Origin of the sequence: Streptomyces sp. NPDC093600 (genome assembly GCF_044764755.1) — a bacterium.
GTDB lineage: Bacteria > Actinomycetota > Actinomycetes > Streptomycetales > Streptomycetaceae > Streptomyces.
The window spans coordinates 1-112550 of record NZ_JBIWIU010000005.1; the positions used below are offsets into that span (position 1 = coordinate 1).

Below are 112550 nucleotides of genomic sequence, written 5' to 3' on the forward strand. Positions count from 1 at the left end.
GTGATCCGGGTGTGGTCCAGGGTCTTCATCGCGGTGGCGAAACCGGTGCCCTCAGCGCCGATCATCCGGTCCGCCGGGATCCGCACGCTGTCCAGGTAGACCTCGCGGGTCGGCGAGCCCTTGATGCCGAGCTTCTTCTCCGGCGCCCCGAACGACACCCCCTCGTCCGACTTCTCCACCACGAACGCCGAGATGCCCTTGGAGCGCTTGTCGGGGTCGGTGACGGCCATCACCGTGTAGAACTCCGACTCCCCGGCGTTGGTGATCCACCGCTTCACCCCGTCCAGGACGTAGAAGTCACCGTCCCGCACCGCCCGGGTCTTCATCCCCGCCGCGTCCGAACCGGCGTCCGGCTCCGACAGGCAGTACGAGAACATCGCCTCGCCCGCGGCGAGCGGACCGAGGTACTTCCGCTTCAGCTCCTCCGACCCCGACAGGATCACCGGCAGCGAACCCAGCTTGTTCACCGCCGGGATCAGCGAGGAACTGCCGCACACCCGCGCGACCTCCTCGATCACGATCACCGTCGCCAGCGCGTCCGCCCCCGCACCCCCGTACACCTCCGGCACATGCACCGCGTGCAGCTCCGCCGCCACCAGCGCGTCCAGCGCCTCCCTCGGGAACCGGCCCTCCTCGTCCACCGCCGCCGCGAACGGCGCGATCTTCGCCTCCGCCAGCGCGCGAACCGTCTCCCGGAGCATGTCGTGCTCCTCCGACGGACGATAAAGGTCGAAGTCCTTGCCCATGATGGTGAGCTCCCCTAAGGCTTGTGGCACTGAGTACCCTCAGCAAAACACACTCAGTGCCATGATGCCAGTGGCCGCCTCACGGGGAACGGCGTGGAGCGGTTCCGGGGGAGCGGGAGCGACGACCTCGTCCCGTCCGAGGCCGCCCGGCTCAGCGGCGCAGGGCGGTCTCCCGGTGCACGCGGGACAGCTTCTCCGGGTTGCGTACGGCGTAGAGGCCGGTGATGAGACCGTCGTCGACGCGCGCCGCCACGACGGTGTCGACCACGCCGTCGAGCCGGATGATCAGCGCAGGCTGGCCGTTGACCTCGGTCGGCCGCAGCGACACCGCGGCGGCGACCTTGCCCAGCCCGCCGATCAGCAGGCGGGCCACCTTGTCCGCTCCCACCACGGGACGCGGGATCGCCTGCTTGACTCCGCCGCCGTCGCCCATGAGGACGACATCCGGGGCGAGGATGTCGAGCAGGCCCTGCAGATCGCCCGTTTCGGTGGCCCGCCGGAACGCGTCGAGCGCGTCGCGGGTCTCGGCCGGGGAGACGCCCCCGCGCGGCCGCCGCGCCGCGACGTGGGCCCGTGCCCGGTGCGCGATCTGGCGGACCGCGGCCGGGCTCTTGCCGACGGCTTCGGCGATCTCGTCGTACCCGACGTCGAACACCTCGCGCAGCACGAACACCGCCCGCTCGGTCGGCGCCAGCGTCTCCAGCACCAGCAGCATCGCCATCGAGACGCTCTCCGCCAGCTCGACGTCCTCGGCCACGTCGGGCGCGGTGAGCAGCGGCTCGGGCAGCCAGGGACCGACGTACGACTCCTTGCGGCGGCCGAGCGTACGCAGCCGGCTCAACGCCTGCCGCGTGGTGATCCGGACGAGGTACGCACGCGGTTCCCGTACCGTGCCGAGATCGACCCCCACCCACCGCAGCCAGGTCTCCTGAAGGACGTCCTCCGCGTCGGCGGCCGAGCCGAGCATCTCGTAGGCGACGGTGAACAGCAGCCTGCGGTGGGCGACGAAGGCCTCGGTGGCGGGGTCCGTACGTCCGCCGTCGACAGGCCGCCCGGCCGTGTCCTGCGCGTGCTCGGTGTGCTCCGTGTGCTCGCTCTCCACCGGCTGCTCCTGTCTGTCCGCTCTCGACGGTGCCACGCGCACGGGACGCCGCTCGGCACGGCTCTGTGACACCCCCGAGCGGTGGCGCAGGTCACACGGCCGCTCCGTCACAGGGAGCGGGCCGCCGGCATCTCGTGTTCGTCCCGTACGACACGTACGACACCACGAGTGAGGACGACGTCATGGAAGCCCGTTTCAGCCTGTTCGAGAACGACATCGCCGCCACGTTCGTCAAGCGGTTCGCCCATGCCGCCCAGGTGATCCACACGTCGCCGCTGCCGGCGTCCACCCAGGAGCTGGTGTCGCTGCGCGCCAGCCAGATCAACGGCTGCGGGCACTGCATCGACATGCACACCAAGGAGGCCGCGGCCGCCGGTGAGACCGCGGTCCGGCTCAACCTGGTCGCCGCATGGCGCGAGTCCACCGTGTTCACCGACGCCGAACAGGCCGCCCTGGCGCTCGCCGAAGAGGGCACCCGGCTCGCCGACGCCCACGAGGGCGTGTCCGACGCGACCTGGGCCCGGGTGCGCGAGCACTACGACGACGACCAGATCGGCGCGCTGGTCGCACTGGTCGCCCTGATCAACGCGGCCAACCGGCTCGCCGTGATCCTGCGCCAGAAGGGGGGTTCGTACGAGCCGGGCATGTTCGCCGCCGCGCTGAACTGACCGGCGGACGAAGTCGGCCGACCGCGCCGCACCGATGCGACCGGCCCTTGAATAGAATCGGCTTCCATGTCGAAGCCTGACGAGTTGCTCGTTGACATCGCCGCCATGGTGGAGTCCGGGCAGAGCAATCAGATGTCCCTGACGGTGGTCGCGGGTGGCGCCGTCATCACCGGTCGATTGGCCCCCGAAGCGGTGTGGCGCCAGCGCGTGTCGGAGGTCCTGACGGATTCGGAGCGCCTGAGCGAGTTCTCCGGGGTCTTCCGTACGTCCGACGAGAAGGGCGAGCCGCCCAGGCATCTGCACTTCCACGTCGCCCGGATCCTGCAGGGCCCCGTGGGGATCCCCGAGACCGGGGGGATGTACCGCGTCTCGATCGATGAGGTCAGCGCGTGGACGGTGGGCGACTTCAGCTACTCCGACCAGTGAGCCACGACTAGGGCCTGTCCGGCCCTAGGGAGTGTCCGGAAAGTATCGCCGTCCGCCCGGAGGGCGTCGCGGACCAGGCGAGACTTTCCGGACACGACCTAGGACCGCATCGGACGACACGTGGGGGCCGGCCGGCGTACGCCAGGCCGGCCCCCCACGCCGTCGAGCCATCGGCCCGCAGAGAGGGGGCGCCCGATGGGTGCCGAGTTCGCCGTGACCCGCATGACCGCCGAGCATGCCGAGCGGGTGCTGGAGATCTATCAGGCAGGCATCGACGAGGGGAACGCCACCTTCGAGACCACCGCCCCCACCTGGGCCGAGTTCGACGCGGCGAAGTCGCCCGAGCATCGCTTCACCGCCGTGGACGGTGACGGTCGGGTCCTCGGCTGGGTCGCGGCCTGCCCGGTCTCCGACCGGTGCGCGTACGCGGGCGTCGTCGAGCACTCCGTGTACGTGGACTCCGCCGCCCGGGGCCGTGGTGTCGCCTCCGCGCTGCTGAAGGCGCTGGTCGACTCCACCGAGGCCGCCGGGATCTGGACCATCCAGTCCGGAATCTTCCCGGAGAACACGGCCAGTCTCGCCGTGCATGAGCGCGCCGGGTTCCGCGTCATCGGCACCCGCGAACGGATCGGACGCCACCACGGCCGCTGGCGCGACACCGTCCTCGTCGAACGGCGCAGCCCGCTGATCGGCTAGGCGCGTCCACTCCCCAGGGGCGTCCTGCCGATCAGGCCGGGCCGCTCACGCGGGCCTCGCCGGGGCGATCTCCTCGATCAGGCCCTCGACGAGCGTCTTGATCCGGTCGCGGATCGGGCGGACCGCCTCGACGCCCTGGCCGGCCGGATCCTCCAGGGTCCAGTCGAGGTAGCGCTTGCCCGGGAAGACGGGGCAGGTGTCGCCGCAGCCCATCGTGATGCAGACGTCCGACGCCTCGACCGCGTCGACCGTGAGGACCTTCGGCGTCTCGGCCGACATGTCGATCCCGACCTCGCGCATCGCCTCGACCGCCGCCGGGTTCACCCGGTCGGCCGGGGCGGAGCCGGCCGAGCGCACCTCGACGCGGTCCCCGGCCAGGTGCGAGAGCCAGGCGGCGGCCATCTGCGAACGGCCGGCGTTGTGGACGCAGACGAACAGGACGGAGGGCTTCTCGGGCATCGGAGGTCTCTCTTGTCGCACGGCCTGGCGAGGAGGGTGAGGGAAGCCGGACGCCTGTCGTATCAGCATCCGTTGGTGCCATTCACCGCTGATGTGACAGTATCAGTCCATGCTGACGTCAGTCGACACTGAACTGATCCGGGTCCTCGGCGACCCTCTGCGGCTCCGGATCGTGACCCTGCTCGCCCGCGAGACGCTCTGCACCACCCATCTGGTGGAGGAGACGGGTGCCAGGCAGACCAACCTCTCGAACCATCTGCGCGTGCTGCGCGAGGCCGGTGTCGTCGAGACCGAGCCCTGTGGGCGCTTCACGTACTACAGGCTCCGCCCCGACGTCATCGCCCGCCTCGCCGGCCAGTTCGCCGACCTGGCCGAGTCCGCTCGTACCGCCGCCGAGAACAAGAGGGCCTGCCCGTGACCCCCACCCAAGCGCCCGCGCCCGCCGAGGAGTCCTCGGTCGTCGCGAGACTGTCGACGCTCGACCGCTTCCTCGCCGTCTGGATCCTGCTGGCCATGGGTCTGGGTCTCGGCCTGGGGCGGCTGATCCCCGGTCTGGACGACGCCCTCGCCAAGGTCGAGATCGGCGGGATCTCCCTCCCCATCGCGGCCGGCCTGCTGATCATGATGTACCCGGTCCTCGCGAAGGTCCGCTACGACAAGCTCGACGCCGTCACCGGCGACCGCAAGCTGATGATCGCCTCGCTGGTCATCAACTGGATCCTGGGGCCGGCGATCATGTTCGCCCTGGCCTGGATCTTCCTGCCCGACCTGCCGGAGTACCGCACCGGCCTGATCATCGTCGGGCTCGCCCGCTGCATCGCCATGGTCGTCATCTGGAACGACCTGGCCTGCGGCGACCGTGAGGCGGCCGCGGTGCTCGTCGCGCTGAACTCCGTCTTCCAGGTCATCGCCTTCGGCCTGCTGGGCTGGTTCTACCTCGACCTGCTGCCCGGCTGGCTCGGCCTCGGCGAGGGCGAGCGCCTCGACATCTCCATGTGGGAGATCGCGCTGAACGTCGTCATCTTCCTCGGCGTCCCGCTGGTGGCCGGCTTCCTGACCCGCCGGATCGGTGAGCGCAAGCTCGGCCGCGAGTCGTACGAGTCGACGTTCCTGCCGAAGATCGGCCCCTGGGCCCTCTACGGCCTGCTCTTCACGATCGTGATCCTCTTCGCGCTCCAGGGCGGGACGATCACCTCCCAGCCCCTCGACGTGGTCCGGATCGCGCTGCCGCTGCTGGTCTACTTCGCGGTGATGTGGTTCGGCACCTTCCTGCTGGGCAAGGCGATCGGTCTGGCCTACGACCGCACCGCCACGCTCGCCTTCACGGCCGCCGGCAACAACTTCGAGCTGGCCATCGCCGTCGCCATCGCCACCTTCGGCGTCACCAGCGGCCAGGCCCTCTCCGGCGTCGTCGGCCCGCTCATCGAGGTGCCCGTCCTGGTCGCGCTGGTGTACGTGTCGCTGGCCTGGCGGAAGAAGTTCACGGCGGCCGCCGGGCGCGCGGTCGCGTGACCCCGCCCCGCGATGCCGTCGTGCGCGGCGGCGGCGCCGGGCAGGGGTGTCAGCCCGTGGCCGCCTTGGTCAGGAGCCGGCCCATCGCGGCGAGGACGGACGGCTCGACGCGGTAGTAGACCCACGTACCGCGGCGCTCCGAGGAGAGCAGGCCGGCCTCCTTGAGCTTCTTCAAGTGGTGGGAGACGGTCGGCTGGGAGACGCCGACGTCGGAGATGTCGCACACGCACGCCTCTCCGCCCTCGTGGGAGGCCACGGCGGAGAAGAGCCGCAGACGGACGGGGTCACCGAGGGCCTTGAACATCTTCGCGGTCCGGTCGGCCTCGTCCGAGGACAGGGGGCGCTCGGTCAGGGGCGGGCAGCACGGCTCGGCGAGCTCCGGCTCCAGCAGCGGCAGCACCTTCGCATTCGACATGTGTCTATGTTGACATATGTCGAATCAGGGGCTCCCGCTCGGTTCTGATTCCCGCTCTGATTCGATGAATGTCTATGTTGACGGACGTCGAAGCAGGTGCCATGCTGGCCGCAGAAGACATCGACATACGTCGAATCAACTAGGGGAGTCATCGTGTCCGAGCCACTCGTCGAGGCCGCCGCCCTGCCCACCGTGGTCATCGGAGCCGGCCCTATCGGCCTCGCGGCCGCCGCCCGGCTCGTCGAGCGCGGCATCGAACCCCTGGTCCTGGAAGCCGGCCCGAGCGCCGGAACGGCCGTACGGGAGTGGGCGCACGTACGGCTCTTCTCGACCTGGGCCGAGCTGACCGATCCGTCCGCCGAGAAGCTCCTCGCCCCCACCGGCTGGGTGCAGCCCGACGGTGCCACCTACCCGTCCGGCGGCGACTGGGCCGCCCGCTACCTCCAGCCGCTCGCCGACGTCCTCGGTGCCAAGGTCCGCTACGGCGCCCGCGTGACAGGCGTGTCCCGCGCCGGCCGCGACCGCGTCGTCGACGCCGACCGGGAGCGGCAGCCCTTCACCGTCCATGTGCGGTACGCGGACGGCCGCGAGGAGCGCCTGTTCGCCCGCGCCGTCATCGACGCCTCCGGGACCTGGTCCACCCCGAACCCGCTCGGCGGCGACGGGCTGCCCGCCCTCGGCGAGCGCGCGGCGGCCGACCGCGTCTCCTACCGCGTGCCGGACCTCGGCGATCCGGCGGTCAGGGCCCGTTACGCCGGCCGGCGCACCGCCGTCGTGGGCACCGGCGCCTCCGCGTTCACCGCGCTCGCGCTCCTCGCCGACCTCGCCGAGGAGGACGGCGACACCCACGCCGTCTGGATCCTGCGGCGCGGAATCGGCGGCTCCACCTTCGGTGGCGGCGAGGCCGACCAGTTGCCCGCCCGAGGCGCCCTCGGCCTGCGCGCCAAGGCCGCCGTCAACACCGGCCGCGCGTCCGCCGTCACCGGCTTCCGTACAGCCGCCGTCGAGCGCGACGGCGACCGGCTCGTCCTGGTCGCCGAGGACGGCCGCCGACTCGACCCCGTCGACGAGGTCATCGTCCTGACCGGCCTGCGCCCCGACCTCTCCTTCGTCTCAGAGCTGCGCCTCGCCCTCGACGAGCGCCTCCAGGCGCCGGTCGGGCTCGCCCCGCTCATCGACCCCAACCAGCACTCCTGCGGCACCGTCTATCCGCACGGCGTCAAGGAGCTCTCCCACCCGGAACGGGACGTCTACCTGGTCGGCATGAAGTCCTACGGCCGCGCGCCGACGTTCCTCGCCATGACCGGCTACGAGCAGGTCCGCTCGATCGCCGCCGCGCTGGCGGGTGACCAGGAAGCCGCCGAACGCGTGGAGTTGACCCTCCCCGAGACCGGTGTGTGCGGGGGAGCGGGCCTCTTCGACGAGCCCGAGGCCGACTCGGGCGCCGGCGGCGGCTGCTGCGCCGCCCCGGGCACGCTCCAGATCGGCGTCGGTGCCCCGGCCGCCTCCGGCGGCTGCTGACCGCGTTCCGGGATCCGGCCGCCACTCCCATGAGCCGCGAGGGACAGGGATACTCCTGTGGAACGGGCCTGGAGAAGGCCCTGGAGGAAGGGGGCGCACCATGGATCGCGTGGCGAAGAAGAAGCTCACCGCCGGACTCTCGGTCGTCGTACTGGCCGTGATCGCCTTCGGGCTCGTGTGGTTCAAGCCCTGGGCGCTCTGGGTCGACGAGACGGTGCGCGAGGAGCTCCCCTCGGCGGCGGCCACCGAGGCGCCGGCTCCCGCCCCACCCGGAGGGACCCCGACCCCCTCCGCCGCCCCGTCCGGGCCGCGGACCCTCGCCGAGGGCCGACTGATCAGCCACGAGCACGCCACCAGCGGGTCGGTGAGACTCGTACGGCTGGAGGGCGGCACGCACACCCTGCGCATCGAGGGCCTGGACACGAGCAACGGCCCGGACCTGCGCGTCTGGCTCACCGACGCGCCGGTGAAGCCGGGGGAGGCCGGCTGGCACGTCTTCGACGACGGCGAGTACGTCAGCCTCGGCAAGCTCAAGGGGAACAAGGGCGACCAGAACTACGCGCTGCCCGCCGGGGTGGACTGGAGCGCGTACACCAGCGTCAGCATCTGGTGCGACCGCTTCAACGTCTCCTTCGGAGCGGCTGAGTTGGTCCGGACCTGACGCACCATTGCCTGCGGAGTTCCCCATTCCGCGGTCGCGATGATCACGTTGCCGCGGCGAGAAAGACCATGGACAGTGGAAGTGGATCATTGGAGGCTTGCGCGCGTCTGTTCCCCGCTCTTGATCACAAGGAGTCGACAGCGTGCATAGATCCACCGGCCGGTCCGATGGACCGGCCGCAGGGGGCGGCGGCTCGCCCTCCCTCTGGCCCTGATCCTCCTCGCCGAGACGGGCGCCGCCCTCTCGATGGCTCCCGTGGCGACCGCGACGGTCCCCGCCTCCCCGACCACCCTCGCGCGGTCGGCCGCCTCCGGCAGCGCCGCGGACCGCGAGGCGACGAACGCCCGCCTCACCGCCCAGGCGCAGGGTCGGCGCATCGAGGTCATCGGCGCCCGCACCGAGAACACGACGCTGTGGGCGAACCCCGACGGCACCATGTCGGTCGAGTCGTTCGCGGGCCCGGTCCGGTACCGCGAGAACGGCGAGTGGGTCGCGGTCGACGTGTCCCTCGTCAAGAACCGTGACGGTTCCATCCGCTCCAAGGCCCACCCCCGCGGCCTGACCCTCGCCGGGCCCAGGGCCGCCGCCGGCGGCGACCTCGTCACCCTGGGGCGCGGCGAGCACGCCGTCTCCCTCGGCTGGCCAGGAGCGCTGCCCGAGCCCGAACTGGACGGCCACCGGGCCACGTACGAGAACGTCATGCCCGCCACGGACCTGGTCGTCGAAGCGACCAGGACCGGCTTCGAGCAGTACCTCGTCGTCAAGGACCGGGCGGCCGCCGAACGCGCGGCGACCTTCACGCTGCCCGTCCGCGCGAAGGGCCTCAAGGCGAGCCAGAAGGCCGACGAGACCCTCACCCTCACCGACGCCAGGACCGGTAGGACGGTCGGCCATGCCCCGACGCCGTTCATGTGGGACGCCTCCGCCGACGAGGCGGGCAGGGAAGGCGCCCAGCGGGCCCGCGTCGATCTCGACCTGCGCCAGCGGACCGGGGGTTTCGACCTGAAGGTCAGCGCCGACAAGGACTTCCTGGCCGACAAGGACACGAAGTACCCCGTCACCATCGACCCCGCGGTCTACTTCGGCACCAACTTCGACACCTTCGTCCGCAACGGCGAGACTGTCGACTTCTCCGGCAACGCCGGCCTCAACGTCGGCCGGGAATGGCAGAAGAGCGAGGCGCGGTCCTTCATCAACTTCCCGCGCGACGCCTCGGTCACCGGCCAGGACATCCTCAACGCCGAGCTCAACCTCTACGCCACCTGGTCGGATTCCTGCGAGGCCCGCTCCTGGGAGATCTGGGACACCGGCACCGCCTCCGCCACCACCCGCTGGAGCAGCCAGCCCGCCTGGCGCTCCAAGGTCACGACGTCGACGCAGACCCACGGCCACACCGACTGCGGCACGCGCTGGATCTCCGAGGACATCACCCCGCTCGTCAAGCAGTGGTCCACGACCAGCCGTACGGTCGACACCATCGGCCTGCGCGCCACCGACGAGACCGACTACAAGGCGTTCAAGATCTTCGCCTCGGCGGACGCGCCGCAGGCCCCGTCGATCCTCGTGACGTACGAGACCCCGGCCGACCCGGTCAAGGACCACGTCGTCTACTGGAACGACGTCCTTCTGGCGACCTACCGCCAGGTCGGCGGCGCGCCCGGCCCGCTCGCGCGCGCCGGCGCGATGATGCACGGCGCGATCTACGACGCCGCCAACTCCGCCCGCTGCGCCGAAGGCACCACCAAATGCCTGGGCGCCGCCTACCTCGTCAAGGCCACGGCCACCAACGGGGCCGTGCCGGACGTCAACAGCGCCATCGACCACGCCGCCTTCGACGTCCTGAGGTCGGTCTACCCGGAGCACGACTTCGACGACGAGATAGCCACGGCGCGCTCGACGATCCCCGCCGCCGTCACCTCCGCCCAGCGCGCGGCGGGCACGGAGGTCGGTCAGAAGGCCGCCGCCGCGATGATCGCCGCCCGGCAGAACGACGGCTCCGCCACGGCCGCCCCGTACACGGGAAGCACCGCCCCCGGATACTGGCGCCCCACCGGCACCGGGAACGGGGCCACCCCCGAGTGGGGCAGGGTCAAGCCGTTCGGCATGGCCTCCAGCACCCAGTTCCGGCCCGCCGGGCCCGCCGACCACACGCTGATGAGCAGCCTGCTCCCCAGTCAGGCCTACGCGGACCAGGTCAACGACGTCAAGAGCCTCGGCGGCGCGGCCTCCACCACCCGGACCGCGGACCAGAGCGAGGCCGCACTGTTCTGGGCCAACGACCTCGACGGCACCTACAAGCCGCCGGGCCAGCTCTTCGACCACACCCAGATCCTCTCCCGTCAGCACGGTCTGACGGTCGCGGGCAACGCGAAGCTCTTCGCCCTCACCGCGTTCGCGATGGCGGACGCCTCGGTGGTCGCGTGGGACATGAAGTACCAGACCGACATCGACCTGTGGCGTCCGGAGAGCGCCATCCGGCTCGACGGCGATGGCAACGCGCGCACCACCGCGGACCCGAACTGGCAGCCGCTGTCCCAGGACCGCAACGGCAACCACTTCAGCCCCGCCTTCCCCGCCTACGTGTCAGGCCACGCGACCTTCGCCGGCGCCTGGGCGAAGGCCACGCAGGACTGGTTCGGCACCGACCGGATCACCTGGACGGCGACCACCGAGGACCCCAACGCCGTCGGCGTGACCCGCACCTACTCCACGATCTCGGCCGCCGCGACGGAGAACGCCGTGGGCCGCGTCTGGCTGGGCGTCCACTACCGCTGGGACGGCACCGACGGCGTCACGGCGGGCACCGAGGCCGCCGAGTACATCTCGGCGAACCGCCTCAAGCCCAACACCGCCGCGAGCTGGACCAAGTACGAGGACCTGCACAACCTCGCCGGCTGCCAGGAGGTCGGCAAGCGGCTCGTCGCCGAACACCGCTGGACCTCCTACCAGTGCACCCAGATCCAGTTCCCCGATCCCGACCACACGCTCTACGTCAAGTAGCCGGCCCATGAGGAAGAGAGACACAGTCATGCGTGTGCGTAACAGGACCCGCAAGGGCACCGGGCGCGCGGCGGTGGCACTGGTCGCGGCCCTCGCGGCCGGCGCCGTCGCCGCCCCCCTGGCCCTCGCCGCCGCGTCGGCGGAACCCGCGGCCGAGGCCGCCGACGCAGGCCCGAACGACCTGCTGCTGCCCACCCCGGAGGTGCCCCGCATCTCCGACAGCGCCTACGCGGGCTTCCAGATCTGCGGCAGCCCCCAGGGCGACCCCCTGGTCACCAGCGGTTCACCGACCCTCACCGCCACCCTGGAATCGGTCGCTCCCCCCGGTACGGTCGAGACCGGCGAGCCCGGCCCGCGACGCAAGGTCGTCTTCGAGGTCGACACCGCCGCCGGCGCGCGGGTCGTACGCAAGCAGCTCACCAGCGACACCAGCCACGACGCGGCCTACCAACTCCCGGAAGGGAAGCTGACGGACGGCGACTACCGCTGGCGGATGCGCGTGAAGGACGGCGGCACGGTCTCGGAGTGGACGGCGTGGTGCGCCTTCACGGTCAAGCGCGCCTGAGAGGCACCATGACGCCGCCCTAGGCGTCGACGAACGGCTCCCGAGAGCGCGTACGAGAGTGGCCCGCCCGGCAAAGGCGGGCCACTTCTCCGTACGGCCACCGGCCCCGGCCCTGCCAGGCTCGGGCCGCGAGCTCAGCCGGTGGCGGCGCCGAACCACCTGGACAGGTGGCCGAGCAGCTCCTCCTGGTCGTCGCCCACCCAGGCCACATGGCCGTCCGGCCGCAGCAGCACCGCCGGGACGTCGAACTCCGCACTCTCGTCGGCGACATGGTCGACCCGGTCCGCCCAGCCCGCCACCGACAGCAGGCCGGTCCGGTCGAGCAGCAGCCCGCGCCCACCGCGCATCAGCTCGTAGAGGCGGCGCCCGCGCTTCAGCTCCACGTCCCGCATCCGACGGCCCAGCAGTTCATGGCCCTCGCCGAAGTCGTAGCGGACGTCGAGCGCGGTAATCATCCCGGTCACGTACCGGTTCACCTCCTCGAAGTCCATCAGCCTCGCGAACAGCTCCCGCAGCGCCGTCGCCCCCGGATCGGTCCCCATCAGAGCGATCTGCGCGCGGGTGTTGTCCAGCACGGCGGCGGCCACCGGGTGCCGTTCGGCGTGGTAGCTGTCGAGCAGGCCCTCCGGCGCCCAGCCGTCGACCTCCGCGGCCAGCTTCCAGCCGAGGTTGAACGCGTCCTGGACGCCGAGGTTGAGACCTTGCCCGCCGGTCGGCGGGTGGATGTGCGCCGCGTCACCGGCCAGCAGCACCCGGCCGACGCGGTAGCGCTCGGCCTGCCGTGTGGCGTCGCCGAACCGGGACAGCCAGCGCGGCGAGTGCACCCCGAAGTCGGTGCCCGCGTGGGCCCGCAGCTGCCGCTTGAAGTCGTCGAGGGTCGGCTCGGTCGCACGGTCCTCCGCCACCCCGTCGGCGGGCACGACGACGCGGCACACCCCGTCCTCGCCGGGGGTGACGCCGAACCGCAGGTGCGTCCTGCGGACGTCCTCGACGACGGCGGCGATCGTCGCCGGATCCGCGGTCACCTCCATCTCGCCGAGGAGCGTCTCGACCGTGGCGGGCTCACCGGGGAAACCGACGCCGAGCAGTCCGCGCACCGTACTGCGGCCGCCGTCGCACCCGACGACGTACCGCGCACGCAGCCGTGTGCCGTCCGCCAGCTCGACCGTCACCCCGTCCTCGTCGGTGGACTGGCTCAGCCCGACCACCTCGCAGCCGCGCCGGATCTCGGTTCCGAGCTCCCGCGCACGCTCGTCGAGCAACCGCTCGGTGACCGGTTGCGGGGCGGCGACGCCGTACGGGTGCGCCGTGTCCAGCCGCTCCGGCCACGGCTTCATGATGCCGCCGAACAGACCGCCGACCTGGAACTTCTCGCTGACCGCGAGGAAACGGCCGAGCAGGCCGCGCTGGTCCATCACCTCGACGCTGCGCGCGTGCAGGCCCTGCCCCCGTGACTGCCTGGTCGGCTCGGCCGACTTCTCCAGCACGACCACCCGCACCTCGTGCAGCCGCAGTTCGGCGGCCAGCATCAAGCCGGTCGGTCCGCCGCCGACCACGATCACGTCCATCATCGACAACACGCCCATTCCATGCAGGTTCTCGCCTTGGGCCGATCATTCTGCGGCCGCACCAGGGCCTTGCCGCAAGGCCCCCCGTGCGCTATAAGTTGAGAGTGGCAAGGAGTCGGTGACCTCCTTGCCCTTCGTCTTTTCCGGGCCCGCGGACACCGGTATGAGAACCGTCCCCTCCCTCGCGCGCGTCCTGCTCTACGGTGCCAACAGTCACCTACGGCCAGGGAGGTACCGTGCAGCAACCGAAGGCGGCGCTCGCCGAGCGCATCGCCGAGCGGAGAGCGGGAGGCGACGACCCCCGCGCTCTGGTCGGCGAGATGCGACGCTCCATCCTTCTGGTGCCGGTGGCCGACGGCGGTCTCTGGTCGGTCCGCGCCGGCGGGGTGCGATGGATCTGCGGGTTCACCGACGAGGCCGCACTCGCCAGGTTCGCCCTGCACCACGGGCCCGGTGACCAGCCCATGGACTACGCGGCGCTGCTGGGCGCCCGGATCGTCGACGAGATCGTGCCCACCCTCGGCGAGCCCGCCGGGCTCGCCGTCGACATCGCCACCGAGCACGGGTCGATGTTCTTCCCGCCGGTCGCCGGCATCGTTCCGGACGCGGCCGCGGTCGACGCCGGTGAGACGGTTCAGGAGCGCGGTCATGGGCGGTGAAGGCATGGACCTGCAGCTCGACAAGGATTCCGTCGCCAAGTTCACCCGCGGCGTGGGTGCGACCATCGACCAGCTCGGCGACCTCGGCGGTGCCACCGGTTCGGTGATGGGAAAGGGCTTCTCCGAGCTGGCGATCACCGGCATGGAGGCCGGGCACCACGGCCTGTCGGTCGACTTCGAGGACTTCTGCGAGCGCTGGGAGTGGGGCGTACGCGCCCTGGTACGGGACGCCAGCACGCTCGCGAACCAGCTCGGCCTGGCGGCGGGCACCACATGGGAGCACGACCAGTACATCGCGGGCACCCTCAAGGTGGGCGCCAACGCGGTGTTCGGCGGCAACCCGCACGCCAGCGAGGAAGAGATCACCAAGCAGAACTGGGGCGACATCTTCACCCCGGACTCCCTGGATCCGGACTGGAGCCCCGAGTCGTTCGAGAAGGCCGGCCAGGACATGGCGCAGACCTGGAAGGACACCGGCCGCACCGTGCTCACCGAAGGCCAGGGCGGGCAGCGGTCGCAGATCCTCAACGAGGCGCTCGGCATCTCCGACGAACAGTGGAACCGGGCACTGGACGACAGCTTCGGCCCGTCGCCGGAGGAACGCGCGAAACAGCAGCAGGGCGACTCCGGGGGTAACTGACAGTGGGTATCGGCGACTTCATCAGCGACATCACGCCGGACGTGGTCGAGGACGCGGTCGAGGACGGCGTCGAGTGGGTGGGCAACCGGGTCGAGGACGTCGGCAACTGGACCGCCGACCGGCTGGACGACGTCGGCTGGCAGTCCGGCGCCGACTGGGTGCGCGAGCAGTCCCGCTCGGTCGCCAACCGCATGGGCGCCGAGGTCGACGAGATGGACCTCGGCCAGACCGAGGACAAGACCAAGCTGATCTACGGCAGCGCGAGCAAGATCAACGCCACCGCCACCAAACTCCGCGCCTTTCAGACGGCCTTCGACGACACCGGCGACGGACTCAAGGGCCTCGACTCCTCCCGGCTCAAGGGCGAGACGGCCGACGCGCTGCGCACCGCGGTGAGCACCCAGCCGCCCAAGTGGTACGCCGCCGCCGACGCCTGCGCCAAGGCGGTCGGCGCGCTGGAGGCGTTCGCCGACACCGTCACCTGGGCGCAGGGACAGGCGCAGGCGGCCATCGACAAGTGGAAGGAGGGCGTCAAAGCCTCCGAGAACGCCGCCGACGCCCACCGCAAGAAGGTCGACGACTACAACAGCGCCGTCGACCGCTACAACGCCCAGCCCGCCGACAAGCGCGACCCGGCCTCGCTCCCGCCCAGGCCCGCGGCGACGTTCGAGGACCCCGGCACGAAGCTGATGAAGGAGGCCCAGGACATCCTCGCCGAGGCGCGCAAGCAGCGGAACTCGGCGGCGGAGAACGCGCGCACCCTGGTGCGGGCCGCCCGCGACATGGCCCCGCAGAAGCCCTCGTACGCCGAACAGGCCGGCGACGGGCTCCAGGAGCTGCAGATCATGGGCGACCACGTCGGCGGCGGCCTGATCAAGGGCACGGCGGGGCTGCTCAACTTCGTCCGCAGCGTCAACCCCCTCGACCCGTACAACATCACGCACCCGGCCGAGTACGCCACGTCCCTCAACAGCCTGGCCGCCGGTCTGGTGGTCGCCGTCAACGACCCCGTCGGCACCGGCAGCCAGATGGTCAAGGACTTCATGAAGGACCCGGCCGAGGGCTTCGGCCGGCTCATCCCCGACCTCGCGCTGACCGCGGCCACCGCCGGCGGCGGCGCCGCCGTGAAGGGCGTGCGCATCGGCGCGGACGCCGCCGACGCCGCACGGGCGCGCAATCTGCTCGACAACGACCCGGACGGCTCCCGCAACACCTCCGACGGCGACCGCGACGCCGGTGGCGACCCGGTGGACCTCGCCACCGGCCACATGTACCTGCCCCAGACCGACGTCGAACTGCCCGGCATCCTGCCGCTCGTCTTCACCCGCCGCACCGAGTCCGGCTGCGCGCTCGGCCGCTTCCTCGGGACCGCCTGGACCTCCACCGTCGACGAGCGCCTGGAGATCGACGCCGTCGGCGTCCTCCACGTCACCGCCGAGGGGCTCCTGATCCCGTACCCCCACCCGGCCCCCGGCGCGCCCACCCCGCCGGAATCGGGCCGGGCCCGTACCCTGCTGGCCCGGGACGCCGACGGCGACTACACCGTCACCGCCCTCGACAGCGGCCTGGTCTTCCACTTCACCGCCCCGCCCGGCAGCGAACCGGGAGGCGACGGCGTCGCCTGGCTGTCCGGCGTCACCGAACGCAACGGCCACACCCTCACCGTCGACCGCGACGAGAACGGGCTGCCGCTGGCCCTCGTCCACTCGGCGGGCCACCGGCTGCGACTGTCCGCCACCGACGGCCTGATCACCGCCCTGACCCTGGCCGGCGCCGGCGAGGACGGCGCGGACCTGCCCCTGATGAGCTACGGCTACCAGGACGGCGACCTCACCACGGTCACCAAGCCGTCCGGCGCCACGACCACCTTCCTCTACGACGACCGCCGCCGCGTCATCGCCTGGATCGACTCCAACGGAAGCCGCTACGACTACGTCTACGACGACCGTGACCGCGTCGTGGCGGAGGGCGGCGAGGCCGGCCACGTCCACATCACCCTCACGTACACCGAACCCCACCCCACGACGGGCCACCACACCACCACGGTCACCACCGCCGAGGGGCACGCGACCCGCCACCTCTACGGCCCGGGCTGCCGCCTGCTCGCCATCACCGACCCGCTCGGCCACACCACCCGGTTCACCCACGACCCGCGGGGCAACCTCCTGACCCGTACCGACCCGCTGGGCCTCACCACCACCTTCTCCTACGACGAGGAGGGCCGGCTCGTCGCCGCCGTCCGCCCCGACGGAAGCGAACTGCGCACCGTACGCGGCCCGTTCGGGCTTCCGGTGGAGGTCGTGGACGCGGACGGCGCCCGCCTGGTCCACGAGTACGACGAACACGGCAACCGCACCGCCGTGACCGACCAGGCCGGCGCCACCACCCGCTACACCTACGACCACGCCGGCCGGCTCACCTCGGTCACCGACGCCCTCGGCGCCACGACACGCGTGGTGTGCGACGCGGCGGGACTGCCCGTGGAGGTGACCGACCCGGCCGGCGCCACCACCCGCACCGAGCGGGACGGCCTCGGCAGACCGGTCCGCGTCACCGATCCGCTGGGCGGCGTCACCCTCCTGGAGTGGGACGCCGACGGGCAGCTCGCCCGGCGCACCGGCCCGGACGGCGCCACGGAGTCGTGGACCTACGACGGCGAGGGCAACCTGCTCACCCGTACCGACGCCTCGGGCGGCGTCTCCCGCTTCGAGTACACCCACTTCGACCTGCCGGTCGCCCGCACCCGGCCCGACGGCGGCCGCTACGAGTTCGAGCACGACGCCGAGCTGCGCCTCACCCGCGTCACCAACCCGCAGGGCCTGACCTGGACGTACGCGTACGACTCCGCCGGAAACGTCGTCTCCGAGACCGACTTCGACGGACGCGTCCTCACCTACCGGGTGGACGCCGCGGGCCGGCTCGCCGCCCGCGTCGACGCCCTCGGCGGAACCATCTCGTTCGAACGTGACGAGCTCGGCCAGGTGGTCCGCAAGGACGTCGACGGCCGGATGACGTCCTACGCCTACGACCGGGCCGGACGCCTGCTGGAGGCGGCAGGACCCGACGGGGAGCTCCGCTACCAGTACGACCGCCGCGGACAGGTCAAGGCGGAGATGGTGGACGGCCGTCCGCTCACCTACGCCTACGACGACCTCGGCCGCCGCAGGCGCCGCACCACACCGACCGGCCACGTCACCTCGTACGCCTACGGCGCCGACGGACGGCCCCTCCGGCTGACCACCGGTGGTCAGCAGGTCGACTTCACCCACGACGCCGCGGGTCGCGAACTCGCCCGCGTCTTCGGCGACGCGCTCACCGTGACCTCCGCCTGGGACGCGGCCGGACGGCTCGCCGCGCAGCACATCACCGCCGGCGCCCGCACCGTCAACAGCCGCGCCTACGCCTACCGCGCCGACGGCCATCTGACCTCCGTCGCGGACCGCCTGTCGGGCAGCCGCACCTTCGACCTCGACCGGGCGGGACGGGTCACCGCCGTCCACGCGCACGGCTGGACGGAGCGGTACGCCTACGACGACGCGGGCAACCAGAGCTCGGCCTCCTGGCCGGACCACCACCCCGGCAGCGAGGCCACCGGAGCACGCGCCTACACCGGCACCACCATCACCCGGGCCGGAGGGGTCCGCTTCGAGCACGACGCCCTCGGCCGGGTCGTCCTGCGGCAGAAGACCCGCCTCTCCCGCAAGCCCGACACCTGGCGCTACACGTGGGACACGGAGAACCGCCTCACCTCCGTCACCACCCCCGACGGCACCCGCTGGAGGTACCGCTACGACCCCCTGGGCCGCCGCACCGCGAAACAGCGCCTGGCCGCCGACGGCGAGAGCGTGGTGGAGGAGGTCCGCTTCACCTGGGACGGTCTCACCCTCTGCGAACAGACCAGCCACCGGCCGGACGCGCCGAACACGGTCGCCCTCACCTGGGACCACCGCGACGCCGCCCCGCTGGCCCAGACCGAGCGCATCCTCACCGCCGACGACCGCCAGGAGGAGATCGACCGCCGGTTCTTCGCCATCGCCACCGACCTCGTCGGCACGCCCACCGAACTGATCGACGAGTCCGGCGACATCGCGTGGCACTCCCGGACCACGCTGTGGGGCACCACCGCCTGGGCCCGTGACAGCAGCGCCTACACCCCCCTCCGCTTCCCCGGCCAGTACTACGACCCCGAGACCGGTCTCCACTACAACTACCTCCGCCACTACGACCCCGAGACCGGCCGCTACACCTCCCCGGACCCCCTCGGCCTCGCTCCCGCGCCGAATCCCGTCGGCTACGTCGACAACCCGTACAGCGCGTGCGACCCGCTGGGTCTCATGCCCAAGTACACGAAGGAGGAGAAGGCGCAGATGGCCCGGGAGAAGGCCATCCAGACCACCGACGAGGTCATCGAGAGAGCGCAGGGCGGCCGGATGAGGAAGGACGGCGACTACCACGGCGACACCCGGCACGGCTTCAGCGACGAACGGGTCATGGAGATCCTCAAGAACCCGGACGCGGTCTACCACTCGACGGCGAACAGCGGAAACCTGATCTTCCGGCAGGGCGAGGACGTCGTGGTGACCAGGGGCGGCGGCGCCGGAGCAGGCAACGCCATCACGGCGTACGGCCCCTCCGGAATCAAGGGCGATTCGGGCGCGAAGGCGCTGGGCGGCCTGCCCACCGACCCCGGCGGGCCGATTACCCACACCGACGTGGTGGAGGGCAGGATTCCTGCCAAGAACGGCTACATGGCTCCGGCCGTACAGATCCGATGAGGCGGCATCCACCATGAGACTCACCCTCGACGGCGACTGGCACGCGACGGTGACGGACGACCCGCTGCGCGTCACTCCGCGCTTCGGCGACCAGAGCACGCGCGTGCTCGTCGCGCCGTACTCGGACGCGGAGGAACGCGAGCGGTTCCTGACGGACACGTTCGGCAGCTCGGACTGGCTGTGGGACACCCCCGACGAACTCCGCTTCGAGCAGACCGACCGGCGACTGGTCGGCGTCAGGCTGCAGTTGCCGGACGAGTCGGCTCCGGCCGAGGACCGCGCCCGCGTGCCCGCCTCACCCGCCGTCCGCCCGGGCGGGCTCCGCGCGGACGAGGCCCGGGACTTCCGCCTGGAGGTCACCACGGTGCTCTGCTGCGCGCCCGAGGCCGCCGAGCTGACGTGTCTGCGCGACCTCGACGTCCTCGACGAGCCGCTGGAGGCCCGCGTCGGCATCGCCCCGGACGTGGCGCTCCTCGTCCAGGCCGGCACGGTCGTCGGCTGGAGCCTGACCGACCCGGCCCGGTACCTGACCACGGGGTACGCCGCCCCCGACCCGACCCCGCCGTCCCGGTCCACCCGGCTGCTGCTCGCCGAATGCCTGGACCTGATCACCGTCCCGGTACGCCACGGGATCATGGATCGGGACCCGGCCGCCCTGGCCCGCCTGCGGGCGGCCGACCAAGCCCTGCGCGACCAGCGCGAGGACCGTCGGCGCGCCGACGCGCTGCTCGCGATCATCGCCAACCTGGTGGAGGATTACGGGAGCTGACGGGGGCGGCGGGGCGCAGGCCTCTCGCCGCTTCTCGTTCCGCTACCTCGTGCCGAGGTAGTAACTCACCTGCGGCGGCTGGTTGTAGCCGGTGTTCTGCCAGGCCACTCCGAGCCGGTAGACCGGGTCGTGCATCAGGGTCGGCAGCCGGAACGGGGTCGGGTGCGGAGTGGTGTAGAGGCGCAGCGCCGTGGAGTCGCTGTTGCGCCAGATCATCTCCTCGCGCCAGTCGCCGAGGAGGTCGGCGGAGAGCGCCGGGTTGCCCTTGGTCCAGTTGCTGGAGCGGGCGTCCTGGTCGTACCAGAGGCGGGTCAGCTCCGTGGAGCCGTTGTACTTGAGGATCTGGCCGTAGCCGGAGCCCGCCGTGCCCGACCAGCGGTGGTCGAGGAGTTCACGGTTGGCGTCCCCGTCCCACCAGATCGCCGAGTTGTACGACGCGCCGCCACCGAAGCCCGGGACGGCGTCGCTGATGTGCGTACCGTCGGCGGCGTACAGCCCGCCCCCGCTGGACCAGCACTCGGCGCCCGCGTGAGCGTCGGTGAGGTCGGCGCAGATGCCGCGCCCGACGTCCGTGCCGGTCCTCCGGCCCCACAGGACCTCGCCGGTCCGCGCGTCGTGCATCTCGAAGCCGTACGCCGAGCCGGTGCTCTCGTGCACGTTGAACGCCTCGAGGCCGGGGCGGGCCGGGTTCAGGTCGCCGACGTGCAGCGCGTCGCCATGGCCCAGCCGGGTGGTCCACAGCCCGGCGCCGTTGTCGTCCACGGCCATGGCGCCGTAGATGATCTCGTCCCTGCCGTCCGCGTCGACGTCCGCCACGGCGAGGTTGTGGTTGCCCTGCCGGTCGAAGCCCTTGCCCGCGTTGGTGGAGGAGTTGGTGTCGAACTTCCATCGGCGGACCAGGTCGGTGCCGTTCCAGTCGTACGCGGCGATCGCGATCCGCTCGTAGATGCCGCGACTGAAGATCATGCTGGGTGTCGAGCCGTTGACGTACGCGGTGGCGGACAGCAGCCGCCCCTCCCGGTTGCCCCAGGTGTCGCCCCAGTCGGCGACCGAGCCGCGGGCCGGCTCGAAGGGCACGGAGTCCATGACCCGGCCCGTCTGACCGTTGAACACCGACAGGTACTCGGGGCCGCTGATCACCGCGCAGTTGGCGGCGAGATGGGAGGCGCCCGCGTCGCCGATGACGGTCCCGACGGAGTCCCTCGACCCGTCGGAGGTGCGGACGGCCATCTCGGCCCTGCCGTCGCCGTCGTAGTCGTACACCTGAAAGGAGTCGTAGTGCGAGCCGCTGCGCACATTGGTGCCCAGGTCCACGCGCCACAGGCGGGTGCCGTTCAGCTCGTACGCGTCGAAGACCGTCGGCCCGGTGCAGGTACCGGAGTTGGCCACGTCGGTGGCGTTGGAGGGCACCCATTTGAGGACGAGTTCGTAGGCGCCGTCCCCGTCGAGATCGCCCACGCTCGCGTCGTTGGCGGAGTAGGTGTAGGCGACGCCGTCACGGGTGGTGCCGCCCGGCGGCTTCCGCAGCGGGATGTCGAGCCGGCCGGAGGCCCAGACGCCGGCCTTCTGTCCCGGCTGCTCCGTACCGCCCACGACGGCGCGGATCTCGTACGAGGAGGAGGTGCTGCCGCCGGTGTCGAGGAAGTTGGTCCTCGTGGTCTCGGAGACGAGGGTCCCGGCCCGGTAGAGCCTGAAGGAGACACCGGACGGGTCGTTGCCGAGCATGCGCCAGGTGACGAGGACGCCGCCGCTCGCGGGCACGGCGACGAGCCCCCGGTCGAGCCGTTCGGCGACACGGGCGGCGGCCAGTGCCCGGGCCCCGGGCTCCTCGGCCGCGGACGCCGACGGGTTGAGAGCCAGGAGGCCGCCGGTCCCGGCGAGCACGGCGGCGAGGAACGCTCCGGCGAGCCTGCCTGGGCGGTGGAAGGAGTGGCGTGATGGGGACATCGCTCGACCTCGTTGTGTGGGGGGAGAGGGGCAACCGCACCCGGTGGTCGCCGCCGATACCCCGTGAGGTTGCCGGTCCGTCAGCAGTGGGCGGCAGTGTTATCCGGCCATTCCGGCTGGGGGGCGGCGCCGGGGAACGAGCGGCGGCAGGAGCGTTGTGCGCCCCCGCGGCTCCGTCGCACAGCCATCGGCGTACGCCCGTGGCAAAGTCGGCTGTATATTGCCGGCTTCGCAGGTCGGAACGTTCAGCCATTCCCGGCCGACACACCACATGTCAAAAGTTTCGCATTCGACTATCCACACGGCCCGCAGGGGAGAATTCGGCCACATTCGCAATGTGCGTATATTCGTATTTCTTTGAGTTGCCTTGTGAAGCCTTCCCCGATGCGCATAGCTAGTGCGTACACCGCTTCCTCCGGAGGCGGTCGTGACACCCGCAAGCGAGGAGAAGACATGAAGAAGGCATACGAAGCGCCGACGCTCGCCAAGCTCGGGACGTTCCGGAAGAAGACCGGGCTCCTGCAGCGCTCCGGCAACGACCGGCTCATCCTGAGCAAGAACTGACGACCGACGGTTCTGACCCGACGTCATGACCGAACCGCACGAGAGTGCGGGGACGGGCCCCGGCGACGCGCACTTCGCGGTCTTCACCGACCGCGAGGACGCGGCCGCCGTGGCCCGTTCCCTCTCCCGCCCCGGAACGCGCGTCCTCACGTACGCCTCGGGCCGGCCCTGGCTGGTGGGTCAGTGGCACGCCCAGGACATCGTGACCGCGCGCGCCGGCCACGCCGCCCTCGCCGTCATCGGCTGCTGCCCCGTCGACGCCGCGGAGCTGCGGCGCCGTGCCGGGCGACTGGCCGACCTCACCGAACTCGACGCACTGGCGCGCACCCTGCCCGGGAGCTTCCATCTCGTCGGCGCGCTCGACGGACAGCTCAGGGTGCAGGGCACCGCGTCCGGACTCCGGCTGGTGTTCCACGCCTCCCTCGGTGGAGTGCGGGTGGCCGCCAGCCGCGCCGACGTACTCGCCGCCGCTCTCGGTGCCGAACCGGACCCGGAGCAAGTGGCCGTCCGGCTGCTCTGGCCCGTCCCTCACCCGCTCGCCGAGGCGCCCATGTGGCAGGGCGTCACCGCCGTACCCCCGCAGGACGCGCTGATCGTCGCCGCCGACGGCCGGAGCGTGCGCCACTCGCGCTGGTGGACCCCGCCCGAGCCCGTACGGACGCTGGCCGAGGGCGCGCCCGCCGTCCGGGAAGCGCTGGCCACGGCGGTGGACGCCCGCACGAGGCAGGGCGGCGTCGTCAGCTGCGACCTGTCCGGCGGCCTGGACTCCACCTCCCTCTGCTTCCTCGCGGACCGCTCACCGGCCCGGGTGGTGGCGAGCACCTGGCCGGGGCGCGATCCCGCCGACACCGATCTGTACTGGGCCGAACAGGCCGCGCGCTCCTTGCCGGACGTCGAGCACGTCGTCTGGGACGCCGACGCCTCCCCGCTGGTCTACAGCGATCTGCTGGCCATCGACGACCTGCTGGACGAACCCACCATCGGCGTCATGGACCGCTCCCGCGTCCTGCACCATCTGCCGGGCATGGCCGAGCGGGGCAGCCGGCTGCATCTGACGGGCATCGGCGGCGACCATGTGGCCTGGTGCTCCGAGGCGTACTACCACCGGCTGGCCCGCACCCGCCCCCTGTTCGCCCTGCGGCAGCTGCGCGGCTTCCGCGCCCTGTGGCAGTGGCCCCTGGGCGGCACCGTCCGCGCGCTGGCCGACTCCCGGCCGTACGGGACATGGCTCGCCGACTCCAGCGGCCACCTGCGCGCCCCGCTGCCCGCGACCGTCAGCACCAGCCTCGGCTGGGGCATGCCGCCGCGCCTCTTCGACTGGGTCACTCCGGACGCCGAGCGGACGGCCCGGCGGGCGCTGCGCGAGGCGGCCGGGACCGCCGTCCCGCTCCACCCGGACCGCGGCCTGCACGCCGATCTCGACCAGATCCGCTCCTGCACCCGGATCATCCGCCAGTGGGACCGGATGGCGGCCCGGGCCGGCGTGCCGATGGCCTCACCGTTCCTCGACGACCGCGTCATCGAGGCGTGCCTCGCGGTCCGCCCGAGCGAGCGCGTCACGCCCTGGCAGTACAAGCCCCTCCTGACCGCGGCCATGAGCGGGATCGTCCCCGAGACCTGCCTGCGGCGCACCAACAAGGCCGCCGCCTCCATGGACGCCTCCAACGGGCTGCGGGAACACCGCGCCGATCTGCTGGCGCTGTGGGAGGACTCGCGGCTGGAACAGCTGGGTCTGGTCGACGGCAAGGCTCTGCGCCGCCTCGCCCAGCGGCCCGCCACACCCGAACTGCGCGAGGCGATCCTCTACTCGACCATCGCCGCCGAAGTGTGGCTCCGCGGCCTCTCCGGCCGCGCGACAACAGCCCGCACCGGTACGCCGAACGGTCCCTGAACTCCACCACACGGAAGGTAGGCACACCATGGCATTGCGGTTCAGCGCCGACGTCTCCACGGCGGACACCGACTACGGCACGGTCCTCCTCGACGAACGCGCGGGGGAGTACTGGGAGTTGAACCCCAGCGGTTCGCTGGTGGTCAGGACGCTCATGGCGGGCGGTGACGAAGCGGACGCGGTCGCCGCGCTCGTCGGCGAGTTCGAGATCGACCTCGCCCAGGCGAGCCGGGACGTCGAGGCCCTCGTCCAGCGACTGCGGATCTCGGGGCTGGCCGAATGACGACCCCCAGCGCCCTGGAGCGGCCCACCGGAGTCCCCTTCACCCGCCGCCTCGCCGCCCGTCTCGTCCTGCTCCCCGCGCTCGCGCTCTCGCTCCTGCCGCCCCGCCGTATCCGTGCCGTGCTCGGCTTCCTGCGCCGCGGCGCCACCCCTGCCACCGCCGCGCAGGCCGCCGCCGCCCGCGGCGCCATGTGCGCGGTGAGCCTGCGCTGCGCCGGCCCCAAGGGCTGCCTTCCCCGCTCCCTGGGAGCCGCGCTGCTGTGCCGTCTGTCGGGGACCTGGCCGACCTGGTGCACGGGCGTGCGCGTGGTCCCGCCGTTCACCGCCCACGCCTGGATCGAGGCGGACGGCCGCCCCGTCGACGAGGGCGTACCCGACGACTACTTCACCCGCCTGATCACGATCGGTCCCCGGAGCGGACGGGGCCGCTGACCCGCAACACCTCTCCGCCGCGAGCGAAGTCGCCCGCTCAGGATGACGGGGCGTCGACCCGGTTACCGCTTGACGTCCGTGATCTTCAGGTTCTCGGCTGCCACCGCCCCGAACGGCTGGATGACCAGGGTGCTGGACGTGCCGACGATCTCCAGTGCGGCCTGGGAATCGATCCGCAGATCCAGGCGGACTCGCGGGGAGCCGCCCTGGGCGGGCATGGCGTGGATACGCGACTCCGGGTAGCCCAGCTTCATCAGCGTGCCGCGCAGAACCGCGGCGCTGGTGGTGCCCTTGCCACCGAATTCCTCGCGGACGCGGTCCGCGTGCTTCTCGGCGATGCACCGATCCTCCGCGTCCAGCGGGACCTCGTGGAAGTCCCTGGGCGTCAGCTCAGGGGTGTTGTCCTCCGGAGGGGCCTCGTAGGCGTTGGGGTCCGGGCCGATGCCGTCCTTCGTGGGCGGCGGGTTGTCCGGACCGTACCCTTCCAGTATCTGGGCTCCCCGCCCCTGCCCGGCACGGGAATCCGTGAAGGGCCGCAGCGTCAGCGGCAGGGCGCGCAAGGAGGGCCCGGGCTCCGCCGACGGCAGCGCCGCGTCACGCTGGAGCAGTACCCGCCAGAACAGACGTGGATGGGGCGGCTGCGGAGCGTCCCAGTACCGGGGCGCGAGGTGGCCGTCGGTCATCCGGGGATCGGAGTCATCGTTGTGCGCGGCAGTGGAAGACCAAGAGGTGGTCTCCGCCGAAAGGATCCAGGTCCGAGGGGATGTCGAGCTGAAAGAAGAGCACCATCTGCTCGCCGCAGAAACAGTCCGGCCACTCCTGGCCCTCGTCGAGGAAGGGCCAGCCGCCCACCGAGTTCCGCGTCGGGGGGGCCAGGGGGTCGGTTCCGACCTCGATCGCGTGCGCAGGCAGCGCCACCTGTACGTTCCGCCTGTCACGTTCCACCATCAGGTCGATCCAGGGGATGCCGCGACGGCTGTCGGCCGCAGGTGAGCTGGCCCTGGTGTGCTGGTGTGATCAAGGCGTCGGAGCCGTCCTGGGCAGGCGGCCCGCAGGTGCGCCGCGCACGGGGGCCGGGCCGGGGCTCGACGAGGTGGGTGTGACGCGCGTCAGACGACGATGACGGCCATCCTGGAGGCGAGGCATCGGCACGAGCACCAGGCGGCGAGGGCGATGACGATCGACGCGACGGTCCGGCGGGTGATTCCGCTGCCGCCGGAGCGGGTGGCCGCGTACGCCATGAACTGGCGCCACGACGCCGAGTGGACGCAGGGTTACCGCGGAACTGACACGGCCCGCGCGCGACGGCGGGTTCGGTACAGGCGCGGAGGTCACCCGCACCGCCTACTTCCTCGGTCGGCGCATCGACTACGTCCTGCGGGTGGCCGCGTACGATCCCCCGCGGCTGCTGGACATGGTCTCAGCGGTCGCGCCCATGCCGATGCGCGTCACGTACTCCTTCGAGCCGCACCCGCGCGGCACCCTCGCCGCCATCCGCGTCCGGGGAGGACCCGGCGGCCTCCTCGGCCTGGCCGCGCCGCTGCTTTCCCGGCGGGTCCGGTCCTCCCTCGCCAAGGACCTGCGCGACCTCCAGCGCAGGCTGGCCGAGCAGCGGAGAGGTGCCTGATGGCGTACGACGAATCCGCCGCCGTCGCCGAGGACGACCTACTCGGCGCGTGGATAGACGAGGGACACGCCTTCGCGGCGACCCTGCCACCCAAATAGCCGCCGCTTCACCGCGCAGCGCCAGCCGTGCCGGGCAGAGCTCGGGCGTGCCCGGCCGTCGACCCGCGGGGCGTGGGCTACCCCAAAGAGGGTAAAAGCAGAGCAAAGGGGGCGTGGTCGATCCGCCCCCGTGGAGCCGCTGTGGCCAGGAGTACGCCATGGATCATTGGCTGATGTGGTTGATCGCCGCAGGAGCGCTGGCTGTGGCCGAGATCTTCACTCTCACCGCCGCGCTCGGGATCCTCGGTGCGGCCGCGTTGGTCACGGCCGGGGCCGCCGCGCTGGGGCTTCCGTTGCCCCTGCAGTTCCTGGTGTTCACCCTCCTCGCCGCGATCAGCCTGTACTTCGTGCGCCCTGTCGCGGCGCGCCATCTGCTCAAGCCTCAGGCCGAGCGGTTCGGCGTGGACGCCCTGGTCGGCAGTTCCGCCTATGTCGTCTCGGAGGTGACCGGCCTGGGCGGCAGGGTCCGCATCGGCGGCGAGGAATGGACGGCCCGCGCCTATGACGACACCCTCGTGATTCCTCCGGGAGCGACCGTCGACGTCATGGAAATCAACGGTGCCACCGCCGTCGTCTACCCCCGGGAGTGAGCGATGGAAGTCTCAGGCCTGCTCATCGCCGGCGTGATCGTCGCGCTGATCGCCGTCTTCACCGTCGTGCGGGCGGTACGCATCGTTCCGCAGGCGCGCGCACGCAACGTCGAACGCCTCGGCCGCTACCGCCGCACCCTGAGGCCGGGACTCAACCTCGTCATCCCCTACATCGACCGGGTCTATCCGGTCATCGACCTGCGGGAACAGGTCGTCTCGTTCAAGCCGCAGCCGGTCATCACCGAGGACAACCTGGTCGTCGAGATCGACACGGTCCTGTACTTCCAGGTCACGGACCCACGAGCGGCCGCCTACGAGATCGCCGACTTCCTCCAGGGCGTCGAACAGCTCACCGTCACCACCCTGCGGAACGTCGTGGGCTCCATGGACCTGGAGAAGACCCTGACCTCACGGGACACGATCAACAACCAGCTCCGCGGCGTGCTGGACGAGGCCACCGGAAAGTGGGGGCTGAGGGTCAACCGGGTGGAGATCAAGGCCATCGACCCGCCGCAGTCCATCAAGGACGCGATGGAGAAGCAGATGCGCGCCGAGCGGGACAAGCGGGCCGCCATCCTCGGCGCCGAAGGGCAACGGCAGTCGCAGATCCTCACCGCCGAAGGCGACAAGCAGTCCGCCGTCCTGCGGGCGGAGGGCAACCGTACCGCCGAGATCCTCAAGGCCGAGGGTCAGTCCCGGGCCATCGACGAGGTGTTCCAGGCCGTGCACCGCAACGACCCCGACCCCAAGCTGCTCGCCTACCAGTACATACAGATGCTGCCCCAGCTCGCCCAAGGCGCGGGCAGCAGCTTCTGGATGATTCCCGGCGAGGTCACCGCCGCGCTCCAGGGCGTGTCCCGCGCCTTCAACGAGGTGCTGCCCCAGTCGCCGGCCACGCGCGAGACGTCCGCGGAGGACACGGCGGCCGCCCAGGCCGCCGACGACGCGGCGCGGGCCGCGGAAGCCGCCGCAGAGGCCCTCGCCGACGCGGCCGAGGCAGACACCGGCACGCACCCCCTGGCGGGCGGCCGTCAGGGAGCCAAGGGCGTGGAGTGAGCCGGTGCGAAGCCGATCAGCGGGTCGAGTTCGCAGCCGAGGCCAGTCGCAGCGGGTGCCCCGCGCCGCGACGCGTCCGCGCCGCGGTGCCCGGTGTCCGCCTGTCGAACGGGTCAGAGCCATCCTCTGCGGGCCGCCTGGACGCCGGCCTGGAAGCGTGTCTCCACGCCCAGTTCGGCCATCAGCTCGGTGAGCCTGCGACCCACTGTCCGCTCGGTCACGCCGAGGGATCGGGCGATGGTGCGGTCCTTCATGCCCGACGCCATCAGCGACAGCAGATCCCGGTCCTTGGCGGACGGGCCGCACTGCGCGTCGGGCGAGTCGAAGGGCGTGGCGCGTGCCCATAGGCTCTCGAAGCAGCAGACGAGGACATCGACGAGTGCCGACTCGTGCACGAGCAGCCGAACGCCCGGGTCCTGATCGGTGTAGGAGACGGGCAGCAGCGCGGTGGTCCGGTCGACGACGAGCATCTTCAGGGTGACGTCCGGCAGGAGCCTGGCCTGTTCGCCTGCCTCGGTGCAGCGGCGCATGGCCGCTATGTGCTCGGGCGACGCCAGTGCCTCGCGGGCGTAGACGAACCGGTAGGCGACGCCGTCCGCGAGCCGGCTCAGTTCGAGGTCGTTCGGGTTGCTCTGGCCCCCGATGTACGGCGGGGCGTCGACCGCGACGATCTCCTCGCGCGCCTCGAGCTGGAGCCGGGACACCGCGGCCAGTACCGCGTCCTCACCCTCCACCAGCTCGACGACCGGCGTCCCCCCGCGCGGGGGCCGCGCACGCAGCCGGTCGGCCAGCTCCTCGATGCGCATCTGCATCTGGGCGAGATCGCCGCGCCGGCGGCTGATCAGAGCGGGGAGGGCCTCCTCGGGTGCGATCAGGGCGTAGAGCGCGGGGGTGAAGCCGATCTGCTGGACCAGCCCGTGGTCGAGGAGACGGCGGACCGCCGGGCGCAGTTCTGCGGGGGAGCAGCCGACGTTTCCCGCGAGCTCTTCGGCTGTGGCCCGCTTCAGGTCGAGCAGGGCGAGGTAGGCGTCGTTCTCGAGTCGGCCGAGACCGACGGGCTCCAGCAGGAACACGTGTACCTCCCACGCCGACGGTGGGGACGTCGGCGTGGGGACTGTAGATGGCGCTCCGGGGAGCGTCAAGGTCGGTGACGGCGCAGTGGAATCAACCGGTACGCAGAACATGTGGCTTCCGTTCCGTTTCATCCCTCACATCCCTGCTGAACAGGACATTGTCCGGAACCGGAAGTGCACAGTGATTTACAGGCGGCTGCAGGCGCCTCAATCCTTGTCCCCATCCCGCCGCGGCTGTTCAGCCTTCAGCGTCGTGCGGCGGAGCTTCCCCTGCCGTCAAACCCCACGGTGGCCACCCCCGGCCACAAAGACGGCATGCCTGGACAAGGAGCATCGATGCACCAGAGATCCGCACTGCCTGCACGGAAGATATTCGGGACGGCGCTCGCCGCCGGTCTGGCCGCCACGATGCTGGCGGTCGTGCCGGGGACGGCGGACGCCGTCGAGGGAAGCGCCCCGGGAGCCGGCGCGCCCCTTCCCGCAGCGGGCGCACCGCAGACGGACGCCGCGGCGCCGGCGACCGAGGGGCCCGTCGAGCGCCTCATCGTCGGCTACAAGTCCAAGGCCACGGAAGCCAAGTCCAACGACGCCGCCGCCAAGGACGCCGAGGCCAAGGGCAAGAAGGCCGGCGAGACCCTGGCCTTCGAGCGCCGCCTCGGCACCGGAGCCGCGCTGGTCGACCTCGGCGCGGAGCTCGACAAGAAGGACGCGGCCGACGTCATGGCCGCCTTCCGCGCCGACTCGGACGTCGAGTACGTCGTCCCGGATCGCCGCGTGTACGCCACGGCGGTCGAGCCCAACGACACGTACTACAACCGCCAGTGGGACCTCTTCGAGGCCGTCGCCGGTATGAACGTACCCGGTGCCTGGGACAAGGCGACCGGCGAAGGTGTCAAGGTCGCCGTCATCGACACCGGCTACGTCGCCCACTCCGATCTCGCGGCCAACGTGATCGCCGGGTACGACTTCATCTCCGACACGCGGATGTCCCGCGACGGCGACGGCCCCGACAGCAACCCCGCCGACACCGGCGACTGGATGAACATGGGCGACTGCGGCGTCGACGAGTTCGGTCGGCCGGTCCCCGACAGTGACAGGAACAACTCCTGGCACGGCACCCACGTCGCCGGCACCATCGGCGCCACCACCGGCAACGGCAAGGGCATCGCCGGCATCGCACACAAGGCGTCCATCCAGCCCGTCCGCGTACTCGGGTGGTGCGGCGGAACGGACGCCGACATCATCAACGCCATCACCTGGGCGTCCGGCGGTTCGGTCCAGGGCGTGCCCGCCAACCCGAACCCGGCCGACGTCATCAACATGAGCCTCGGCGGTGGCGGCGCCTGCAACCCCGGCACCCAGAGCGCCATCAACGGCGCGGTGAGCCGCGGCACGACCGTCGTCGTGGCGGCCGGCAACAGCAACCGGAACGCTTCCGGCTTCCAGCCGGCCAACTGCAACAACGTCATCACCGTCGCCGCCTCCGACCGCCAGGGCAACCGCGCCGCCTACTCCAACTACGGCAGCATCATCGACGTCACCGCTCCCGGCGGCGAGACCGCCCTCGACCCCGCGAACGGCATCTGGTCCACGCTGAACACCGGCATCCGCAGTCTCGGTGGCGAGACGTACGCGGCTTACAACGGCACCAGCATGGCCACCCCGCACATCGCGGGTCTCGCCGCGCTCATGAACCAGGCGAGCCCGTCGATGACGCCCGCACAGATCGAGTCCGCCATCAAGACCAACGCCCGTACGCTGCCCGGTACCTGCTCAGGCGGCTGCGGCGCGGGCCTCGCCGACGCAGCCCGTACGCTCGGCGCGTCCGGCGGCACCGACCCCCAGCCGCCCACCGGCAGCGTATTCACCAACACCGCCAACGTGACCATCCCGGACACCAACACCCCGGTCACGTCCTCCCTCGCGGTGACGGGCATCAGCGGCAACGCCCCGACGGCCCTCAAGGTCGCCGTCGACATCAAGCACCCCTACCGCGGTGACCTGCGGATCGAACTCGTTGCCCCGAACGGCGTCGCCACTCAGCTGAAGGCCACCAGCCCCAGCGACAGCGCGGCCGACGTCATCACCACGTACACCGTCAACGCCTCCAGCACGGCGGCCGGCGGCACCTGGAAGCTGCGGGTCACGGACGTCTACAGCGGCGACACCGGCTACATCGACTCCTGGAGCCTGACCTTCTGACAGGTCCACGCCTCCGGTTTCGCATCATCAGGGGCCTGTCGATGGCGAGGAGGACATCGGCAGGCCCTTGCCCTTTCGCGCGCGTCAGGTTCCAGCACGACAAGGTAGGCGTCGCTCTCGGGCCGGCCGAGACCGGGGGGCCCAGCAGGAACACGTATTCGTCCGCCCGGCCCTGCTGAACAGGACATTGTCCGGAACCGGAAACGCACGGTGATTTACAGGCGGTTGAAGGAACCCCAATGCTTGTCCCCATCCCGCCGCGGCTGTTCAGCCTTCAGCGTCGTGAGGCGGAGCTTCCCCTGCCGTCACCCCCGCGGTGGCCGTCCCCGGCCACGGGGAGGCATGCCTGGACAAGGAGCATCGATGCACCAGAGAACCGCACTGCCTGTCCGGAAGATACTCGGGACGGTGCTCGCCACCGGTCTGGCCGCAACGGTGTTGGCGGTCGTGCCGGGGACGGCGGACGCCGTCGAGGGAAGCATCCTGGGAGCCGGTGCGCCCCACACCATCAAGGACAGCTACATCGTCGTCCTCAAGGACGACACGACGGCGCGGGCAGTCGAGCAGCGCAAGGCCGCCCTCACCAAGCGCTACGGAGGCAAGGCCGGGCACACCTACAGCTCCGCGCTCAAGGGCTTCTCGGTCAGGATGACCGAGAAGCAGGCCAAGCGGCTCGCCGCCGACCCGGCGGTCGCCTACGTCGAGCAGGACGCCATGGCATCCCTGCAGGCGGTCTCCTCATGGGGGCTGGACCGTGTCGACCAGCGGAGCCTGCCACTGGACAGCTTCTACACCGCGCCCCACACCGGCGCAGGCGTCACCGCGTACGTCATCGACTCCGGCATCCGCACGTCGCACAACGACTTCGGCGGACGCGCGTCCTGGGGCGCGAACACCATCGACAGTTACAACACCGACTGTCATGGGCATGGCACTCACGTGGCGGGGACCCTCGGCGGCACGTCCTACGGAGTGGCCAAGGACGTCAAGCTGGTGGCGGTCAAGGTCGCCAACTGCGTCGGCGACCTGACTTCGACGAGCGTCGCCGCCGGCATCGACTGGGTCGCGCGCAATGCCGTGAAGCCCGCCGTGGCCAACATGAGCCTGGAGTACCCCAGTCTGTCCGTCGCGACGGCCGTCAGGAACTCCGTCGCATCCGGCATCGTCAACATCGCCGCGGCCGGCAACGACTACGGCTCCGACGCCTGCTACGTCACCCCCGCCAAGGTGCCCGAGGCCATCACCGTCGGTGCGAGCACCCGCACCGACAGCAGGTGGCTCCGCTCCAACATCGGTCCCTGCGTCGACCTCTTCGCGCCCGGCGACGCCATCGTCTCGGCCGGCATCACGAACAACACCGCCTCCGCGACGATGTCCGGCACATCGATGGCCGCCCCGCACGTGGCGGGCGCCGCCGCGCTCTACCTCTCGGCCAACCGGACGGCCACACCCGCCCAGGTGCAGTCCGCCCTCAAGAACAACGCCACCAAGGGAAAGCTGACCGGCATCGGAGCCGGATCGCCCAACAACCTTCTCTTCACCGGCTTCATCGGCCAGTGATGCCCTGACCCCCGCGACGGTCTGTCCGGCCGGGATCCCCGTTTCCCACCCCGGCCGGACAGGCCATGGACCCGATCACCACCTTCCCCCACGCCGAACGAGGTTCCCGTGCAAGCGAAATTCACCCACTGGCTCGCGGCGGCCGCCACCGCAGCGGCAGTCGCGGCCGGCACCGGCTACGGCATGGCCGCACCGGCCGCTCCCAGCGCGGCCGACGACGACCGTGCCTACGTGTACCGCATCCCCGACGGCGCCCACCTGCCGCAGAACAGGCTCGCCGCGTTCGACCTGATCGAGGACCGCGACGGCGACGACCTGTTCGTCCTCGGCGACGCAGCCACCGCCACGCGACTCAAGGCCGCCGGCCTGCGTCCCAAGGTGGAGCAGAGGCTTGCCCCGGCCGCCTGGGAGCCGCCCAAGCGCAGCGGCCAGGCCCCCGCGCTCACCGAAGCGGTCGCCGAGGAGACGTACTACGGCGGCTACCGCACCGTCAACGCCCAGTACGCCCACCTCCACCAGGTCGCGGCCGACCACGCGCCGCTCGCCACCGTCGTCGACTTCGGCGACTCCTGGCGCAAATCCACCGGCCGATCCGGCGGCTACGACCTCAAGGCCATCTGCCTCACCAAGAAGCAGAGCGGCAGCTGCCGATTGACGCCCGACTCCACCAAGCCGCGCTTCCTCGTCCAGGCGCAGGTGCACGCCCGCGAACTGAGCACCGGCGAGATGGCGTACCGCTGGATCGACTACCTCACCGACGGATACGGCACCGACGCCACGGCGACGAAGATCTTGGATACCCGCGAGATATGGGTGGTTCCGATCGGCAACCCCGACGGCGTCGACATGGTCCAGCAGGGCTTCACCGGAGGCCCCACGGGCCAGCAGTGGCACCGCAAGAACGCCAACCACACCCACTCCGCGGCCACGTGCACAGAGGGCCCCACCTCCGGCAGCGGCATCGACCTGAACCGCAACAACAGCAGCCACTGGGGCGGCGCAAGCACCAGCTCCCACCCCTGCGACCAGCTCTACAAGGGCCCGTCGGCTGACTCCGAGACCGAGAACAAGTCACTCCAATCCCTGTACCGCCAGCTGTTCCCCGACACCCGCGCCACAGGCGACACAGCGGCTGCCGCGGCCGACACCAAGGGCATGTTCGTCACCCTGCACAGCTACTCCGACATGGTCCTGTTCCCCTGGGGCTTCGACAGCGACGTGGCGAACGGCAACGACGCCGCACTGCGCACCATGGGCAAGGAGATGGCCCGGCTGGCCGGCGGATGGCAGTACGGCCAACCCGGCGAGATCCTCTACGACGCCAGCGGCAGCCATGACGACTGGGCCTACGACCAGCTCGGAGTCCCCAGCTTCACATGGGAGGTCGGGCCCAGCAGCGGCACCTGCGGCGGCTTCCACCCTCCCTACTCCTGCCAGAACACCTTCTGGAACCAGGTCAGGCCCATGCTCACCTACGCGGCCGACAAAGCGGCCAACCCCTACGGGAGCAGCACCACACCCACCCCGACCAGCTGCCACGGCACCAACGCGACCGACATCGCGATCCCCGACGCGGGGAACGCCGTCACCAGCAGCATCGGCATCACCGGCTGTACCGGAGCCGCCTCCGCCACCAGCACGGCCGAGGTCCACATCGACCACACCTACCGCGGCGACCTGACACTGGACCTGGTGGCTCCTGACGGCACGACCTACCGGCTGAAGAACGCGTCCGCCGGCGACGACGCCGACGACCTCGACCAGACGTACACCGCGAACCTCTCCGCCGAGACCCGCAACGGCACCTGGCATCTCAGGGTCCAGGACACCGCCTCTCAGGACACCGGCACCCTGGACACCTGGACCCTCACCCTCTAGACGAAGCCCGCATCGGGGACCCGACCGTGCTGTGGCGGGTGACGGTCCTCCGTGCCGCCCCGGCCTTGTCCCTTCAGCCGGGGCCGGGGCGGTCGCGCGAGAGAGGAGATGGACGTCATGACCGAGCGCTATTTCGAGGTAGACGTCCCGATACGGAGTACCCGGACGCCGGGCCTGCGCGGCGTGCACGTGTTCACCGGCCGGGCCGACAGCGACAGCGCCGCCATGAAGGCCGCACACGAGGCCTACGACGCGGCACGCGCCGCAGCGGAGGCCGGACTGGAGATGCCCCACGGGCGCCCGGACGGCTGGGGAGCCCGCGGCTACCGGCCCGGCTGGGAACCCGACTGGCCCGCCGCGAAGGCCGGCCCCTGGGCAAACCCGTACAGCTGGCTCGACTCCAGCGCCATCGAGCTGTAACTCTGCGGACGAGGATGGAGTTTCCGGGGCTGTCGCCGGTGAGTACGAAGATCTGGACGAATACTTCAGGCCGGCGACGGTGGTGGTGACGAGGGCGACGTAGACCTCGCGGCGCAGGATGGGCACGGTGATGCGGGTGAATCACTGCCACCAGGTGGCGCCGTCCCGCAGGCCGATGAAGGCCGGGTCGCCGATGCCCTGCCAGGTGGTGAGGCTGTAGGGGAAACTCATCACCAGCGGGACGCGCAGAAGCGCAGGCTGAGCAGGAAGCCCGGCGCGAGGAAGAGGGCGTATCCCGTCGACCTCGGGTGACGTGTGGTTTCCACAGTTGCTCCTGGGCGGGCAGGACGGCGTCCGCTCGGACTACTACCCTGCTTGGCACCGTGGGCCGCCGCGTTCGTCTGTCCGGGTTCTCAGCGGCGCCGCTTGCGTGCTGCTCGATCACACCAGGCATCGGAAGGGCGGGCAGTGCCTTCAGCGCGACGGTTCCTGTGGAGGATGTGGTTGACGTGCCAAACTCCAGCCAGGCGCGTCGGATGTCAGGGGTGGGGACTGTGGCTTGGAGTAGCGCATGCGAGCGGAGAGAGTCGTAGGTGGGCGTGAGGAGACTTCGGCACGCTCGTAACCGTGCTGTTGGTGGTGGCGGTAGCAACGGGCAGGCAGCACCCGCATTCGGTGCCTCGGCGATTCCGAATCCGGAGGCATTGAGCGTCCAGGCCGGCGGCCCACGATCAGTGGCCACAGGTGGGAACGTAAACGGGGCGGTCGTCGCGGGCAACAACAACGTCACGCACGTGCACTCGCCGCCCCCCGCCATGACAGTGGTCGCGGTCCTTGTGACTCTCGCCTTTATCGGTGGCCTCAGTGTCTGGTACGTGGGCGGCGACGATCCCGACGTTCCTCCTCTTGCTGCGACTGTGGAGTTTACGCCGGCTAAGGATAATTGCGAGGGCTGGACATTCCCTGGCAAGAGGCCGGAAGACATTCCCGTGCCGTCGGGGGAGCCGACGGCCGAGTGGGCTCACCGACTGGGTGGTATTGATAACAGCATCACACGGCTCAGATTGGTAATCCAGGGAATGAACAGTCATGACGTCGTGCTCCGCAATATGCGGATAGTCGAACTTCGTAGAGGTCCGCTACCGACTGGCACTGATGTCAGCCTCCGTACCGACTGCGGTGGCGATCTCCTTGAGCGCAATTATCGGGTCATGCTGGCCAGCGACGCCCCGGACTTCGAGTTCGTAACTCGCGCAGACGGCGACAGAGTGAAGGTGATCAAGAAACCTTTTGGGTACAAGGTTTCCGCTACCGATCCGGAAATATTCGCCATCGAAGCGAATGCTGCCGGTGAAGGCTACGAGCAATGCGATTGCCTCATCACCTGGAAGCTTGCCCTCGATTGGACGCACAAGGGTGAGCAGGGAACGCTCATTGTCGATGACAAGGGAGCCTCGTTTCGTACTAAGTCCACCCATCTCAATTCTCCGTACCCCACCGTCGTAAAGCAGGGCGACGCTTGGAAATAATGGGTTTGTAGTGGTTGTGGGCGTATGGCCGGCTTCGGCTCGACGGGGCAGCGGTCCTCCCGCTGGCGCGGCGCGGAATGGCTAAGTCCAGTTCTTCTGTCCGTGACTGGTGACCGTGTCGTAGCCGATGATGGTCGATATGACACAGCAGCAGAGGGTGCTTGCCTGGGCTGGCGCGGTCGTCGGGGCCTTGTCGGCCGGAGGGCTGCTCGCTTTCGTCGTGGCGCGTGATCTTGATACCGCCGACCAAGTGGCCAGCGTGCTAGGGGCGCTTGCAGGTCTGGCTGGTCTGGGGGTGTCGGTGTACGCACTCAAGCGGGCCGCCCCGCAGTCGGCGGCAGCGTCGGTCACGGTCAGCGGAGTCCGGGCGGTCGGCATCGGCGGGAGCGTCACCGGCAACATCTCCACCGGCGACCACAACTCAACAGCGCCCGAACCCAGCCGTCGGCCGGCTAGGAGGGCGCCCCAACCGCCCCCGGCTGATGCGGGTGGTGCTGTACGGGTCACAGGTGAGCGATCCGTCGCCGCGGGCGGGTACGTCGTCGGTGACGTCTCCACGGGTGACGGCCGTACTGGTCCTGAAGTTCATTAGATCGCGAGGGTGGGGCGGTGGTAGGCGCACCCACCCCACCCTCCCTACCAAACGGGGCGTCTGTGCTCGGTGGTCCTCTCCATGGGTGAGGTGCCGTCGGATGAACGGTGCCGTTCCCAGGACAAGTACGGCGAAAACGGTTGGCCGCTGAAGGCCCGGCTGAGCGGCGAGGTTGCTGTGCTGGATGCCGTAGATCGCGTACCAGTTGGCGACGCAGTGGGTCGCCATGATGGCGCAGGCGAGGTCGGTTCCTCGGCGTTTGCCCCGGATCAGGAACGCGGCGGCGAGCGCGTCGAGGAGCGCCAGCGACGACCGGTAGAGGTTGAGCCAGCAGAACGGCTGCGATCGTAAGCCGGTCCACTCGGTGAAGCGCCGGTGTGCGGTCGGCCCCGAGAGGGCCGAAGGCTTGTGGCAGCTGCCGCCAAGTGCAGCCCGTGGCCACGAAGACGATCGCGGCCAGCACCTCACGATCCCCGTATCGGCGCCGACCGCCGCTCTGCGGCCGGGGCTGAAAGAGCCTCTCAGGGGCATTCGCGGTTGAGAATTTTATGTCGCTTCCGTGGTCAGCGCTACAGCCAGTCGCGCCGCTTGAAGATGAAGTACAGGCTGGTGCACACCACAGCCATCAGGAGGATCGCGAACGGATAGCCGAAGGTCCAGTTCAGCTCCGGCATGGTGTCGAAGTTCATGCCGTAGATGGTTCCCACCAGAGTGGGGGCGAAGAGGATGGCCGCCCACGAGGAGATCTTCTTGATCTCCTCGTTCTGTTCGAAGCCGGCCTCCGCCAACGCGCGCATCTCGGCGTTCTGTTGCTGGGTGACCAGTGTCGAGTTCACCGTCAGGATCTCCGTCAGGGCCTGGCGGAAGCCGTCCACGCGCTCGCTGGTGTGGGTGACGTGGTCGGCCACGTCGCGGAGGTAGCGCTGGAGTTCCTCGTCCGTGCCGTACTTCGCGAAGCCGGCCATCAGGCCGTGCAGCATGCCGACCAGGGGGCGGGTGGCGCGCTGGAACTCGACCATTTCGCGGGAGAGTTCGTAGATGCGGCGGGAGACGGCGGGGTCGCCGCCGAAGACCTCGGTCTCGATCTCGTCGATGTCGTTCTGGACTCCGGCCACGACCGGGGCGTAGCCGTCCACGACCGCGTCGAGGATCGCGTACAGGACCGCCTCGGGGCCCAGGGCGAGGAGTGCCGGGTTCTCCTCCATGCGGTGGCGGACCGCCGAGAGGTCCGGGGCGGGACCGTGGTGGACCGTGATCACGAAGTCCTGGCCGACGAAGACGTGGAGTTCGCCGAAGTCGACCTCCTCCTGCGCGTCGAGGTAGCGGGCCGCGCGCAGGACGACGAAGAGCGTGTCGCCGTACCGCTCCAGCTTGGGGCGCTGATGGGCCTCCAGCGCGTCCTCGATCGCCAGCTCGTGCAGATCGAACTCGGCCGCCAGGGAGTGGAGTTCGGCCTCGGTGGGGCGGTGGAGACCGATCCAGGCCATGCCGTCCGGGTACTCGCGCAGCTGGCGGAACGTCTCGGCGAGCGAGTCGGGGGAGGAGACCCGGTGCCCGTCGCGGTACACGGTGCCCCGCACGACGCCCGGGCCGTCGGCCGGCGGCGTGGCGCCGTTCGCGGCGGGCTCCACCGGCGTGGCGTCGGCCGGCGGGTCCGGCTGACGCCGCCATGCTGCCCGGGGGCGGCGCTCCGACATCGTGGTCCACCTTCGCGGTCAAGTCCCCGGGTCGGGGTCTTCGGTCAGGGTCTTCGGTTCGTCAGGGTCTTCGGTCTGGGGGGTTTATCAGGGGCCTTGACCAGGTCGTTCATCAGGGTCCTCGGGCAGGATATACGGGGCGAATCGCGACAGCGCGATGGCGGCCCCAGCCGCCGCACCGTCCCCTCCCGCGGACGGTAACTGTCCTCAAGCCCGAGTAGCGTTCCTTCCATGGCCTCCACGTCGACCGCCCCGGTTCTCACCGCCCGTGCGCTGGGCCGCGCCACGCTCGCGCGACAGCTGCTGCTGACCCGCGCCGAGCTGTCCGCCAAGGACGCCGTCTCGCATCTCGTCGGCCTCCAGGCGCAGAACACCAAGCCGCCGTACTACGCGCTCGCCGCCCGGCTCGAAGGGTTCGGGCCCGAGGAGCTCTCCGCGCTCATGGAGGCGCGCGAGGTCGCCCGGATCGTCACCATGCGCTCCACCCTCCACACCCACACCGCCGACGACGTGCTCACCCTGCGGCCCCTGGTGCAGGCGGCGCGCGACCGCGAGCTCACGATCTTCCGCAAGGGGCTCGACGGCGTCGACCTCGACCGGCTCGCCGCCCTCGCCCGAGAGCTCGTCGAGGAGCGCCCCCGCACCCCGAAGGAGATCCGCGAGGCGCTCCTGGTGGACTGGCCCCACGCCGATCCCCTGGCCCTCACCGTCGCCGCGCGCTGTCTGCTGCCCCTGGTCCAGGTCACCCCGCGCGGCCTGTGGCGCAGGAGCGGGCAGGTGTGCCTGACCACCGCCGAGGCATGGTTCGGCCGCGCCGCCGAGCCGGCCCCCGCCCCCGACGCCACCGTGCTGCGCTATCTCGCCGCCTTCGGCCCCGCCTCAGTGAAGGACATGCAGACCTGGTCCGGCCTCACCCGGCTCCGGGACGCCTTCGAGCGCCTCCGCCCCCAGCTCCTCACCTTCCGCGACGAGCACGGCGTCGAGCTGTTCGACCTCCCCGACGCCCCGCGCCCCGACGAGGACACCCCGGCTCCGCCGCGCTTCCTGCCCGAGTTCGACAATCTGCTGCTCTCCCACGCCGACCGCACCCGCCTCATGCCCGCCGGCGCGAGCGAGCGCAGATGGAAAGGGAACCAGGCGCACCGCGTCTTCCTGTACGACGGCCTCCTCGCCGGGCTCTGGACCCTGGAGGAGACCAAGGACCGCACGACGATGACCGTCCAGCCCTTCGGACGGACGAGCAGGAGCGAGCGCGCCGAGCTGACCGGCGAGGCGGAGCGGCTGCTCGCGGTCATGGCCCAGGAGGGGCTTCCGTACGAGATCCGGTTCGGTGCCGTCGAGGTGTAGTGCGCTCATCAGGCCCCACTCGCGTTGCCGTGGCGCTCCCGGTCCGCCCGCTACGGGAGCAATCCCGCCCTGCGAGCCGCCACCACCGCCTCCAGCCGGGTGTGGGCCCCCAGCTTCCGCATCGTCGAGCGCAGATAGCCCTTCACCGTCTCCGGGCGCAGCCCCAGCCGTGACGCCGCCACCGCGTTGGTCGCCCCCGACGCCACCGCCGCCAGCACATCCGTCTCGCGCGGCGTCAGCGTCACACCCGTCGGCCGCTCGGGCCCCGCGGACGCGGTCTCCAGGCGCCCGCACACCGCGAGCAGCCGCGCCCGCAGCTCCGGGTCGTCGATCCGGGGAGCCAGCTCCCGCAGCTCCCCGTGCGCCTGCCGAACCTCCTCCCACGAGGGCCCGGACCGCCCCGAAGCTCCCGAGTACCCCGAGGACCCAGAGGCGGACCCGGGCAGGAGCCGGTACATCTCGTCGCGTATCGCGAGCGCCTGTTCCACGTCCCGGGCCGCCGCCACGGCCGCGTCGAGGACGCGCTCACCGATCGGGAGGGCCTCGCGCAACGCCCCGTACAGCACCCCGCGCACCGTGCGCCGTACGACGACGGGCACCGCGATCACCGAACGCAGGCCCTCCGCCGCCACCGCCCCGTCGTACTCGTGGGTGATGTGCCGCGCGGACGGGTAGTCCGTGACCGCGCACGGACGCGCCAGGGCCAGACACCTCCCGCCGAGCCCGCTCCCCGTGGTGACCGCGAGTCCGTGCAGGGCCGGCGTCAGCGCCCCTGTCAGCTCCGCGATCCTCAGCCGCCGGCCGTCGTGCAGCAGCCCGCCGAAGACCACCTGCAGCCCGGTCGCGCGGCGCAGCCGCAGCAGCGCCGCCCGCATCTCCACGCCTTGCGTCTGCTCGGGCACGGAACACTCCTTCACCCCCGAACGGGGGTAGTGAGACCTGGGTCACTGATTACACGATGTCCGTGACCGGTCCCGCAACGAGGAGGACACATGACGGCTACCAGCGCGACGGAGAGGTTCCGGGCCGCCCGCGACTTCCTGCTGGAGCACCGCGCGGACTACGAGACGGCGTACGAAGGCTTCGCCTGGCCGCGGCCCGACCGCTTCAACTGGGCGCTCGAGTGGTTCGACGTCATCGCGGCAGGCAACGACAGAACTGCCCTGCACATCGTCGAGGAGGACGGCTCCGAGACGAAGCTGAGCTTCGCGGAGATGTCCGCCCGCTCCGACCGGGCGGCCAACTGGCTGCGGGCGCGCGGGGTACGCGCCGGTGACCGGATCATCGTCATGCTCGGCAACCAGACCGAACTGTGGGAGACCGCTCTCGCCGCCATGAAACTGCGCGCGGTCGTCATCCCGGCCACGCCGCTCCTCGGCCCCGCCGACCTGCGCGACCGCGTCGAGCGCGGCCGGGCCCGGCATGTGATCGTGCGCGCCGAGGACACCGGCAAGTTCGACGACGTACCGGGGGAGTACATCCGTATCGCCGTCGGTACGGACAGCACCGCCGCTCCGAGCGGCTGGCTGCGCTACGAGGAGGCATACGGCGGACCCGGGGCCTGCGAGGCGCCCGGGACCCTCGGGACGCCCGCCGCGGCCGAGGTCTTCGAGCCGGACGGCGTCACCCGCGCCGACGACCCGCTGATGCTCTACTTCACCTCCGGCACCACCGCCCGGCCCAAGCTGGTCGAGCACACCCACACCTCGTACCCCGTCGGCCATCTCGCGACGATGTACTGGATCGGGCTGATGCCCGGCGACGTGCATCTGAACATCTCCTCGCCCGGCTGGGCCAAGCACGCCTGGTCCAACCTCTTCGCGCCGTGGAACGCGGAGGCGACCGTCTTCATCCACAACTACACCCGCTTCGACCCGGCCCGGCTGATGGCCGAGATGGACCGGCACGGCGTGACCAGCTTCTGCGCCCCGCCGACCGTCTGGCGGATGCTGATCCAGGCCGACCTCACCCAGTTGAGGAAGCCTCCGCGCGAGGTCGTCGCCGCCGGTGAACCGCTCAACCCCGAGGTCATCGAGTCCGTACGGCGGGCCTGGGGCGTCACCATCCGGGACGGCTTCGGCCAGACGGAGACCGCCGTCCAGGTCTCCAACAGCCCCGGGCAGCGGCTCAAGGAGGGCTCCATGGGCCGGCCGAGCCCCGGCTTCCGGGTCACGCTGATCGATCCGGTGAGCGGGCGGCCGGACGTCGACGAGGGCGAGATCTGCCTCGACCTCTCGAACGATCCGGTGGGGCTGATGACCGGCTACCACGGGGACCCCGAGCGTACGGCCGAGGCGATGGCTGGCGGCTACTACCGCACGGGAGACATCGGTTCGCGGGATGCCGAGGGCTACATCACGTACATCGGGCGCAGTGACGACGTCTTCAAGGCCTCCGACTACAAGATCTCGCCGTTCGAGCTGGAGAGCGCGCTCCTGGAACACGAGGCGGTGGCCGAGGCGGCGGTCGTCCCGGCCCCCGACCCGCTGCGGCTCGCGGTCCCGAAGGCGTACGTCGTCCTCGCGGAGGGCTGGGAGCCGGACGCCGACACGGCCAAGGTGCTCTTCGCCCATTCGCGCGCGGTGCTCGCCCCGTACAAGCGGGTGCGGCGCATCGAGTTCGCCGAGCTGCCGAAGACGGTCTCCGGCAAGATCCGCCGGATCGAGCTGCGCGAGCGTACGGCGAACGGCGACGGCGCGGGCACGGAGTACAGCGAGGGGGACCTCGGATGAGCGCCGGGACCGGCGGGACCGGCGAGCGGACTCCGTACGACACGAAGCAGGGCGCGACGGCTGCGGCCGGTGAACCGCGGCTGTCGTACGAGCGGGGGACCGGCACCACCGAGCTGCTCGGCGACACCATCGGGGCCGACCTCGACCGCGCCGTCGCCACCTGGCCCGACCGCGAGGCACTGGTCGACGTGCCGACCGGGCGCCGCTGGACGTACGCCCGATTCGGCGGCGACGTCGAGCGGTTGGCGTCCGCGTTGCTCGGCAGCGGGGTCTCCAAGGGTGACCGGGTGGGGATCTGGGCGGTCAACTGCGCCGAGTGGGTGCTCGTCCAGTACGCGACCGCCCGCATCGGCGCCATCATGGTGAACATCAATCCCGCTTACCGCGCCCACGAGTTGGAGTACGTGCTCCGGCAGGCCGGGATCTCACTGCTCTTCGCGTCGCTTGCGCACAAGACCAGCGACTACCACGCGATGGTCGACCAAGTCGCCGCCCAATGCCCCGATCTGCGGGAGACCGTCTACTTCGGCGACGCGAGCTGGGACGCGCTGCTCGACCGTACGGCCGGCGGGCTCCGGCCGGCCCCGCTCTCCTGCGACGATCCGGTCAACATCCAGTACACATCGGGGACGACCGGCTTCCCCAAGGGAGCGACCCTCTCCCACCGCAACATCCTCAACAACGGTTACTCCGTCGGGGAGATGCTCGCCTACACCGAGCAGGACCGGATCTGCGTCCCCGTCCCCTTCTACCACTGCTTCGGCATGGTGATGGGCAATCTCGCCGCCACTTCGCACGGCGCCTGCGTGGTCATCCCGGCCCCGTCCTTCGACCCCGCGGCCACGCTCCGCGCGGTCGAGGAGGAGCGGTGCACCTCGCTGTACGGCGTGCCGACCATGTTCATCGCGGAGTTGAACCTCCCCGACTTCGGCAGCTACGACCTCTCGACGCTCCGCACCGGGATCATGGCGGGCTCGCCCTGCCCGGTGGAGGTGATGAAGCGGGTCGTCGCGGAGATGAACATGGCCGAGGTGTCGATCTGTTACGGCATGACCGAGACCTCGCCCGTCTCCACCCAGACCCGGCGCGAGGACGACCTCGAACGCCGTACGGGCACGGTGGGCCGGGTCCTGCCGCATGTCGAGGTGAAGATCGTCGACCCGGCCACGGGCGCCACGGTTCCGCGCGGGACGGCCGGTGAGCTGTGCACCCGTGGCTACAGCGTGATGCTCGGCTACTGGAACGAGCCCGAGAAGACCGCCGAGGCGATCGACGCGGGCCGCTGGATGCACACCGGCGATCTGGCGGTGATGCGCGACGACGGATACGTGCAGATCGTCGGCCGGATCAAGGACATGATCATCCGGGGTGGCGAGAACGTGTACCCGAGGGAGATCGAGGAGTTCCTCCACGGTCACGAGAAGATCGCCGACGTCCAGGTCGTCGGCGTCCCCGACCCCCGCTACGGCGAGGAGATCCTCGCCTGCGTGATCCCCCGCGACCCGGCGGACCCGCCGACCCTGGAGGACGTCACGGCCTTCTGCCGCGACCGGCTGGCGCACTACAAGATCCCGCGCCGGGTGGAGATCCTCGCCGAGTTCCCCATGACGGTGAGCGGGAAGGTGCGGAAGGTGGAGCTGCGGGAGCGTTACGGGGCGGGGGACGGGAGCGGGGCCGGCTGAGGGGAGCGGGGCCCGGGGACCAGCTCGCGGCGCATGCAGACCCTCGGCCAGGTGGCCAGGCCGTGCGCGGCCTCTGCCCGCTGGATGGCGCGGAGCCCCGCCGTGAGACCGGGGTCCGCTTCGTCGAGGGCGCGGAAGCCCAGGCGGGTGTAGTACGGGGCGTTCCACGGGACCTCGATGAAGGTCGTCAGCGTGAGCGCGGCCAGCCCCTGCCGTACCGCACCCGCGGCCAGGTGCTCGATGAGCGAGCGTCCGATGCCGCGACGGGCGGCGGCCGGGTGCACCGAGACCTGCTCGATGTGGGCCGCCCCGTCGACGGTGTCGGTCAGCAGATAGCCGACCGGGCGGTCGTCCGTGTTCACCGCCACCCAGGCGCGGCCGTCCCGCCGGTAGGCGTCCAGGATGTCCAGGGGCAGGGGCTCGTCGTCGGCGATGACCGCCATACCGAGGGAGCGGAAGGGCTCGCCGGCGGCCCGTTCGATGTCCTGGAGCAACAAGAGTTCGGCCGGTGCGGCCACCCGGATGCGCATGGGACGAGTATGGCGCGGCCTCAGGCCGTGTCCGGGGACTCCCTAGAGCCGGCCGGGGTCGGCTTCGCCGCCCCGGGCGAGCAGGCCGCCGTCCCGGGAGAAGCGGGGGAGGAAGAGGGCGAGCGCGGGGTCTCCGTGAAGAGCGACGTAGAGCTGGACCAGCTTGCCGTCCGTGACCTCGGCGCGGTGCGCGGGCAGCGGGTGCCGCTCGCGCAGTCCGGCGAGGAGCCGGCGCGTGGCGCGGGGCGTCGGCGGCAGCAGGAACAGCGCCGTCGCCGCGAGGACCGGTACGGCGCCCAGGCCGAGCGAGAGGGCGAGTGCCGCCCCGGACGGCGCGGCGGTCAGCAGCCCTCCGGCCACGGTGAGCGGTACGCAGCCGAGCGTGACCCGCGCGGCCCGCAGCCTGCCCGGCGGGCGCAGCAGCCCGTCCCGCCCGAGCTCGGTCCGCAGGGCTTCGAGGGCCCGGCGCGCCGGGGGCCGGGCGACCAAGGCCCGGACGTCCAGGGCTCGTTGGAGCGAGCGATGCACGCCCAACTGGACCGGGTCCGGGGCCCGTCCCGGCCCGCCGTTGGCGCGAATCGTTCCCTTGCGGCCGGCGGCCACCGCCCCTCGCTGGTGCAGGGCGACGAGCGCGACGGTGACGGCGGCCCGCGGGCCGCCCCGCAGCAGAGCGAGAGCCTGGGGGGAGAGCTCCACCCGCCGCGGACTGCGGATTCGCAACAAAGCGGCCGCGAGAGCCAGTTGGCCGCAGGCCACAACGAGGAACCACCACATCTGCGTCGGCATCACGCCCACCCCCCAAGGGAGTTCTGCCCACGGGAAGCATGATCGTCACGCGCGGATGGCCGGAATCAGAGGCTCTGGACACCCCGGAACGCGCCGGCCGGATCGGCTCGGCGCGCCGGGGCGTCAGGGTGGCCGGGCCGTCGGTGCGGTGGCGGCAGTCGCGGCGGTGTGGTCGCGCAGGTCGCCGGGCGGCGACGAGGCCGGCACCCCTCCGCGCGGCGCGACGAGGCCCGGCGGTGGGGTCCCGCCGGGTGCGGTCGTCGGGGGCGCCGTGGGTTCCGGGCCTCCGGCGACGAGGCCCGGCGGTGTGGCGGCGCTGGTTGCGGTTGCCGGGATGCGCCGGCGGTTCCGGGCCTCCGGCGACGAGGCCCGGCGCCCCCGCGCGGCGTCTGCCGCCCGTAGGGGTCTACGGGCGCGGCGCGCCCGGCAGTCGTGCCGCCCGCCGGGCACACGCCCGTGCCGCCCCGCCGCGCCCGCCCCGCCGGGCACGCGCCGCCCCGCCGCGCACGCGCCCGCCGCTACCCGCTCGGCGCGGAGATCAGCTTCTCGGCGTGGGAGTTGACCGGCTGAGGCGTGCCGGTGAGGTCGAGGACGAAGAGCGGGATCCCCAGGTCGTCGGCGCGGGACCGGGCGTCGGGGGTGTAACCCGCGAGCGAGAAGAAGACGCCGGCGGCCGAGCTGCTGAGGCCGTTGAGCCAGAGGCACTCGACGGCGCGCAGTGTCGACGGGCGGGTGCTCGGATCGACCTGGGCGACCAGGCCCGGCGCCCGTAGGTCGACGCCCGAGGTGGACCGCTCCTCGGGCTGGACGACATCCCGGAACCCCAGCCAGCGCAGATATCCGGCGGACGCGGCGACGGCGTCCCGCGCGGTCCGGATGACCACCGGCCGGTACGCCGCCCGAGGGGCCGCGCCGGCGGGCACGGAAGGCCGGTCCGGGTCACCGTGCGGCCGTATCGCGCCCCGGCCTCGGCCGGCACCGTCCGGCGTCTCCATGAGGCCGGTGGCCCCGGCGCCGGGCTGTCCGCCGGCCTCGGCGGCGGGAAGGCCGGGTTGCGCCGTGCCATCGAGCAGGGCCGCGTCACCCCAGCCGTCGCTCTCCGGTCCGCCGTGCGCACCGTCAGGCCGACCGCTCTCCGGTCCGCCGTGCGCACCGTCAGGCCGACCGCTCTCCGGTCCGCCGCGCCCGCCGTCAGGCCGGCCGCTCTCCGGTCCGCCGCGCCCGCCGTCAGGCCGGCCGCTCTCCGGTTCACCGCGCCCGCCATCAGGCCGACCGGCCCCGTGATCCCGGTCTCCGGTTCGTGCCACGCCCTCCGTCCAGGCGCCCGCGTCGTCCCGGTGCTCCGGCCACGTCAGGTCGCCCGCGCCGCCCGCCCGTGGCTCACCACCGCGCAAGCCCCGCCCGCCGTCCTCCGCACTGTCCTGCGCGTCGCCCTGGCCCCAGGCGTCCGCGCCGCCCCACGGGCTCGCCACCCCATCCCAGGAGCCCGCCCGCGTCCCCGTACGCGCGCCCTCAGGGCCGCCGGTGCGCGGGCCGCCGTACGGCGCGGGCGCGGGTGCGGGCCGGCGGTCGCCCTCGCCGGGTACGCTCGGCGCCCCGTCCCGCCACTCCCCGCCTTCGGGCGCCGTACCGGCCGCTCCGCCTCCCGTCCCGGGCGGAAGGACCGGAACGCGGAGGACCGTGCCGCAGGCGCAGCCCAGCTCGGGGTGGGGCCATTCGTCCTCGCGGCCGCAGGCGACGCACCGGACCGTGACCCACTCGTCCGTCCAGTTGCGGTGCGTGATCGGCTCGCCCGTCGCCCCGGGGATCACCGGTGGCACGACCGGTGTGCCGCAGGCGCACGGGAAGACCGGTACCGCATAGCTCTGCTCCCGCAGACATTCCGGGCAGCGCACCCGTACCGACTCAGCCACACCCACGCCGAACCCCCTGTTCTGTCCGACCCCATCGTCCACCAATCCGAGCCGGCGGGGGAGGGAGTTCGGCCATCGCCGTCCATGGATCCCTTGACGGCTCTCACCACCCCGACCTACATTGCTTCCACATAGCAGAACAATACTTCCGCAATACGGAATCAGCCCCGGAGTGATGGGGCGCCGATTCCGCCTGGCCGAAGCAGGAGCCCTCCCATGCCTCGTATGACCGCCGCCGCAGCGGCCGTTGAGATCCTCAAGCGCGAAGGTGTCAGCCACGCGTTCGGCGTGCCCGGCGCGGCGATCAACCCCTTCTACCGCGAGCTCAAGAACGTCGGCGGCATCAGCCACACCCTCGCCCGTCACGTCGAGGGTGCCTCTCACATGGCCGAGGGCTACACCCGTGCCAAGGCCGGCAACATCGGTGTCTGCATCGGTACCTCCGGCCCCGCCGGCACCGACATGATCACCGGTCTGTACTCCGCGATCGCGGACTCGATCCCGATCCTGTGCATCACCGGCCAGGCCCCGGTCGCGAAGCTCCACAAGGAGGACTTCCAGGCCGTCGACATCGCCACGATCGCCAAGCCGGTCACCAAGGCGGCGACGACCGTCCTGGAGGCCGCGCAGGTCCCGGGCGTCTTCCAGCAGGCCTTCCACCTGATGCGCTCCGGCCGTCCCGGCCCTGTCCTCATCGACCTGCCGATCGACGTCCAGCTGACCGAGATCGAGTTCGACCCGGAGACGTACGAGCCGCTGCCGGTCTACAAGCCGCGCGCGACCCGCGCCCAGGCCGAGAAGGCGCTGAACTTCCTCCTGGAGTCCGAGCGTCCGCTGATCGTCGCCGGTGGCGGCATCATCAACGCCGACGCGTCCGACCTGCTGGTCGAGTTCGCCGAGCTGACCAGCATCCCGGTCATCTCCACCCTCATGGGCTGGGGCACCATCCCGGACGACCACGAGCTGGCCGCCGGCATGGTCGGCGTCCAGACCGCGCACCGCTACGGCAACGCGACCTTCCTGGAGTCGGACTTCGTCCTCGGCATCGGCAACCGCTGGGCCAACCGCCACACCGGCTACAACATGGACGCCTACACCAAGGGCCGGAAGTTCGTCCACGTCGACGTCGAGCCCACCCAGCTCGGCAAGATCTTCGCCCCGGACTACGGCATCGCCTCCGACGCCAAGGCCGCCCTCGAGCTCTTCGTCGAGATCGCCAAGGAGTGGAAGGCCGCCGGCACGCTGCCCGACTTCTCCGCCTGGGCCGCCTCCGCCCAGGAGCGCAAGGCCACGCTGCAGCGCCGTACGCACTTCGACAACATCCCCATGAAGCCGCAGCGCGTCTACGAGGAGATGAACAAGGCGTTCGGCACGGACACGCGCTACGTCACCACCATCGGCCTCTCGCAGATCGCCGCCGCGCAGTTCCTGCACGTCTACAAGCCGCGCCACTGGATCAACTGCGGCCAGGCCGGTCCGCTCGGCTGGACCATCCCGGCCGCGATCGGCGCCGCCACCGCCGACCCGGAGACCCCGGTCGTCGCGCTCTCGGGCGACTACGACTTCCAGTTCATGATCGAGGAGCTGGCGGTCGCCGCCCAGCACAAGGTCCCCTACGTCCACGTCCTCATGAACAACGCCTACCTCGGTCTGATCCGCCAGGCGCAGGGCGGCCTGGGCATCAACTTCGAGGTCAACCTCGAGTTCGAGAACATCAACACCCCGGAGCTCGGCGTCTACGGCGTCGACCACGTCAAGGTCGCCGAGGGCCTGGGCGTCAAGGCGATCCGCGTCGAGGACCCGGCCAAGCTTGGCGAGGCCCTGGAGCAGGCCAAGAAGATGGCCGTCGAATTCCAGGTCCCGGTCGTCGTCGAGGCCATCCTGGAGCGCATCACCAACATCGCCATGAGCAAGACGGTCGACATGAGCGACGTCACCGAGTTCGAGGAGCTCGCGACCGAGCCGGGCCACGCCCCGACCGCGATCAAGACCCTCAAGGTCTGATCGACCGCCGGACGAACGGCCCCCGCCCCGAGAGCACCGGGACGGGGGCCTTCCCGCGTTTCAGGCTTCACGTCAGGTCACGCCTGCGCCCGTACGAGCGCCTCCCCGGCCCCTGTCCAGGAGTAGAGGACCGACCTTCCCGCCCGCCTGCGCCGTACGAGCCGGGCGTCGAGCAGCACCTTCAGATGGCGCCCCACCGAGCCGAGCCCCTGACCGGTCAGCGCCACCAGCTGACTGGTCGACTTGGGGGTCTCCAGGCGTACGAGCACCCCGGCCCGCGCCGTGCCGAGCAGCGCGGCAAGGGCCGAGGGCACGGCCGGACCCTCCAGATCGGCCAGGGCGCCCGCGCACGGGTAGACGACGGCGTACCGCTCCGTCCCCTCCCACGACACCCAGCCCGCGCTCCCGGTCACCGGTACGAACAGCAGCCGCCCGCCGTCGACCGAACGCGGCGGATACTCCCGCGAGTTGACCTGCAGCCGCCCGTCGCCCAGCCAGCGCAGCCTGCCCGGAGCCAGCTCGTCCAGCGCCGCCGCCCACCCGCCCCGGCTCAGCCGCGCCGTGCGGGCGACGACGTCCGCCTCGATGATCCGGCGACGGCGCGGCCAGCTCGGCAGCACCGTCTCCCGCCACACCCACGTGAGTATGTCGGCCATCCGCTCCGGCAGATCGGCGGCCGATCGCAGCGGATCGGGTACGGGCCCGCCCAGCGACACCGCGAGCTGACCGACGGCGGAGACCGGGTGCGTCTCCCGTACGGCGGCCAGCTCCTCCTCGAAGCTCCGCTCGCCCTCGCCGAGCGGGGTGGGGGTGACGAAGTCCGCGTTCCAGGTCGGGCCGAGCGCGGCCCGCACGAGCAGGGCGTCGACCGGATCGGCCGTCAAACGGCTGCGGTACGAGGGAAGATGAGCCGCCAGCCAGGACCGCTCACCCGGATGTGCCGCCACCGCCCGGTCGAGCGTCTTGAGCGCGGCGACGGTCTCGGTCAGCGGCGACACGACGAAGCGGCTGCCCGCGAGCGCGTCCGCGTCGATCTGCCACCAGCCCATGTTTCGCCTCCCCACGAAACAGTAACGCCCGGCGCGGCGCTCCCGAAGACTCCGGATCATGCGCAGTTACCGCGACCTGTTCCGCACGCCCGAATACACCCCGCTCTTCCTCACCGCCGCCGTCCAGGTCGCCGCCCAGACGGTGGCCGGCCTCGGCCTGGCCACGCTCGTCTTCCGGTCCACCGGCTCGCCGTTCCTCTCGGCGCTCGCCCTTTTCGGCCCGTCCCTCGCCCAACTCCTGGGGGCGATCGCGCTGTTGTCGGCGTCCGACCGGCTGCCGCCGCGCGGCACCCTCGCCGGCGTCGCGCTGCTCCACGCCCTCGGCACCGCGGTCCAGGCCGTCCCCGGGCTGCCGGTGGGGGCGATCTTCGCGATCCTGCTCCTGGAGGGTCTGGCCGGCTCGGTGGGGGGAGGCGTCCGCTATGGACTGCTGACGGAGATCCTGGCCCGGGAGGGCTATCTGCTCGGTCGCTCGGTGATGAACATGGCCGCCGGGCTCTGCCAGATCGCCGGGTTCGCCACCGGCGGTCTGCTGGTCGTGCTCCTTTCGCCGCGCGGCGCGCTGCTGACCGGCGCCGCCCTCTATCTCCTGGCGGCGCTGATCGCCCGGACGGGTCTGTCCCGCCGGGCGCCGCGCGTCACCGGCCGGCCCTCGGCCGCGGAGACCTGGCGGACCAACGCCCGGCTCTGGTCCTCCCCGCCCCGCCGGCGCCTCTACCTCACCCTCTGGATTCCCAACGGCCTGATCGTCGGCTGCGAGTCCCTCTTCGTCCCGTACGCCCCCGAGCACGCCGGTCTCCTCTTCGCCTGCGGCGCGCTCGGGATGCTGGCCGGGGACACGGCCGTGGGCCGCTTCCTGCCGCCGGCCGCGCGTGCCCGCCTGGGCGCGCCGTTGCTGGCGCTCCTCGCGGCCCCCTACCTGCTCTTCGTACGGGATCCGGGACTGCCGCTCGCGGTCGCGGCCGTGACGGTGTCCGCGGTCGGCTACGGCGCGAGCCTCATCCACCAGGAGCGGCTGATGGCGCTGGTTCCCGAGGAGCTGAGCGGCCACGCGCTCGGGCTGCACACCTCCGGCATGCTCGCGCTGCAGGGGCTCAGCGCCGCTCTGGCGGGCGCGGTCGCCCAGTTCACCTCGCCGGGCACGGCCATGGCGCTGCTCGCCGGGGCCTCGCTCGTGGTCACCCTCACGCTCGTCCTCGCCGAGGGGCGTTCCACCGCACCGCGGCAGGCTCCCGAAAAGGACCGGCGGACGGCGGCGTGAGCGCCTCTCCGGACCCCGAGCGGGCACGCGAAAGAGCGCGGAACCAGGGACCGTAAACCTGGTTCCGCGCTCTCGTCTGAAACCGCCCGACGGTGCGAGGCTGGCGCGACAGGACGTTCGCGCCGCCGGGCGGAGCATAGGGGGAGGTGGGCGTTGGGACCGCGGCGGCGACGACGGGCGTCCAGGACGGTCCCCTTCCTTCAGGTCAAGAAGGGGAGCCGGACGTCCTTACCACCGCACTGGCTCGTCGCCGCCGCGGTCCTCACGCTGTCCGTACCGTCGGCCACCCCTCATCCGGGCCGCCGGTCCGGACGGCGTACGGCATCTGACCTCCCGTCGGATGCCGTACGCGGTCTGGTGACCGGGTGGGTCAGTCCTCGCGCAGGGCGCGGACGGCCTCTTCCACGCGCTTGCCGTACTCCGGGTCGGCGGCGGCGAAGTGCGCGATGTTCTTCTCGATGACGTCCTCGCGGGAGACCTGGGACAGACCGCCGGCGATGTTGGCGATCAGACGGCCCTTCTCGTCCTCGGACATCAGGCGGTAGAGCTCACCGGCCTGGAAGAAGTCGTCGTCCTTGTTGTGTCGCGGCGCCTCGTGCGTGCCGGTCCAGCCGGCGATGGCCAGCGGGGCGGAGAGAGCGGCGTCGGTCTGCGAGGGACCGGCGTACGAGTTGGGCTCGTAGTTCTTGTCCGTGCGCGAGCCGTTGCGGGTGGCCATGAAGCCGTCGCGGCCGTAGTTGTCCGCCACGGTCGCCTTGGGGGCGTTCACCGGGAGCTGGGTGTGGTTGACACCGAGGCGGTAGCGGTGGGCGTCGGCGTAGGCGAAGAGGCGGCCCTGGAGCATCTTGTCCGGCGACGGGCCGATGCCCGGGACGAAGTTGTTCGGGGAGAACGCGGCCTGCTCGACCTCGGCGAAGACGTTGTCCGGGTTGCGGTCGAGGACCAGACGGCCCACGCGCTGCAGCGGGTAGTCGGCGTGCGGCCACACCTTGGTGAGGTCGAACGGGTTGAAGCGGTAGTCCGCGGCCTCGGAGGCCGGCATGACCTGGACGTACAGGGTCCAGGAGGGGTTCACACCGCGCTCGATGGACTGCAGCAGGTCGGTCTGGTGCGAGTTGGCGTCCGAGCCGACGACCTCGGCGGCCTGCTCGGCGGAGAGGCAGCGGATGCCCTGGTTCGTCTTGAAGTGGTACTTGACGAAGAAGGCCTCGCCCGCCTCGTTGGTCCACTGGTAGGTGTGGGAGCCGTAGCCGTTCATGTGACGGTACGAGGCCGGGATGCCGCGGTCGCCCATCAGCCAGGTGATCTGGTGCGTCGCCTCGGGGGAGTGCGCCCAGAAGTCCCAGACGTTGTCCGGCTCCTGCTTGCCCGTGAAGGGGTCGCGCTTCTGGGAGTGGATGAAGTCGGGGAACTTGATCGGGTCCTTGATGAAGAACACCGGGGTGTTGTTGCCGACGAGGTCGTAGTTGCCCTCTTCGGTGTAGAACTTCAGGGCGAAGCCGCGCGGGTCGCGGACGGCGTCCGCGCCACCGAGCGAGTCGGCCACGGTCGAGAAGCGGATGAAGGTCTCGGTCCGCTTGCCGACCTCGGAGAGGAAGGCCGCCTTCGTGAAGCCCGTGACGTCGTCCGTCACCTCGAAGTAGCCGTACGCGCCGGAGCCGCGGGCGTGCACCACGCGCTCCGGGATCCGCTCACGGTTGAAGCGCGCGAGCTTCTCCAGCAGGTGCTGGTCCTGCAGGAGGATGGGGCCACCGACGCCGGCGGTGGCGGAGTTCTGGTTGTCGGCGACAGGGGCGCCGGACTCGGTCGTAAGCACGCGCTTCGACATCGTGACCTTCCGTACGGGAGCTGCACTGGAGACGGTGTCAGGAGCGTAAAGAGCCGCTGAAGCGAACGTCAACAGTTTGTTGAAAACGAAGGGGAGTGTTCCGGGTGGCGGCGGCGCCTGGGCGCGACAGGACAGGTTGTCAGCGCCGCCGCCACCCGGAAATCTGGGGTCAGACCTGCTGGCCGGAGAGGCGCTCGACGGCGCGGAGCAGGGCCGAGTGGTCCAGGCCGCCGTCACCCTGCGCACGCAGGGAGGCGACGAGCTGGGCGACGACGGCACCGACCGGAAGGGCCGCGCCGACGTTGCGGGCGGCGTCGGTGACGATGCCCATGTCCTTGTGGTGCAGGTCGATCCGGAAGCCGGGCTTGAAGTCCCGGTTCAGGAAGTTGTCCTTCTTGCGGGTCAGGACCGTGGAGCCGGCCAGACCGCCGTTGAGGACGTCCAGGGCGGCCTGGAGGTTCACGCCGGACTTCTCCAGGAAGACCACGGCCTCGGCGCACGCCTGGATGTTGACCGCGACGATGAGCTGGTTGGCGGCCTTCACCGTCTGGCCGGAGCCGTGCGGACCACAGAGGACGATGGTCTTGCCGAGGGCCTCCAGGATCGGCAGGGCCTCGTCGAAGTCGGCCTGCTCGCCACCCACCATGATCGACAGGACGGCCTCGATGGCGCCGGCCTCGCCGCCGGAGACGGGCGCGTCCAGGACGCGGATGCCCTTCTCCTTGGCGTTCTTGGCCAGGTCGACGGAGGTCTGCGGGGTGATCGACGACATGTCGATGATCAGCGCGCCGGACTTCGCGTTCTCCAGGATGCCGTTCTCGCCGTAGGCGATGGCCTCGACCTGGGGGGAGGCGGGCACCATGGTGATGACGACGTCGGCGTCCTTGACGGCCTCGGCGATCGACGCGGCGGCGGTGCCGCCGGCCTTGGCCAGCCGGTCCAGCTTGTCCTGCTCCAGGGTGAAGCCGGTGACGGAGTAGCCGGCCTTGATCAGGTTCTCGGACATGGGGGAGCCCATGATGCCGAGGCCGATCCATGCGATCTTGGGGAGATTGCTCATGGTGAGGGTGCCTCTCGAAAAACTGGTGGTACGGGGAGGAAGTCAGCGGGCCGCGCGGGCCTCGGCCGGGAGCCAGTCGAAGGACGCGGCGGCGTCGGCGGCCTTGTACTCCAGGCCGACCCAGCCGTCGTAACCGGCCTTCTTGAGCTCGTCGAGGAGCTGCGCCAGCGGCAGGTCGCCGGTGCCCGGCGCGCCACGGCCCGGGTTGTCGGCGATCTGGACGTGGCCGGTCTTGTCGGCGTACCGCGCGATGACCTCGCTGACGTCCTCGCCGTTCATCGACAGGTGGTAGATGTCGAGGAGGAACTTGGCGTTGCCGAGCCCGGTGGCGGCGTTGACCTTGTCGACGACCTCGATCGCGGAGGGGGCGCTCACCAGCGGGTAGAGCGGCGACTCCGGCTTGTTCAGGGTCTCGATCAGCAGGATCGCGCCGATCCGGTCGGCCGCGCGGGCGGCCAGGACCAGGTTCTCCAGGGCGAGGGCGTCCTGGATCTGCGGGTCCACGCCGTCGACGCGGTTTCCGTAGAGCGCGTTGAGCGCCTTGCAGCCGACGGAGGCCGCGAAGTCGGCCGCCACGTCGATGTTGGCGCGGAAGCGGTCCGACTCCTCACCGGGGACGGAGAGGGCGCCGCGGTCGGGGCCGGGCAGCTGTCCGGCGTAGAAGTTCAGGCCCACCAGCTGGGTGCCGGCGTCGTCCAGAGCCTTCTTGAGCGCGTCGAGCTCGCTCTGGTCGGGGGTGGCGGTGTCGATCCAGGGCCACCACAGCTCGACCGCGGTGAAGCCCGCCGCGGCGGCGGCCGCGGGGCGCTCCAGGAGCGGGAGTTCCGTGAAGAGGATCGACAGGTTCACATCGAAGCGCTGGTCCGTGACTGCGCCTTCTGAGAAGCGGGCCATGAGGGGCGGCGCTCCTTCCGTATTGCGGAAGTAACTTTCTGTCTGACGGAATGTTGCAAGCGGTGCGCCCCACTTGTCAAGAGCCTTCGGCAGGTCAGGGCTGCCGTCGGTCCACTCCTGGCCAGTAGCGTGGGGCCATGGTGCGTTTGAGAGTGGAGTTCACGACCGAGCCGTTCGACCTGGACGAGGCGCCCGCGCACGCGGTCGTGGCGCGGGAGGTCATCCAGGCGGCGGAGCTGGACGCGGTGGACGTCGGTCCGTTCGGCAACACCGCGGAGGGGCCCGCCGACGAGGTCCTGACCGCGGTCGACGCGCTGCTGCGCAGATCCCTGGCGGCCGGCGCGACCCGCGTCTCCCTCCAGGTCAACGTGATCGGCGAGAACGTGATCCGCGAGAACGTGATCGGGAAGGGCGAGAAGTGACCGAACACCCTCTGGTCGCCGCGGTGAAACCGCTGGTCGACGCCATGGGCGCCGAGATACTGGGGCCCGAGCAGGCCGAGCAGGACGACGTGGTGCTGGCGTGGGAGGGGGAGGACGTGCTCGCCGTTCGGCTGCCGCAGCTGTCCGACTCCCTCGACCACATCCTCGCCGCGATGGAACGGCGGCACGGGATGCCGCTGTCCGCCCTCGACCGCAAGGCCAAGCAGGAAGTCGTCCGGATGCTGGAGGCACGCGGTGCCTTCTCCGTGCGCCATGGGGTGGAGACGGTGGCCGGCGCCCTCGGGGTCAGCCGGTTCACCGTGTACAACTACCTGAACAGGGAGACCGCCCTGAACAGGGAAAAGACAGCCGAGAACGGCTAGTTGATCATGTCCGATCACGAGCCGCCGTCCAGATGTCGGGACGGCGGCTTTTGTGTGGCCGAGTTTTCAACAAAGTGTTGACGTGGTGTTTCTGAGGGCGTTAGCTATCCGCAGCCCGTCCGACGCACAGTGAAAAACAGCCACGGAGGCTTCCCGTGACTTCAGGTACGACTCCGGGCCTCGCCCGGTTCAACACCTCGGCGGACAGCGACGCTGTCGCCGCGCTCCACGAGGTGTGCTCCAGCTCGGCGTGGGGGAGCAAGCTCGTCGCCCAGCGCCCGTACGCCACCGTCGAAGCCCTCTTCCTCGCCAGCGACGCCGCGATGGCCGAACTGACCGCCGAGGATCTGGCCGAGGCGATGGCGGGCCACCCGCCGATCGGTCGACCGAAGGCCGGGGATCCGACCTCCTCCCGTGAACAGAGCGGGATGGCCGGGGCCTCCGAGGAGCTCAAGGCCGAGATGCTCGAACTCAACCTGGCCTATCAGGAGAAGTTCGGCCATGTCTTCCTCATCTGCGCCACCGGCAGGACCGGCGAGCAGATGCGCGACGCGGTCCGCGAGCGGATCGAGAACTCGCCCGAGGTGGAGCGGGAGATCGTCCGCACCGAACTGGGCAAGATCAACCGCATCCGCCTGACCCGTCTCGTAGAGGAAGAGAGCGCCGCATGAGTACCGACACCACCGCCTCGGTGTCCACCCACATCCTGGACACCAGCATCGGCCGCCCCGCCGAGGGCGTGGCCATCACGCTCGCGGCCCGGAGCGGCTCCGACGCGCAGTGGGTCACGCTCGGCGGCTCCGCCACCGACGCGGACGGGCGCTGCAAGGACCTGCCGGCCCTGCCGGAGGGCACCACCCACGTACGACTCGACTTCGAGGTCGAGGAGTACTTCTCCAACAAGCAAGCCGAGGCGCAGCAGGACGCCCCCCGCGTAAGGGACAGCGGTGCGTTCTTCCCGGAGGTGGCGATCACGTTCGCCGTCGAGCCGGGCGAGCACTACCACGTACCGCTGCTGCTCAACCCGTTCGGCTACTCCGTTTACCGAGGGAGCTAGCAGACATGCCCACGATTCTCGGCCAGAACCAGTACGGCAAAGCAGAGAACCGCGTCGTCAAGATCACGCGGGACGGCGACACCCACCACATCAAGGACCTGAACGTCTCCGTCGCCCTCTCCGGCGACCTCGACGACGTCCACCTGTCGGGTTCCAACGCCCACTGCCTGCCCACCGACACGACCAAGAACACCGTATTCGCCTTCGCCAAGGAGTACGGGATCGAGTCGGCGGAGCAGTTCGGCATCCACCTGGCGCGCCACTTCGTGACCAGCCAGGAGCCGATCCACCGGGCCCGGATCCGGATCGAGGAGTACGCCTGGGATCGCATCGCGACCTCGGACGCCAACTCCAAGTTCATCGGCTCCGACGAGGTGAACCACTCCTTCGTCCGCCAGGGCCAGGAGACCCGGGTCACCCAGATCACCTACGACGGCGAGAAGTGGGAGGTCATCTCCGGCCTCAAGGACCTCGTCGTGATGAACTCCACCAACTCGGAGTTCTGGGGCTACATCAAGGACAAGTACACGACGCTCCAGGAGGCGTACGACCGCATCCTGGCCACGCAGGTGTCCGGCCGCTGGCGCTTCAACTGGACCGACGACGACCAGCGCATGCCCAACTGGGAGCGGTCGTACGCCGAGACGAAGAAGCACATGCTCCAGGCCTTCGCCGAGACGTACTCCCTCTCGCTGCAGCAGACGCTGTACCAGATGGCCTCGCGGATCATCAACCACCGTTCGGAGATCGACGAGGTCCGCTTCTCGCTCCCGAACAAGCACCACTTCCTGGTGGACCTGGAGCCCTTCGGGCTCAAGAACGACAACGAGGTCTACTACGCCGCCGACCGCATGTACGGCCTCATCGAGGCCACGGTGCTGCGCGACGGAGCCACGGCGCACATCCCGGTCGACATGACCAACCTCTAAGCGGCACTGAGTAGCGGTCCCCGCCCGCCCGCAGTCGGGCGGGGCCGCCACCAGACCGGAGGGACCCACCCATGGCACAGCCCGCAGTCGGGCCGGCACCCCTAGAAGGCCCCTGTCCCACCCCACCGGAGTCGAGGACGTCACCCGTCCACCCGGTGGACGAGAAGCTTCCGCCCGCGCGGCTGGTTCCCGCCGCGCTCCAGCACATCGCCGCCATGTACGCGGGCGTCGTCACCCCTCCGCTGATCATCGGCCAGGCGGTCGGCCTGGACGCCGCCGGAATGACCCGGCTGATCGCCGCGAGCCTGCTCATCGCGGGTTGCGCCACCATCCTGCAGACCATCGGGGCCGGACGCTTCGCCGGCAACCGGCTCCCGTTCGTCAACGCGGCCTCCTCCGCCGGCATCGCGCCGATGCTGGCGATCGCCGAGACCAGCGCCCCCGGCCACCAACTCCCCGCCATCTACGGCGCGGTGATGGTCGCCGGAGTCTTCTGCCTCGCCGTCGGACCGTTCTTCGGCCGGCTGCTCCGCTTCTTCCCCCCGCTCGTCACCGGCGTCGTGATCACCCTCATCGGAGTGACCCTGATGCCCGTGCCGGTGAGCTGGGCCCAGGGAGGGAACAAGGAGGCCGCCGACTTCGGCGCCACCCGGTACCTGGCTCTGGCCGCCTTCACGCTCGTCGTGATCCTGCTCTTCCAGCGGTTCGGCAAGGGCTTCGTCAAGCAGATCGCCCTGCTGCTGGGCCTGTTCATCGGTACGCTCGCCGCGATCCCCTTCGGGATGGCCGACTTCGGCGCCCTGAGCGAAGCACCCGTCGCGGCGCTGCCCGGCCCCTTCGCCTTCGGCGCCCCGGAGTTCCAGCCCGCCGCGATCCTCTCGCTGTGCATCGTGATGCTCGTCCTGATGACCGAGTCCAGCGCCGGCATGCTCGCCCTCGGCGAGATCTGCGAGCGCAGGAGCGACGGGAGGACCATCACCCGGGGCCTGCGGACGGACGGCATCGCCACCCTCCTCGGACCCGTCTTCGGCGGCTTCCCCACCTCGGCCTTCGCCCAGAACGTCGGCGTCGTCTCGCTGACCCGGGTCCGCTCTCGCTATGTGGTGGCGGTCGCCGGCGGAGCCCTGCTCGTCCTCGGTGCCTTCCCCGTCCTCGGCGCGGTCGTCTCCATGGTCCCGATGCCCGTCCTCGGCGGCGCCGGCATCGTCCTCTTCGGCTCGATCGCCGTCTCCGGCATCCGTACGCTGTCCGAAGCGGGCCTCGACGACAGCTCCAACATCATCCTGGTGGCCGTCGCGCTCGGAGCGGGCATCATCCCGCTCGCCGCTCCCACCTTCTACGCCGGATTCCCGGCCTGGGCGCAGACCGTGCTCGGCTCCGGAATCAGCGCCGGCGCGCTCGTCGCCGTCACGCTCAATCTCTTCTTCCACCATCTCGGCACCCGGAGCCGTCACACGGCTCCGGCACTCAAATCCTCCTAGGGTCCTGCCGTGCCCACACCACCCCCGAGGAATGAAGGAAGCACCGCCATGGCAGCACCTTCGGCAGCCCAGCGCATCGTCATCGAGAACTGTGCGATCGCGACCGTAGACGCCAACGACACCGAGTACGCCTCCGGCCACCTCGTCATCGCCGGCAACAAGATCGAGTCCATCGGCGCCGGCAAGGCGCCGGAGGGCCTGGAGAACGTGGTACGCCGGATCGACGCTACCGGACACCTGGTGACGCCCGGTCTGATCAACACCCACCACCACTTCTACCAGTGGATCACCCGGGGCCTGGCCACCGACCACAACCTCTTCAACTGGCTGGTCGCGCTCTACCCGACCTGGTCGCGGATCGACGAGTCGATGGTGCGCGTGGCCGCCCAGGGCTCCCTGGCGATGATGGCCCGTGGCGGTGTCACCACCGCCATGGACCACCACTACGTCTACCCGAAGAACTCCGGCGACCTGTCGGGCGCCATCATCGGTGCCGCCTCCGACATGGGCGTGCGCTTCACCCTCGCCCGCGGCTCCATGGACATGAGCGAGAAGGACGGCTTCCTGCCGCCGGACTTCGCCGTCGAGACCACCGAGGGCGCGCTGGCCGCGACCGAGGAGACGGTGAAGAAGCACCACGACGCCTCCTTCGACTCCATGACCCAGGTCGCCGTCGCGCCCTGCTCGCCTTTCTCCGTCTCCACCGCGCTGCTCAAGCAGGGCGCCGAGCTGGCGCGCCGCCTCGGGGTGCGGATGCACACGCACGGCTCGGAGACGGTCGAGGAGGAGAAGTTCTGCCACGAGCTCTTCGGCATGGGCCCGACCGACTACTTCGAGTCGACCGGCTTCCTCGGCGAGGACGTGTGGATGGCGCACTGCGTCCACATGAACGACTCCGACATCGCCGCCTTCGCCCGTACGAAGACCGGTGTCGCGCACTGCCCCTCCTCCAACGCGCGTCTGGCCGCCGGCATCGCCCGCGTCCCCGACATGCTCAAGGCGGGCGTGCCGGTCGGCCTCGGCGTGGACGGCACCGCCTCCAACGAGTCGGGCGAACTCCACACCGAGCTGCGCAACGCGCTCCTCATCAACCGCCTCGGCGCCCACCGCGAGGCCGCGCTCAACGCCCGCCAGGCCCTGCGCCTGGGGACGTTCGGCGGTGCGCAGGTCCTCGGCCGCGCCGACTCGATCGGTTCGCTGGAGGCCGGCAAGCTCGCCGACCTCGTCCTGTGGAAGATCGACGGCATCGGGCACTCCTCGATCGCCGACCCGGTCACCGCCCTCGTCTTCGGCGCTGCCGCACCGGTGACGGCCTCGTTCGTCAACGGCAAGCAGATCGTCGAGAACAACCGCCTGCTGTTCGCGGACGAAGAAGCCATCGCCCGCGACGCGCGCGCGGAGGCACAGCGCCTGGCCCGCATCACGGCCCAGGGCTGACCTCCCCATGGAGTCCGACCGAGGGGGACGGCCCTCGGTCGGTCGCCACGGACCCGAGCGGGGCCCGTGGCCGGCTGGACGGGGGGTGTCCGTACGTAAAGAGGTACGGCACCCCCCGGACGGTCGACATCGTGTCCACCCCTCCCGGGACACCTGAGCGTGGCGCCCCCAGGCCGACGCGAACGCACTTCCTCACGACCCGCACAGCGTGAGGCGCAGCAACCGCACCACTTCGCACCACCTCCCTGACACCCGCGTCACCGCCGACGTGTAACCGACCGGAGGAACCGCCGTGGCCGCCAAGCCCAGGTTTCGCAAAGATGCAGAAGACGCAGGCGCCGACACCGAAGACCGGATCAAGCATCCGGTCGACGAGACGTTGCCGCCCCTGAGGATGTTCACCAGCGGCCTCCAGCATGTGGCCGCCATGTACGCGGGCGTGGTGGCCCCGCCGCTGATCGTCGGAGCCGCCGTCGGACTCTCCGGTACCGAGCTGACGTTCCTCACCGGAGCCAGCCTCTTCACCGCCGGACTCGCCACCTTCCTCCAGACGCTCGGCGTCTGGAACATCGGCGCCCGACTGCCGTTCGTCAACGGCGTCACCTTCGCCGGTGTCGCCCCGATGCTCGCGATCGTCGACACCACCGACGACAAGGCCGACGCCCTGCCGATCATCTTCGGCGCGATCATCGTCGCCGGTGTGCTCGGCTTCATCGCCGCCCCGTACTTCTCCAAGCTGGTCCGCTTCTTCCCGCCGGTGGTCACCGGCACCGTGATCACCCTCATCGGTGTGTCGCTGCTGCCGGTCGCCTTCGGCTGGGCCCAGGGGCCCAACCCGGCGGCAGAGGACTACGGCTCGACCACCTTCCTCACCCTCGCCGCCCTCACCCTCGTGGTGGTCCTGGTGCTGCGCCGCTTCACCCGCGGCTTCCTGAAGCAGATCGCCGTCCTGGTCGGTCTGGTCATCGGCACCCTGATAGCGATTCCCTTCGGTGTCACGGACTTCAGCCCGGTGACGGAGGCGGACATCGTCGGCTTCCCGACGCCGTTCCACTTCGGTGCCCCGCAGTTCGCCCTCGCCGCGATCATCTCGATGTGCGTGGTCATGCTGGTGTCGATGACCGAGTCGACCGCCGACATGCTGGCGCTCGGAGAGATCGTCGACCGGCCGGCGGACGAGAGGACCATCGCCGCCGGACTGCGGGCCGACACCCTGGGCTCCGCGATCAGCCCCCTGTTCAACGGCTTCATGTGCAGCGCCTTCGCCCAGAACATCGGTCTGGTCGCGATGACGAAGATCCGCAGCCGGTTCGTCGTCGCCTGCGGCGGCGGCTTCCTGGTCCTGATGGGCCTCTCGCCGGTCATGGCCTCCCTGATCTCGGTCGTCCCGCGTCCGGTGCTCGGCGGGGCGGGGGTCGTCCTCTTCGGCTCGGTCGCGGCGAGCGGTATCCAGACGCTGGTCAAGGCCGGCCTGGAGAAGGACAACAACGTGCTGATCGTGGCGGTCTCGCTGGCCGTCGGCATCATCCCGATCACGGAGCCGGAGTTCTACCACGCCTTCCCGGAGACCGCGAAGATCATTTTGGACTCGGGCATCTCGACCGGCTGTGTCGCGGCGGTCCTGCTGAACCTGGTCTTCAACCACCTGGGCAAGCACCGGGACGACGACACCGTCACGGCGCCCATGGAGCCGGGCGAGGAGATCTCCGAGACCCGCACGGCCAAGGCGGCGCACGTCCACTGAGCGCGCCCCGTCCCTCCGCCGAGCCGGCTCCCGCGTCCGACGCGGGGGCCGGCCGCGCGCGTACGGTCGTCCTCGTCAACCCCAACACCTCCCGGTCCACGACGGCGATGATGACCGCGATCGCCCGGCGCACACTGGGCCCGTCGGTCCGGCTGCGCGGGGTGACCGTGGCGCGAGGCCCGCGCATGCTCACCGACCCGGCGGCGCTCCGGGCCGCCACGCCCGAGGTCGTCGCCGCCGGCCGCCGCGCCCTGGCCGCCGGCGACTGCGCGGCCCTTCTGGTGGCCGCCTTCGGCGACCCGGGCCTGGACGAACTCCGGGCCGTGACCGATGTCCCGGTCGTCGGTATCGGCGAGGCGTCCCTCCTGGAGGCGTCCGCCGCCGGAACCCCCTTCGGCATCGCGACCACGACCCTCCTCCTGGCGGACGCCATCGCCCACCGGGTCGCCCGCCTCGGCCTCAGCCCTCTCTTCACCGGCCTCCGCCTGACCGAGGGAGGCCCCGAACGCCTGGCCTCCCACCCCGACTCGCTCCGCGAGAGCCTGGCCCACGCCGTGGAGCAGTGCGTCGTACGGGACGGCGCACGCTCCGTCGTCATCGGCGGCGGCCCGCTCGCCGCCGCGGCCGAATCCCTCCGCCCTCGCTTCACGATCCCCCTGATCGCCCCGGTCCCGGCGGCCTGCCGGGCAGCCGCACGGCTACTGAAGGGCACGCCCTGAGGGCAACGCCGGGCGGCCCGCACATCGTTCGCGCGAAGGCCGTTCGCCCGAAGGTCGTTCGCTCGGCCCGCCGGCCCGGGCCGCGGCGGCTGAGGACAGCACCGGGCTGCGCCGCGGTTCTTCTCCATGCTCAGCCCGGCTCGCGGCCGCTGAGGCTCGGGCCGGGCGGCGCCGCCGTCGTCTCCTCGGCTCAGGCCGGGCGCCAGCCCGGGTCGCGGCCGCTGAGGCCGATCACGCGGTCGAGGTGAGGCGCGTCCTCGGGGACCGGGACGACCGGGCCGAAGAAGCCCTCCTCTCCGGAGGAACCGTCCGAGGGCGTCAACAACTCCTCGCAGGACGCCAGCTCCGCCTCCCCGACCTCGTACTCCCGCCCCGTCGCCCGGGCCAGGTCCCAGCCGTGGATCACCAGCTCGTCGAGGGCGATCCGGCCCATCACGGAAGCCGGCAGTTCGATCCCGCCCGCCTGTGTGTCCCCCTCCCAGGCGCCGGGCTCCCGCCAGGCCGCCGCCAGTTCGTCCAGTGCCTTCGGCAGCGCCGTGCGCCAGTCGTCCTCCAGCACCGGCAGGGCGGAGTCGGGCGCGGTGTTCGTCGTCGGGCCGAAGTCCTTCCGGGCCGCGTCGCGGAAGGCCACGCTCAGCCCCAGCAGGTGGGCGAGCAACTCCCGTACGGCGTAGTCGGGGCACGGTGTCGGGTCCCCGAGCCGTTCGTCCTCCACGGCCGCCGCCAGCCGCGCGACGCGCTCCGCGGCGGCTCCCAGATCGATGTGTGTCGTCTTCTCCATGGAGGGCAGACCGTCCGGCCCGCCGAAACTCATCGCCGGGCCCCGACGGATCGCCGTGCCCCGGCGGACGCCCCACCGCACTCACCGCTCCACCCCGATCCGCCGTCGGCACTCCCGCGCCAGCGCGGGATACGCCTCCGCGATCGCCTCGTACAGCCGCGTCCGCAGCAGACGTTCGGCCTCCGCCCTCCCCGTCGAGCCGTACAGCCCGTCCAGCAGCGTGTCGTACCGCGACAGCGCGTGCCGCAGATAGCTCACCTGCCATCGCACCAGCGCCCCCGCCACCACCCCGCCCGGGCCGCGGGCCCCGAGCAGATGCCGATGGCGCACCGCCCTGCGCTCCAGTTCCGCCGCCGGAAGGCGCGGCACCACGATCGGCTCCGCCCGGATGGCCGCGAGCACAGCCCGGCGCCGACGCTCCGCCCCCGCCTCGGCCACCGCCGACCCGGTGCCCGAGGCGGCCGCGCAGCGCCCGAACTCCGGCGTCCGCTCCACCGCCTCCACCCGCGCCAGCAGATACAGCCGTACGGGCGCGATCGACCACCGCCGCGGGTCCCGCCCCTGCACATCCGGCTCACCCAGCAGGTCCCGCACCATCGCGTCGGTCCAGCCGCGCTCCCGCAGCCCGACGAGCGTCACATAGGTCGCACGGTCCGTCATGATTCCCCCCTCGATCTCGTCACGGAGAGTGACGAATCAAGTCAAGCGCACCCCACTGACAACGACCCCGCTCCGCCCTCTTGTCGCGCACAGCCCCCGGATGCCATAAAGGTCTGGACCATGTCGACGGACGGAGCCCTTCCCATGCAACGCCCGCTCGCCACAGCCCTGTTGAGCGCCGCCCTGCTCTGCCTCGCGGCTTGCGGAGGCGGCCCGCCGAAGGACACCACCGCCCCCACCACCCCCACCGGAGTCACCGCCTCCGCGGGCAGCGCGCACACCGTCCACGTCATGTGGAGCCCCGCCGCCGACGACCGCGCCGTCACCGCCTACGAGGTCTACCAGCAGGGCCGCAAGGTCAGGGACCTCCCCGCCACGACCCTCATGACGGACGTCCTCGACCTCGCGCCCGCCACCCCGTACGCCTTCACCGTCCGCGCCCGCGACGCGGCCGGGAACCGCTCCCCGCACAGCGCCGCCGTCCCCGCCACCACCCTCGCGGCGACGGCCGGCGACCGCACCGCCCCCTCACGCCCCACAGCCCTGCGCGCCACCGCCGACGGCAGCCACGCGGCCACCCTGACCTGGGCACCGGCCCGCGACGACACCCGCGTCACCGCCTACGACATCTACCAAGCGGACTCCCGCGTCCACACCGTCCCCGGCACGGCCACCACCGCCCGGGTCACCGGCCTGCGCCCCGGCACCATCTACTCCTTCACCGTCCGCGCCCGCGACGCCGCCGAGAACTCCTCGCCGGACAGCGCCCCCGCCGACCTCACCACCGCCAAGGCCCCCGGCGCCGCCCCCGACACCGCCCCCGCGGACCTGAAGGCGACGGCCACCAGGCGCGAGATCACCCTCACCTGGATCCCGCCGAAGACCGGCGCCCCGGTCAGAGAGCACCAGCTCCACCTGAACGAGAAGTTCGCCACCACCATCATCTGGGGCGCCGCACCGCCCCCCGGCCGCGCCACCTACACCCTCACCGTCACCGACCCCCCGGGCACCCGCTACAGCGTCAAACTCCGCGCCAAGCTCCCCGACGGCACCTGGGGTGACTTCTCCGCCCAGCGGACCGTTGTCGTCCCATGACGGCGCCCCCCGCGCCTTCGGCGTCCGGCCCCCGCCGGAACTACCCTTGAAGGCGTGGCTGGCACCGTGCTCACCAACACCGGACTCGACGCGTTCCTCGACGGGACCCCGGAGCTCCGTGACCCCCCGTCCGTCCGCGCCGCCGACGCCGTACTGAGCCTGCTGGCGCTGCGCGGGGCGGATCGCCGCAGCGGGCTGCCGGAGCCGACCGTCGGATTCGTGCGGCATCTGCTCGTGGAGGACGCGCCGGCGTTCGTCTACGCGACGCCCGAGGAGCTGAAGGCGTACCCGGCCGTGCTCGTCGCCCTCACCGAGCGGGTGCGGGAGGCCGGGCGGCTCAACGCGAAACGGCAGGCACGGATCGTGGCCGCGATCGAGGAGACCGTGCCCGATTTCGAGCGGGCGATGAACGATCCCGGCAACCTCACCTGGCAGCGCTGGTACGCCTCGCTCCTGCGGGCCGACGGCGCCGACCCCGCCGATCCCGACGCCGTACGGGCCTGGCTCGTCGCCCACCAGGGCGTGACGCCCCCGGACGGGCTGCACCGGGCCGACCTGATGAACCGGAGCCTCGTCGCCGACACGGTGCTCGCCGAGCTGCTGAGCACGGCGTACGTACGGGATGCCGAGACGCCGTCGGCCGCCGGGCCGCTGCTGTCGGACGCGGACGTGTCGCACGGGGTGGGCCGGCTGGCCGGCCGGCTGGTCGACCGCTGGACCGCGGAAGGGCTCGCGGAAGCCCTCACCGGCCCGTACGCGCACCTCGCGCCGGGACCCGACGCCTTCCCCCACCTCACCCTCGCCGACACCCTCCTCGACGAGCACCTCGACTACTACGGCGACGCCTGGGCCCCGCTGCCGCCCCCGCCCGTGGAGGCCCACGACCCCCAGCGCTCCGTCGAGGACGGGGCGGACCGGCTGGCCACGGCCGTCGAGGAGATGAAGGGCGAGACCGGCGGACTGTACGACGGTGAGGCGGCCCACCTGCTCTACGCCCTCTACCAGCGCGGATCCTGCGCCGAGTCCGTCGCGCGCAGGGCCGCCGAGTTCGAGGACTGGCCCGTCGACCCGCGCCAGGAGGACGCCCCGGTCATGGTCCCCGCGGAGGCGCCCGACGGGTACGAGGTCCCGTCGGCGGAGGAGCTGTCGCGCCTCTGCGGAACGGCGGTCTCCGTCACCGAGGCCGACCGTGCCCGGCTCGAAGCCCCCGCCCGGGCCATGGCCGACGCCGTCGACCGGCTCGCGGCCACCGGCATGGTCTTCCGTACCGGCGACGCCTTCGGCCTCACCCTCCAGGGCATCGAGGTGGTCCGCTACCTCCTGAGCGTCGGCCATGTCGCCGCCCCCGACGCCGCCGAGGTCGCGGCCTGGGACGCCCCCACCGTGGTCGCCGCCGCCGAAGGGTGGTCCGCCTCCGCCGCCGGGCGCGTACTGGCCGACTGGCTCCACGCGCGCGGGGACACCGTCGAAGCGTGGTCTCAGCTCATCACGGCCTTCGGCACCGTGAACGCCGGCACCTGGGAGGCCGCCGACACCCGGGCCCTCTTCGGCTTCCTCGACACCGGCACCGCGCCCTCCGAGGCCCTGCGGAAGGCCCTCGGCGACCCGGTGATGGGCGCCTACGCCTTCGAGGTCCTGCACGCCCGCGGCGAGCCCGCGGACGAGGCCCTCGTCCCGCTCTCCGCCCAGGCCGTCCTCCTCCTGGACCGGCTGCGCCGCGCGGACGGGCGGACCCTGTTGGACGCGGCGGCCGCGGACTGGCCGGGCGGCGCCCCCGCGCTGGTCAAGGAGATGACGGCGGCCGACCCGCACCGGGCCGAGCGGGTCCTGCCCCCGCTGGGCATCGACGTGCCGGCGCCGAAGAAGGGACGGGCACGGCGCGCGGGACGCCGCCGCACCCGCTGAGCCCACCGGGAGGCCGCCCCGCCCGCTGAACCCCCCGGCAACAGAGGGGGGTCAGGACACGGTCGTCAGATACATCCCCGACGCTCCGGTCCCCGCCGTGTTGCGGCAGCTGTGGTCCCCGCTGGGCCGGGCGTGGATCAGCGAGAGACAGCGGCCGAGCGCCAACTGCCCGTAGTAGTTGGGGTGCATGTTCTCCTGGAGGGGCCCCTGGGTCTCGTTCTGGTCGATCCAACGCGCCCACTCACTGGTCGTGGCCGAGGCCGGCACGGCCGAACTGACCTGCTTGCTGGCCTTCGCGCACACCTCGCGGCCCTGCAGCATGTCGCGCAGATCCATGAACTGGACGCCCTTCGCCGCGGCGACGCCCTTGAGGCGGTTCGCGATCTGCGGCACGAGCGAGTCCCGCGCCCAGTCGGAGTCCCGGTTCCAGAACGGGCAGCCGCCCGTGTCGGTGCGGCTCCAGCCGCTCTCCGCGTACCGGTTCTCCGCGGCGCGCGGGATGGGCGAGGGGTACGACTGGAGCACGATCCGGTAGTCGGAGGCGGCGTAGCCGGCCGCCGTCATCACCGCCCGGATCTCGTCGACGGACTTGCCGACCTGCGCCATCACACCGTCGATCTTCGCGTCGACGACCTGCTGCTGGTCGTCGTGGCAGTACGAGTACCAGATGATGTAGTCCGTCGCGCACTTCGTGACGATGTCGGCGAAGCCCAGGTCGTTGCCCCCGATCGACAGCACGATCAGCTCGACGTCGTGCGAGGCGGCGATCGGGGCGAGCTGGTCGGCCTGCGGAGCCTCGCCCTTGTACGACAGCCCGCCGTTCGCGGCGCGGAAGACGTTCTGGGTCGTGGCGCCCGAGCAGGCCAGGTTGATCAGCGCCGAGGCGATCCCGGTCGCGCTGCGCACCTCCGCCGAGTCCGACCGGTGGCATCCGTTGGCGGCGGTGGTTCCGTAGACCCGGCCAGGATCGTACGTACTCCCGGTCCACGCCCGGTCGGTTCCGTTGCGGCTGCCGCTGGTGGTGAGGCTGTTGCCCTGCCAGCGCCCGGCCTCGCCGGAGATGTAGCTGTCGCCCATCGACACGACGGCGGTGGGCCCGGAACCGGGGCTCGCCACGGCGGGGGAGGCGGTCCCGGTGGCCGTCAGCGCGGCGGCGGCGAGGGACAGGGCGAGAAGCCCGCGAACGGCGCGGCGAGGGGAAGAGCGCATGGCTGTGTGCTCCTGCGTCGGTGCAGAGGAGTGGGGGACAGCCGCCGGCCGGTGGCATGCGGAATCTGGCACGCCGTGGCTTGTTACCGCTAGGTAGCGGTCGATCTCGGTTGCGTCACAGGCCCTGTGAAACGCCCCGGAGCGAAAGTCGGCTCCGCCCCCGGTGCTGTGCGTACACCGTGGGCGGAGCCTGTTCGGGAGGACTGTTCGGCCGCTGTGCGGTCAGCCGTCAGTCGTTCCGCTTACGGGGTGATCAGCCGGTCAGCTGGCCCACCCGGTTCAGCCGGTCAGCTGGTCGTACGCCGGGAGCGTCAGGAAGTCGGCGTAGTCGGCGTCGAGCGAGACGCGCAGGAGCAGGTCGTGGGCCTGCTGCCACTTGCCGGCCGTGAAGGCCTCCTCGCCGATCTCCTCGCGGATCGCGGCCAGTTCCTCCGCCGCGACCTTGCGGGCCAGCTCAGGGGTGGCGCGCTCGCCGTTCTCGAAGACGACGCCGGCGTTGATCCACTGCCAGATCTGCGAGCGCGAGATCTCGGCGGTGGCCGCGTCCTCCATCAGGTTGAAGATGGCGACGGCGCCGAGGCCGCGCAGCCACGCCTCGATGTAGCGGATGCCGACCTGGACGGCGTTGTGCAGACCCTCGTAGGTGGGGCTGGCGTCGAGCGAGTCGATGGCGATCAGGTCACCGGGCGCCACGGAGACGTCCTCACGGAGGCGGTCCTTCTGGTTCGGCTTGTCGCCGAGGACCGCGTCGAAGGAGGCCATCGCGATCGGGACCAGGTCCGGGTGCGCGACCCACGAGCCGTCGAAACCGTCGCCGGCCTCGCGGTCCTTGTCCGCCTTGACCTTCTCGAACGCGACCTTGTTCACCTCGGCGTCGCGCCGCGACGGGATGAAGGCGGCCATGCCGCCGATCGCGTGCGCGCCGCGCTTGTGGCAGGTGCGGACGAGGAGTTCGGTGTACGCGCGCATGAACGGGGCCGTCATCGTGACCGCGTTGCGGTCCGGCAGGACGAACTTGGCGCCGCCGTCACGGAAGTTCTTCACGATGGAGAACAGGTAGTCCCAACGCCCGGCGTTGAGGCCCGCCGCGTGGTCGCGGAGCTCGTAGAGGATCTCCTCCATCTCGTACGCGGCCGTGATCGTCTCGATCAGGACGGTGGCGCGCACGGTGCCCTGCGGGATGCCGACGTAGTCCTGCGCGAAGACGAAGATGTCGTTCCAGAGGCGGGCCTCCAGGTGCGACTCCGTCTTCGGCAGGTAGAAGTACGGGCCCTTGCCGAGCTCGATGAGGCGCTTGGCGTTGTGGAAGAAGTACAGGCCGAAGTCGACCAGCGCGCCGGGGACCGGGCGGCCCTCGAACGTCAGGTGGCGCTCCTCCAGGTGCCAGCCGCGCGGCCGCATGACCACCGTGGCCAGCTCGTCGGCGGGCTTCAGGGCGTACGACTTGCCCGACTTCGGGTCCGTGAAGTCGATGTTCCGGGTGTACGCGTCGATCAGGTTGACCTGCCCGAGGACCACGTTCTCCCAGGTCGGGGCCGAGGCGTCCTCGAAGTCGGCGAGCCACACCTTGGCGCCGGAGTTCAGCGCGTTGATCGTCATCTTGCGGTCGGTCGGACCGGTGATCTCGACACGGCGGTCGTTCAGGGCCGCCGGCGCCGGCGCGACCCTCCAGGACTCGTCGGCACGGATCGCCGCGGTCTCCGGGAGGAAGTCGAGCGTGGAGGTGCGGGCGATCTCGGCGCGGCGCTCGGCCCGGCGGGCGAGGAGCTCGTCCCGGCGCGGGGTGAACCGCCGGTGCAGCTCCGCCACGAAGGCGAGGGCCGCGTCGGTGAGCACCTCCTCCTGCCTCGGCAGGGGCGCGGCTTCGACGACGGCCAGGGGGGACGGCGCTGGTGCGGACATGAACTGTCACTTCCTTCAGCGGGCTTCACGGGCGGTGCCTTTGCGGCCGCCGGGCGTCGCGTATCGGCACGGAGTGCCGCAGGCGCCGAGATACGGCCGCGAGCGCCGTCAGAGGTATCAGGCGCTTCTGAACAGTGGATATTAGTTTCCTCATAGTGGAAGTTCAAGATGTGTCGATGTCGAGATTCTCCGGATCGACACAACATGGCTCTCAGTGCCACCTCCTTCACTCCAGGTGTGCCAGGTCGGCCTCCGTGTCGATGTCGTACGGTTCGGCCACATCCGAGCAGTCGACCAGGGTGATCGCATCCCGATGCGTCGCCAGATAGTCACGGGCTCCCCGGTCGCCGACCGCCCCCGCCGCGATGCCCGCCCACCGGTCCGCGCCGAAGAGCACGGGATGCCCCCGCTTCCCCTCGTACGCCGCCGCCACCAGGGAGCCACGGGACCGGTACGCCGACCGGACCCGCGCCACCGCCTCGCCCCCGATCCCCGGCTGGTCCACCAGGGAGACCAGTGCCGCGTCCACCGGCAGCGCCGCGGCGGCCAGCGAGCCGAGACCCACCCGCAGCGACGACCCCATGCCCTCCGCCCACTCGGGGTTGTCCACCAGGACGCACCCCGGCAGCTCGGCCCGCTCCCGTACGGCGTCGGCCGAGGCGCCGAGGACCACATGGATCACCTCGCAGCCTCCCTCACGCAGCACGCGCACCGCGTGCTCGACCAGCGGGCGGCCGCGGTGGGACAACAGGGCCTTGGGGCGGCCCCCCAGGCGCCGCCCACCGCCCGCGGCGAGCAGCAGCCCGGCCACCACCGGCACGGAGGGAGAGGAGGGAAGCGTCGTATGCGTCATGAGGACTGCATACCTCATGACGACGACGGGCACGGATGCCTGAATTACGTCCCCCGAGTGGCGCGCCCGGCGCGCGATGGCGTTAACTTGCCCGCGACCCCCGGCGGCTGACCACCGTTCGACGGGTCGGTTCGGAGTGTGGGGTTCGGCGCACGGTGCCGTGCGAGGGGGAGAACTTTGTTGCGGAGCATGGGGCAGAGGCGTGTGACGACCACCGGCAGCGGCGACGACCCGAGGGTGGCCGAGCTGCGTGCCGCCGTCTCCCGGCTCCGCCGCGAACTCGCGGGACACCCGGCCGAGTTCGCGGACCGGGGCATCGCCGAGGACGAACTCGCCTCGCTGGACGCGATGGCCGCCGGCGGCACCCCGGAGGTACGTCGGCTGCGCCGCTCCCTGCTGCTGATCGCCGGCTCGATCGGCTCCGTCAGCGCTCTCGCCAACGGCCTCGCCGACGTCCGCAAGGCCGTGGAACTCTTCGGCGAGCCCCCGCGTGAGGCCTGAGCGGAGGCACCACCGGAAGACTCGCGCGCGAACCGCGCAGGGGTGCGGGCGCCCGTCCCGCACGGTCATCGCCGGATCAGGCGCCGTTCCCTCGCCGCCGCCACCGCCGCCGTGCGCGAGTCGACCCCCAGCTTGGCGAAGATGTGCACCAGATGCGACTTCACCGTCGCCTGGCTGAGAAACAGCCGCTTGCTGATCTGCTGGTTCGACAACCCCTCGCCCACCAGCTGCAACACCTCCAGCTCGCGCTTGGTCAGCGCCTCCGCCGGCGTCCGCATCCGGTCCATCAGCCGGTGCGCCACCGCCGGCGCGAGCGCCGAGTGGCCCGCCGCCGCCGTACGGACCGCCGCCGCCAGCTCCTCCGGCGGGGCGTCCTTCAGCAGATAGCCCGAGGCGCCCGCCTCGACCGCCGCCAGGATGTCGGCGTCCGTGTCGTACGTCGTCAGCACCAGGACCCGCGGACCGCCCCCCACCGCCGTGATCGCCGCCGTCGCCTCCGAGCCGTGCATCCCCGGCCCGAACTGCAGATCCATCAGCACCACGTCCACACCGCCGGCGGCCGCCAGCTCCACCGCCCTCTCGGCCGTGGCCGCCTCGCCCACCACGGCGAAGCCCGGCTCCGTGTCCAGGACCGCGCGCAGCCCTGCCCGTACCACCGGATGGTCGTCCGCGAGAAGGAGACGGATCGTCATCGGGACACTCCGGAGGGAAGAGGAGACGGGAGGGGGAGGGAGACGGCGACGGCCGTGCCCTGCCCGGGCGCGGACTCCACCGTGAACGTGCCGCCCAGCGAACGGGCCCGCGCGCGCATCGCCGGCACCCCGAACCCTCCCTCCGGTGACGACGACAGCAGCGCCGGATCGAAGCCCCTGCCGTCGTCGACCACGTCGAGCGTCACCGAGGCGTCCATGAAGGACAGGGTGATCTCCACCCGCCCGGCCTCCGCGTGCCGGACCGTGTTCGACAGCGCGGACTGGGCGATCCGCAGCAGCGCCACCTCGTACGGGGTCGGCAGCTCGACCGGTGTCCCGCTCAGCGTGAAACGCCGCGAGGCCGAGCCGGGGCCGGCCTCGCACAGCCGCTCCAGCGCCGCCGCCAGCGAGCCGTGCTCCAGGTCCGGCGGCGACAGGGCCCGGACGAACCGCCGCGCCTCCGCGAGATTGTCCTGGGCCGCCCGCCGGGCCCGGTCGATGTGCCCGGCGGCCGGCGAGCCCTCGGGCAGCGCCCGCTCGGCGGCCCGCAACAGCAACTGGATCGAGGAGAGCCCCTGCGCCAGCGTGTCGTGGATCTCCCGCGCGAGCCGCTCACGCTCCGCCAGCGTCCCGGCGTGCCGCTCGGCCGCCGCCAGTTCCGCCCGCGTCGCGATCAGCTCCACGACCATCCGGCGCCGCCGCTCGCTCTCCCGGTACAGCGTCTGATAGCCGAGCACCGTCGCCACCGCGACCGCCGCGCCCAGCAGCGGCCCGATGAAGACGCCCGGATTCAGCGGGCCGGCGTGCCGGACGTACGAGAGGATCGCCAAGCAGGCCGTCAGCGCCACCGACGGCAGCGACCAGCGCACGGGCAGCAGATGCAGCTGAAGGAAGTAGAGCGGGAACGCCACCCACAGGCCGTCCGGCGTCAGCCACAGCAGCGCCAGCCAGGACGCGCACAGCACACCGAGCCATATCGCGGCGGCCCGCCGCGAGTCGCGTACGGACGGCAGCAGGGAACCGGCGGCGTAGACCGCGCCGATCAGCGCCGCCACGACCGAGCCCGCGGCGGTGTCCGCCCGGACCGCGGCCAGCGCCAGCAGGCCCGCCATCAGCAGATGCAGGCAGAGGCGCAGCGCGCGCAGAGCCGGGGTGAGGGAACGTGCGTCCATGATCTGCCAGCGTAGGGCGCAGCCGACAATCCGGACTCAACCGAAAGTTTGATTGCGAGGCAATCCGTGGCGCGATGCCTCACCCCAGCACCGCGTCGCACCCTGGATGCATGTTCGTGGCATGGAGAGACCTGCGCTTCGCCAAAGGGCGATTCACCCTGATGGGCACCGTGATCGTGCTGATCACGCTGCTCGTCGGCCTGCTGTCCGGGCTGACCGCCGGGCTCGCCCGCGAGAACATCTCGGCGATCACCGGGCTGCCCGCGGACCGGCTCGCCTTCGCCGCCCCGCCCGCCGGTCGTGAGGTCTCCTTCACGAACTCGACGGTGACCGAGCGGCAGTGGCGGGAGTGGGCCGAGCGGCCCGGAGTGGAGAGTGCCCGGCCGCTCGGCATCCGTACCCTCAACGCCGCCGCCGGGGACCGCACGGCCGCCGTCTCCGCGTTCGGTACGGAGCCGGGGGCCGGCCTCGCCCCCGAAAGCGGACGGCTCGGACCCGGCCGGGTCGTCCTGTCGGAGTCCGCCGCCGACGTACTGGGCGTGGCCGCCGGCGACGCGGTACGGCTCGGTCCGCTGCGGGCGACCGTCGCGGCGGTCGCGGGCGACGCCTCGTACAGCCACACGCCGGTCGTCTGGACCTCGCTCGACGACTGGCAGAAGCTGGGGCACGACGGCACGACCCGCGAGGAACAGGCCACCATCGTCGCTCTCACGACGACCGAGGGGGCGGACCCGGCGGCCGGCGACAAGGCGATCGGCACCCAGGCCCGGACGATCGACGGAGCCCTCACCGCCATTGGGTCCTACCAGGCCGAGAACGGTTCGCTGCAGCTGATGCGGGGGTTCCTCTTCGTCATCTCCGCGCTCGTCATAGGGGCGTTCTTCACGGTCTGGACGATCCAGCGCAGCGGTGACGTCGCCGTCCTGAAGGCCTTGGGAGCCTCGACCCCCTATCTGCTGAAGGACGCGCTCGGACAGGCGGTGCTGATGCTCACCGCGGGGACTCTCCTCGGCACCGGCCTCGCGGTCGCCGTCGGCGCGTTCGTGAGCGGCGGCGACGTGCCCTTCGTCCTCGAACCGCTGACCGTGCTCGGCCCGGCCGCCGTGACGATCGGCCTCGGCGTGCTCGGCGCGGCCCTGTCCATCCGGCGGATCACCGCCGTCGACCCCCTGACCGCTCTCGGGAGCGTGCGATGACCCTGCTGCTCGACGACGTGACGCTGACCTACCCCGACGGGGAGGGGCGGCTGACCGCCCTCGACTCCGTCTCCCTGGAGGTGCCCGCCGGCCGCCTCACCGCGGTCGTCGGACCCTCCGGCTCCGGCAAGTCGAGCCTGCTCGCGGTCGCGGCGACGCTGGTGACACCCGACCGGGGGCGGGTGATCGTGGCCGGTACGGACACGGGTGCGCTGAGCCCGGCGGGCAGGGCGGCACTGCGACGGGAGCGGATCGGGATCGTCTTCCAGCAGCCCAACCTGCTCCCGTCACTGTCCGCGGTGGAGCAGCTCCAGGTGATGGCGCACCTCTCCGGCGCCAGACCCAAGGCGGTACGCGACAGGGCCCTGGCCCTCCTCGACGCGGTCGGCCTCCTGGACCTGGCCGCCCGCCGCCCGCACCAGCTCTCCGGCGGGCAGCGCCAGCGCGTCAACATCGCGCGGGCCCTGATGAACGAGCCGTCCGTACTCCTCGTCGACGAGCCGACCAGCGCCCTGGACCACGAGCGGGGCGCCGCGATCGTCGGCCTGCTGGCCTCGCTGACCAGGGAACGGGGCACGGCGACGGTCCTGGTCACCCATGACCGCACCCATCTGGCGCGCACGGACGCCACGGTGGCGCTCCGGGACGGCCGCCTCTCCCAGGAGGCCGCCGTATGAACGCGCCGCTCCGCGAGCCCGCCGGCTGCTCAGGAGCCGAGGGGCAGCGAACGCAGGTCCTTGCGGAGGATCTTGCCCGCCGCGGACTTCGGCACCGCGTCGGTGAACTCGACGATCCGCACCTTCTTGTGCGGGGCGACCCGCTCGGCGACGAACGCGATCACCTCGTCGGCCGTCAGCCCGGCGCCCGGCCGGCGGACCACGAACGCGCGGGGGATCTCGCCGGACTCGTCGTCCGGGTAGCCGACGACCACGGCGTCGACGATCGCCGGATGGGTGAGGAGCAGCGCCTCCAGCTCGGCCGGCGGCACCTGGTAGCCCTTGTACTTGATGAGCTCCTTCAGCCGGTCGACGACATAGACCTCGCCCCGGGGGCCGAGCCGCGCGATGTCACCGGTGCGAAGGAACCCGTCGGCGAGGATCGTCTCCTCGGTCGCCTTGGCGTTGCCGAGGTAGCCGGCCATCACGTTCGGGCCGCGCACCTGGAGTTCGCCGGTGGCGCTGTAACCGTTCTCGACGGCCTCCACCTCCGTCCCCGTCTCCGGGTCCACCAGCCGGAACTCCACGTTCGGGACGGCGAACCCGATCGATCCGACCGACAGCGAACCGTCGGCGGGAGTGACATGGGAGACCGGGCTCAGCTCGGTCATCCCGAAGCCCTGCATCATCCGGCAGCCGAGCTTGGCCGCCAGCGCCTCACCGAGCGCCTCGTCCAGCGGGGCCGCGCCGCTCACCACGGTCCGCACGGTGGACAGGTCGTACTGGTCGGCCATCGGGTGCTTGGTGAGGGCGACCGCGATCGGCGGTGCGACGTACAGGAAGGTGCAGCGCCGGTCCTGGACGCTGCGGAGGAAGTCCGCGAGGTCGAAGCGTGGCAGGGAGGCGATCGTGGCACGGACCCTGAGGGACAGGTTGAGGATCACGTTCATGCCGTAGATGTGGAAGAACGGCAGCACGGCCAGCACGGAGTCCTCGGCCGACAGCGGCAGGACCGGCTCGTTCTGGCAGATGTTCGCGACCAGGTTGGCGTGGGTCAGCATGACGCCCTTGGCCCGGCCGGTGGTCCCAGAGGAGTACGGCAGCACCGCGAGGTGCGTCGCGGGGTCGATCGACACCTCGGGCGCCGGCCGGCCCTCGGCCAGCATCGCGGGCAGCGTGTCGTGCCCGGTGCCGGGGTCGAGGAGGTAGAGGTCCTCGGCGGGGATGCCGACCTCGGCGGTCGCGGCCAGCGCGGTGGTCAGGAGCGGGGTGACCGTGACGTACCGAGTGGCCTTGGAGTCGCGCAGCTGCGTGGCGATCTCGGCGGGGGTGTAGAGGGCGTTGACGGTGGTGACGGTCGCGCCGGCGCGCAGGATTCCGTGGAACGCGACCACGAACTCCGGGCAGTTGGGCGCGTGCAGGGCCACCACGTCGCCCGGACGCACCCCCCGCTCGGCGAGCGCCCCCGCGAACAGCAGGATCCGGTCGGCGAGTTCACCATAGGTCAGCGCACGCCCGGAGGGCCCGTCGACGATCGCGACCCGGTCCCGGTCGGCGGCGTCGAGCGTGCCGAACAGAAGCTCGTGCACGGTCACGTTGGGAACGACGACGTCGGGAAGCGGACTGCGGAAGATCACGGTGGTCTCCTCGAAGGGACGGGCCGCGCGGGACGAAAGGCGACGGTGCCGCGCATCCTGCCGCAGGCGGAAGCGCGGCGCGACAGGACGAAGAACACGTTGGTCCTCACCCACCGAGCTGGGATGATCCCCCTGCCCTCACCGCCGCCCACGCACCCGCCGCCGAGCCGTTCCCGCGAGCCCCCACCCGCCCCGCCTCGCCAGCAGGGTCTCGTCGACCTGCCGCGCCCACGGCGCCCGGCCGGCAGACCGGGTCGGCCGCGACGGCCTCTCGCGCTGCTCGGAAGGTCCTAGCCCTGGCCGTTGCCCGCCGTGTTCGCCAGGGCCGTGGAGAGTTCCCGTGCGACCTCCTGGAGGACGGGGACGATCTTCTCCGTCGCTGCCTCCGTGACGCGGCCCGCCGGGCCCGAGATCGAGATGGCCGCCGCGGTGGGGGAGTCGGGGACGGAGACCGCGAGGCAGCGGACTCCTATCTCCTGCTCGTTGTCGTCCACCGCGTACCCCGCCTCGCGCACCAACGCGAGCGCGTCCAGGAAGCCCTCGGGCGTGGTGATCGTCTTCTCGGTCGCGGCCGGCATGCCCGTACGGGCGAGCAGCGCGCGGACCTCGTCCGCCGGGGTGTGGGCGAGCAGGGCCTTGCCCACGCCCGTGGAGTGCGGCAGGACGCGCCGGCCGACCTCGGTGAACATCCGCATCGAGTGCTTGGACGGCACCTGCGCGACGTACACGATCTCGTCGCCGTCGAGCAGCGCCATGTTCGCGGTCTCGCCCGTCTCCTCGACGAGCCGCGCGAGGTACGGGCGGGCCCAGGTGCCGAGCAGCCGGGCGGCGGACTCGCCGAGCCGGATGAGGCGGGGGCCGAGCGCGTACCGGCGGTTGGGCTGCTGACGGACGTAGCCGCAGGCCACGAGGGTGCGCATCAGGCGGTGGATGGTGGGCAGCGGCAGCCCGCTGCTGGCGGAGAGTTCGCTGAGCCCGACCTCGCCGCCCGCGTCGGCCATGCGCTCGAGAAGGTCGAACGCACGCTCAAGGGACTGCACGCCACCGCTCGCGGCGGCGGGCTTGGCGGCGTCGGTGGTGCTGGCGCTGGACGTCGGCACGTCGAGGTCCTTTCGAGGCAGGCGGGCAAGGCAGCAGCCTACCGGGCCGTCCCGCCGGACACACGGTCCCGGTCCCGGCGTACGGGCCGGTCAGGGGGGTGTTTGTCCGATGTCGGCGGCCGTCCGGTGACGTCCTCGTCCGTCCCGCATGTGGAGAGCTACGTTCTACTCTACGAAATTATCCTTCCACTTCATGGAAACGTCCAAGTGGCCGCTGTCCGGGCCGGTCCGGCGGGCGCATGCTGAAAGCGTGCCCTTGACGACATGTCGTCCTGAGTGAAGACTCCTTCAACAGTTCGTTGAATTTTTCTGCTGGGTGGAGAAGAAGGGGTACGGGTGGACGTCAATCTGGTACTGCGCTCGACAAGGGTCATCACCCCCGAGGGGACGCGGCCCGCGTCGATCGCCGTCTCCGGCGGGATCATCGCCGCGGTGCTGCCGTACGACGCCGAGGTACCGGCCGGTGCCCGGCTGGAGGACATGGGCGACGACGTCGTCCTCCCCGGCCTGGTCGACACCCATGTGCATGTGAACGACCCCGGCCGCACCGAGTGGGAGGGCTTCTGGACGGCGACCCGCGCGGCCGCCGCCGGCGGCATCACCACGCTGCTCGACATGCCGCTGAACTCGCTGCCGCCGACCACCACCGTCGAGCACCTGCGGATCAAGCAGGACGTCGCCCGCCCCAAGGCGCACATCGACGTCGGCTTCTGGGGCGGCGCGCTGCCCGACAACGTCAAGGACCTGCGGCCCCTCCACGACGCCGGCGTCTTCGGCTTCAAGTGCTTCCTGTCACCGTCCGGCGTGGACGAGTTCCCCTCGCTCGACCAGGAGCAGCTGGCCACCTCGCTCGCCGAGATCGCCGGATTCGACGGCCTGATGATCGTGCACGCCGAGGACCCGCACCACCTCGCCGCCGCCCCGCAGGGGAAGGGCGAAGAGGCCACCAAGTACGCGACCTTCCTCGCCTCCCGGCCGCGTGACGCCGAGAACACCGCGATCGAGAACCTGATCAACCAGGCCCGCCGCCTGAACGCCCGCGTGCACGTCCTGCACCTGTCCTCCTCCGACGCGCTGCCGATGATCGCCGCCGCCAGGGCCGAAGGCGTCAAGATCACGGTCGAGTCCTGCCCGCACTTCCTCACCCTCACCGCCGAAGAGGTCCCGGACGGCGCCACCGAGTTCAAGTGCTGCCCCCCGATCCGCGAGGCGTCCAACCAGGACGCCCTCTGGGAAGGGCTCGCCGACGGCACCATCGACTGCATCGTCTCCGACCACTCACCCTCCACCCCCGACCTCAAGACCCCCGACTTCCTCTCCGCCTGGGGCGGCATTTCCTCCCTCCAGCTCGGCCTGCCCGCCATCTGGACCGAGGCGCGCCGCCGCGGCCACACCCTGGAGGACGTCGCCCGCTGGATGTCCGAAGGCCCCGCCCGGCTCGCGGGCCTGGACCGGAAGGGCGCGATCGAAGCAGGCCGCGACGCCGACTTCGCCGTCCTCGACCCCGACGCGACCTTCACCGTCGACCCGGCCGAACTCCAGCACCGCAACCGGATCACCGCGTACGCGGGCAAGACCCTGCACGGCGTCGTCACGTCCACCTGGCTGCGGGGCCGGCGCATCGCCGACCGCGGCACCCTGGCCGAGCCCTCCGGCCGCCTCCTCGAAAGGAACAACTGACCCGTGACCGGCATACCCTCCTTCACCGGTGACGCCAGCCCCTACGGCGGCGGCGACCCGTACGCGGACTACCGCACCGCGGACTTCCCCTTCACCCAGTACGCCGACCTCGCCGACCGCCGCCTCGGCGCGGGCGTGATCGCCGCCAACGACGAGTTCTTCGCCGAGCGCGAGAACATGCTCAAGCCCGAGCCCGCCGAGTTCGACCCCGAGCACTTCGGCCACAAGGGCAAGATCATGGACGGCTGGGAGACCCGCCGCCGCCGTGGCATCTCCGCCGAGCAGCCGCACCCCACCGACGACGACCACGACTGGGCGCTCGTCCGCCTCGGCGCCCCCGGCGTCGTACGCGGCATCGTCGTCGACACCGCGCACTTCCGCGGCAACTACCCCCAGGCCGTCTCGGTCGAGGCCACCTCCGTGCCCGGCTCGCCCTCGCCCGAGGACCTCCTCGCCGACGACGTGAAGTGGACCACCCTCGTCCCGCGCACCGCCATCGGCGGCCACGCCGCCAACGGCTTCGCCGTCGACGTCGAGCAGCGCTTCACCCACCTCCGCGTCAACCAGCACCCCGACGGCGGCATCGCCCGCCTGCGCGTGTACGGCGAGGTCGCACCCGACCCCAAGTGGCTCGGCGTCCTCGGCACCTTCGACCTCGCCGCGCTGGAGAATGGCGGCCAGGTCGAAGACGCCTCCGACCGCTTCTACTCCCCGGCGACCAACACCATCCAGCCCGGCCGCTCCCGCAAGATGGACGACGGCTGGGAGACCCGCCGCCGCCGCGACAAGGGGAACGACTGGATCCGCTACCAGCTCGTGGCCGAATCCGAGATCCGCGCCGTCGAGATCGACACGGCCTACCTCAAGGGCAACAGCGCGGGCTGGGCGGCGCTCTCCGTCGCGGCCGAAGGCTCGGAGGACTGGACCGAGATCCTGCCCCGCACCCGCCTGCAGCCGGACACCAACCACCGCTTCGTACTCGAGACCCCCGCGGTCGGTTCCCGCGTCCGGATCGACATTTACCCCGACGGCGGCATCTCCCGCCTCCGCCTCTTCGGCTCCCTCACCGAAGCCGGCTCGGCGCGCCTGACCGCCCGCCACCAGGAACTGGGCGGGTAACGACACCCCGCCCGGCCCGCGAGGGCGCACCGGCCCGACAGCACCGGCGCGCCCTCGCCCCTTCTTCTTTGGGGGCTCGGTTCGCCTCCGGGCGCTCTGTGCCGGGCTCACAGCCCCGCCCGTGCTCGCCCCGCTCGTTCCTCGCGGACCTGCGCGCGGTCGGGGCTGTTCCCCCGGCGCGCCCTTCGGCTCACTCGCCGGGTTCCGGGCTGGTGGCGTCCGGGCGCTCTGTGCCGGGCTCACAGCCCCGCCCGTGCTCGCCCCGCTCGTTCCTCGCGGACCTGCGCGCGGTCGGGGCTGTTCCCTCGGCGCGCCCTTCGGCTCACTCGCCGGCGCCCCCTTCTGGCTCGGTTACGCCGCGTGGCCGCCGTCCACCGAGAATTCCGCGCCCGTCACGTACTCCGCGCCCGGGCCCGCCAGGAACGCCACCATCGAGGCCACCTCCTCCGGAGCGCCGAAACGGCCCAGTGCCGTCATGTCCGCCTGGCCCGGCGCGTACGGGCCGTCCGCCGGGTTCATGTCCGTGTCGATCGGGCCAGGGTGGACGATGTTGGCCGTGATGCCCCGCCCGCCCAGCTCCCGCGCCAGCGCCTTGGTCAGCCCGATGAGCGCCGACTTGCTGGTCGCGTAGAGCGTGCCGCCGGGGCCCGGGACGAGCGCAGTCATACAACTGCCGATCGTGATGATCCGCCCGCCGCTCTCCATCCGCCCCGCCGCGGCCTGTGAGGCGAGGAAGGCCGCGCGCACGTTCACCGCGAGCACCCGGTCCACATCCGCGAGGCTCAGGCTCTCCAGCGGAGCCAGCACCCCCACCCCCACGTTGTTGACGAGGACGTCCAGCCGGCCGAGCGCGTCCGCCGCCCATTCCACCGCGCCCGCCGCGTCCCCGGCGTCCGCCGCGTCGGCGCGCAGGGCCAGCGCCTTGCGCCCGGCCGCCTCGATCCCCGCCGCGACCTCGCGCGCCCGCTCCTCCTCCCGTACGTACGTGAAGGCCACGTCCGCGCCCTCCCGCGCCAGCCGCAGGGCCGTGGCGGCACCCATCCCGCGGCTCCCGCCCGTCACCAGGACCGCCTTGCCGTTCATCGTGGACATCCCGAAACCTCCGTACACACGCCATGAGTGGTTGCGGGTTCAATGAAAGTTTGCCGGGCGGGAGGACGCTGGCGGCAATCGGACACCGATGAGTTCCGCCGGGCGGTGGAGTCGAACCTGGTGAGACACGATGGGCCGGGGGACACCGGTCCAAGGAATGCCGAACCGAACGCCGAACAGAACGGCGAACCGAAAGCCGACCGAAAGGCACCCGCCATGGGCAAGCTCAGCCTCACCCAGTTCCTGACCCTCGACGGCGTCTACCAGGCCCCCGGCGGCCCCGACGAGGACCGCAGCGGCGGCTTCGAACACGGCGGATGGTCCGTGCCGTACGGGGACGACGACTTCGGCCGCTTCGTGGACGAGGTCTTCCAGCGGCCCGCCGCCTTCCTCCTCGGCCGCCGCACCTACGAGATCTTCGCGGGCTTCTGGCCGAAGCAGACCGACCCCGCCGACCCCGTCGCCTCCAAGCTCAACGCCCTCCCCAAGTACGTCGCTTCGACGAGCCTCACCCACGCCGACTGGGCCGGCACCACCATCCTCGGCGACGACGTGGTCAAGGAGGTCGCCGCACTGAAGGAACGCACCGACGGCGAGGTGCAGATGCACGGCAGCGGCGGCCTCGCCAAGACCCTGCTGGCGCACGACCTCATCGACACCCTCCATCTGCTCGTCTTCCCCGTCGTCCTCGGCACCGGCCGCCGCCTCTTCACCGACGGGGCCCGGCCCACCGCGTTCCGCTCCACCGAGGCCCGGACCACGAGCACGGGCGTCGCCATCCACACGTACGAACTGGCGGGCCGCCCCACGTACGGCTCGTACGCCTGACGGAAAGGTGTAGCCACCACACGCCCCTGCGGGTACGGTGATCGTCCCGCGTGCGAGCCGCTGAAGTCTCCACTCCTTGCGACGAGTCGGAGCAGCCCGCATGTCCTCGATCACCGCTTCCGTACCCCTGCGCGCCCCGCGCCGCGCCTGGCTCACCGACCTTCCGGTCCTCCTCGTCGCCGTCGTCTGGGGCGCCAGCTATCTCGCGGCCAAGGGCATCACCACCACCCACACCGTCGTGGCGGTCCTCGTCCTCCGCTTCGCCGTGGTCCTGCCCGCCCTCGTCGTCGCCGGATGGCGGGGGCTGCGGGCGCTCGGCCCCGCCCAGTGGCGCGGCGCCGGGCTCCTCGGTCTGGTGCTCAGCGGGATCTTCCTCCTGGAGACCTACGGCGTCGTCCACACCTCCGCCACCAACGCGGGCCTGATCATCAGCCTCACCATGATCCTCACCCCGCTCGCCGAGGCCGCCGTCACCCGCACCCGCCCGCCGCGCGCCTTCCTCGCGGCCGCCGCGCTCTCCGTCGCCGGAGTGGTGCTGCTGACCCAGGGCGGAGGGTTCACCACCCCCTCCCTCGGTGATCTGCTGATGCTGCTCGCCGCCCTCGCCCGTACCGTCCACGTCCTGGCCATGTCCCGGATCAAGGCCGTACGGAGCGCCGACTCGCTCTCCCTGACCACCGTCCAACTCGTCACCGCCGTCGGCGTCTTCGCCCTCCTGGCCACCCTCCCCGGCACCGGCGCCTCGCCCCTCGCCACGGCCCTCGACTTCGGCCCCCGCGAATGGGCCGGACTGGTCTTCCTCTCCGTCTTCTGCACGCTCTTCGCCTTCTACGTGCAGATGTGGGCCGTCCGCCGCACCTCCCCGTCCCGGGTCAGCCTGCTCCTCGGCACCGAACCGCTCTGGGCCGCGGCCGCCGGCATCGCGCTCGCCGGGGACCGCCCCGGCGCCCTCGGCCTGGCGGGTGCCGTCCTGGTCCTCGCGGGCACGACCTGGGGCCGCCGAGCCGCCGACGAGGGCGCCCGGTAGGCGGCGAGAAAACGCCGCTCGCCCAGGGCCCCGGCGTCGTCACGCCGTCGTCGCCGCGCGCCGCGGGCCCGCCTCGTCACACCTTCCGCACCCGGTCCGCGACGATCAGCAGCACAAGACCCAGCACGGCCATCACGATGTTCGCGAACAGCTCGCGGCCCTGGAGGAACCACAGATGCTCCGTCAGGAACCGGGTGAAGCCCATCAGTCTGAACCAGCCGTCCGTCAGCTCGCGGATCACTCCGCAGACACCCGCGACCAGCACGACCATGCCGGCGATCTCCAGAATCCTCTTCATGGAGAGAGCATCATCCGCCCCCCGCGCCGCTCGCGTCGGCCCACCGGCCATGGCGGCGCTACCGAAGTCTCCTCTCACGCGACTTTGGTCGCTTCCCTCCGCCCGTGCCCCGCCGCGCGCCGCTCACCTGCGTAATTTGGGGGGATGACACGTACGGACCGCCACGCCTGGCTGCTTCCCTCGGCCATGGCCGACACCCCGGCCGACAGCCCCCCGGGCCGCCGGCCGCGGCGCACCGTACGCGACTGGGTCGTCGACACCCTCCTCTTCCTCCTCGCGGCCTTCGTCGGCCTCCTCGCCGCCGAGTCCACCGACCAGCTCAACAGCGACGTCGTCGCCTTCGCCGACCAGATCGTCGGCGCCGCCGCCTGCTGTGCCCTCTGGCTCCGCCGCCGTTGGCCCGTCGGCCTCGCCGTCGTCCTCACCGTGATCAGCACCATCGCGCCCGTCGCCGGCGGGGCGGCCCTCGCCGCCCTCTTCGGCGTCGCCGTCCGCCGGCCCTTCCGGGAGACCGCGATCCTCGGCGGGCTCGCCGTGGCCTCCTCCACCGCCCAGGTCTTCCTGCGCCCCGACCCGTCCCTCCACCCGGCGGCGGCGGTCGTGATCGGCATCGTCCTGACCCTGCTGGTGACCGCGTGGGGCATGCTCGTACGCTCCCGGCGCCAGCTCGTCGAAGCGCTGCGCGAGCGCGCCCGGCGCGCCGAGGCCGAAGCGGAGCTGCGCGCCGAACAGGCCCAGCGGCTCGCCCGCGAGGACATCGCCCGCGAGATGCACGACGTGCTCGCCCACCGGCTCACCCTGCTCAGCGTGCACGCGGGAGCCCTGGAGTTCCGGCCGGACGCACCGCCCGCGCAGATCGCCCGCGCCGCCGGCGTCATCCGGGACAGCGCCCACGAGGCGCTCCAGGACCTGCGCGAGATCATCGGCGTGCTGCGCACCCCGGGCGAGGAGGGCGGCGGCGACCGGCCACAGCCCACCCTCGACACCCTGGACGCGCTGGTCACCGAGTGTCGCCAGGCCGGGATGAAGGTCGTTCTCGACGTCTGCCTCGACACCCTCGGGGACTCCGCCGCCGTCCCCGCCGCCACCGGCCGCACCGTCTACCGCATCGCGCAGGAGGGCCTCACCAACGCCCGCAAACACGCCCCCGGCGCCGAGGTCACCGTCACCGTCCGCGGCCGCCCCGGCGACGGACTGACCGTTCAGGTCCACAACCCGGCGCCCGCCGGGCCCGTCCCGCACGTCCCCGGGTCGGGGCAGGGCCTCATCGGGCTCACCGAACGCGCCACCCTCACCGGCGGGCGGCTGGACCACGGCCCGGCCCCCGACGGCGGATTCGCCCTCCACGCCTGGCTACCGTGGCCCTCATGACCATCCGGCTGCTGATCGTCGACGACGACCCCCTGGTCCGCGCGGGCCTCACCTTCATGCTCGGCGGCGCCGACGACATCGAGATCGTCGGCGAGGGCGCCGACGGCCGGGAGGTCCCCGACCTCGTCGACCGGCTCGCCCCCGACGTCGTGCTCATGGACATCCGGATGCCCCACGTCGACGGCCTCACCGCCACCGAACGGCTCCGCGCCCGTCCCGGCGCCCCCGAGGTCGTCGTCCTCACCACCTTCCACGCCGACGAACAGGTGGTGCGCGCCCTGCGGGCCGGCGCGGCGGGCTTCGTCCTCAAGGACACCCCGCCCGCCGAGATCGTCGCCTCCGTGCGCCGGGTCGCCGCCGGCGACCCCGTGCTCTCCCCGGCCGTCACCCGCCAGCTGATGACCCATGTCGCCGGACAGCAGGGGCAGCCCCGGCGCGCGAGCGCCGCCGACCGCCTCGCCGAACTCGCCCAGCGCGAACGCGAGGTGGCCGTCGCCGTCGGCCACGGCCGGTCCAACGCCGAGATCGCCGCGATCCTCTACATGAGCGTGCCGACCGTCAAGACCCATGTCTCGCGCATCCTGGCCAAACTCGGCCTGAACAACCGTGTCCAGATCGCTCTCCTCGTCCACGACGCCGGGCTGCTGGAGGACGAGGGCGGGGCCTAGTCTGGACCGATGTCCGTCATCGATCTGGGGGAGTACGGCGCGGACTTCACCGCGAACCCTTATCCGTACTACGCGAAGATGCGCGAGACCGGGCCCGTCCACCGGGTCCGCACCGCCGACGGCGACCAGCTGTGGCTGGTCGTCGGCTACGAAGAGGCACGCGCCGCCCTGGCCGACCCGAGACTCTCCAAGTCCCCGTCCGTCGTCGGCCTGACCATGCTGGACGAGCAGGTCATCGGACCCAACCTGCTGGTCCTCGACCCGCCCGACCACACCCGGCTGCGCAAGCTCGTCGCGGGGCAGTTCACCGGCCGCCGGGTGGAGAGCCTGCGGCCGCGCATCGAGCGGCTCACCGGCGAACTCGCCGACACGATGGCGCCGGCCGGCCACGCCGATCTGGTCGACTCCTTCGCCTTCCCGCTGCCCATCACCGTCATCTGCGAACTCCTCGGCATCCCGGCCGCCGACCGCGACACCTTCCGGGCCTGGTCCAACGAGATCGTCGCCCCGACCGGCGCCGGCCCCGAGACCGAGGCGATCGAGGGCTTCGCCGCCTATCTCGACACGCTCATCGAGGACAAGCGCGCCGCCGGCCCCACCGACGACCTGCTCTCCGACCTGATCACGGCCCGCGCCGAGGACGGCGACCGGCTCTCCCTGGCCGAACTGCGCGCGCTCGCCTACCTCCTGCTCATCGCCGGCCACGAGACCACCGTCAACCTCATCTCCAACGCCGTACGGGCGCTGCTCACCCGCTCCGACCAACTCGCCGCGGTCCGCGCCGACTCCGGCCTGCTCGACGCCGTGGTGGAGGAGACGCTGCGCTGGGAGGGTCCGGTGGAGAACGCGACGTTCCGGTTCACCCGGGAGCCGGTGCGGTTCGGGGAAACGGTCATCCCCGCGTACGAACCGGTCCTCGTCTCGCTCGCCGCGGGCGGCCGCGACCCGGAGCGCTTCCCCGACCCCGACCGCTTCGACATCCGCAGGGACCCGCGCGGTCATCTCGCCTTCGGGCACGGCATCCACTACTGCCTGGGCGCCCCGCTGGCCCGTCTGGAGGCACGCGTCGCGATCGCGACGCTTCTGGAACGCTTCCCGCGGCTGGAACTCGACCCCGAGGGCGGCGCGTTGGACTGGCTGCCCGGCATGCTCATGCGCGGCGTCCGCCGCCTTCCCGTCAGATGGTGATCCCATGACCGCCGCCCCGTCGCACGACCTCGACCTCGCCCTCGCGCGGAAGGTGCTCGACGCCCAGCCGTTCAGCCGGCTCCTCGGCGCACGGATCACCGCCTTCGGCGAGGGTGGGGCGACCCTGGAGCTGGACATCCGCGAGGAACTGCGGCAGCAGCACGGCTTCGTCCACGGCGGCGTGCTCTCGTACGCCGCCGACAACGCGCTCACCTTCGCCGCCGGCACGGCGCTCGGCGGGGCCGTCCTCACCGCCGGCTTCTCCATCCAGTACGTCCGCCCGGCCGTCGGCGTCACGCTGATCGCCCGCGCGGAGGTGGTGCACGCGGGGCGGCGCCAGGCGGTGACGCGCTGCGATCTCCTGACCTTGAACACCGAAGGCGCCGAGACGCTGTGCGCGGTCGCGCAGGGCACGGTGCTCGCGGCGAACGGCTGACGCCCCGCCGTGCGGCCGGTCGACGGCGGGCGGTCGGCGTCGTCAGCCGCCGTCCGAGGCGATCTCGGCCAGGGCGACCGGCCGGCGTTCCCGGCGGGAGAGCTCGCACGCCTCGGCGATCCGCAGCGCCTGGAGCGCCTCACGGCCGTCGCAGGGGTTCGGCGCCTCGCCCCTGACCAGCCGTACGAACGCGTCCAGTTCGGCCTCGTACGCGGGCGCGAACCGCTCCAGGAACCCGGGCCAGGGCTTCTCCGCGGCCGGCGGGCCCAGCGGCTCGACGGAGGTGAGCGGGGTGCGGTCGTCCAGGCCGACGGCGATCTGGTCCCGCTCCCCGGCCAGCTCCATCCGTACGTCGTATCCGGCGCCGTTGCAGCGGGTCGCCGTCGCCGTCACCAGCGTGCCGTCGTCCAGGGTCAGCACCGCGGCCGCCGTGCCGACGTCACCCGCCTCGCGGAACATCGCGGGGCCGGCGTCCGAGCCGGTCGCGTACGCCTCGACGACCTCCCGGCCGGTCACCCAGCGCAGGATGTCGAAATCGTGCACCAGGCAGTCCCGGAACAGCCCGCCGGACAGCGGCAGATACGCGGCCGGCGGCGGCGCCGGGTCGGAGGTGGCCGCCCGTACGGTGTGCAGCCGGCCGAGCCGGCCCGAGCGCACGGCCTCCCGGGCGGCCCGGTACCCGGCGTCGAAGCGGCGCATGAAACCCAGCTGCAGCTCCGTCCCGGCGCTCTCCACGGCCCGCAGCGCGCCGAGCGTGCCGGACACGTCGAGGGCGATCGGCTTCTCGCAGAAGGCCGGGAGCCCGGCCTCGGCGACGCGGGCGATCAGCTCGGCGTGGGCGGCGGTCGCGGAGGCGATCACGACGGCGTCGAGCGGATGGCCGAGGAGGGCGTCGACCGTCGGGGCCGCGTCGGCGCCGAGCGCCCCGGCGACCGCCGCCGCCCGGCCGGCGTCGGCGTCCGCCACGATCAGCGAGTCGATCTCCTGGTGACGGGCGAGGACGCCCGCGTGGAAGGCCCCGATACGGCCCGTTCCGATCAGTCCGATGCGCATGGCCCCAAGGTGGTGCCGCCGGAACCTCCTGTCAAGGATTTGTCAGGACAATCGGACGTCACCACTTCCTGTCATCTTGTCCTGCGACTACGCTCGCGTCCGTGGCCAAGCAGTCCCCACCCCCGCCGAGGCCCGTCGCCTCCCTCCCGCTCCTGTCCGTGGACCGCACCAGCCCGGTCCCGCTCTACTTCCAGCTCGCCCAGCAGCTGGAGGCGGCCGTCGAGACCGGAGTCCTGACCCCCGGCACCCTGCTCGGCAACGAGATCGACCTCGCCACCCGCCTCGGCCTGTCCCGGCCCACCGTCCGCCAGGCCATCCAGACCCTCGTCGACAAGGGGCTCCTGGTCCGCCGCCGGGGCGTCGGCACCCAGGTCGTGCACAGCCAGGTCAGGCGCCCGCTGGAGCTGAGCAGCCTGTACGACGACCTGGAGGCGGCCGGCCAGCGCCCCGCCACCCTGGTCCTGGTCAACCGCCTCGAACCCGCCACCGCCCCGGTCGCCGCTGCCCTCGGCGTACCGGAGGGCAGCGACGTCCGCTACCTGGAGCGGCTGCGGGCCGCGCACGGCGAGCCGATGGCGCGGCTGCGCAACCACCTGCCGGCCGGACTGCTCGACCTGGACACCGAGCGCCTGGAGGCGACCGGCCTCTACCGGATGATGCGCGGCGCCGGTATCACTCTGCACAGCGCCCGCCAGACCGTGGGCGCCCGCGCGGCCACCCCCGCCGAGGCGGAACTGCTCACCGAGGAGGAGGGAGCCCCGCTCCTGACGATGGAGCGCACCACCTTCGACGACACCGGCCGCGCCGTGGAGTTCGGCTCCCACGTCTACCGGGCCTCGCGGTACTCGTTCGAGTTCCAGCTGCTGGTCCGGCCATGAGTCCGCCGACCCGGTGACCGGCCGGTGGACCCCCATGACCGATACTGCAATGCACGCAGATGGACATAAAGGAGGGCACGGCCTCGTGACCAAGGTTCGGAATCGGACAAGGACCGTACCGAGATCGCGGCCAGGGGTACGCGCCACCGGCGCCCTCCTCGCGGCGGTGCTGGCCGCCTCCGCGCTCGCCGGATGCAGCAGCACCGGCGGCAAGCGGGCCGAGGACGCCCGCAAGGCCGCCGCGGCGCAGGGCCGGGCGGCCGTGAACACCCCGAAGTGGACCTTCGCCATGGTGACCCACTCCGGCGACGGCGACACCTTCTGGGACATCGTCCAGAACGGCGCCAAGCAGGCCGCCGTCAAGGACAACATCAACTTCCTGTACGCCCACAGCGACGAGGCGCAGCAGCAGGCCCAGCTCATCGACTCGTACATCGCCAAGGACGTCGACGGTCTGATCGTCACCCTCGCCAAGCCCGACGCGATGAAGACGGCCGTGCAGAAGGCGGTCAAGGCCGGGATCCCGGTCATCACCGTCAACTCCGGCTCCGAGCAGTCCAAGGCCTTCGGCGCGCTCACCCACATCGGCCAGGACGAGGCCGTCGCCGGCGAGGCCGTCGGCGACGAGCTCGACAAGCGCGGCAGGAAGAAGGCCCTGTGCGTCCTGCACGAGCAGGGCAACGTCGGCCACGAGCAGCGGTGCGGCGGCGCGAAGAAGACCTTCGGCGGCGAGATGCAGAACCTGTACGTCGACGGCACCAACATGCCCGACGTCCAGGCATCCATCGAGGCCAAGCTCCAGGCCGACCCCTCCATCGACGCGGTCGTCACACTCGGCGCGCCCTTCGCCGACGCCGCCGTCCAGGCGAAGAAGACCGCCGGGAGCGAGGCCGAGATCGGCACCTTCGACCTCAACGCCAAGGTCGCCACCGCCCTCGGCGCCGGCACGCTCGGCTTCGCCGTCGACCAGCAGCCCTACCTCCAGGGCTACGAGGCCGTCGACCTGCTCTGGCTGTACAAGTACAACGCCGACGTCCTCGGCGGCGGCAAGCCGGTCCTCACCGGGCCGCAGATCATCACCCAGGACGACGCCGCCGCGCTCAAGGGCTACACCGAGCGGGGCACCCGATGAGCGCCACCGTCCCGTCCGACGTCGACCACGTCGACGAACGGCTGCTGCGCACCTCGCCGCTGAAGAAGGTGCTGGCCCGCCCCGAGCTCGGCTCGATCGTCGGCGCGGCAGCCGTCTTCCTCTTCTTCGCGATCGTCGCCGACAGCTTCCTGCGCGCCTCCAGCCTCGGCACCGTCCTCTACGCGGCCTCCACCATCGGCATCATGGCCGTGCCCGTCGCCCTGCTGATGATCGGCGGGGAGTTCGACCTGTCGGCCGGCGTGATGGTCACCAGCGCGGCGCTGATCTCGTCGATGTTCAGCTACCAGATGACCGCCAACGTCTGGGTCGGCGTCGGTGTCTCGCTGCTCGTCACCCTCGCCGTCGGCTGCTTCAACGGCTTCATGCTGACCCGCACCAGACTGCCCAGCTTCATCATCACGCTCGGCACGTTCCTCATGCTGACCGGTCTGAACCTCGGTCTCACCAAGCTGATCAGCGGCACGGTCTCCACCAAGTCGATCGCCGACATGGAGGGCTTCCCCTCCGCCCGCGCGCTCTTCGCCTCCCAGCTCACCGTCGGCGGCGTAGAACTGAAGGTCACCATCCTCTGGTGGCTCGTCCTGGTCGCCCTGGCCACCTGGATCCTGCTGCGCACCCGCTTCGGCAACTGGATCTTCGCGGTCGGCGGCGGCGCGGACGCGGCCCGCGCGGTCGGCGTCCCGGTCTTCAAGACCAAGATCGGCCTCTACACGGGCGTGGCCTTCTGCGCCTGGGTGTCCGGTCAGCACCTGCTGTTCTCCTTCGACGTCGTCCAGTCGGGCGAGGGCGTCGGCAACGAGCTCATCTACATCATCGCCGCGGTGATCGGCGGCTGTCTGATCACCGGCGGGTACGGCTCCGCCATCGGCTCAGCGGTCGGCGCGTTCATCTTCGGCATGACGAGCAAGGGCATCGTGTACGCGGAGTGGAACCCCGACTGGTTCAAGTTCTTCCTGGGAGCGATGCTCCTCCTGGCGACCCTGATGAACGCCTGGATCCGCAAGCGTGTGGAGGCCACCAAGTGACTGCTCCGCTGGTCGAGCTGGACGACGTCAGCAAGTACTACGGCAACATCCGCGCCCTCGAAGGGGTCTCCCTGGAGGTCCACCCGGGCCAGATCACCTGTGTCCTCGGTGACAACGGCGCCGGCAAGTCCACCCTGATCAAGATCATCGCGGGTCTTCACCGGCACGACGCCGGAACCTTCCGCATCGAGGGTGAGGACGTCTCGCTCGCCAACCCGCGCGAAGCCCTCGACCTGGGGATCGCCACCGTCTACCAGGACCTCGCCGTCGTCCCCCTGATGCCGGTCTGGCGCAACTTCTTCCTCGGCTCCGAGCCCACCAGGGGCGCCGGGCCCTTCAAGCGCCTCGACGTCGAGCGGATGCGCGAGACCACCCGCACCGAGCTGCTCCGCATGGGCATCGACCTGCGCGACGTCGACCAGCCCATCGGCACCCTCTCCGGCGGCGAGCGCCAGTGTGTGGCCATCGCCCGCGCCGTGTACTTCGGCGCCAAGGTCCTGGTCCTCGACGAGCCGACCGCCGCGCTCGGCGTGAAGCAGTCGGGCGTGGTCCTGAAGTATGTGGCCGCCGCCCGTGACCAGGGCCTCGGCGTGGTCCTCATCACCCACAACCCCCACCACGCCTACCTCGTCGGCGACCGTTTCGTCCTGCTCAAGCGCGGTGTCATGGCGGGCAGCCACACCAAGGCGTCGGTCACCCTGGACGAGTTGACCCGGCAGATGGCGGGCGGCAGCGAGCTGGAGGATCTCCGCCACGAGCTGGAGCGCCCCTCCGCGCCCTGACCGCTCCCTCCACCCCCACCTGGCAGAATCGAGCCGATGAGTACCTACCGCCTCACCCAGCGCGGCGCCGCCCGGGGCACCGTGCTGCGGACCGTCGGCACCCGCGAACGGCGCTCCCTCCTCACCGCGCCCAGGGTGCCCACCGTCGGCATCGACATCGGCGGTACGAAGGTCATGGCCGGGGTCGTCGACGCGGACGGCGTCATCTTGGAGAAGATCCGCACCGAGACCCCCGACAAGTCCAAGAGCCCCAAGGTCGTCGAGGACACCATCGTCGAGCTGGTCCTGGACCTCTCCGACCGGCACGACGTCCACGCCGTCGGCATCGGCGCGGCGGGCTGGGTCGACGCCGAGCGGGCCACGGTGCTCTTCGCCCCCCACCTCGCGTGGCGCAACGAGCCGCTGCGCGACGCCCTCCAGTCCCGGCTCGCTGTCCCCGTCATGGTCGACAACGACGCCAACACCGCCGCCTGGGCCGAGTGGCGCTTCGGCGCCGGCCGCGGCGAGGACCACCTCGTCATGATCACGCTCGGCACCGGCATCGGCGGCGCGATCCTGGAGGACGGCCAGGTCAAGCGCGGCAAGTACGGCGTCGCCGGCGAGTTCGGCCATATGCAGGTCGTCCCCGGCGGCCACCGCTGCCCGTGCGGCAACCGCGGCTGCTGGGAGCAGTACAGCTCCGGCAACGCCCTGGTCCGCGAGGCCCGGGAACTGGCCGCCGCCGACTCACCGGTCGCGTACAACATCATCGACCGCGTCAAGGGCAACATCCCCGAGATCACCGGACCCCTCATCACCGAGCTGGCCCGCGAGGGCGACGCCATGTGCGTCGAGCTCTTCCAGGACATCGGGCAGTGGCTCGGCGTCGGCATCGCCAACCTGGCCGCGGCCCTCGACCCGTCCTGCTTCGTCATCGGCGGTGGGGTCAGCGCCGCCGACGACCTCCTCATCGGGCCCGCCAGGGACGCCTTCCGCCGCCAGCTCACCGGCCGCGGCTACCGCCCCGAGGCCCGCATCACCAAGGCCCAGCTGGGCCCCGAGGCCGGTATGGTCGGCGCCGCCGACCTCGCCCGGCTCGTCGCCCGCCGCTTCCGCCGCGCCAACCGCCGCCGTGTCGAGCGGCACGAACGCTACGAGCGCTACGCCCAGGCCCTGCGCAACGGCACCGCCGGGCGCGCCTCCCGCACCACCACCCAGGATCCGCAGCCATGACCGTCCCGTCCCCGTCCACCTCCCCCGAGCAGGACGTGAAGCCGCCGGAGGACCGGCGCCACATGATCCGCCGCCGCTGGCTGACGGCGATCATCATCGTCCTCCTCGTCGGCATCCCGGCCGGTTATCTGGCGATCTCCGCCGGCCAGAGCCGCGACAGCGGCCGCGACAAGGAGCGCGAGTCCTCGGTCGTCGGACTGCAGGACAACTGGCCCTCCCAGATGAAGCGACGGGTCTTCGAGGTCCCGATCCCCTCCGGCAGCAGCGGCGTCGCCTACTACGAGACCAGCAACTGGCGCACCAGCCGGCTGTACGTGCAGTTCACCACCACCGCCGGCAAGCTCGACTCCTTCCTCGACAAGGTCGGCTCCAGCCGCTCCGAGCTGACGCCCGGCCAGGTCACGGTCACCGATCGCGACGCCTCCATCGTCGGCTGGGACTTCGCCCCGGACCGGGACTGGTCGGGCACCACCATCACCCGTGAGAAGCCGCGGCCCGCCCAGGACATCACCGTCGACCTCACCGACCCGGCGGCCCCGACCGTCTACGTCGTCTCGGCCGCGACCCCCTGACGGGCCACGGGCCCTGACCGGACCGCCCGACAGCTCCCGCCCGGCGGCCGGCGGGCTCAGCTCTCGGCAGGGGTGAGCACCACGAAGTCCGCGTTCGACGGGTCGAGGCAGACGGCCAGGCGGCCGACGCCTTCGGCGTCCTCCGGCCCCATCTGCACGCTGCCGCCGTTCCGGATGACCTTGGCGACCGCGTCGTCGCAGTCCGTGACGGCGAAGACGGGGTGCCAGTACGGCCTGCCGCCCGTGAGGGTGAGGGCGTCCTTGGGGAGCTCCATGAGGCCGCCGTGCATGCGCTCCTCGGGCAGCCCGGCGGGAGTGATGAGGGAGTACGTGCCCCCGCCGCCGGGAAGCTCCATGTCACTGAAGCGCCAGCCGAAGACCGTGCCGTAGAACTCCTTCGCCGCCGCGGCGTCGCTCGTGTACAGCTCCGTCCAGGACAGCGAGCCGGGCTGGTCCGCGATGTCGAAGCCCGTGTCCTTCCCGGGCTGCCAGACGGCGAACTGGCCCCCCAGCGGGTCGCTGTACTGTGCCATCCGGCCCCAGTCGTCGAGGTCCCTGGGCGCCACCCGTACCGTGCCGTTCGCGTTCTCCACCGCCCGGGTCGTGGCGTCCGCGTCGGTGACGGTGTAGTAGATCATCCAGGCCGAGCGCGCGCCCGGCTCGGTGAGCTTGCCGAGCCCGGCGACTGTCTTGCCGTCCTTGCGGAACATGCCGCCTTCCATGTCCTCCCCGTCGCCCATGGATTCGTACTCCCAGCCGAGCACGGCGGTGTAGAAGGCCGCGGCGGCGTCGACGTCGGGAGCGCCGAGGTCCAGCCAACAGGGCGCACCGGGGGTGAGGTCCGTGGTGATCATGCCGAATGATTCCCTTCCGTGGATCCGATGTGAACCCAGAGTGACAGGAGGCACTGACAATCGCCCCTCGGCCGCTCTGTACGGCCGGCGACCACGGTCCGGGACCGGCGACGGTCAGCCCGAGGCGGTGTGTCCGAGCGGCTTCACCGGTTCCGCCGAGACTCTTGTTCACTCGTAATGCAATGTGAAATATTACTGAGGTGCCCACGAGACACCTTTCGGACGTCATCGTCGTCGGCGCCGGCGTGGTCGGCGCGGCCTGTGCCTACTACGCCTCTCGAGCCGGCCTCACCGTCACCGTCATCGACCGCGGCCCCGTCGCGGGCGGCACCACCGGTTCGGGAGAAGGGAACCTCCTGGTCTCCGACAAGGAGGGCCCCGAACTCGAACTCGCCCTTTTCTCCACCCGGTTGTGGCGGGAGCTGGCCGACCTGCTGCCGTCGGGGATCGAGTACGAGCCCAAGGGCGGCCTCGTCGTCGCCTCCGACGAGACCGGCATGCGCGCGCTGCGCGACTTCGCGGCCGGACAGGAGAAGGCCGGCGTCAGCGCCCGGGAGGTCCCGCCCGAGCTGCTGCGCGACCTGGAACCCCACCTCGCACCCGGCCTGGCCGGCGGCTTCCACTATCCGCAGGACGCCCAGGTCATGCCCGCCCTCGCCGCCGCGCATCTGCTGCGGGCCGGCGGCGACCGGGTGCGCAGGAGACTCGGCGAGGAGGTCACCGGTCTGCTCACCGGGGCCTCCGGCGAAGTGCGCGGAGTGCGCACGACGGACGGCGAGCTCCACGCCCCGTACGTGGTGAACGCCGCCGGCACCTGGGGCGGCGAACTCGCGCGCCTCGCCGGAGTGGAGCTTCCCGTACTGCCCCGCCGGGGCTTCGTCCTCGTCACCGAACCGCTGCCGCGCCTGGTGCGCCACAAGGTGTACGCGGCCGACTATGTGGCCGACGTGGCCAGTGGTTCGGCGGCGCTGCAGACCTCGGCGGTGGTCGAGGGCACCCCGGCGGGCCCCGTCCTGATCGGCGCCAGCCGGGAGCGGGTCGGCTTCGACCGGACGATGTCGTCGGAGGTGCTGCGCCGCCTGGCGGCCGGGGCCACCGCCCTGTTCCCGGTCCTCGCGGCCGTACGGGCGCTACGGACGTACGCGGGCTTCCGCCCGTACCTGCCGGACCACCTGCCCGCGATCGGCCCCGACCCGCGCGTCCCCGGACTGCTGCACGCCTGCGGTCACGAGGGGGCGGGCATCGGGCTGGCGCCGGCGACCGGGCTGATCGTCGCCGGCTGCCTTACCGGTGACGAACCACCCCTGGACATCCGCCCGTTCAGGCCCGAACGATTCGCGTCCGCCTCCTGATCCGTCGGCGGGGTCCGTCCGGCGAGGCCGCGCGCCGAGGCCGAGCGCCCCTGCGTCGAACCTGACTTGGAACGTCCTGTCCGCGCCGTCACGAGAGGAGGGCCCTGTGGCCCGCACCCCCGCCGAGCTCGTCGGGGCACGACCCGATGCGCCGTTCGAGATCACCTTCGACGGCCGCCGCCTCACCGCCCGGCCCGGGCAGACCGTCGCCGCCGCACTGTGGGCGGCCGGAATCCTCGCCTGGCGCACCACCCGCACCGGCGGCCGGCCGCGCGGCGCGTTCTGCGGCATCGGCCAGTGCTACGACTGCCTCGCAACCATCAACGGACGGCCCAACCGCCGGGCCTGCCTGGTTCCCGCCCGCCCGGGCGACTCGATCACCACCCAGGAAGGACACGGCCATGACCGCCGCGGTGCCGGGACCGTCTGAACCGTACGAAGGACCGTCTGGACCGTCCGAACCGTACGACCTCGCGGTCATCGGCGCCGGCTCCGCCGGAATGGCCGGTGCCGTCGCCGCGTCCGGACTCGGTCTGTCCGTCGCCCTGCTGGACGCCTCCCCGCGGACCGGCGGGCAGTTCTACCGGCATCCCGCACCCGCCCTGGGAGCGGTACGGCCCGAGGCCCTGCACCACGACTGGTCCGCCTACACCGACCTGCGCCGCCGTCTGGCGGCGAGCCGGGCCGACCAGCTGGCCGGACACCACGTGTGGAGCGTGATGAAGGAGGCCGACGACACCTGGGCGGTGCACGCCGTCACCGGGGCCGACGGCACCGACGAGCGTTCCGCCCGGGTGCGCGCCCGCGCGGTGCTGCTCGCGACCGGCGCCTATGAGCGCCAACTCCCCTTCCCCGGCTGGACCCTGCCCGGCGTCGTGGGTGCCGGGGGAGCGCAGGCCATGCTCAAGTCCGGTCTGGTCCTCCCCGGCAGGCGGATCGTCGTGGCGGGCAGCGGACCGCTGCTGCTCGCGGTCGCCGGGAGCCTGGCCGCGGCCGGCGCACGCGTACCGGCCGTGGTGGAGGCCTCCGGCTACCTGCGCTACGCCCGCGACCCACGGGCCCTGCTTGCCAACCCGGGCAAGGCGGCCGACGCCCTGGTGCACGGCGCCGCGCTGCTGCGGCACCGGGTCCCGGTACGGCCGCGCAGCGCGGTGACCGAGGTGCACGGCACCGACCGGGTGGAGGCCGTCACCGTCACCCGGCTGGACCGCGACTGGCGGCCCGTACCGGGCACCGACCGACTCATCACCTGCGACGCGCTGGCCGTCGGGCACGGACTGGTTCCCCAGATCGAACTGGCCACGGCGCTCGGCTGCGCCACCCGCCCCCGGGCCGACGGCACGACGGCCCTCGCCCTGGACGACCTCCAGGAGACCTCGGTTCCCGGCCTGTGGGCGGCAGGCGAGACCGGGGGAGTGGGCGGAGCCGAACTCGCCCGCGTGGAAGGCGAGCTGGCCGGAATCGCGGCCGCCGCGCGGCTGCTGGGCCGAGAGGCTCGCGGCGGCCGGGTCCGTGCGCTGCAGCGCCGCCGGGACCGCATGCGCGCCTTCGCCGACGTGATGGGCGCCGCACACGCCCCCGGCCCGGGATGGCCGCGCTGGCTGACCGACGACACGGACGTGTGCCGCTGCGAAGAGGTCACCGCCGGAAGCGTCCGTGAGGCGGTCACCCACCTCGGAGCGCGCGACGCCCGGACCGTCAAGCTGCTCACCCGGGCCGGCATGGGCTGGTGCCAGGGGCGGATGTGCGGGACGGCCGTCGCCTGCCTCGCCGCACGCGACGGCACGGCCCGACTCCCCGCTGAGCGGCGCCCGTTCGCGACGCCGGTGCCGCTGTCCGCGCTCGCCGCCCTCGACGAACCGGCCGAGGACGAGCACTGAAGGCGTCCGCCACCGCGACGGGTGCGATCCACCCACCACGACGGCATCGCACCACACCCACGCACATGTCACCGACGATGGAAAGGCTCACCTCATGACCGCCACCTGGAACAGCGCCCGCCCCTGGCGCGGCATCATGGTCGCCACCACCCTGCCCCTGCGCGACGACCTGTCCGTCGACCACGACGCGTACGCCGAGCACGTCCGCCGGTTGATCGACAACGGCTGCGACGGCGTCGTACCCAACGGATCGCTCGGCGAGTACCAGACCCTCACCGACCAGGAGCGCGCCCAGGTGGTCCGTACCGCCGTCGAGGCGGCGGGCGACGGCGCGCGCGTCATGCCGGGCGTCTCCGCCTACGGCAGTGCCGAGGCCCGCCGCTGGGCGGAGCAGGCCGCCGAGGCCGGCTGCGGATCGGTGCTGCTCCTGCCCCCGAACGCCTACCGCGCCGACGAGCCGGCCGTGCGCGCCCACTACGCCGAGGTGGCCCGGGCCGGCCTGCCCGTCGTCGCCTACAACAACCCCATCGACACCAAGGTCGACCTCACCCCCGACCTGCTGGCCCGACTGCACCAGGACGGCCACATCGTCGCCGTGAAGGAGTTCACCGGCGATGTGCGCAGGGCGTACGAGATCGCCGAACTCGCCCCGGGGCTCGACCTCCTGATCGGCGCGGACGACGTGCTGCTCGAACTGGCCGTGGCGGGCGCCGTCGGCTGGATCGCCGGATACCCCAACGCCTTCCCCGCCAGCTGCGCCGAGCTCTACCACGCCGCCGTCGCGGGCGACCTCGCCACCGCCCTGCCGCTCTACAGGTCCCTGCACCCGCTGCTGCGCTGGGACTCCAGGACCGAGTTCGTCCAGGCGATCAAGCTCTCCATGGACCTGGTCGGCCGCCGCGGAGGCCCCACCCGGCCCCCGCGCCACCCGCTGACCGGCGCGATCGAGGCCGGAGTGCGGACCGCCACCGAGAAGGCCGTCGCCGACGGGCACCGCTGACGCCAGACCGGCTCTGATGGTCACCGCTGACACACGACCGGCTCTGACGGTCACCGCTGACCGTCAGACCGGCGCCGACCGTCACCGCTGACACCAGACCCCTCCACGACCGACCATCCGTCCACCACACACGTCCACCACACAGGAGGCCCCGTGCGGACGCGTCACGTCTTCCACGCCGTCGACTCGCACACCGAGGGCATGCCGACGCGCGTGATCACCGGTGGCGTCGGGGTGATTCCCGGCGCCACCATGGCCGAGCGCAGGCTGCACTTCATCGAGCACCTGGACCATCTCCGGACGCTCCTGATGTACGAGCCCCGGGGGCACGCCGCGATGAGCGGCGCCATCCTCCAGCCGCCCACCCGGCCCGACGCCGACTACGGCGTGCTCTACATCGAGGTGTCCGGGCTGCTCCCCATGTGCGGCCACGGCACGATAGGCGTAGCCACCGTCCTCGTCGAGACGGGCATGGTGCCGGTGAGCGAGCCGGTCACCACCGTGCGGCTCGACACCCCGGCCGGTCTGGTCACCGTCGACGTCCAGGTGGAGGACGGCGCGGCGACGTCGGTCACGCTCACCAACGTGCCCGCCTTCTGCGTGGGCCTCGACCGCAAGGTGGACGTCCCCGGATTCGGGACGGTCACCTACGACCTCGCCTTCGGCGGCAACTTCTACGCGTTCGTCCCGCTCCAGGAGCTGGGCCTGCCGTTCGACCGAGCCCGCAAGGACGACCTGCTCGCGGCGGGGCTCGCCCTCATGGACGCGGTCAACGCGTCGCCGGACCGGCCCGTCCACCCCGAGCTGCCCGAGATCGCCGGAGTCAAGCACGTCTACCTCGCGGCCCCCGGCTCCGACGCCCGCCACTCCCGGCACGCGATGGCCATCCACCCGGGCTGGTTCGACCGCTCGCCGTGCGGCACCGGCACCTCCGCGCGGATGGCCCAGCTGCACAGCCGGGGTGAGCTGCCGCTCGGCCGCGACTTCGTCAACGAGTCCTTCATCGGGACCCGCTTCACCGGCCGGCTCCTCGCCGAGACGGAGGTCGGCGGGGTGCCCGCCGTCGTCCCGGCCATCACCGGCCGCGCCTGGATCACCGGCACCGCCCAGTACTTCCTCGACCCGGACGACCCCTTCCCCGGAGGCTTCCTCCTGTGACCACCGCCGCCGCCTCCCTCACCTCCCGGAATCCGGCCGACCCGGCCGACGTACTCCTGCGGATGCCCGCCCCCGGCGCCTTCGCGGCGGCCGACGCCGTCGAACGGGCCCGTGCCGCCCAGCCCGGCTGGCTGGCCGCCGGGGCCGCCGCCCGCTCCGCCGCCCTCGGCGCGGTCGCCGACGCCGTCGACGCCGCGGCGGACGAACTGGCCGCGCTCGCCGTCCGCGAGGTCGGCAAGCCGCTCACCGAGGCCAGGGCCGAGGTCGCGCGGACCGCCGCCATCTGGCGCTTCTACGCCCAGGCGCCCTACGAGCCCACCGGCGCCGTCCACGAGCCGGCTGCGGGCCCCGGCCTGCTCCTGACCCGCCGCCGTCCGCACGGGGTGGCGGGGCTGATCACCCCCTGGAACTTCCCCTTCGCCATCCCGAGCTGGAAGGCCGCCCCGGCGCTCGCCGCCGGCAACACGGTCGTCCTCAAGCCCGCCCCCCAGGCGACCGCCTGCGCCCGGCGTCTGGCCGAGATCGTCCGTCGGCAGCTGCCGATGGAGGTGTTCACCGTCCTGCCCGGCGGCGCGACCGAGGGCAACGCGATCGCCGACGCCGCCGATGTCGTCTCCTTCACCGGCTCCACGAGCGTCGGCCGGGCCGTCGTCCGGGCCGCGACAGCCCGGGGCATCCCGGTGCAGGCCGAGATGGGCGGCCTGAACGCGGCGATCGTCCTGCCGGACGCCGACATCCAGCAGGCCGCTGCTCACATCGCCGTGTCCATCGCCGCTTACGCGGGGCAGAAGTGCACCGCCACCAGCCGGGTGATCGCGGTCGGCGCCGCCCTCGACCCCCTGCGCGAGGCGCTCTCCGAAGCGCTGCGAGCCCTCCCGGTCGGTGACCCGTCCGACGCGACGACCGTCTGCGGGCCCCTCATCGACGAGCACGCCTGCGACCGGGTGCGCGACGCCTGGCGGGACCTGCCCACCCTCGCCGGCGGCACGGTGCCGCCCGGCCCCGGCTGGTACGCGGCCCCGACGCTGGTCGAGAAGGTTCCCTCGGAACACCGGCTGCTGCGCGAGGAGGTCTTCGGCCCCGTCGCCGCCCTGCTCCCCGCCGACGACCTCGCCCACGCGGTCCGGATCGCCAACCACGTGCCGTACGGCCTGGTCACCTCCGTCCACACGGCCGACCTGAACACGGCCCTGCACGGCCTCGACCGGCTCGACACCGGCATGATCCGGATCAACGCCCCCTCCACCGGCGTCGACTTCCACCTGCCTTTCGGCGGAGCCAAGGCGTCCGGCCACGGCCCGCGCGAACAGGGCCGGGCCGCCCTGAAGTTCTACACCTCCAGCCGTACGTACACCCTGTCTCCCGCAGGAGCAACGTGACATTGTACGGTGGTCCGTACCGGACCGAAGGGACCAGCACTGTCATGGGGCACCTGACCCGCCGCGACCTGAACGCCTCCCGGGAGCGGCTGCGCGACCAGGTCGCCCATGCCCTGCGAGCCGCCCTGATCTCGGGTGAACTCCGGCCGGGGGCGGTCTACTCTGCGCCGACACTGGCCGAGGACTTCGGCATCTCCGCCACCCCCGTACGGGAGGCCATGCTGGACCTCGCCCGCGAGGGCCTGGTCGAACCCGTCCGCAACAAGGGGTTCCGGGTCACCGAGGTGGACGAGCGCGACCTCGACCAGTACGCCGAGATCCGCGCGCTCATCGAGATCCCCACGGTCGGCCGGGTCACGCGCACCGCAGACCGCGCGGATCTCGAGGCGCTGCGGCCCGTCGCTGAGGAGATCGTGCGCGCCGCCCGTGAGCACGACCTCATCGGCTATCTGGAGGCCGACCGCCGCTTCCACCTCTCGCTGCTCGGTCTCGCCGGCAACGAACGCCTCGTCGAGACCGTCGGCGACCTGCGCAAGCGGTCCCGGCTCTACGGGCTCAACGCCCTGGCCGAGAGCGGCGCGCTGATCCCCTCGGCCGAGGAGCATCTGGAGCTCCTCGACCTGATGCTCGCGGGTGACGCGAAGGGCGCGGAGAAGTGCATGGCCAGGCATCTGGGCCACGTCCGCTCGCTGTGGGCCACCAGCGACGCCGCGCGCTCGGCCCGCTGACACGCGAAACCGTCACACGGGCAGGCGCGAGCCGTCGGTCATGGCGCGGGGTGCATGGCCATGGCGGCGGGGCGCGGCGCGGGCCCCTCGTTCTCACCCGCGGGCGGCGTCGGCGGGGCGTTCAGGATCGCTGTGAGGAACAGCGCCACCAGGGCGATGACGGTCAGCACGATCGCCGCCACGGCGCGCGGGCTGCGGCGGGTGGCTCGGGTGGCCCCGGGCTGTTCCGGTTGTCCGGGGAACTGCTGGTTCAGGGTGCTCATCAGGGAGGCGAGAGCGGGGTCGTCCTGGCTGAGACGCCGCTCGATCTCGGCAAGGATGCGCTGGTCATCCGTGGAATGACTCATGGCGACCGCCTCGTGACCGCGGGGGACGGGTGGACGGCCACGGGTTGCCGCGGCCCTCCTCAGGAGTGTGCCCGTCCAGGCGCGGTCCAACGCGCCCGGAGTCACCACGCTCGGTCGTCGTCACCACGCCCGGTCGTCACCGCGCCCGGTCGTGACCACGCCCGGTCGTCACCGCGCTCGGCCGTCACCGCGCCCGGTCGTCACCGCGCTCGGCCGGGCCGGGGTCGTCACGGGCCGTCGCCGAGCCCCGGCGCGCCCCAGACGGGGAACCAGCGGGCCAGTTCGGGCTCGATCCGCAGGTCGTCGGCGAGGAGGGCCTTGACCTGGAGTTCCAGTGCGTTGTCGCGCTTCCCGGTGTCGCCGGGCAGGGGCGCGAAGGGGTAGAACGTGCCGCGCTTGTAGAGGTAGATCAGCGCGAGCACGTGCTCTCCCGCCGCCTCCCGGAAGGCGACCAGGGAGCACAGCAACTGGGGGCCGAAGCCGCCGTCCTGAAGGAGGGTGTTGACGGCGTGCAGGTCGTTGACCAGGGAGGCGGTGTCGTCGGGGGGATGGCGGACGAGGAGCCAGGTGTAGCCGTACGCGTCCCGGCTGAACTCCACCGGTGTGCCGCCCCGCCCGGTGTCCGCGTCGAGCAGCTCCCGGACCTCCTCCCGGAGCGCGGCGAAGGTGCCGCCCTCGACACCGGCGAAACACACCGAGCCGCTGCCCGTGGGGACGAACCCGGCTCCCGCCTGGAGGGTGATCGCGGCGGACGGCAGGGCGAAGAGCTGGTCGAGGTCCGGGCGTACCGGCTTGCTGCGGCCGAGGATCGCGTCGAGGAGTCCCACCGGGGGCACCTCCGCTCGGGACGGGTCGGGGTCGATCGGGACGGGCCGGGTCAGGGGCGGGTCAGGGGCGGCCGAGCTGTGCCGAGATCCGGCCGAGCTGGTCGATGCGCTGTTCGAGCGTCGGGTGGGAGGAGAGCAGCCGGCCCAGGCTCTCCCTGGAGGAGAACGCGGGAGCGAACCAGAAGGCGTTGAACGGTTCGGCCTTCCGAAGGTCCCGGGTCGGGATCCTCGCCATGTCGCCGGTCACCTTGGTGAGGGCGGAGGCCAGTGCGGAGGGGCGGCCGGTGAGCAGGGCTGCGGCGCGGTCGGCGGACAGCTCGCGGTAGCGGGAGAGCAGCCGGGTGAGCAGGAAGCTGATCACGTACACGACGGCGCTGACCAGCGGGATCAGGATCACGGCGATCGCGGCGCTGCCGTCGCGGCTGTTCCTGCCGAGCCCGCTGTAGAGGGCGACGCGGACCATGACTCCGGAGAGCACGCCGAGGAATGACGCGATGGTCATCACCGCGACGTCGCGGTGCGCGACGTGGGAGAGCTCGTGGGCGAGGACGCCCTCCAGCTCCTCGGGTTCCAGCCGCCGGAGCAGGCCGGTGGTGGCGCAGACCAGGGCGGTCTTCTCGCCGCGGCCGGTGGCGAAGGCGTTCGGCACATCGCTGTCCGCGATCGCCACCCGGGGCTTGGGCATGTCGGCGAGGGCGCACACGCGGTCGACGGCACCGTGCAGCCCGGGCGCCTGCTCGGGGGTGACCTCGCGGGCCCCCATGCCGAGGGCGGCGATGCGGTCGCTGAACCAGAACTGCGCGACGAACAGGCCGCCCGCGACCAGCAGGATGACGGGCCAGGAGCCCTCCAGGAGGACCAGCAGGGCGCCGACGAACAGGACGTAGAGCAGCCCGATCAGGAACATCGTCGTCACCATGCGCGTGGTGAGTCCCCGGTCCGGGACATAACGCGAGCGTGACCGGTCACCGGGCATCCGACTCACCCTCCAGGCAGAGAACCGCGGCGCGTGCCGTCCCTGCCAGTGTGCACCTGGCGCGCGCCCACCGGGCCGCATCCTCGTGGAGACGGACCCCGCTGGCCGTTTCCGCAGCTGAAGGCCGTCGTCTGGTGAGCCTTCCGGCCACCGGACAGGGTGTGAGGAACGCGTCGAGGCGACGCTGGTGTGCCGGGAAGCCTGGTCGGCGTCCGAGGGGCCGTGTGCCCATCCGCCCTCTGTCCCGGAGGCCGCCCCCATGGCGCAGCCACGCCCGCGCAAGCCGCTTTTCGTGGCCCTCGCCGACCTGCCCAGCCGGGCCGGCCCGTGTGACGACCTCCTGACCACAGCGGACCCGACCTGATCTGACCCGGCGATTGAGGTGCCGTGGTACGTGAGCGGCCGACGAGTGAGCGTTGCACAGACACCCACCGGTGTTGAAAGGTGATCGCTCATCAGGTCTCACCGAGGCCGATCCGGAGATCGGCCTCGGTGCTCGTCATGCGATTTGTGTCCAACGAGGGGAAGTTCCATGGGTACCGACGGATCAGCGAAGCGCGCCACCAGCCGGCGTGGGTTCCTCAAAGCGGGTGGAGGCGTTGCCGCCGCCATGGCGGGCGGCGCCGCACTCTCTTTGATGACGGCTCCCCCAGCGAGCGCGGCCGTGCCCGACTCGCCGCAGTTCAAGCTCAACGGAGCAGGCGGCAATCCGATATGGAAGAAGTCGCTGCATGCCAACTGGGTGATGCAGTCGTTCGGATACGACAACGTCCACCAGCACGTCTATTTTCTGCAGACGAACTCCGGGGCCACGAACGGTGACCTGTGGGTCACCAAGACCGATACGGCGGGCAATCAGCTGGGGTCCATGGCCCTGCACGGCTTCGGTCACGGGGTCTCGATAGGGGTGGAGCCGTACGGCGGGCAGGTCTACCTGTGGACGGAGTGGAAGGCCAGCGCCAGCGGATTCGGTACCAGGATCGGACGGTTCCCGTTCGTCAACGGTGGCGTGCTGGAGCGGAACGACCCCTCCGTCCAGGACCGCACGCCCTCCATCGGCGACACGATGATCAACCCCCAGCCCGTGATCGACCCGTTCACCGACCGGCTGCTGGTGCGCTACAACGTCGGAACCGACCAGCGTCGCATCGTCGCTTTCACGATGAGTGATGCCCGCGCCGGCCGGCTCACCAGCGGATACCGGCTGGTCGAGAGGGCCCTGCCGGCCCGCGGCGACTGGGGCAAGGCCAACCCGTTCCAGGGCTTCGCCGCCTACGGCCGGTATGCGTACCTGCTGGAAGGCCCCGTGGGGAACCCCTCGTACATCACCACGATCGACCTGAACGACGTCGGCGACTCCACAGTGGTGGACCGGTTCGCGACGACGGCCGGCGAGTCTCTGCCCGGTCGAGAACCGCAGGGCATGGCGGTCTGGCAGTCCTCCGGCGGGCCGAGGCTGGCCTTCGGCTTCCACTCGAACACGTCGGGAACCCGTCAGGCCAGCGTCTTCTACAAGAGCGAGTTCGTGTAGGCCGTGTTCCGGACGCGGCGGCGCCTTACACGTGTATCGGCAACTACATCAAGAACAATCTCACGTACATCGGAGTGCGCGGTGACGGTGCTCCGCAGTGGAAGTCCGGCTCCGGCAACATCTACGCCGATGAGGGCAACCACTGGGACGTCCTCTACTACAACTGCGGGGGCTGCTGAGCCCGAGCCCGCTGCGTAGCAAGGTGGGCGGTCTGCCGCGGGCTCTCGGGCAGACCGCTCCACCATGAACGCGCGTGCCACTCGACCGGTCGCCGTGGCCACGGTATGTGCCGGGCGGGTGAACGTGGCCGTGACCACGGCGGAGGGAGCGGCCGACAAGGGTTGTGAGCACGAGGACGAGGCGAACCGCTGCCTCCTGCGCACCTCACGGCGGCCGAACAACGACACGGTACGGAGAGGCGAAGTGGACATGCCTTCCCCGCAGCCGCCCAATGCCGGCGACACCCCTGCCGAAGGCGGGGGGCCTGACGTGGCGGGCCGGTGGCCGAGTGAGCCGGATGGGCTGGACGAGGCGGTACTGGATGCCGTATTCACCCAATCCGCCGTAGGGCTGCATGTCCTGGCCCGCCTCCATCTGACCGCGCTCCGCCTCACGCGGGAACAGCAAGAGCTCTCCGACGTCGAGGAGCCTTCCGCCGACTGCGCGATCGCGGTGCACGACCCGGTCAGCGGGATGCTCGACATCGCGCGGGCCGGGGACTGTTCTGTCGCGATCGCGCGCCCGGACGGCTCTGTCGAACCTGAGCCCGTACCGGTCGGATCACTCCTCGGCGCCGACGGGCCACCTTCCCCAGCGCCACGTACACCCTTCAGCCAGGAGGTACTGTCTGCCTGGCCTCGCGGAGCGCGGGAGCGCCCCCTCTCCCGTGGAGGCGCTGACGAGAGCCCTGTCGCATCCGAAGCATCCGACCGAGACCATGGCCGACGCGCTCGCAGAGCTCCTCGAACCCGACGACGTAGTTGTCGTGGCGCGCACCCACCATCTGCCGAACGACCAGGTGGCAACCTGGGAGCTGTCGGCGGATCCGGCGGCGGTGGCAGGTGCGCGCCGTCAGGTGGACAGCTGCCTGGAGCGGTGGGGGACCGCGGTCGACCGGTTCACGGTGGAGCTGGTCGTCAGCGAACTGGTCACCAACGCCATCCGCTACGGAACCCCACCGATCGTCCTGCGTCTGGTGAGGCAACCTCACCTGCTGACCTGCGAGGTCGAGGACGCCTCCATGACGGCGCCGTACCCCAGGCACGCCAGGGAGAGCGACGAAGGCGGCCGGGGACTCTACATCTGCGCCGGCCTCACGGACAGTTGGGGAGTCCGCTACACGGCGAACGGACATCCGCCCGGGCAGTCGGCGTTGCGTGTGCCGGCGCCGGCGTCGCGGCCCGGGAGCAGACGAGAACCAGCGGTCACGCGGAGGGTGGAGGAAGGACCGCTTCAGGCGAGGAGCTTCGCGTTGGCCCGGTCGTACTCCTCCGCGCTGATGTCGCCCAACATGAGCCTCGGCAACTCCTACCCGACGGACGGCAGCGACCCGATGTCGCAGATGGTCGACGCTCTCTCCGCCCGGTACGGCACGCTGTTCGTGGTAGCCGCCGGCAACGCGGGGCCGGAGACCATCTCCGCCCCGGGCGCGGCCGCGTCGGCGCTGACCGTGGCCGCCACGGACAAGCAGGACCGCCTCGCGTCCTTCTCCAGCACCGGACCGCTGGCCCACTCCGGTGGCATGAAGCCCGACATCGCGGCGCCGGGCGTCGACATCACCGCCGCCCGGTCGCAGGAGATGACCGACGGCGGGGAGGGGCTCTACCGCACCATCAGCGGTACGTCGATGGCCACCCCGCACGTGGCCGGCGCCGCGGCGATCCTGGTCCAGCAGCACCCGGAGTGGACCGGCGCGCAGCTGAAGGAGCACCTGACGAGCACCGCCAAGGGCCTGGACGGCAGTTACTCGCCGTACGAGGTCGGCACCGGCCGTCTCGACGTGGCCGCCGCCGTCCGGACCACGGTCCGCGCCACCGGATCGCTCTTCTTCGGCAACCACACAAGAGAGTCGATCGCGGATGCTGGATGTTCTGGGCCTCGAACCCGACGACGAGCGCGTCTACCGGGCTCTGCTCGGACAACCGAACTCCACCGCGGTTCGCCTCGCCGACCTGCTGACCCTGTCGCGGGCCGACGTCGGCACGGCGTTGTCCCATCTGACCGAGTGGGGACTGGCGACCGGGGCGGCGGACGAGCGGTTCACCGCCGCGCCGCCGGCCATGGCGCTCGGCGCGCTCATCACCCAGCGCCGGGACGGGCTGCGCATGGCCGAGCAGGCGCTGGTGCCCTTCGCCGAGGAACACCGGGCAGCGATGACCGGAGACAGCATCAGCGATCTGATCGAGGTCGTCACCGGCGTCGACGCCATCCGCCATCGCTTCCTCCAGGTGCAGCAGGCGGCCCGTGCGCAGGTCCGCTCCTTCATCACCGCACCGTTCGTCGCCCTGCCTCCCGACGAGAACACGGCCGAACCCATGGCCCTCGACCGCGGTGTGCTCTTCCGCGCCGTACTGGACCGCGCGGTAATGGCAGAACCCGGAATCGTCCGTGACGCCATCGACTCCCTGCGCAACGGCGTGCAGTTGCGTGTCACCGACCACCTGCCGATGAAACTCGTCCTGGCCGACGCCGACCTCGGCCTGTCCCCGCGCACCCTGCACCGCCGCCTGCGCCGTCTGATGGACCTGGCGGGAGTCCAGACCCGGATGCAGCTGGGTGCCTACGCGGTCCGAAGCGGGTGGGCGGAGCACCTGTGAACATGGGGAGGAGGCGCGCGCCCACCGCTCTTGACGCCTTCCCATCGCCCTGTTGCACGGTTCGAACCCGCCGTGTCCTGCTTTGCGACACTGTGCGCTGCAGGGAGAGTACTCGGGCCCCCCAGGGCAGCGTGCGCACCGAGCGGACCGAGGCTGTGGCAGATTCCTCCACACCTAAGACCACCACCGATGCCACACCGCACTCGGCGGCGAGTCACCGATCAGCCGTGTCGACAACGCTCCCGGTCAGTACACCTAGTCGCCGGGGTCGGGCTCCTTCTGTCCCGACTTCTTGGCGCAGTCCGGACACAGCGAGGCGCTCCACGTACCCGTGTGCCGGGCACCGCACTTCGTGCACTTCAGTTCATTGGACCGGGCCATGGCCCCTCCGTCGCTCGGGGATGTGTGTTCTGCGGCCGCTGCCGTCGTCGGTACCGGTTCCAGCGCCTAGTCCGGGGCCGGTCCCAAAATTTCGCCGATCTCGCCCAGGAACTCGCGCCATGGCTCCGCCTCCGCGTCACCACCGTTCTGGAAGGCACTGGCCCACCCCTGAACGACCCACATCCGGTAGTCGTTCCAGATGTGCCCATTGCCCGGCGGCAGGAGGATCACCGCTTCGAGGAGACGTCGGTACATCTCCGGCCTTGCCTCCGTGAACAGCATCCCTTTGTCGATGGCCTGCTGGTAGCCGCCGATCTCTTCGAAGAGAACCCTCAGCCGGTCCATGCTGCTGGTCATCTGTCCTCCTGCGCGCTTGTGTGCCTGTGCGAGGGCCGGTGTGTGGCGCGTCCGGGAAGGCCAACGGTAGGGGCCGTCAGGCGTGTTGGGCAGAAAAGTGCGCAAGGTGGTCCTCGCCGGCGGGGCGATCTTCGCTACGTCGAAACCCCTCCCCGTGTAGACGCGACGACATTCCCGTGCGCGCCCGCGGCCGTTGCCGCCGCCCTCGAAGGCGTCCGCCGCGCGTGAGCTCCTCACTGGTTCGCGAGCGCCACCGAGAACCGAATGTGTGCCGTTCGCGTGACACCGGAGAAAGCGTCGGCATGCACGCGGGGGGCACAGCACGCGCGAGATCGGCGGCACGGG

At 71.6% G+C, this 112550-nt stretch carries 105 protein-coding genes and 3 pseudogenes; 70 read left to right on the forward strand and 38 right to left on the reverse strand.

Going from position 1 to position 112550, the window contains the following annotated elements:
• Together ACIRB4_RS14750 and ACIRB4_RS14755 are read right to left on the reverse strand one after the other, a co-directional pair.
• Positions 1–746, reverse strand: a 746-nt coding sequence (locus tag ACIRB4_RS14750; protein ID WP_403291254.1) for an acyl-CoA dehydrogenase family protein, incomplete at its 3' end; no start/stop codon positions are given.
• A 151-nt stretch (positions 747–897) separates the two neighbouring features.
• Positions 898–1848 carry an RNA polymerase sigma-70 factor gene (locus tag ACIRB4_RS14755; RefSeq protein ID WP_403291255.1) on the reverse strand — a complete coding sequence of 317 codons (951 nt, stop codon included), beginning with the start codon at positions 1846–1848 and terminating at the stop codon, positions 898–900.
• A gap of 182 nt (positions 1849–2030) precedes the next feature.
• Here ACIRB4_RS14755 and ACIRB4_RS14760 point away from each other — a divergent pair, with 182 nt between their 5' ends.
• The 3 genes from ACIRB4_RS14760 (at position 2031) to ACIRB4_RS14770 (ending at position 3638) form a co-directional block, all read left to right on the forward strand.
• Complete coding sequence (locus tag ACIRB4_RS14760; RefSeq protein ID WP_403291256.1) at positions 2031–2516, forward strand: carboxymuconolactone decarboxylase family protein; 486 nt, start codon at positions 2031–2033, stop codon at positions 2514–2516.
• 66 nt (positions 2517–2582) lie between these two features.
• Positions 2583–2942, forward strand: coding sequence for a hypothetical protein (locus tag ACIRB4_RS14765; protein WP_403291258.1), 360 nt, complete (start codon positions 2583–2585; stop codon positions 2940–2942).
• Between the two features lie 195 nt (positions 2943–3137).
• Complete coding sequence (locus ACIRB4_RS14770; RefSeq protein WP_403291259.1) at positions 3138–3638, forward strand: GNAT family N-acetyltransferase; 501 nt, start codon at positions 3138–3140, stop codon at positions 3636–3638.
• A gap of 45 nt (positions 3639–3683) precedes the next feature.
• Here the strand turns inward: ACIRB4_RS14770 and ACIRB4_RS14775 are convergent, their stop codons facing one another.
• Positions 3684–4097, reverse strand: coding sequence for an arsenate reductase ArsC (locus ACIRB4_RS14775; RefSeq protein ID WP_403291261.1), 414 nt, complete (start codon positions 4095–4097; stop codon positions 3684–3686).
• A 109-nt stretch (positions 4098–4206) separates the two neighbouring features.
• Between ACIRB4_RS14775 and ACIRB4_RS14780 the strand changes: the two genes are divergently transcribed.
• The gene (locus tag ACIRB4_RS14780) at positions 4207–4515 is read left to right on the forward strand and encodes an ArsR/SmtB family transcription factor (RefSeq protein ID WP_403291263.1); all 309 of its coding nucleotides are present in this window, start codon (positions 4207–4209) and stop codon (positions 4513–4515) included.
• On the forward strand, positions 4512–5609 hold the full coding sequence (gene arsB / locus ACIRB4_RS14785; protein ID WP_403291265.1) for an ACR3 family arsenite efflux transporter: 1098 nt from the start codon (positions 4512–4514) through the stop codon (positions 5607–5609). Before ACIRB4_RS14780 ends, arsB begins: the two co-directional genes overlap by 4 nt.
• A 49-nt stretch (positions 5610–5658) precedes the next feature.
• Here the strand turns inward: arsB and ACIRB4_RS14790 are convergent, their stop codons facing one another.
• Positions 5659–6024 carry an ArsR/SmtB family transcription factor gene (locus ACIRB4_RS14790; protein WP_403291267.1) on the reverse strand — a complete coding sequence of 122 codons (366 nt, stop codon included), beginning with the start codon at positions 6022–6024 and terminating at the stop codon, positions 5659–5661.
• A gap of 153 nt (positions 6025–6177) precedes the next feature.
• Here ACIRB4_RS14790 and ACIRB4_RS14795 point away from each other — a divergent pair, with 153 nt between their 5' ends.
• From ACIRB4_RS14795 to ACIRB4_RS14810, 4 genes are all read left to right on the forward strand, one after another.
• The gene (locus ACIRB4_RS14795; protein ID WP_403291269.1) at positions 6178–7545 is read left to right on the forward strand and encodes an NAD(P)-binding domain-containing protein; all 1368 of its coding nucleotides are present in this window, start codon (positions 6178–6180) and stop codon (positions 7543–7545) included.
• Positions 7546–7645: 100 nt separating this feature from the next.
• The gene (locus tag ACIRB4_RS14800) at positions 7646–8206 is read left to right on the forward strand and encodes a DM13 domain-containing protein (RefSeq protein ID WP_403291271.1); all 561 of its coding nucleotides are present in this window, start codon (positions 7646–7648) and stop codon (positions 8204–8206) included.
• 255 nt (positions 8207–8461) lie between these two features.
• Positions 8462–11206, forward strand: coding sequence for a DNRLRE domain-containing protein (locus ACIRB4_RS14805; protein ID WP_403291273.1), 2745 nt, complete (start codon positions 8462–8464; stop codon positions 11204–11206).
• Positions 11207–11240: 34 nt separating this feature from the next.
• Positions 11241–11771 (forward strand): hypothetical protein, encoded by a 531-nt coding sequence (locus ACIRB4_RS14810; protein WP_403291275.1) that lies wholly within the window; start codon positions 11241–11243, stop codon positions 11769–11771.
• Between the two features lie 134 nt (positions 11772–11905).
• On the opposite strand, the gene rox is transcribed toward ACIRB4_RS14810, so the two are convergent.
• A complete protein-coding gene (rox, locus tag ACIRB4_RS14815; RefSeq protein WP_403291834.1) occupies positions 11906–13342 on the reverse strand; it encodes a rifampin monooxygenase in 1437 nt (478 codons plus the stop codon).
• Positions 13343–13575: 233 nt separating this feature from the next.
• Between rox and ACIRB4_RS14820 the strand changes: the two genes are divergently transcribed.
• Genes ACIRB4_RS14820 through ACIRB4_RS14835 form a run of 4 tightly spaced genes read left to right on the forward strand, consistent with a single transcriptional unit; the run spans position 13576 to position 20182 of the window.
• The gene (locus tag ACIRB4_RS14820) at positions 13576–13998 is read left to right on the forward strand and encodes an SseB family protein (protein ID WP_403291277.1); all 423 of its coding nucleotides are present in this window, start codon (positions 13576–13578) and stop codon (positions 13996–13998) included.
• A complete protein-coding gene (locus tag ACIRB4_RS14825; protein WP_403291278.1) occupies positions 13988–14638 on the forward strand; it encodes a hypothetical protein in 651 nt (216 codons plus the stop codon). Before ACIRB4_RS14820 ends, ACIRB4_RS14825 begins: the two co-directional genes overlap by 11 nt.
• Before the next feature lie 2 nt (positions 14639–14640).
• Positions 14641–19413, forward strand: a complete 4773-nt coding sequence (locus tag ACIRB4_RS14830) for a putative T7SS-secreted protein (RefSeq protein ID WP_403291280.1) — start codon at positions 14641–14643, stop codon at positions 19411–19413.
• A gap of 13 nt (positions 19414–19426) precedes the next feature.
• Positions 19427–20182 carry a hypothetical protein gene (locus ACIRB4_RS14835; protein WP_403291282.1) on the forward strand — a complete coding sequence of 252 codons (756 nt, stop codon included), beginning with the start codon at positions 19427–19429 and terminating at the stop codon, positions 20180–20182.
• Between the two features lie 42 nt (positions 20183–20224).
• Here ACIRB4_RS14835 and ACIRB4_RS14840 read toward each other — a convergent pair whose 3' ends face one another.
• Positions 20225–22129 carry a rhamnogalacturonan lyase gene (locus ACIRB4_RS14840; RefSeq protein ID WP_403291284.1) on the reverse strand — a complete coding sequence of 635 codons (1905 nt, stop codon included), beginning with the start codon at positions 22127–22129 and terminating at the stop codon, positions 20225–20227.
• Positions 22130–22582: 453 nt separating this feature from the next.
• Between ACIRB4_RS14840 and ACIRB4_RS14845 the strand changes: the two genes are divergently transcribed.
• The 4 genes from ACIRB4_RS14845 to ACIRB4_RS14860 are packed head-to-tail and all read left to right on the forward strand — an operon-like array spanning position 22583 to position 25298.
• Positions 22583–22693, forward strand: a complete 111-nt coding sequence (locus ACIRB4_RS14845) for a keywimysin-related RiPP (RefSeq protein ID WP_356565628.1) — start codon at positions 22583–22585, stop codon at positions 22691–22693.
• 25 nt (positions 22694–22718) lie between these two features.
• Positions 22719–24584: a lasso peptide isopeptide bond-forming cyclase gene (locus ACIRB4_RS14850; RefSeq protein ID WP_403291286.1), complete on the forward strand. Its 1866-nt coding sequence runs from the start codon at positions 22719–22721 to the stop codon at positions 24582–24584.
• A 28-nt stretch (positions 24585–24612) separates the two neighbouring features.
• On the forward strand, positions 24613–24867 hold the full coding sequence (locus ACIRB4_RS14855; protein ID WP_403291287.1) for a lasso peptide biosynthesis PqqD family chaperone: 255 nt from the start codon (positions 24613–24615) through the stop codon (positions 24865–24867).
• The gene (locus tag ACIRB4_RS14860; RefSeq protein WP_403291288.1) at positions 24864–25298 is read left to right on the forward strand and encodes a lasso peptide biosynthesis B2 protein; all 435 of its coding nucleotides are present in this window, start codon (positions 24864–24866) and stop codon (positions 25296–25298) included. The genes ACIRB4_RS14855 and ACIRB4_RS14860 overlap by 4 nt, the downstream gene beginning before the upstream one ends.
• 62 nt (positions 25299–25360) lie before the next feature.
• Here ACIRB4_RS14860 and ACIRB4_RS14865 read toward each other — a convergent pair whose 3' ends face one another.
• From ACIRB4_RS14865 to ACIRB4_RS14875, 3 genes are all read right to left on the reverse strand, one after another.
• Complete coding sequence (locus tag ACIRB4_RS14865; RefSeq protein ID WP_403291289.1) at positions 25361–25981, reverse strand: hypothetical protein; 621 nt, start codon at positions 25979–25981, stop codon at positions 25361–25363.
• Between the two features lie 13 nt (positions 25982–25994).
• Positions 25995–26246, reverse strand: a complete 252-nt coding sequence (locus ACIRB4_RS14870; RefSeq protein WP_403291291.1) for a hypothetical protein — start codon at positions 26244–26246, stop codon at positions 25995–25997.
• A 161-nt stretch (positions 26247–26407) separates the two neighbouring features.
• Positions 26408–26539 carry a hypothetical protein gene (locus ACIRB4_RS14875; RefSeq protein WP_403291293.1) on the reverse strand — a complete coding sequence of 44 codons (132 nt, stop codon included), beginning with the start codon at positions 26537–26539 and terminating at the stop codon, positions 26408–26410.
• A 140-nt stretch (positions 26540–26679) separates the two neighbouring features.
• Between ACIRB4_RS14875 and ACIRB4_RS14880 the strand changes: the two genes are divergently transcribed.
• The 3 genes from ACIRB4_RS14880 to ACIRB4_RS14890 all read left to right on the forward strand — a co-directional run bounded on the left by ACIRB4_RS14880 (position 26680) and on the right by ACIRB4_RS14890 (position 28669).
• Complete coding sequence (locus tag ACIRB4_RS14880) at positions 26680–26925, forward strand: hypothetical protein (protein ID WP_403291294.1); 246 nt, start codon at positions 26680–26682, stop codon at positions 26923–26925.
• A 256-nt stretch (positions 26926–27181) separates the two neighbouring features.
• Positions 27182–27613, forward strand: coding sequence for an NfeD family protein (locus ACIRB4_RS14885; RefSeq protein ID WP_403291295.1), 432 nt, complete (start codon positions 27182–27184; stop codon positions 27611–27613).
• A gap of 3 nt (positions 27614–27616) precedes the next feature.
• On the forward strand, positions 27617–28669 hold the full coding sequence (locus ACIRB4_RS14890) for an SPFH domain-containing protein (protein ID WP_403291296.1): 1053 nt from the start codon (positions 27617–27619) through the stop codon (positions 28667–28669).
• Positions 28670–28782: 113 nt separating this feature from the next.
• On the opposite strand, the gene ACIRB4_RS14895 is transcribed toward ACIRB4_RS14890, so the two are convergent.
• Positions 28783–29742 (reverse strand): helix-turn-helix domain-containing protein, encoded by a 960-nt coding sequence (locus ACIRB4_RS14895; protein WP_403291297.1) that lies wholly within the window; start codon positions 29740–29742, stop codon positions 28783–28785.
• 408 nt (positions 29743–30150) lie between these two features.
• On the opposite strand from ACIRB4_RS14895, the gene ACIRB4_RS14900 reads away from it, so the two are divergent.
• The 6 genes from ACIRB4_RS14900 to ACIRB4_RS14925 all read left to right on the forward strand — a co-directional run bounded on the left by ACIRB4_RS14900 (position 30151) and on the right by ACIRB4_RS14925 (position 37923).
• A complete protein-coding gene (locus tag ACIRB4_RS14900) occupies positions 30151–31944 on the forward strand; it encodes a S8 family peptidase (protein ID WP_403291836.1) in 1794 nt (597 codons plus the stop codon).
• Between the two features lie 363 nt (positions 31945–32307).
• The gene (locus ACIRB4_RS14905; protein ID WP_403291299.1) at positions 32308–33504 is read left to right on the forward strand and encodes a S8 family peptidase; all 1197 of its coding nucleotides are present in this window, start codon (positions 32308–32310) and stop codon (positions 33502–33504) included.
• A gap of 108 nt (positions 33505–33612) precedes the next feature.
• Positions 33613–35382: a M14 family zinc carboxypeptidase gene (locus ACIRB4_RS14910; RefSeq protein ID WP_403291301.1), complete on the forward strand. Its 1770-nt coding sequence runs from the start codon at positions 33613–33615 to the stop codon at positions 35380–35382.
• Between the two features lie 117 nt (positions 35383–35499).
• A complete protein-coding gene (locus ACIRB4_RS14915) occupies positions 35500–35802 on the forward strand; it encodes a hypothetical protein (protein WP_403291303.1) in 303 nt (100 codons plus the stop codon).
• An 875-nt stretch (positions 35803–36677) separates the two neighbouring features.
• Positions 36678–37331, forward strand: a complete 654-nt coding sequence (locus ACIRB4_RS14920; protein WP_403291304.1) for a hypothetical protein — start codon at positions 36678–36680, stop codon at positions 37329–37331.
• 139 nt (positions 37332–37470) lie between these two features.
• On the forward strand, positions 37471–37923 hold the full coding sequence (locus ACIRB4_RS14925) for a hypothetical protein (RefSeq protein ID WP_403291881.1): 453 nt from the start codon (positions 37471–37473) through the stop codon (positions 37921–37923).
• A gap of 279 nt (positions 37924–38202) precedes the next feature.
• On the opposite strand, the pseudogene ACIRB4_RS14930 reads toward ACIRB4_RS14925, so the two are convergent.
• Both ACIRB4_RS14930 and ACIRB4_RS14935 read right to left on the reverse strand, forming a co-directional pair.
• A pseudogene (locus tag ACIRB4_RS14930) lies at positions 38203–38428 on the reverse strand (transposase); the annotation flags it as partial.
• 64 nt (positions 38429–38492) lie between these two features.
• On the reverse strand, positions 38493–39620 hold the full coding sequence (locus tag ACIRB4_RS14935) for a magnesium and cobalt transport protein CorA (RefSeq protein ID WP_403291305.1): 1128 nt from the start codon (positions 39618–39620) through the stop codon (positions 38493–38495).
• Between the two features lie 231 nt (positions 39621–39851).
• Between ACIRB4_RS14935 and ACIRB4_RS14940 the strand changes: the two genes are divergently transcribed.
• Positions 39852–40967 (forward strand): winged helix DNA-binding domain-containing protein, encoded by a 1116-nt coding sequence (locus tag ACIRB4_RS14940; protein WP_403291307.1) that lies wholly within the window; start codon positions 39852–39854, stop codon positions 40965–40967.
• 50 nt (positions 40968–41017) lie between these two features.
• Here ACIRB4_RS14940 and ACIRB4_RS14945 read toward each other — a convergent pair whose 3' ends face one another.
• On the reverse strand, positions 41018–41869 hold the full coding sequence (locus ACIRB4_RS14945; RefSeq protein WP_403291309.1) for a response regulator transcription factor: 852 nt from the start codon (positions 41867–41869) through the stop codon (positions 41018–41020).
• 90 nt (positions 41870–41959) lie between these two features.
• Here ACIRB4_RS14945 and ACIRB4_RS14950 point away from each other — a divergent pair, with 90 nt between their 5' ends.
• Together ACIRB4_RS14950 and ACIRB4_RS14955 are read left to right on the forward strand one after the other, a co-directional pair.
• Positions 41960–43699: an AMP-binding protein gene (locus tag ACIRB4_RS14950; protein WP_403291311.1), complete on the forward strand. Its 1740-nt coding sequence runs from the start codon at positions 41960–41962 to the stop codon at positions 43697–43699.
• On the forward strand, positions 43696–45381 hold the full coding sequence (locus tag ACIRB4_RS14955) for an AMP-binding protein (RefSeq protein WP_403291313.1): 1686 nt from the start codon (positions 43696–43698) through the stop codon (positions 45379–45381). The genes ACIRB4_RS14950 and ACIRB4_RS14955 overlap by 4 nt, the downstream gene beginning before the upstream one ends.
• Here the strand turns inward: ACIRB4_RS14955 and ACIRB4_RS14960 are convergent.
• From ACIRB4_RS14960 to ACIRB4_RS14970, 3 genes are all read right to left on the reverse strand, one after another.
• Positions 45348–45911: a GNAT family N-acetyltransferase gene (locus ACIRB4_RS14960; protein ID WP_403291314.1), complete on the reverse strand. Its 564-nt coding sequence runs from the start codon at positions 45909–45911 to the stop codon at positions 45348–45350. The two genes, ACIRB4_RS14955 and ACIRB4_RS14960, sit on opposite strands and share 34 nt — an antisense overlap.
• Positions 45912–45953: 42 nt before the next feature.
• Positions 45954–46697: a TIGR04222 domain-containing membrane protein gene (locus ACIRB4_RS14965; protein WP_403291315.1), complete on the reverse strand. Its 744-nt coding sequence runs from the start codon at positions 46695–46697 to the stop codon at positions 45954–45956.
• 518 nt (positions 46698–47215) lie between these two features.
• A complete protein-coding gene (locus ACIRB4_RS14970; RefSeq protein WP_403291317.1) occupies positions 47216–48616 on the reverse strand; it encodes a hypothetical protein in 1401 nt (466 codons plus the stop codon).
• Positions 48617–48826: 210 nt separating this feature from the next.
• Between ACIRB4_RS14970 and gcl the strand changes: the two genes are divergently transcribed.
• Entirely contained in the window at positions 48827–50614 is a 1788-nt protein-coding gene (gene gcl, locus ACIRB4_RS14975) for a glyoxylate carboligase (RefSeq protein WP_403291319.1), read from the forward strand.
• Between the two features lie 77 nt (positions 50615–50691).
• On the opposite strand, the gene ACIRB4_RS14980 is transcribed toward gcl, so the two are convergent.
• Positions 50692–51663: a transcriptional regulator gene (locus ACIRB4_RS14980; protein ID WP_403291320.1), complete on the reverse strand. Its 972-nt coding sequence runs from the start codon at positions 51661–51663 to the stop codon at positions 50692–50694.
• 58 nt (positions 51664–51721) lie between these two features.
• Between ACIRB4_RS14980 and ACIRB4_RS14985 the strand changes: the two genes are divergently transcribed.
• On the forward strand, positions 51722–52924 hold the full coding sequence (locus ACIRB4_RS14985; protein ID WP_403291322.1) for an MFS transporter: 1203 nt from the start codon (positions 51722–51724) through the stop codon (positions 52922–52924).
• Positions 52925–53294: 370 nt separating this feature from the next.
• Here the strand turns inward: ACIRB4_RS14985 and ACIRB4_RS14990 are convergent, their stop codons facing one another.
• The 3 genes from ACIRB4_RS14990 to ACIRB4_RS15000 form a co-directional block, all read right to left on the reverse strand.
• On the reverse strand, positions 53295–54752 hold the full coding sequence (locus tag ACIRB4_RS14990; protein ID WP_403291323.1) for a catalase: 1458 nt from the start codon (positions 54750–54752) through the stop codon (positions 53295–53297).
• 169 nt (positions 54753–54921) lie between these two features.
• The gene (locus ACIRB4_RS14995) at positions 54922–55812 is read right to left on the reverse strand and encodes a 2-hydroxy-3-oxopropionate reductase (protein WP_403291324.1); all 891 of its coding nucleotides are present in this window, start codon (positions 55810–55812) and stop codon (positions 54922–54924) included.
• 42 nt (positions 55813–55854) lie between these two features.
• Complete coding sequence (locus ACIRB4_RS15000) at positions 55855–56706, reverse strand: TIM barrel protein (RefSeq protein WP_403291326.1); 852 nt, start codon at positions 56704–56706, stop codon at positions 55855–55857.
• A gap of 140 nt (positions 56707–56846) precedes the next feature.
• On the opposite strand from ACIRB4_RS15000, the gene ACIRB4_RS15005 reads away from it, so the two are divergent.
• The 9 genes from ACIRB4_RS15005 to ACIRB4_RS15045 all read left to right on the forward strand — a co-directional run bounded on the left by ACIRB4_RS15005 (position 56847) and on the right by ACIRB4_RS15045 (position 64878).
• Positions 56847–57128 (forward strand): thiamine-binding protein, encoded by a 282-nt coding sequence (locus ACIRB4_RS15005; RefSeq protein WP_403291838.1) that lies wholly within the window; start codon positions 56847–56849, stop codon positions 57126–57128.
• 44 nt (positions 57129–57172) lie between these two features.
• Positions 57173–57511 carry a helix-turn-helix domain-containing protein gene (locus tag ACIRB4_RS15010; RefSeq protein WP_403291840.1) on the forward strand — a complete coding sequence of 113 codons (339 nt, stop codon included), beginning with the start codon at positions 57173–57175 and terminating at the stop codon, positions 57509–57511.
• A 155-nt stretch (positions 57512–57666) separates the two neighbouring features.
• A complete protein-coding gene (gene uraD / locus ACIRB4_RS15015; RefSeq protein WP_403291328.1) occupies positions 57667–58182 on the forward strand; it encodes a 2-oxo-4-hydroxy-4-carboxy-5-ureidoimidazoline decarboxylase in 516 nt (171 codons plus the stop codon).
• Entirely contained in the window at positions 58179–58568 is a 390-nt protein-coding gene (gene uraH / locus ACIRB4_RS15020) for a hydroxyisourate hydrolase (RefSeq protein WP_403291330.1), read from the forward strand. Before uraD ends, uraH begins: the two co-directional genes overlap by 4 nt.
• A 5-nt stretch (positions 58569–58573) precedes the next feature.
• Positions 58574–59497: a factor-independent urate hydroxylase gene (gene pucL, locus ACIRB4_RS15025; RefSeq protein ID WP_403291331.1), complete on the forward strand. Its 924-nt coding sequence runs from the start codon at positions 58574–58576 to the stop codon at positions 59495–59497.
• A gap of 71 nt (positions 59498–59568) precedes the next feature.
• Entirely contained in the window at positions 59569–60978 is a 1410-nt protein-coding gene (locus tag ACIRB4_RS15030; protein ID WP_403291333.1) for a nucleobase:cation symporter-2 family protein, read from the forward strand.
• 48 nt (positions 60979–61026) lie between these two features.
• Positions 61027–62415 carry an 8-oxoguanine deaminase gene (locus ACIRB4_RS15035; RefSeq protein ID WP_403291335.1) on the forward strand — a complete coding sequence of 463 codons (1389 nt, stop codon included), beginning with the start codon at positions 61027–61029 and terminating at the stop codon, positions 62413–62415.
• Positions 62416–62707: 292 nt separating this feature from the next.
• A complete protein-coding gene (locus ACIRB4_RS15040) occupies positions 62708–64159 on the forward strand; it encodes a nucleobase:cation symporter-2 family protein (protein WP_403291337.1) in 1452 nt (483 codons plus the stop codon).
• Positions 64156–64878: an aspartate/glutamate racemase family protein gene (locus tag ACIRB4_RS15045; RefSeq protein WP_403291842.1), complete on the forward strand. Its 723-nt coding sequence runs from the start codon at positions 64156–64158 to the stop codon at positions 64876–64878. The genes ACIRB4_RS15040 and ACIRB4_RS15045 overlap by 4 nt, the downstream gene beginning before the upstream one ends.
• Before the next feature lie 190 nt (positions 64879–65068).
• On the opposite strand, the gene ACIRB4_RS15050 is transcribed toward ACIRB4_RS15045, so the two are convergent.
• Positions 65069–65659, reverse strand: a complete 591-nt coding sequence (locus ACIRB4_RS15050) for a TIGR03086 family metal-binding protein (protein WP_403291339.1) — start codon at positions 65657–65659, stop codon at positions 65069–65071.
• A gap of 81 nt (positions 65660–65740) precedes the next feature.
• Complete coding sequence (locus tag ACIRB4_RS15055; protein ID WP_403291341.1) at positions 65741–66319, reverse strand: hypothetical protein; 579 nt, start codon at positions 66317–66319, stop codon at positions 65741–65743.
• A 144-nt stretch (positions 66320–66463) separates the two neighbouring features.
• Here ACIRB4_RS15055 and ACIRB4_RS15060 point away from each other — a divergent pair, with 144 nt between their 5' ends.
• Both ACIRB4_RS15060 and ACIRB4_RS15065 read left to right on the forward strand, forming a co-directional pair.
• Entirely contained in the window at positions 66464–67414 is a 951-nt protein-coding gene (locus ACIRB4_RS15060) for a fibronectin type III domain-containing protein (protein WP_403291343.1), read from the forward strand.
• Between the two features lie 54 nt (positions 67415–67468).
• Positions 67469–69319 (forward strand): hypothetical protein, encoded by a 1851-nt coding sequence (locus ACIRB4_RS15065; RefSeq protein WP_403291345.1) that lies wholly within the window; start codon positions 67469–67471, stop codon positions 69317–69319.
• A gap of 51 nt (positions 69320–69370) precedes the next feature.
• Here the strand turns inward: ACIRB4_RS15065 and ACIRB4_RS15070 are convergent, their stop codons facing one another.
• The 3 genes from ACIRB4_RS15070 to ACIRB4_RS15080 all read right to left on the reverse strand — a co-directional run bounded on the left by ACIRB4_RS15070 (position 69371) and on the right by ACIRB4_RS15080 (position 73283).
• A complete protein-coding gene (locus ACIRB4_RS15070) occupies positions 69371–70528 on the reverse strand; it encodes a GDSL-type esterase/lipase family protein (RefSeq protein WP_403291347.1) in 1158 nt (385 codons plus the stop codon).
• A 279-nt stretch (positions 70529–70807) separates the two neighbouring features.
• Positions 70808–72430 (reverse strand): malate synthase A, encoded by a 1623-nt coding sequence (aceB, locus tag ACIRB4_RS15075; protein ID WP_403291349.1) that lies wholly within the window; start codon positions 72428–72430, stop codon positions 70808–70810.
• Positions 72431–72656: 226 nt separating this feature from the next.
• A complete protein-coding gene (locus ACIRB4_RS15080) occupies positions 72657–73283 on the reverse strand; it encodes an NTP transferase domain-containing protein (protein WP_403291350.1) in 627 nt (208 codons plus the stop codon).
• A 177-nt stretch (positions 73284–73460) separates the two neighbouring features.
• On the opposite strand from ACIRB4_RS15080, the gene ACIRB4_RS15085 reads away from it, so the two are divergent.
• Positions 73461–73784, forward strand: coding sequence for a DUF5955 family protein (locus tag ACIRB4_RS15085; RefSeq protein WP_403291352.1), 324 nt, complete (start codon positions 73461–73463; stop codon positions 73782–73784).
• Positions 73785–73849: 65 nt separating this feature from the next.
• On the opposite strand, the gene ACIRB4_RS15090 is transcribed toward ACIRB4_RS15085, so the two are convergent.
• The gene (locus ACIRB4_RS15090) at positions 73850–74476 is read right to left on the reverse strand and encodes a response regulator (protein WP_403291353.1); all 627 of its coding nucleotides are present in this window, start codon (positions 74474–74476) and stop codon (positions 73850–73852) included.
• On the reverse strand, positions 74473–75648 hold the full coding sequence (locus ACIRB4_RS15095) for a sensor histidine kinase (RefSeq protein ID WP_403291355.1): 1176 nt from the start codon (positions 75646–75648) through the stop codon (positions 74473–74475). The genes ACIRB4_RS15090 and ACIRB4_RS15095 overlap by 4 nt, the downstream gene beginning before the upstream one ends.
• A gap of 110 nt (positions 75649–75758) precedes the next feature.
• Between ACIRB4_RS15095 and ACIRB4_RS15100 the strand changes: the two genes are divergently transcribed.
• Positions 75759–76844 carry an ABC transporter permease gene (locus tag ACIRB4_RS15100; RefSeq protein WP_403291357.1) on the forward strand — a complete coding sequence of 362 codons (1086 nt, stop codon included), beginning with the start codon at positions 75759–75761 and terminating at the stop codon, positions 76842–76844.
• A complete protein-coding gene (locus tag ACIRB4_RS15105) occupies positions 76841–77521 on the forward strand; it encodes an ABC transporter ATP-binding protein (RefSeq protein ID WP_403291359.1) in 681 nt (226 codons plus the stop codon). Before ACIRB4_RS15100 ends, ACIRB4_RS15105 begins: the two co-directional genes overlap by 4 nt.
• Positions 77522–77550: 29 nt before the next feature.
• Here the strand turns inward: ACIRB4_RS15105 and ACIRB4_RS15110 are convergent, their stop codons facing one another.
• Entirely contained in the window at positions 77551–79137 is a 1587-nt protein-coding gene (locus tag ACIRB4_RS15110; protein ID WP_403291361.1) for an AMP-binding protein, read from the reverse strand.
• Between the two features lie 290 nt (positions 79138–79427).
• Positions 79428–80237: an IclR family transcriptional regulator gene (locus tag ACIRB4_RS15115; protein WP_403291363.1), complete on the reverse strand. Its 810-nt coding sequence runs from the start codon at positions 80235–80237 to the stop codon at positions 79428–79430.
• A 336-nt stretch (positions 80238–80573) separates the two neighbouring features.
• Here ACIRB4_RS15115 and allB point away from each other — a divergent pair, with 336 nt between their 5' ends.
• Together allB and alc are read left to right on the forward strand one after the other, a co-directional pair.
• Positions 80574–81917 (forward strand): allantoinase AllB, encoded by a 1344-nt coding sequence (gene allB / locus ACIRB4_RS15120; protein WP_403291365.1) that lies wholly within the window; start codon positions 80574–80576, stop codon positions 81915–81917.
• 3 nt (positions 81918–81920) lie between these two features.
• Positions 81921–83036, forward strand: a complete 1116-nt coding sequence (gene alc, locus ACIRB4_RS15125) for an allantoicase (protein WP_403291367.1) — start codon at positions 81921–81923, stop codon at positions 83034–83036.
• 351 nt (positions 83037–83387) lie between these two features.
• Here the strand turns inward: alc and ACIRB4_RS15130 are convergent, their stop codons facing one another.
• A complete protein-coding gene (locus ACIRB4_RS15130) occupies positions 83388–84128 on the reverse strand; it encodes an SDR family NAD(P)-dependent oxidoreductase (RefSeq protein WP_403291369.1) in 741 nt (246 codons plus the stop codon).
• Between the two features lie 216 nt (positions 84129–84344).
• Between ACIRB4_RS15130 and ACIRB4_RS15135 the strand changes: the two genes are divergently transcribed.
• Positions 84345–84956, forward strand: a complete 612-nt coding sequence (locus tag ACIRB4_RS15135; RefSeq protein ID WP_403291371.1) for a dihydrofolate reductase family protein — start codon at positions 84345–84347, stop codon at positions 84954–84956.
• Positions 84957–85056: 100 nt separating this feature from the next.
• Positions 85057–85983, forward strand: a complete 927-nt coding sequence (locus ACIRB4_RS15140; RefSeq protein ID WP_403291373.1) for a DMT family transporter — start codon at positions 85057–85059, stop codon at positions 85981–85983.
• Positions 85984–86059: 76 nt separating this feature from the next.
• Here the strand turns inward: ACIRB4_RS15140 and ACIRB4_RS15145 are convergent, their stop codons facing one another.
• Entirely contained in the window at positions 86060–86281 is a 222-nt protein-coding gene (locus ACIRB4_RS15145) for a hypothetical protein (protein ID WP_403291375.1), read from the reverse strand.
• A 144-nt stretch (positions 86282–86425) separates the two neighbouring features.
• Here ACIRB4_RS15145 and ACIRB4_RS15150 point away from each other — a divergent pair, with 144 nt between their 5' ends.
• The 4 genes from ACIRB4_RS15150 to ACIRB4_RS15165 are packed head-to-tail and all read left to right on the forward strand — an operon-like array spanning position 86426 to position 89944.
• Complete coding sequence (locus ACIRB4_RS15150; protein WP_403291377.1) at positions 86426–87652, forward strand: sensor histidine kinase; 1227 nt, start codon at positions 86426–86428, stop codon at positions 87650–87652.
• Positions 87649–88320, forward strand: a complete 672-nt coding sequence (locus ACIRB4_RS15155) for a response regulator (RefSeq protein ID WP_403291379.1) — start codon at positions 87649–87651, stop codon at positions 88318–88320. Before ACIRB4_RS15150 ends, ACIRB4_RS15155 begins: the two co-directional genes overlap by 4 nt.
• A gap of 9 nt (positions 88321–88329) precedes the next feature.
• Positions 88330–89508, forward strand: coding sequence for a cytochrome P450 (locus tag ACIRB4_RS15160; protein ID WP_403291381.1), 1179 nt, complete (start codon positions 88330–88332; stop codon positions 89506–89508).
• A gap of 4 nt (positions 89509–89512) precedes the next feature.
• A complete protein-coding gene (locus tag ACIRB4_RS15165) occupies positions 89513–89944 on the forward strand; it encodes a PaaI family thioesterase (protein WP_403291383.1) in 432 nt (143 codons plus the stop codon).
• Positions 89945–89986: 42 nt separating this feature from the next.
• Here the strand turns inward: ACIRB4_RS15165 and ACIRB4_RS15170 are convergent, their stop codons facing one another.
• Positions 89987–90997 (reverse strand): Gfo/Idh/MocA family oxidoreductase, encoded by a 1011-nt coding sequence (locus ACIRB4_RS15170; protein WP_403291385.1) that lies wholly within the window; start codon positions 90995–90997, stop codon positions 89987–89989.
• Between the two features lie 158 nt (positions 90998–91155).
• Between ACIRB4_RS15170 and ACIRB4_RS15175 the strand changes: the two genes are divergently transcribed.
• The 6 genes from ACIRB4_RS15175 to ACIRB4_RS15200 all read left to right on the forward strand — a co-directional run bounded on the left by ACIRB4_RS15175 (position 91156) and on the right by ACIRB4_RS15200 (position 96619).
• Positions 91156–91875, forward strand: coding sequence for a GntR family transcriptional regulator (locus ACIRB4_RS15175; RefSeq protein ID WP_403291844.1), 720 nt, complete (start codon positions 91156–91158; stop codon positions 91873–91875).
• Between the two features lie 166 nt (positions 91876–92041).
• On the forward strand, positions 92042–93007 hold the full coding sequence (locus ACIRB4_RS15180) for a sugar ABC transporter substrate-binding protein (protein WP_403291846.1): 966 nt from the start codon (positions 92042–92044) through the stop codon (positions 93005–93007).
• Positions 93004–94053 carry an ABC transporter permease gene (locus tag ACIRB4_RS15185; RefSeq protein ID WP_403291387.1) on the forward strand — a complete coding sequence of 350 codons (1050 nt, stop codon included), beginning with the start codon at positions 93004–93006 and terminating at the stop codon, positions 94051–94053. The genes ACIRB4_RS15180 and ACIRB4_RS15185 overlap by 4 nt, the downstream gene beginning before the upstream one ends.
• A complete protein-coding gene (locus tag ACIRB4_RS15190) occupies positions 94050–94835 on the forward strand; it encodes an ATP-binding cassette domain-containing protein (RefSeq protein ID WP_403291389.1) in 786 nt (261 codons plus the stop codon). Before ACIRB4_RS15185 ends, ACIRB4_RS15190 begins: the two co-directional genes overlap by 4 nt.
• 36 nt (positions 94836–94871) lie before the next feature.
• Complete coding sequence (locus ACIRB4_RS15195) at positions 94872–96047, forward strand: ROK family glucokinase (protein ID WP_403291391.1); 1176 nt, start codon at positions 94872–94874, stop codon at positions 96045–96047.
• The gene (locus ACIRB4_RS15200) at positions 96044–96619 is read left to right on the forward strand and encodes a hypothetical protein (protein ID WP_403291393.1); all 576 of its coding nucleotides are present in this window, start codon (positions 96044–96046) and stop codon (positions 96617–96619) included. Before ACIRB4_RS15195 ends, ACIRB4_RS15200 begins: the two co-directional genes overlap by 4 nt.
• Before the next feature lie 56 nt (positions 96620–96675).
• On the opposite strand, the gene ACIRB4_RS15205 is transcribed toward ACIRB4_RS15200, so the two are convergent.
• A complete protein-coding gene (locus ACIRB4_RS15205) occupies positions 96676–97473 on the reverse strand; it encodes a VOC family protein (protein WP_403291395.1) in 798 nt (265 codons plus the stop codon).
• A gap of 200 nt (positions 97474–97673) precedes the next feature.
• Here ACIRB4_RS15205 and ACIRB4_RS15210 point away from each other — a divergent pair, with 200 nt between their 5' ends.
• From ACIRB4_RS15210 to ACIRB4_RS15240, 7 genes are all read left to right on the forward strand, one after another.
• The gene (locus ACIRB4_RS15210; protein ID WP_403291397.1) at positions 97674–98825 is read left to right on the forward strand and encodes an NAD(P)/FAD-dependent oxidoreductase; all 1152 of its coding nucleotides are present in this window, start codon (positions 97674–97676) and stop codon (positions 98823–98825) included.
• 106 nt (positions 98826–98931) lie between these two features.
• Complete coding sequence (locus ACIRB4_RS15215) at positions 98932–99255, forward strand: (2Fe-2S)-binding protein (RefSeq protein ID WP_403291399.1); 324 nt, start codon at positions 98932–98934, stop codon at positions 99253–99255.
• Positions 99227–100705 carry an NAD(P)/FAD-dependent oxidoreductase gene (locus tag ACIRB4_RS15220; protein WP_403291400.1) on the forward strand — a complete coding sequence of 493 codons (1479 nt, stop codon included), beginning with the start codon at positions 99227–99229 and terminating at the stop codon, positions 100703–100705. Before ACIRB4_RS15215 ends, ACIRB4_RS15220 begins: the two co-directional genes overlap by 29 nt.
• 94 nt (positions 100706–100799) lie before the next feature.
• On the forward strand, positions 100800–101705 hold the full coding sequence (locus ACIRB4_RS15225; RefSeq protein ID WP_403291402.1) for a dihydrodipicolinate synthase family protein: 906 nt from the start codon (positions 100800–100802) through the stop codon (positions 101703–101705).
• Between the two features lie 153 nt (positions 101706–101858).
• The gene (locus ACIRB4_RS15230; RefSeq protein ID WP_403291404.1) at positions 101859–102863 is read left to right on the forward strand and encodes a proline racemase family protein; all 1005 of its coding nucleotides are present in this window, start codon (positions 101859–101861) and stop codon (positions 102861–102863) included.
• Positions 102860–104242, forward strand: a complete 1383-nt coding sequence (locus tag ACIRB4_RS15235) for an aldehyde dehydrogenase family protein (RefSeq protein ID WP_403291406.1) — start codon at positions 102860–102862, stop codon at positions 104240–104242. The genes ACIRB4_RS15230 and ACIRB4_RS15235 overlap by 4 nt, the downstream gene beginning before the upstream one ends.
• Before the next feature lie 44 nt (positions 104243–104286).
• Positions 104287–104970 carry a GntR family transcriptional regulator gene (locus tag ACIRB4_RS15240; protein WP_403291408.1) on the forward strand — a complete coding sequence of 228 codons (684 nt, stop codon included), beginning with the start codon at positions 104287–104289 and terminating at the stop codon, positions 104968–104970.
• A 38-nt stretch (positions 104971–105008) separates the two neighbouring features.
• On the opposite strand, the gene ACIRB4_RS15245 is transcribed toward ACIRB4_RS15240, so the two are convergent.
• The 3 genes from ACIRB4_RS15245 to htpX form a co-directional block, all read right to left on the reverse strand.
• Positions 105009–105317 (reverse strand): DUF3040 domain-containing protein, encoded by a 309-nt coding sequence (locus tag ACIRB4_RS15245; RefSeq protein WP_403291410.1) that lies wholly within the window; start codon positions 105315–105317, stop codon positions 105009–105011.
• A 227-nt stretch (positions 105318–105544) separates the two neighbouring features.
• Entirely contained in the window at positions 105545–106144 is a 600-nt protein-coding gene (locus ACIRB4_RS15250) for a hypothetical protein (RefSeq protein ID WP_403291412.1), read from the reverse strand.
• Between the two features lie 61 nt (positions 106145–106205).
• The gene (gene htpX / locus ACIRB4_RS15255) at positions 106206–107120 is read right to left on the reverse strand and encodes a zinc metalloprotease HtpX (protein ID WP_403291414.1); all 915 of its coding nucleotides are present in this window, start codon (positions 107118–107120) and stop codon (positions 106206–106208) included.
• A gap of 532 nt (positions 107121–107652) precedes the next feature.
• On the opposite strand from htpX, the gene ACIRB4_RS15260 reads away from it, so the two are divergent.
• From ACIRB4_RS15260 to ACIRB4_RS15275, 4 genes and pseudogenes are all read left to right on the forward strand, one after another.
• Positions 107653–108651, forward strand: a complete 999-nt coding sequence (locus ACIRB4_RS15260) for a twin-arginine translocation signal domain-containing protein (RefSeq protein ID WP_403291415.1) — start codon at positions 107653–107655, stop codon at positions 108649–108651.
• A gap of 937 nt (positions 108652–109588) precedes the next feature.
• Positions 109589–110581: pseudogene (locus ACIRB4_RS15265) on the forward strand (S8 family serine peptidase); the annotation flags it as partial.
• 148 nt (positions 110582–110729) lie between these two features.
• Positions 110730–111467 (forward strand): TrmB family transcriptional regulator, encoded by a 738-nt coding sequence (locus ACIRB4_RS15270; RefSeq protein WP_403291417.1) that lies wholly within the window; start codon positions 110730–110732, stop codon positions 111465–111467.
• Between the two features lie 137 nt (positions 111468–111604).
• Positions 111605–111726 (forward strand): annotated as a pseudogene (locus ACIRB4_RS15275) (IS481 family transposase); the annotation flags it as partial.
• On the opposite strand, the gene ACIRB4_RS15280 reads toward ACIRB4_RS15275, so the two are convergent.
• The gene (locus ACIRB4_RS15280; RefSeq protein ID WP_403291419.1) at positions 111723–111848 is read right to left on the reverse strand and encodes a hypothetical protein; all 126 of its coding nucleotides are present in this window, start codon (positions 111846–111848) and stop codon (positions 111723–111725) included. The pseudogene ACIRB4_RS15275 and the gene ACIRB4_RS15280 sit on opposite strands and share 4 nt — an antisense overlap.
• Positions 111849–111914: 66 nt before the next feature.
• Positions 111915–112205 (reverse strand): hypothetical protein, encoded by a 291-nt coding sequence (locus tag ACIRB4_RS15285; protein ID WP_403291421.1) that lies wholly within the window; start codon positions 112203–112205, stop codon positions 111915–111917.
• Between the last annotated feature and the right edge of the window lie 345 nt (positions 112206–112550).

Coding starts and splice junctions, on each gene's coding strand:
- ACIRB4_RS14760 (WP_403291256.1), top strand. CDS start 2,031: ATGGAAGCCCGTTTCAGCCTGTTCGAGAACGACATCGCCGCCACGTTC.
- ACIRB4_RS14765 (WP_403291258.1), top strand. CDS start 2,583: ATGTCGAAGCCTGACGAGTTGCTCGTTGACATCGCCGCCATGGTGGAG.
- ACIRB4_RS14770 (WP_403291259.1), top strand. CDS start 3,138: ATGGGTGCCGAGTTCGCCGTGACCCGCATGACCGCCGAGCATGCCGAG.
- ACIRB4_RS14775 (WP_403291261.1), bottom strand. CDS start 4,097: ATGCCCGAGAAGCCCTCCGTCCTGTTCGTCTGCGTCCACAACGCCGGC.
- ACIRB4_RS14780 (WP_403291263.1), top strand. CDS start 4,207: ATGCTGACGTCAGTCGACACTGAACTGATCCGGGTCCTCGGCGACCCT.
- ACIRB4_RS14790 (WP_403291267.1), bottom strand. CDS start 6,024: ATGTCGAATGCGAAGGTGCTGCCGCTGCTGGAGCCGGAGCTCGCCGAG.
- ACIRB4_RS14800 (WP_403291271.1), top strand. CDS start 7,646: ATGGATCGCGTGGCGAAGAAGAAGCTCACCGCCGGACTCTCGGTCGTC.
- rox (WP_403291834.1), bottom strand. CDS start 13,342: ATGATGGACGTGATCGTGGTCGGCGGCGGACCGACCGGCTTGATGCTG.
- ACIRB4_RS14825 (WP_403291278.1), top strand. CDS start 13,988: ATGGGCGGTGAAGGCATGGACCTGCAGCTCGACAAGGATTCCGTCGCC.
- ACIRB4_RS14835 (WP_403291282.1), top strand. CDS start 19,427: ATGAGACTCACCCTCGACGGCGACTGGCACGCGACGGTGACGGACGAC.
- ACIRB4_RS14840 (WP_403291284.1), bottom strand. CDS start 22,129: ATGTCCCCATCACGCCACTCCTTCCACCGCCCAGGCAGGCTCGCCGGA.
- ACIRB4_RS14845 (WP_356565628.1), top strand. CDS start 22,583: ATGAAGAAGGCATACGAAGCGCCGACGCTCGCCAAGCTCGGGACGTTC.
- ACIRB4_RS14850 (WP_403291286.1), top strand. CDS start 22,719: ATGACCGAACCGCACGAGAGTGCGGGGACGGGCCCCGGCGACGCGCAC.
- ACIRB4_RS14855 (WP_403291287.1), top strand. CDS start 24,613: ATGGCATTGCGGTTCAGCGCCGACGTCTCCACGGCGGACACCGACTAC.
- ACIRB4_RS14860 (WP_403291288.1), top strand. CDS start 24,864: ATGACGACCCCCAGCGCCCTGGAGCGGCCCACCGGAGTCCCCTTCACC.
- ACIRB4_RS14865 (WP_403291289.1), bottom strand. CDS start 25,981: ATGACCGACGGCCACCTCGCGCCCCGGTACTGGGACGCTCCGCAGCCG.
- ACIRB4_RS14870 (WP_403291291.1), bottom strand. CDS start 26,246: ATGGTGGAACGTGACAGGCGGAACGTACAGGTGGCGCTGCCTGCGCAC.
- ACIRB4_RS14875 (WP_403291293.1), bottom strand. CDS start 26,539: ATGGCGTACGCGGCCACCCGCTCCGGCGGCAGCGGAATCACCCGCCGG.
- ACIRB4_RS14885 (WP_403291295.1), top strand. CDS start 27,182: ATGGATCATTGGCTGATGTGGTTGATCGCCGCAGGAGCGCTGGCTGTG.
- ACIRB4_RS14890 (WP_403291296.1), top strand. CDS start 27,617: ATGGAAGTCTCAGGCCTGCTCATCGCCGGCGTGATCGTCGCGCTGATC.
- ACIRB4_RS14900 (WP_403291836.1), top strand. CDS start 30,151: ATGCTGGCGGTCGTGCCGGGGACGGCGGACGCCGTCGAGGGAAGCGCC.
- ACIRB4_RS14905 (WP_403291299.1), top strand. CDS start 32,308: ATGCACCAGAGAACCGCACTGCCTGTCCGGAAGATACTCGGGACGGTG.
- ACIRB4_RS14915 (WP_403291303.1), top strand. CDS start 35,500: ATGACCGAGCGCTATTTCGAGGTAGACGTCCCGATACGGAGTACCCGG.
- ACIRB4_RS14925 (WP_403291881.1), top strand. CDS start 37,471: ATGACACAGCAGCAGAGGGTGCTTGCCTGGGCTGGCGCGGTCGTCGGG.
- ACIRB4_RS14935 (WP_403291305.1), bottom strand. CDS start 39,620: ATGTCGGAGCGCCGCCCCCGGGCAGCATGGCGGCGTCAGCCGGACCCG.
- ACIRB4_RS14940 (WP_403291307.1), top strand. CDS start 39,852: ATGGCCTCCACGTCGACCGCCCCGGTTCTCACCGCCCGTGCGCTGGGC.
- ACIRB4_RS14950 (WP_403291311.1), top strand. CDS start 41,960: ATGACGGCTACCAGCGCGACGGAGAGGTTCCGGGCCGCCCGCGACTTC.
- ACIRB4_RS14955 (WP_403291313.1), top strand. CDS start 43,696: ATGAGCGCCGGGACCGGCGGGACCGGCGAGCGGACTCCGTACGACACG.
- ACIRB4_RS14960 (WP_403291314.1), bottom strand. CDS start 45,911: ATGCGCATCCGGGTGGCCGCACCGGCCGAACTCTTGTTGCTCCAGGAC.
- ACIRB4_RS14965 (WP_403291315.1), bottom strand. CDS start 46,697: ATGCCGACGCAGATGTGGTGGTTCCTCGTTGTGGCCTGCGGCCAACTG.
- gcl (WP_403291319.1), top strand. CDS start 48,827: ATGCCTCGTATGACCGCCGCCGCAGCGGCCGTTGAGATCCTCAAGCGC.
- ACIRB4_RS14980 (WP_403291320.1), bottom strand. CDS start 51,663: ATGGGCTGGTGGCAGATCGACGCGGACGCGCTCGCGGGCAGCCGCTTC.
- ACIRB4_RS14985 (WP_403291322.1), top strand. CDS start 51,722: ATGCGCAGTTACCGCGACCTGTTCCGCACGCCCGAATACACCCCGCTC.
- ACIRB4_RS14990 (WP_403291323.1), bottom strand. CDS start 54,752: ATGTCGAAGCGCGTGCTTACGACCGAGTCCGGCGCCCCTGTCGCCGAC.
- ACIRB4_RS14995 (WP_403291324.1), bottom strand. CDS start 55,812: ATGAGCAATCTCCCCAAGATCGCATGGATCGGCCTCGGCATCATGGGC.
- ACIRB4_RS15000 (WP_403291326.1), bottom strand. CDS start 56,706: ATGGCCCGCTTCTCAGAAGGCGCAGTCACGGACCAGCGCTTCGATGTG.
- ACIRB4_RS15010 (WP_403291840.1), top strand. CDS start 57,173: ATGGGCGCCGAGATACTGGGGCCCGAGCAGGCCGAGCAGGACGACGTG.
- uraH (WP_403291330.1), top strand. CDS start 58,179: ATGAGTACCGACACCACCGCCTCGGTGTCCACCCACATCCTGGACACC.
- pucL (WP_403291331.1), top strand. CDS start 58,574: ATGCCCACGATTCTCGGCCAGAACCAGTACGGCAAAGCAGAGAACCGC.
- ACIRB4_RS15030 (WP_403291333.1), top strand. CDS start 59,569: ATGGCACAGCCCGCAGTCGGGCCGGCACCCCTAGAAGGCCCCTGTCCC.
- ACIRB4_RS15035 (WP_403291335.1), top strand. CDS start 61,027: ATGGCAGCACCTTCGGCAGCCCAGCGCATCGTCATCGAGAACTGTGCG.
- ACIRB4_RS15050 (WP_403291339.1), bottom strand. CDS start 65,659: ATGGAGAAGACGACACACATCGATCTGGGAGCCGCCGCGGAGCGCGTC.
- ACIRB4_RS15055 (WP_403291341.1), bottom strand. CDS start 66,319: ATGACGGACCGTGCGACCTATGTGACGCTCGTCGGGCTGCGGGAGCGC.
- ACIRB4_RS15060 (WP_403291343.1), top strand. CDS start 66,464: ATGCAACGCCCGCTCGCCACAGCCCTGTTGAGCGCCGCCCTGCTCTGC.
- ACIRB4_RS15070 (WP_403291347.1), bottom strand. CDS start 70,528: ATGCGCTCTTCCCCTCGCCGCGCCGTTCGCGGGCTTCTCGCCCTGTCC.
- aceB (WP_403291349.1), bottom strand. CDS start 72,430: ATGTCCGCACCAGCGCCGTCCCCCCTGGCCGTCGTCGAAGCCGCGCCC.
- ACIRB4_RS15080 (WP_403291350.1), bottom strand. CDS start 73,283: ATGACGCATACGACGCTTCCCTCCTCTCCCTCCGTGCCGGTGGTGGCC.
- ACIRB4_RS15090 (WP_403291353.1), bottom strand. CDS start 74,476: ATGACGATCCGTCTCCTTCTCGCGGACGACCATCCGGTGGTACGGGCA.
- ACIRB4_RS15095 (WP_403291355.1), bottom strand. CDS start 75,648: ATGGACGCACGTTCCCTCACCCCGGCTCTGCGCGCGCTGCGCCTCTGC.
- ACIRB4_RS15100 (WP_403291357.1), top strand. CDS start 75,759: ATGTTCGTGGCATGGAGAGACCTGCGCTTCGCCAAAGGGCGATTCACC.
- ACIRB4_RS15105 (WP_403291359.1), top strand. CDS start 76,841: ATGACCCTGCTGCTCGACGACGTGACGCTGACCTACCCCGACGGGGAG.
- ACIRB4_RS15130 (WP_403291369.1), bottom strand. CDS start 84,128: ATGTCCACGATGAACGGCAAGGCGGTCCTGGTGACGGGCGGGAGCCGC.
- ACIRB4_RS15135 (WP_403291371.1), top strand. CDS start 84,345: ATGGGCAAGCTCAGCCTCACCCAGTTCCTGACCCTCGACGGCGTCTAC.
- ACIRB4_RS15140 (WP_403291373.1), top strand. CDS start 85,057: ATGTCCTCGATCACCGCTTCCGTACCCCTGCGCGCCCCGCGCCGCGCC.
- ACIRB4_RS15145 (WP_403291375.1), bottom strand. CDS start 86,281: ATGAAGAGGATTCTGGAGATCGCCGGCATGGTCGTGCTGGTCGCGGGT.
- ACIRB4_RS15150 (WP_403291377.1), top strand. CDS start 86,426: ATGACACGTACGGACCGCCACGCCTGGCTGCTTCCCTCGGCCATGGCC.
- ACIRB4_RS15155 (WP_403291379.1), top strand. CDS start 87,649: ATGACCATCCGGCTGCTGATCGTCGACGACGACCCCCTGGTCCGCGCG.
- ACIRB4_RS15160 (WP_403291381.1), top strand. CDS start 88,330: ATGTCCGTCATCGATCTGGGGGAGTACGGCGCGGACTTCACCGCGAAC.
- ACIRB4_RS15165 (WP_403291383.1), top strand. CDS start 89,513: ATGACCGCCGCCCCGTCGCACGACCTCGACCTCGCCCTCGCGCGGAAG.
- ACIRB4_RS15170 (WP_403291385.1), bottom strand. CDS start 90,997: ATGCGCATCGGACTGATCGGAACGGGCCGTATCGGGGCCTTCCACGCG.
- ACIRB4_RS15185 (WP_403291387.1), top strand. CDS start 93,004: ATGAGCGCCACCGTCCCGTCCGACGTCGACCACGTCGACGAACGGCTG.
- ACIRB4_RS15195 (WP_403291391.1), top strand. CDS start 94,872: ATGAGTACCTACCGCCTCACCCAGCGCGGCGCCGCCCGGGGCACCGTG.
- ACIRB4_RS15200 (WP_403291393.1), top strand. CDS start 96,044: ATGACCGTCCCGTCCCCGTCCACCTCCCCCGAGCAGGACGTGAAGCCG.
- ACIRB4_RS15205 (WP_403291395.1), bottom strand. CDS start 97,473: ATGATCACCACGGACCTCACCCCCGGTGCGCCCTGTTGGCTGGACCTC.
- ACIRB4_RS15220 (WP_403291400.1), top strand. CDS start 99,227: ATGACCGCCGCGGTGCCGGGACCGTCTGAACCGTACGAAGGACCGTCT.
- ACIRB4_RS15225 (WP_403291402.1), top strand. CDS start 100,800: ATGACCGCCACCTGGAACAGCGCCCGCCCCTGGCGCGGCATCATGGTC.
- ACIRB4_RS15240 (WP_403291408.1), top strand. CDS start 104,287: ATGGGGCACCTGACCCGCCGCGACCTGAACGCCTCCCGGGAGCGGCTG.
- ACIRB4_RS15245 (WP_403291410.1), bottom strand. CDS start 105,317: ATGAGTCATTCCACGGATGACCAGCGCATCCTTGCCGAGATCGAGCGG.
- htpX (WP_403291414.1), bottom strand. CDS start 107,120: ATGCCCGGTGACCGGTCACGCTCGCGTTATGTCCCGGACCGGGGACTC.
- ACIRB4_RS15260 (WP_403291415.1), top strand. CDS start 107,653: ATGGGTACCGACGGATCAGCGAAGCGCGCCACCAGCCGGCGTGGGTTC.
- ACIRB4_RS15270 (WP_403291417.1), top strand. CDS start 110,730: ATGCTGGATGTTCTGGGCCTCGAACCCGACGACGAGCGCGTCTACCGG.
- ACIRB4_RS15280 (WP_403291419.1), bottom strand. CDS start 111,848: ATGGCCCGGTCCAATGAACTGAAGTGCACGAAGTGCGGTGCCCGGCAC.
- ACIRB4_RS15285 (WP_403291421.1), bottom strand. CDS start 112,205: ATGACCAGCAGCATGGACCGGCTGAGGGTTCTCTTCGAAGAGATCGGC.